Origin of the sequence: Nonomuraea sp. NPDC048882 (genome assembly GCF_040649755.1) — a bacterium.
Lineage (GTDB): Bacteria > Actinomycetota > Actinomycetes > Streptosporangiales > Streptosporangiaceae > Nonomuraea > Nonomuraea maheshkhaliensis.
The window spans coordinates 1-85,773 of sequence record NZ_JBEZGB010000032.1 but is presented as its reverse complement, the minus strand read 5'-3'; the positions used below and the strand labels follow the sequence as shown (position 1 = coordinate 85,773).

Annotated in this window: 90 protein-coding genes and 1 pseudogene; 69 read left to right on the top strand and 22 right to left on the bottom strand. The window is 69.3% G+C overall.

Annotated elements, in window-relative coordinates; translation table 11 throughout:
* The 40 genes and pseudogenes from AB0C27_RS53610 to truA all read left to right on the top strand — a co-directional run.
* Positions 1 to 858, top strand: a pseudogene (locus AB0C27_RS53610) (DNA-directed RNA polymerase subunit beta); the annotation flags it as partial.
* A 17-nt stretch (positions 859 to 875) separates the two neighbouring features.
* Positions 876 to 4,751, top strand: coding sequence for a DNA-directed RNA polymerase subunit beta' (locus AB0C27_RS53605; RefSeq protein ID WP_357862558.1), 3,876 nt, complete (start codon positions 876 to 878; stop codon positions 4,749 to 4,751).
* Between the two features lie 743 nt (positions 4,752 to 5,494).
* A complete protein-coding gene (rpsL, locus tag AB0C27_RS53600; protein ID WP_049572713.1) occupies positions 5,495 to 5,869 on the top strand; it encodes a 30S ribosomal protein S12 in 375 nt (124 codons plus the stop codon).
* A 2-nt stretch (positions 5,870 to 5,871) separates the two neighbouring features.
* Complete coding sequence (rpsG, locus tag AB0C27_RS53595) at positions 5,872 to 6,342, top strand: 30S ribosomal protein S7 (RefSeq protein ID WP_020542314.1); 471 nt, start codon at positions 5,872 to 5,874, stop codon at positions 6,340 to 6,342.
* 33 nt (positions 6,343 to 6,375) lie between these two features.
* Positions 6,376 to 8,475: an elongation factor G gene (gene fusA / locus AB0C27_RS53590; protein WP_357862556.1), complete on the top strand. Its 2,100-nt coding sequence runs from the start codon at positions 6,376 to 6,378 to the stop codon at positions 8,473 to 8,475.
* A 151-nt stretch (positions 8,476 to 8,626) separates the two neighbouring features.
* On the top strand, positions 8,627 to 9,820 hold the full coding sequence (gene tuf, locus AB0C27_RS53585) for an elongation factor Tu (protein ID WP_357862554.1): 1,194 nt from the start codon (positions 8,627 to 8,629) through the stop codon (positions 9,818 to 9,820).
* A gap of 265 nt (positions 9,821 to 10,085) precedes the next feature.
* Entirely contained in the window at positions 10,086 to 10,394 is a 309-nt protein-coding gene (rpsJ, locus tag AB0C27_RS53580) for a 30S ribosomal protein S10 (RefSeq protein WP_012887830.1), read from the top strand.
* Positions 10,395 to 10,408: 14 nt separating this feature from the next.
* Positions 10,409 to 11,062, top strand: coding sequence for a 50S ribosomal protein L3 (gene rplC, locus AB0C27_RS53575; RefSeq protein WP_106253411.1), 654 nt, complete (start codon positions 10,409 to 10,411; stop codon positions 11,060 to 11,062).
* A complete protein-coding gene (gene rplD, locus AB0C27_RS53570; protein ID WP_357862552.1) occupies positions 11,059 to 11,706 on the top strand; it encodes a 50S ribosomal protein L4 in 648 nt (215 codons plus the stop codon). Before rplC ends, rplD begins: the two co-directional genes overlap by 4 nt.
* Positions 11,706 to 12,008, top strand: coding sequence for a 50S ribosomal protein L23 (gene rplW / locus AB0C27_RS53565; RefSeq protein ID WP_106253408.1), 303 nt, complete (start codon positions 11,706 to 11,708; stop codon positions 12,006 to 12,008). The genes rplD and rplW overlap by 1 nt, the downstream gene beginning before the upstream one ends.
* 109 nt (positions 12,009 to 12,117) lie before the next feature.
* Positions 12,118 to 12,954, top strand: coding sequence for a 50S ribosomal protein L2 (gene rplB, locus AB0C27_RS53560; protein ID WP_106253407.1), 837 nt, complete (start codon positions 12,118 to 12,120; stop codon positions 12,952 to 12,954).
* 11 nt (positions 12,955 to 12,965) lie between these two features.
* Complete coding sequence (rpsS, locus tag AB0C27_RS53555; RefSeq protein ID WP_346113058.1) at positions 12,966 to 13,244, top strand: 30S ribosomal protein S19; 279 nt, start codon at positions 12,966 to 12,968, stop codon at positions 13,242 to 13,244.
* Between the two features lie 31 nt (positions 13,245 to 13,275).
* Positions 13,276 to 13,629, top strand: a complete 354-nt coding sequence (rplV, locus tag AB0C27_RS53550) for a 50S ribosomal protein L22 (protein ID WP_103960883.1) — start codon at positions 13,276 to 13,278, stop codon at positions 13,627 to 13,629.
* Positions 13,629 to 14,477, top strand: coding sequence for a 30S ribosomal protein S3 (rpsC, locus tag AB0C27_RS53545; RefSeq protein ID WP_357862549.1), 849 nt, complete (start codon positions 13,629 to 13,631; stop codon positions 14,475 to 14,477). The genes rplV and rpsC overlap by 1 nt, the downstream gene beginning before the upstream one ends.
* Before the next feature lie 2 nt (positions 14,478 to 14,479).
* Positions 14,480 to 14,899 (top strand): 50S ribosomal protein L16, encoded by a 420-nt coding sequence (gene rplP / locus AB0C27_RS53540; protein ID WP_106253402.1) that lies wholly within the window; start codon positions 14,480 to 14,482, stop codon positions 14,897 to 14,899.
* On the top strand, positions 14,899 to 15,135 hold the full coding sequence (gene rpmC / locus AB0C27_RS53535; RefSeq protein ID WP_106253417.1) for a 50S ribosomal protein L29: 237 nt from the start codon (positions 14,899 to 14,901) through the stop codon (positions 15,133 to 15,135). Before rplP ends, rpmC begins: the two co-directional genes overlap by 1 nt.
* On the top strand, positions 15,128 to 15,439 hold the full coding sequence (gene rpsQ / locus AB0C27_RS53530) for a 30S ribosomal protein S17 (RefSeq protein ID WP_346113060.1): 312 nt from the start codon (positions 15,128 to 15,130) through the stop codon (positions 15,437 to 15,439). Before rpmC ends, rpsQ begins: the two co-directional genes overlap by 8 nt.
* A 193-nt stretch (positions 15,440 to 15,632) precedes the next feature.
* Complete coding sequence (gene rplN, locus AB0C27_RS53525; RefSeq protein WP_090769698.1) at positions 15,633 to 16,004, top strand: 50S ribosomal protein L14; 372 nt, start codon at positions 15,633 to 15,635, stop codon at positions 16,002 to 16,004.
* A gap of 8 nt (positions 16,005 to 16,012) precedes the next feature.
* Complete coding sequence (gene rplX, locus AB0C27_RS53520) at positions 16,013 to 16,309, top strand: 50S ribosomal protein L24 (protein WP_245956724.1); 297 nt, start codon at positions 16,013 to 16,015, stop codon at positions 16,307 to 16,309.
* Positions 16,309 to 16,884 carry a 50S ribosomal protein L5 gene (gene rplE, locus AB0C27_RS53515; RefSeq protein ID WP_106253395.1) on the top strand — a complete coding sequence of 192 codons (576 nt, stop codon included), beginning with the start codon at positions 16,309 to 16,311 and terminating at the stop codon, positions 16,882 to 16,884. The genes rplX and rplE overlap by 1 nt, the downstream gene beginning before the upstream one ends.
* 4 nt (positions 16,885 to 16,888) lie before the next feature.
* Positions 16,889 to 17,074: a type Z 30S ribosomal protein S14 gene (locus tag AB0C27_RS53510; RefSeq protein WP_020542298.1), complete on the top strand. Its 186-nt coding sequence runs from the start codon at positions 16,889 to 16,891 to the stop codon at positions 17,072 to 17,074.
* A 147-nt stretch (positions 17,075 to 17,221) separates the two neighbouring features.
* A complete protein-coding gene (gene rpsH / locus AB0C27_RS53505; protein WP_106253393.1) occupies positions 17,222 to 17,620 on the top strand; it encodes a 30S ribosomal protein S8 in 399 nt (132 codons plus the stop codon).
* A gap of 16 nt (positions 17,621 to 17,636) precedes the next feature.
* The gene (rplF, locus tag AB0C27_RS53500; protein WP_357862546.1) at positions 17,637 to 18,179 is read left to right on the top strand and encodes a 50S ribosomal protein L6; all 543 of its coding nucleotides are present in this window, start codon (positions 17,637 to 17,639) and stop codon (positions 18,177 to 18,179) included.
* Positions 18,180 to 18,181: 2 nt separating this feature from the next.
* On the top strand, positions 18,182 to 18,565 hold the full coding sequence (rplR, locus tag AB0C27_RS53495) for a 50S ribosomal protein L18 (RefSeq protein ID WP_357862544.1): 384 nt from the start codon (positions 18,182 to 18,184) through the stop codon (positions 18,563 to 18,565).
* Between the two features lie 49 nt (positions 18,566 to 18,614).
* Positions 18,615 to 19,244 (top strand): 30S ribosomal protein S5, encoded by a 630-nt coding sequence (gene rpsE, locus AB0C27_RS53490; protein WP_106253389.1) that lies wholly within the window; start codon positions 18,615 to 18,617, stop codon positions 19,242 to 19,244.
* 2 nt (positions 19,245 to 19,246) lie between these two features.
* The gene (rpmD, locus tag AB0C27_RS53485; RefSeq protein WP_080043226.1) at positions 19,247 to 19,429 is read left to right on the top strand and encodes a 50S ribosomal protein L30; all 183 of its coding nucleotides are present in this window, start codon (positions 19,247 to 19,249) and stop codon (positions 19,427 to 19,429) included.
* Between the two features lies 1 nt (position 19,430).
* The gene (rplO, locus tag AB0C27_RS53480; protein ID WP_106253388.1) at positions 19,431 to 19,898 is read left to right on the top strand and encodes a 50S ribosomal protein L15; all 468 of its coding nucleotides are present in this window, start codon (positions 19,431 to 19,433) and stop codon (positions 19,896 to 19,898) included.
* Positions 19,899 to 20,068: 170 nt separating this feature from the next.
* Positions 20,069 to 21,373: a preprotein translocase subunit SecY gene (gene secY / locus AB0C27_RS53475; protein WP_357862542.1), complete on the top strand. Its 1,305-nt coding sequence runs from the start codon at positions 20,069 to 20,071 to the stop codon at positions 21,371 to 21,373.
* Entirely contained in the window at positions 21,373 to 22,023 is a 651-nt protein-coding gene (locus AB0C27_RS53470) for an adenylate kinase (protein WP_106236107.1), read from the top strand. Before secY ends, AB0C27_RS53470 begins: the two co-directional genes overlap by 1 nt.
* Positions 22,024 to 22,136: 113 nt before the next feature.
* On the top strand, positions 22,137 to 22,946 hold the full coding sequence (gene map / locus AB0C27_RS53465) for a type I methionyl aminopeptidase (protein ID WP_357862540.1): 810 nt from the start codon (positions 22,137 to 22,139) through the stop codon (positions 22,944 to 22,946).
* Positions 22,947 to 22,961: 15 nt separating this feature from the next.
* On the top strand, positions 22,962 to 23,399 hold the full coding sequence (locus AB0C27_RS53460; RefSeq protein ID WP_357862538.1) for a DUF1707 domain-containing protein: 438 nt from the start codon (positions 22,962 to 22,964) through the stop codon (positions 23,397 to 23,399).
* A 199-nt stretch (positions 23,400 to 23,598) separates the two neighbouring features.
* Positions 23,599 to 24,027 (top strand): hypothetical protein, encoded by a 429-nt coding sequence (locus tag AB0C27_RS53455; RefSeq protein ID WP_357862536.1) that lies wholly within the window; start codon positions 23,599 to 23,601, stop codon positions 24,025 to 24,027.
* A 298-nt stretch (positions 24,028 to 24,325) separates the two neighbouring features.
* Entirely contained in the window at positions 24,326 to 24,547 is a 222-nt protein-coding gene (infA, locus tag AB0C27_RS53450; protein ID WP_012887858.1) for a translation initiation factor IF-1, read from the top strand.
* A 22-nt stretch (positions 24,548 to 24,569) separates the two neighbouring features.
* Positions 24,570 to 24,683, top strand: coding sequence for a 50S ribosomal protein L36 (gene rpmJ / locus AB0C27_RS53445; RefSeq protein WP_003956441.1), 114 nt, complete (start codon positions 24,570 to 24,572; stop codon positions 24,681 to 24,683).
* Positions 24,684 to 24,906: 223 nt separating this feature from the next.
* A complete protein-coding gene (gene rpsM / locus AB0C27_RS53440) occupies positions 24,907 to 25,287 on the top strand; it encodes a 30S ribosomal protein S13 (RefSeq protein WP_106236112.1) in 381 nt (126 codons plus the stop codon).
* A gap of 45 nt (positions 25,288 to 25,332) precedes the next feature.
* Positions 25,333 to 25,737 (top strand): 30S ribosomal protein S11, encoded by a 405-nt coding sequence (gene rpsK, locus AB0C27_RS53435; RefSeq protein WP_020542285.1) that lies wholly within the window; start codon positions 25,333 to 25,335, stop codon positions 25,735 to 25,737.
* A 23-nt stretch (positions 25,738 to 25,760) separates the two neighbouring features.
* Positions 25,761 to 26,387: a 30S ribosomal protein S4 gene (gene rpsD / locus AB0C27_RS53430; protein ID WP_326631022.1), complete on the top strand. Its 627-nt coding sequence runs from the start codon at positions 25,761 to 25,763 to the stop codon at positions 26,385 to 26,387.
* Positions 26,388 to 26,484: 97 nt separating this feature from the next.
* A complete protein-coding gene (locus tag AB0C27_RS53425; protein WP_103960866.1) occupies positions 26,485 to 27,501 on the top strand; it encodes a DNA-directed RNA polymerase subunit alpha in 1,017 nt (338 codons plus the stop codon).
* Between the two features lie 90 nt (positions 27,502 to 27,591).
* Entirely contained in the window at positions 27,592 to 28,146 is a 555-nt protein-coding gene (gene rplQ / locus AB0C27_RS53420) for a 50S ribosomal protein L17 (RefSeq protein WP_357862534.1), read from the top strand.
* Between the two features lie 91 nt (positions 28,147 to 28,237).
* Positions 28,238 to 29,104, top strand: coding sequence for a tRNA pseudouridine(38-40) synthase TruA (gene truA, locus AB0C27_RS53415; RefSeq protein WP_357862532.1), 867 nt, complete (start codon positions 28,238 to 28,240; stop codon positions 29,102 to 29,104).
* A 35-nt stretch (positions 29,105 to 29,139) separates the two neighbouring features.
* On the opposite strand, the gene AB0C27_RS53410 is transcribed toward truA, so the two are convergent.
* The 3 genes from AB0C27_RS53410 to AB0C27_RS53400 form a co-directional block, all read right to left on the bottom strand.
* Complete coding sequence (locus tag AB0C27_RS53410; protein WP_357862530.1) at positions 29,140 to 31,026, bottom strand: hypothetical protein; 1,887 nt, start codon at positions 31,024 to 31,026, stop codon at positions 29,140 to 29,142.
* Between the two features lie 1,188 nt (positions 31,027 to 32,214).
* Complete coding sequence (locus AB0C27_RS53405) at positions 32,215 to 33,687, bottom strand: hypothetical protein (RefSeq protein ID WP_357862528.1); 1,473 nt, start codon at positions 33,685 to 33,687, stop codon at positions 32,215 to 32,217.
* Positions 33,688 to 34,122: 435 nt separating this feature from the next.
* Positions 34,123 to 34,878: a CAP domain-containing protein gene (locus AB0C27_RS53400; RefSeq protein ID WP_357862526.1), complete on the bottom strand. Its 756-nt coding sequence runs from the start codon at positions 34,876 to 34,878 to the stop codon at positions 34,123 to 34,125.
* Positions 34,879 to 35,184: 306 nt separating this feature from the next.
* On the opposite strand from AB0C27_RS53400, the gene rplM reads away from it, so the two are divergent.
* The 3 genes from rplM to glmM are packed head-to-tail and all read left to right on the top strand — an operon-like array spanning position 35,185 to position 37,536.
* The gene (rplM, locus tag AB0C27_RS53395; RefSeq protein ID WP_106236123.1) at positions 35,185 to 35,628 is read left to right on the top strand and encodes a 50S ribosomal protein L13; all 444 of its coding nucleotides are present in this window, start codon (positions 35,185 to 35,187) and stop codon (positions 35,626 to 35,628) included.
* A gap of 26 nt (positions 35,629 to 35,654) precedes the next feature.
* Entirely contained in the window at positions 35,655 to 36,179 is a 525-nt protein-coding gene (gene rpsI, locus AB0C27_RS53390) for a 30S ribosomal protein S9 (protein WP_357862524.1), read from the top strand.
* A gap of 1 nt (position 36,180) precedes the next feature.
* On the top strand, positions 36,181 to 37,536 hold the full coding sequence (gene glmM, locus AB0C27_RS53385) for a phosphoglucosamine mutase (RefSeq protein ID WP_357862522.1): 1,356 nt from the start codon (positions 36,181 to 36,183) through the stop codon (positions 37,534 to 37,536).
* Positions 37,537 to 37,585: 49 nt separating this feature from the next.
* On the opposite strand, the gene AB0C27_RS53380 is transcribed toward glmM, so the two are convergent.
* The 6 genes from AB0C27_RS53380 to coaA all read right to left on the bottom strand — a co-directional run bounded on the left by AB0C27_RS53380 (position 37,586) and on the right by coaA (position 43,010).
* Positions 37,586 to 38,302: an ABC transporter permease subunit gene (locus tag AB0C27_RS53380; RefSeq protein ID WP_346110076.1), complete on the bottom strand. Its 717-nt coding sequence runs from the start codon at positions 38,300 to 38,302 to the stop codon at positions 37,586 to 37,588.
* Complete coding sequence (locus AB0C27_RS53375; RefSeq protein ID WP_357862519.1) at positions 38,302 to 39,216, bottom strand: ABC transporter ATP-binding protein; 915 nt, start codon at positions 39,214 to 39,216, stop codon at positions 38,302 to 38,304. Before AB0C27_RS53375 ends, AB0C27_RS53380 begins: the two co-directional genes overlap by 1 nt.
* Positions 39,213 to 40,070 (bottom strand): ABC transporter permease, encoded by an 858-nt coding sequence (locus tag AB0C27_RS53370; RefSeq protein WP_357862517.1) that lies wholly within the window; start codon positions 40,068 to 40,070, stop codon positions 39,213 to 39,215. Before AB0C27_RS53370 ends, AB0C27_RS53375 begins: the two co-directional genes overlap by 4 nt.
* Positions 40,063 to 40,971: an ABC transporter ATP-binding protein gene (locus AB0C27_RS53365; protein WP_357862515.1), complete on the bottom strand. Its 909-nt coding sequence runs from the start codon at positions 40,969 to 40,971 to the stop codon at positions 40,063 to 40,065. The genes AB0C27_RS53370 and AB0C27_RS53365 overlap by 8 nt, the downstream gene beginning before the upstream one ends.
* A gap of 40 nt (positions 40,972 to 41,011) precedes the next feature.
* A complete protein-coding gene (locus AB0C27_RS53360) occupies positions 41,012 to 41,938 on the bottom strand; it encodes a DUF389 domain-containing protein (RefSeq protein ID WP_357862513.1) in 927 nt (308 codons plus the stop codon).
* Positions 41,939 to 42,107: 169 nt separating this feature from the next.
* Positions 42,108 to 43,010, bottom strand: a complete 903-nt coding sequence (coaA, locus tag AB0C27_RS53355) for a type I pantothenate kinase (protein WP_357862562.1) — start codon at positions 43,008 to 43,010, stop codon at positions 42,108 to 42,110.
* A gap of 193 nt (positions 43,011 to 43,203) precedes the next feature.
* On the opposite strand from coaA, the gene AB0C27_RS53350 reads away from it, so the two are divergent.
* The 11 genes from AB0C27_RS53350 (at position 43,204) to tsaD (ending at position 52,912) form a co-directional block, all read left to right on the top strand.
* Positions 43,204 to 44,610: an alkaline phosphatase PhoX gene (locus tag AB0C27_RS53350; RefSeq protein ID WP_357862511.1), complete on the top strand. Its 1,407-nt coding sequence runs from the start codon at positions 43,204 to 43,206 to the stop codon at positions 44,608 to 44,610.
* 13 nt (positions 44,611 to 44,623) lie between these two features.
* The gene (locus AB0C27_RS53345; protein ID WP_346110082.1) at positions 44,624 to 44,974 is read left to right on the top strand and encodes a holo-ACP synthase; all 351 of its coding nucleotides are present in this window, start codon (positions 44,624 to 44,626) and stop codon (positions 44,972 to 44,974) included.
* A 3-nt stretch (positions 44,975 to 44,977) separates the two neighbouring features.
* Positions 44,978 to 46,429, top strand: coding sequence for an NAD(P)H-hydrate dehydratase (locus AB0C27_RS53340; protein ID WP_357862509.1), 1,452 nt, complete (start codon positions 44,978 to 44,980; stop codon positions 46,427 to 46,429).
* A 125-nt stretch (positions 46,430 to 46,554) separates the two neighbouring features.
* The gene (gene alr / locus AB0C27_RS53335) at positions 46,555 to 47,688 is read left to right on the top strand and encodes an alanine racemase (protein ID WP_357862507.1); all 1,134 of its coding nucleotides are present in this window, start codon (positions 46,555 to 46,557) and stop codon (positions 47,686 to 47,688) included.
* A 45-nt stretch (positions 47,689 to 47,733) separates the two neighbouring features.
* A complete protein-coding gene (locus AB0C27_RS53330; RefSeq protein ID WP_357862505.1) occupies positions 47,734 to 48,786 on the top strand; it encodes an alpha/beta hydrolase in 1,053 nt (350 codons plus the stop codon).
* A gap of 78 nt (positions 48,787 to 48,864) precedes the next feature.
* A complete protein-coding gene (gene tsaE / locus AB0C27_RS53325; RefSeq protein ID WP_357862503.1) occupies positions 48,865 to 49,326 on the top strand; it encodes a tRNA (adenosine(37)-N6)-threonylcarbamoyltransferase complex ATPase subunit type 1 TsaE in 462 nt (153 codons plus the stop codon).
* 168 nt (positions 49,327 to 49,494) lie between these two features.
* Positions 49,495 to 50,187, top strand: coding sequence for a hypothetical protein (locus AB0C27_RS53320; protein ID WP_346110087.1), 693 nt, complete (start codon positions 49,495 to 49,497; stop codon positions 50,185 to 50,187).
* Between the two features lie 3 nt (positions 50,188 to 50,190).
* Positions 50,191 to 50,730 (top strand): class F sortase, encoded by a 540-nt coding sequence (locus AB0C27_RS53315; protein WP_357862501.1) that lies wholly within the window; start codon positions 50,191 to 50,193, stop codon positions 50,728 to 50,730.
* A gap of 67 nt (positions 50,731 to 50,797) precedes the next feature.
* Positions 50,798 to 51,445, top strand: a complete 648-nt coding sequence (tsaB, locus tag AB0C27_RS53310; RefSeq protein ID WP_357862499.1) for a tRNA (adenosine(37)-N6)-threonylcarbamoyltransferase complex dimerization subunit type 1 TsaB — start codon at positions 50,798 to 50,800, stop codon at positions 51,443 to 51,445.
* A gap of 11 nt (positions 51,446 to 51,456) precedes the next feature.
* Positions 51,457 to 51,888: a ribosomal protein S18-alanine N-acetyltransferase gene (rimI, locus tag AB0C27_RS53305; RefSeq protein WP_357862560.1), complete on the top strand. Its 432-nt coding sequence runs from the start codon at positions 51,457 to 51,459 to the stop codon at positions 51,886 to 51,888.
* The gene (gene tsaD / locus AB0C27_RS53300) at positions 51,881 to 52,912 is read left to right on the top strand and encodes a tRNA (adenosine(37)-N6)-threonylcarbamoyltransferase complex transferase subunit TsaD (RefSeq protein WP_357862497.1); all 1,032 of its coding nucleotides are present in this window, start codon (positions 51,881 to 51,883) and stop codon (positions 52,910 to 52,912) included. Before rimI ends, tsaD begins: the two co-directional genes overlap by 8 nt.
* A 171-nt stretch (positions 52,913 to 53,083) precedes the next feature.
* Here the strand turns inward: tsaD and AB0C27_RS53295 are convergent, their stop codons facing one another.
* Together AB0C27_RS53295 and AB0C27_RS53290 are read right to left on the bottom strand one after the other, a co-directional pair.
* Positions 53,084 to 54,925, bottom strand: coding sequence for a hypothetical protein (locus AB0C27_RS53295; protein WP_357862495.1), 1,842 nt, complete (start codon positions 54,923 to 54,925; stop codon positions 53,084 to 53,086).
* 193 nt (positions 54,926 to 55,118) lie between these two features.
* The gene (locus AB0C27_RS53290) at positions 55,119 to 56,360 is read right to left on the bottom strand and encodes a class I SAM-dependent methyltransferase (protein ID WP_357862493.1); all 1,242 of its coding nucleotides are present in this window, start codon (positions 56,358 to 56,360) and stop codon (positions 55,119 to 55,121) included.
* Between the two features lie 279 nt (positions 56,361 to 56,639).
* Here AB0C27_RS53290 and groES point away from each other — a divergent pair, with 279 nt between their 5' ends.
* From groES to AB0C27_RS53270, 4 genes are all read left to right on the top strand, one after another.
* Positions 56,640 to 56,954: a co-chaperone GroES gene (gene groES, locus AB0C27_RS53285; RefSeq protein WP_197093639.1), complete on the top strand. Its 315-nt coding sequence runs from the start codon at positions 56,640 to 56,642 to the stop codon at positions 56,952 to 56,954.
* A gap of 71 nt (positions 56,955 to 57,025) precedes the next feature.
* Complete coding sequence (gene groL, locus AB0C27_RS53280; protein WP_357862491.1) at positions 57,026 to 58,645, top strand: chaperonin GroEL; 1,620 nt, start codon at positions 57,026 to 57,028, stop codon at positions 58,643 to 58,645.
* Positions 58,646 to 58,973: 328 nt separating this feature from the next.
* Positions 58,974 to 59,678 carry a hypothetical protein gene (locus tag AB0C27_RS53275; RefSeq protein WP_357862489.1) on the top strand — a complete coding sequence of 235 codons (705 nt, stop codon included), beginning with the start codon at positions 58,974 to 58,976 and terminating at the stop codon, positions 59,676 to 59,678.
* A gap of 445 nt (positions 59,679 to 60,123) precedes the next feature.
* A complete protein-coding gene (locus AB0C27_RS53270) occupies positions 60,124 to 60,759 on the top strand; it encodes a sigma-70 family RNA polymerase sigma factor (protein ID WP_090930520.1) in 636 nt (211 codons plus the stop codon).
* 109 nt (positions 60,760 to 60,868) lie between these two features.
* Here the strand turns inward: AB0C27_RS53270 and AB0C27_RS53265 are convergent, their stop codons facing one another.
* Together AB0C27_RS53265 and AB0C27_RS53260 are read right to left on the bottom strand one after the other, a co-directional pair.
* Positions 60,869 to 61,246 carry a DUF5319 domain-containing protein gene (locus tag AB0C27_RS53265; RefSeq protein WP_080043188.1) on the bottom strand — a complete coding sequence of 126 codons (378 nt, stop codon included), beginning with the start codon at positions 61,244 to 61,246 and terminating at the stop codon, positions 60,869 to 60,871.
* Between the two features lie 39 nt (positions 61,247 to 61,285).
* Positions 61,286 to 62,281, bottom strand: a complete 996-nt coding sequence (locus tag AB0C27_RS53260; protein ID WP_357862487.1) for a helix-turn-helix transcriptional regulator — start codon at positions 62,279 to 62,281, stop codon at positions 61,286 to 61,288.
* A 582-nt stretch (positions 62,282 to 62,863) separates the two neighbouring features.
* Here AB0C27_RS53260 and guaB point away from each other — a divergent pair.
* The 3 genes from guaB (at position 62,864) to AB0C27_RS53245 (ending at position 65,672) form a co-directional block, all read left to right on the top strand.
* Entirely contained in the window at positions 62,864 to 64,345 is a 1,482-nt protein-coding gene (gene guaB, locus AB0C27_RS53255; RefSeq protein WP_357862485.1) for an IMP dehydrogenase, read from the top strand.
* A 3-nt stretch (positions 64,346 to 64,348) separates the two neighbouring features.
* Positions 64,349 to 65,470: a GuaB3 family IMP dehydrogenase-related protein gene (locus AB0C27_RS53250; protein WP_346110096.1), complete on the top strand. Its 1,122-nt coding sequence runs from the start codon at positions 64,349 to 64,351 to the stop codon at positions 65,468 to 65,470.
* A 73-nt stretch (positions 65,471 to 65,543) separates the two neighbouring features.
* The gene (locus AB0C27_RS53245; protein WP_357862482.1) at positions 65,544 to 65,672 is read left to right on the top strand and encodes a hypothetical protein; all 129 of its coding nucleotides are present in this window, start codon (positions 65,544 to 65,546) and stop codon (positions 65,670 to 65,672) included.
* Between the two features lie 5 nt (positions 65,673 to 65,677).
* Here the strand turns inward: AB0C27_RS53245 and AB0C27_RS53240 are convergent, their stop codons facing one another.
* Positions 65,678 to 66,259, bottom strand: coding sequence for a dihydrofolate reductase family protein (locus tag AB0C27_RS53240; RefSeq protein WP_357862481.1), 582 nt, complete (start codon positions 66,257 to 66,259; stop codon positions 65,678 to 65,680).
* A 73-nt stretch (positions 66,260 to 66,332) separates the two neighbouring features.
* Here AB0C27_RS53240 and AB0C27_RS53235 point away from each other — a divergent pair, with 73 nt between their 5' ends.
* On the top strand, positions 66,333 to 66,905 hold the full coding sequence (locus AB0C27_RS53235) for a TetR family transcriptional regulator (protein ID WP_357862479.1): 573 nt from the start codon (positions 66,333 to 66,335) through the stop codon (positions 66,903 to 66,905).
* 9 nt (positions 66,906 to 66,914) lie between these two features.
* Positions 66,915 to 67,691 (top strand): aminoglycoside phosphotransferase family protein, encoded by a 777-nt coding sequence (locus AB0C27_RS53230; protein ID WP_357862477.1) that lies wholly within the window; start codon positions 66,915 to 66,917, stop codon positions 67,689 to 67,691.
* A gap of 50 nt (positions 67,692 to 67,741) precedes the next feature.
* Here AB0C27_RS53230 and AB0C27_RS53225 read toward each other — a convergent pair whose 3' ends face one another.
* The 4 genes from AB0C27_RS53225 to AB0C27_RS53210 are packed head-to-tail and all read right to left on the bottom strand — an operon-like array spanning position 67,742 to position 71,566.
* Positions 67,742 to 68,566, bottom strand: coding sequence for a class II fructose-bisphosphate aldolase (locus tag AB0C27_RS53225; RefSeq protein ID WP_357862475.1), 825 nt, complete (start codon positions 68,564 to 68,566; stop codon positions 67,742 to 67,744).
* A gap of 10 nt (positions 68,567 to 68,576) precedes the next feature.
* Positions 68,577 to 69,563 carry a 1-phosphofructokinase family hexose kinase gene (locus tag AB0C27_RS53220; RefSeq protein WP_357862473.1) on the bottom strand — a complete coding sequence of 329 codons (987 nt, stop codon included), beginning with the start codon at positions 69,561 to 69,563 and terminating at the stop codon, positions 68,577 to 68,579.
* Entirely contained in the window at positions 69,564 to 70,697 is a 1,134-nt protein-coding gene (gene nagA, locus AB0C27_RS53215) for an N-acetylglucosamine-6-phosphate deacetylase (RefSeq protein WP_357862471.1), read from the bottom strand.
* Entirely contained in the window at positions 70,694 to 71,566 is an 873-nt protein-coding gene (locus AB0C27_RS53210) for a sugar isomerase (protein WP_357862469.1), read from the bottom strand. Before AB0C27_RS53210 ends, nagA begins: the two co-directional genes overlap by 4 nt.
* Before the next feature lie 130 nt (positions 71,567 to 71,696).
* Between AB0C27_RS53210 and AB0C27_RS53205 the strand changes: the two genes are divergently transcribed.
* Complete coding sequence (locus tag AB0C27_RS53205; RefSeq protein ID WP_346110105.1) at positions 71,697 to 72,467, top strand: DeoR/GlpR family DNA-binding transcription regulator; 771 nt, start codon at positions 71,697 to 71,699, stop codon at positions 72,465 to 72,467.
* Positions 72,468 to 72,584: 117 nt separating this feature from the next.
* On the top strand, positions 72,585 to 74,321 hold the full coding sequence (locus tag AB0C27_RS53200) for a glycerol-3-phosphate dehydrogenase/oxidase (RefSeq protein ID WP_357862467.1): 1,737 nt from the start codon (positions 72,585 to 72,587) through the stop codon (positions 74,319 to 74,321).
* A 105-nt stretch (positions 74,322 to 74,426) separates the two neighbouring features.
* Here the strand turns inward: AB0C27_RS53200 and AB0C27_RS53195 are convergent, their stop codons facing one another.
* The 3 genes from AB0C27_RS53195 to AB0C27_RS53185 all read right to left on the bottom strand — a co-directional run bounded on the left by AB0C27_RS53195 (position 74,427) and on the right by AB0C27_RS53185 (position 80,223).
* Entirely contained in the window at positions 74,427 to 75,677 is a 1,251-nt protein-coding gene (locus AB0C27_RS53195) for a S8 family serine peptidase (protein WP_357862465.1), read from the bottom strand.
* Positions 75,678 to 75,833: 156 nt separating this feature from the next.
* Positions 75,834 to 77,960 (bottom strand): beta-propeller domain-containing protein, encoded by a 2,127-nt coding sequence (locus tag AB0C27_RS53190; RefSeq protein ID WP_357862463.1) that lies wholly within the window; start codon positions 77,958 to 77,960, stop codon positions 75,834 to 75,836.
* A gap of 31 nt (positions 77,961 to 77,991) precedes the next feature.
* Positions 77,992 to 80,223 (bottom strand): protein kinase, encoded by a 2,232-nt coding sequence (locus AB0C27_RS53185; RefSeq protein WP_357862461.1) that lies wholly within the window; start codon positions 80,221 to 80,223, stop codon positions 77,992 to 77,994.
* A 73-nt stretch (positions 80,224 to 80,296) separates the two neighbouring features.
* On the opposite strand from AB0C27_RS53185, the gene AB0C27_RS53180 reads away from it, so the two are divergent.
* Genes AB0C27_RS53180 through AB0C27_RS53170 form a run of 3 tightly spaced genes read left to right on the top strand, consistent with a single transcriptional unit; the run spans position 80,297 to position 83,154 of the window.
* Positions 80,297 to 81,802 carry a succinic semialdehyde dehydrogenase gene (locus tag AB0C27_RS53180; RefSeq protein WP_357862459.1) on the top strand — a complete coding sequence of 502 codons (1,506 nt, stop codon included), beginning with the start codon at positions 80,297 to 80,299 and terminating at the stop codon, positions 81,800 to 81,802.
* A 21-nt stretch (positions 81,803 to 81,823) separates the two neighbouring features.
* Positions 81,824 to 82,417 carry a TetR/AcrR family transcriptional regulator gene (locus AB0C27_RS53175; protein WP_357862457.1) on the top strand — a complete coding sequence of 198 codons (594 nt, stop codon included), beginning with the start codon at positions 81,824 to 81,826 and terminating at the stop codon, positions 82,415 to 82,417.
* The gene (locus AB0C27_RS53170; RefSeq protein WP_357862456.1) at positions 82,414 to 83,154 is read left to right on the top strand and encodes an MBL fold metallo-hydrolase; all 741 of its coding nucleotides are present in this window, start codon (positions 82,414 to 82,416) and stop codon (positions 83,152 to 83,154) included. Before AB0C27_RS53175 ends, AB0C27_RS53170 begins: the two co-directional genes overlap by 4 nt.
* An 89-nt stretch (positions 83,155 to 83,243) precedes the next feature.
* Here the strand turns inward: AB0C27_RS53170 and AB0C27_RS53165 are convergent, their stop codons facing one another.
* The gene (locus AB0C27_RS53165) at positions 83,244 to 83,987 is read right to left on the bottom strand and encodes an N-acetyltransferase (protein ID WP_357862454.1); all 744 of its coding nucleotides are present in this window, start codon (positions 83,985 to 83,987) and stop codon (positions 83,244 to 83,246) included.
* A gap of 106 nt (positions 83,988 to 84,093) precedes the next feature.
* On the opposite strand from AB0C27_RS53165, the gene AB0C27_RS53160 reads away from it, so the two are divergent.
* On the top strand, positions 84,094 to 85,587 hold the full coding sequence (locus tag AB0C27_RS53160; RefSeq protein ID WP_357862452.1) for a DUF885 family protein: 1,494 nt from the start codon (positions 84,094 to 84,096) through the stop codon (positions 85,585 to 85,587).
* The last annotated feature ends 186 nt before the right edge of the window (positions 85,588 to 85,773 follow it).

Sequence of the window (85,773 nt, the reverse complement as noted above, 5' to 3'; positions counted from 1 at the left end):
AACAAGGGCGTCATCTCCAAGATCCTGCCGGTCGAGGACATGCCGTTCCTGGAGGACGGCACCCCGGTCGACATCATCCTCAACCCGCTGGGCGTACCCGGCCGGATGAACGTCGGCCAGGTGCTGGAGACCCACCTCGGGTGGATCGCCGCCAGGGGCTGGGACATCTCCGGCGTCCAGGAGGCCTGGGCCGAGCGGCTGCGCGACAAGGGCTTCGACAAGGTGGCCCCGCGTACCAACATGGCCACGCCGGTCTTCGACGGCGCCCACGAGGAAGAGATCGTCGGCCTGCTCGACAGCACCATCCCCAACCGTGACGGTGACCGGATGGTGCAGCAGAGCGGTAAGGCGCAGTTGTTCGACGGCCGCTCCGGCGAGCCGTTCCCCTACCCGATCGCGGTCGGCTACATCTACATCCTCAAGCTGCTCCACCTGGTCGATGACAAGATCCACGCGCGTTCGACCGGCCCGTACTCCATGATCACCCAGCAGCCGCTCGGCGGTAAGGCCCAGTTCGGTGGCCAGCGCTTCGGTGAGATGGAGGTGTGGGCGCTGGAGGCGTACGGCGCCGCCTACGCCCTGCAGGAGCTGCTGACCATCAAGTCCGACGACGTTCTCGGCCGGGTGAAGGTCTACGAGGCCATCGTCAAGGGCGAGAACATCCCCGAGCCCGGCATCCCCGAGTCCTTCAAGGTGCTCATCAAGGAGATGCAGTCGCTGTGCCTGAACGTCGAGGTGCTCTCCAGCGACGGCATGTCCATCGAGATGCGCGACACCGACGAGGACGTCTTCCGCGCGGCGGAAGAGCTCGGTATCGATCTGTCCCGGCGTGAGCCGAGCAGCGTGGAAGAAGTCTGAGGGGGAGATCGCACAAAATGCTAGACGTCAACTTCTTCGACGAGCTCAGGATCGGTCTTGCGACCGCCGACGACATCCGTCAGTGGTCGCACGGCGAGGTCAAGAAGCCCGAGACCATCAACTACCGAACCCTCAAGCCGGAAAAGGACGGGCTCTTCTGCGAGAAGATCTTCGGCCCGACCCGCGACTGGGAGTGCTACTGCGGTAAGTACAAGCGAGTCCGGTTCAAGGGCATCATCTGCGAGCGCTGCGGCGTCGAGGTCACTCGCGCCAAGGTGCGTCGTGAGCGGATGGGCCACATCGAGCTGGCCGCCCCGGTCACGCACATCTGGTACTTCAAGGGCGTCCCTTCGCGCCTCGGTTACCTGCTCGACCTGGCCCCGAAGGACCTGGAGAAGGTCATCTACTTCGCGGCCTACATGATCACGCATGTCGACACCGAGATGCGTGAGCGTGACCTGCCCTCGCTGGAGGCGAAGATCTCCGTCGAGCGGCAGCACATCGAGCAGCGCCGCGACGCCGACGTCGAGGCCAGGCAGAAGAAGCTCGAAGGCGACCTCGGCGAGCTCGAGGCCGCCGGCGCCAAGGGCGACCAGCGCCGCAAGGTCCGTGAGGGCGCCGAGCGCGAGATGCGTCAGCTGCGTGACCGCGCCCAGCGTGAGCTGGACCGGCTCGACGAGGTGTGGAGCCGCTTCAAGAACCTCAAGGTCCAAGACCTCGAGGGCGACGAGCTGCTCTACCGCGAGATGCGCGACCGCTTCGGCCGCTACTTCAAGGGCGGCATGGGCGCGCAGGCGATCCAGGACCGCCTGATCAGCTTCGACCTCGACGCCGAGGCCGAAAACCTGCGCGAGACCATCCGCAGCGGCAAGGGCCAGAAGAAGGCCCGCGCCCTCAAGCGGCTCAAGGTCGTGTCGGCGTTCCTCAACACGACCAACTCGCCGCGCGGCATGGTGCTCGACTGCATCCCGGTCATCCCGCCGGACCTGCGCCCGATGGTGCAGCTCGACGGTGGCCGGTTCGCCACCTCCGACCTCAACGACCTCTACCGCCGGGTCATCAACCGCAACAACCGGCTCAAGCGTCTGCTCGACCTCGGCGCGCCCGAGATCATCGTGAACAACGAGAAGCGGATGCTCCAGGAGGCCGTCGACGCGCTGTTCGACAACGGCCGTCGCGGTCGCCCGGTCACCGGTCCCGGCAACCGGCCGCTGAAGTCCCTCAGCGACATGCTGAAGGGCAAGCAGGGCCGTTTCCGCCAGAACCTGCTGGGCAAGCGAGTCGACTACTCCGGCCGTTCGGTCATCGTCGTCGGCCCGCAGCTCAAGCTGCACCAGTGCGGTCTGCCCAAGCAGATGGCGCTGGAGCTGTTCAAGCCGTTCGTGATGAAGAGGCTGGTCGATCTCAACCACGCCCAGAACATCAAGTCGGCCAAGCGGATGGTCGAGCGCGCCCGCCCCGTGGTGTGGGACGTGCTCGAAGAGGTCATCACCGAGCACCCCGTGCTGCTCAACCGCGCTCCGACGCTCCACCGCCTGGGCATCCAGGCGTTCGAGCCGCAGCTGGTCGAGGGCAAGGCCATCCAGATCCACCCGCTCGTCTGCACCGCGTTCAACGCGGACTTCGACGGCGACCAGATGGCCGTGCACCTGCCGCTGTCGGCTGAGGCCCAGGCCGAGGCACGCATCCTGATGCTCTCGACCAACAACATCCTCAAGCCGGCCGACGGCAAGCCCGTGACGATGCCCACCCAGGACATGGTCATCGGCCTCTACTGGCTGACCACCCAGAAGGAAGGCGCGATCGGCGAGGGCCGCGTGTTCGGCTCGATCGCCGAGGCGCAGATGGCCTTCGACCGCCGCGAGCTGGACATCCAGGCGAAGATCCAGATCCGGCTGAAGGACGTCCTGCCGCCGCGCGAGTGGGTGGCCCCCGAGGGCTGGGAGCAGGGCGACCCGCTCCGGCTGGAGACGACGTTCGGGCGGTGCCTGTTCAACCAGACGCTGCCGGAGAGCTACCCCTTCGTCGACTTCCAGGTCGGCAAGAAGCAGCTGTCCACGATCGTGAACGAGCTGGCGGAGACCTACCCCAAGATCGAGGTCGCCAACTCGCTCGACGCGCTCAAGGACGCCGGCTTCCGCTGGGCGACCCGCTCCGGTGTCACGATCTCGATCGACGACGTCGTCGCGCCGCCCAACAAGGCCGACATCATGGAGAACTACGAGCGCCGGGCCGACAAGGTCCAGCGCGAGTACGAGCGCGGCCTGATCACCGACGAGGAGCGCCGTCAGGAGCTCATCGAGATCTGGACGCACGCGACCGCCGACGTCGAGACCGACATGGTCAACGCCTTCCCGGCGACCAACCCGGTCTGGATGATGGTCAACTCCGGCGCCCGTGGTAACAAGATGCAGGTCCGGCAGATCGCCGGCATCCGCGGCCTGGTGTCCAACACCAAGGGTGAGACGATCCCGCGGCCGATCAAGGCCTCGTTCCGCGAGGGCCTGTCGGTGCTGGAGTACTTCATCTCCACCCACGGTCAGCGGAAGGGTCTGGCCGACACCGCGCTGCGTACCGCCGACTCGGGTTACCTGACCCGTCGTCTGGTGGACGTCGCGCAGGACGTCATCGTGCGGGAGATCGACTGCGGCACCGACCGCGCGGTCCCGCTGCACGTGGCCGACCGCGACGCGAGCGGCAACCTGGTCAAGGCGGAGAACGCCGAGTCCAACGTGCACGGCCGCATCCTGGCCGAGGACGTCGAGGTCGACGGCAAGATCATCGTCCCGGCGGGTGTCGACATCAACGACAACCACGTGACGAAGCTGGTCGAGGCCGGCGTCGAGACCGTCCGCACCCGCAGCGCGCTCGTCTGCGAGGCCAAGATCGGTGTCTGCGCGACCTGCTACGGCCGCTCGCTGGCCACCGGCAAGCTCGTGGACGTCGGCGAGGCGGTCGGCATCATCGCCGCCCAGTCGATCGGCGAGCCCGGCACGCAGCTGACCATGCGTACGTTCCACACCGGTGGTGTGGCCGGCGCCGACATCACCCACGGTCTGCCCCGTGTCACGGAGCTCTTCGAGGCGCGCATCCCCAAGGGTGTCGCCCCGATCTCCGAGGCCGAGGGCCGCGTGCGGATCGATGAGACCGACAAGACCAGGAAGATCGTGATCACCCCCGACGACGGTTCGGAGGAGATCGCCTACCCGGTCTCGATGCGCTCGCGCCTGCTCGTGCAGGAAGGCCAGCGCGTCACCGTTGGCCAGCAGCTGGTCGCCGGTGCGGTCAACCCCAACGAGGTGCTGCGCATCCTCGGCCCGCGGGCCGTGCAGCTACACCTGGTGGCGGAGGTCCAGCAGGTCTACCGCTCGCAGGGTGTGTCGATCCACGACAAGCACATCGAGATCATCGTGCGGCAGATGCTCAAGCGCGTGAACGTGCTGGAGTCCGGTGACACCGACCTGCTGCCCGGCGAGCTCGTGGAGCGTCCGCGCTTCGAGCAGATGAACCGCGAGACCGTGGCCGAGAGCGGGTCGCCCGCCGCCGGCCGTCCGGTGCTCATGGGCATCACGAAGGCGTCGCTGGCCACCGAGTCGTGGCTGTCGGCGGCCTCCTTCCAGGAGACGACCAGGGTCCTGACGGACGCGGCGATCCACGCCAAGTCCGACTCGCTCCTGGGCCTGAAGGAGAACGTCATCATCGGTAAGCTCATCCCGGCCGGCACGGGCATGCCCCAGTACCGCAACATCCGGGTCGAGCCGACCGAGGAGGCCAAGGCCGCCATGTACACCGTGGGCGGCTACGACGGCTCCGCGGCCGACTACACCTTCGGCACCGGCAGCGGCGAGGCCGTTCCCCTGGAGGAGTACGACTTCGGCCAGTACAACCGGTGATTCTCTGATTGCCAGTGGTCTGTGCGCCCGGCCCCCTCTTTTGAGGGGCCGGGCGCTCGGCTTTTCAGGGCCTTCTTTCTGTTACGGCGGCGCCAGCTTGCCCCACACGCCGTGCGTGGCTGAGGACCCTCCAGGGAGACGCTGTCTGAACCCGTCAGTGGCGAGCCGCCGCTACGCCGCCTCCTGGGCCCCCTCCGTGGCGACCCCGGCCCCCGGGGCAGTGGCGACCCCGGCTCCCGAACAGAGGCAGGGAAGTGTCACCGAGGTGGGAGCGCGGGTGTGTTGTGTGGCACAGTCGCGTGGCCGTGATGGGTGGCTGAAGGGGATTTGGTGGGACAAGGGGAGGTAACGGGCGGGTGGCGGTTCGTGGAGTTGGGGGCGGAACACCCCAGGGGGCTATATCATGAGTTCCGGAGCTGTAGATGGGCTGGATGAAATAGGCCTCAGCGATCCGGAGTGGCGGAGCTTGTCCGCTTTGCCGCGCCGTTTTGACGTGTCGCCAAGGCCTGGGTAGTCTTGAGCATCGTGCCCGTCTTCTAACGGGCTCTCGGCCGTGCGCCCAATTGCGGGCGCAGGACGGCTTCCTGGCTCGTAATCCTCGCGGATGTGTCTGTGCGAATAGCGCGACACGCCCGAGCGCGGGGGCGCCGAGACAAGAGAAACCAGCAGGTCATGACACCGGCAGAACCTGCGAAATGCAAGACCATGACGTAACACCGGCCAAGGCACGAAACGGAGTGGCAGTGCCCACTATTCAGCAGTTGGTCCGCAAGGGCCGGCAGGACAAGGTCTCCAAGACCAAGACTCCTGCCCTCAAGGGGAGCCCGCAGCGGCGCGGCGTGTGCCAGCGCGTGTACACCACGACCCCGAAGAAGCCCAACTCGGCACTGCGCAAGGTGGCCCGCGTTCGGCTCACGAACGGCATCGAGGTCACGGCCTACATCCCGGGTGTGGGTCACAACCTGCAGGAGCACTCCATCGTGCTCGTGCGTGGCGGTCGTGTGAAGGACCTGCCTGGTGTTCGCTACAAGATCATCCGCGGCTCGCTGGACACCCAGGGTGTCCGCAACCGCAAGCAGGCCCGCAGCCGCTACGGCGCGAAGAGGGAGAAGAGCTAACAATGCCTCGTAAGGGTTCTCCTGGCCGTCGTCAGCTCATGGCTGACCCGGTTTACAGCTCGCCGCTGGTGACCGCCCTGATCAACAAGGTGCTCCTGGACGGCAAGCGCTCCATCGCGCAGTCGATCGTCTACGGCGCCCTCGAAGGCTGCAGGGAGAAGACGGGCAACGACCCGGTCGTCACCCTGAAGCGCGCGCTTGACAACGTCAAGCCGACGCTCGAGGTCCGCAGCCGTCGCGTCGGTGGCGCGACCTACCAGGTGCCGGTCGAGGTGCGCGCCGCGCGCAGCACCACCCTGGCCCTGCGCTGGCTGGTGCAGTACTCCCGCGCCCGCCGCGAGAAGACCATGACCGAGCGCCTCATGAACGAGCTCCTCGACGCCAGCAACGGCCTCGGGGCGAGCGTCAAGAAGCGCGAGGACACCCACAAGATGGCCGAGTCCAACAAGGCCTTCGCTCACTACCGCTGGTAGTGGGTTCGACGAGACGACGAGGACGCGAGAGAAGTGGCCACGCAGACCGCTCTTGACCTGGCCAAGGTCCGAAACATCGGGATCATGGCCCACATCGACGCGGGCAAGACAACCACGACCGAGCGCATCCTGTTCTACACCGGCATCAACTACAAGATCGGTGAAGTCCACGAGGGCGCTGCCACGATGGACTGGATGGAGCAGGAGCAGGAGCGCGGCATCACGATCACGTCTGCCGCGACCACCTGTGAGTGGATCGGTCACACGATCAACATCATCGACACTCCGGGCCACGTCGACTTCACCATCGAGGTGGAGCGCTCGCTGCGCGTCCTCGACGGTGCCGTCGCCGTGTTCGACGGCGTGGCCGGTGTCGAGCCGCAGTCGGAGACGGTGTGGCGTCAGGCCGACCGCTACGAAGTCCCCCGGATCTGCTTCGTCAACAAGATGGACCGGGTCGGGGCGGAGTTCCACCGCTGCGTCGACATGATGATCAACCGTCTGGGCGCCACGCCGGCTGTCATTCAGCTGCCGTGGGGCGTCGAGGCCGACTTCAAGGGCGTCATCGACCTCATCCAGATGAAGGGTCTCATCTGGAGCGCCGAGGCGGCGAAGGGCGAGATGTACGACATCGTCGACATCCCGGCCGACCACGCCGAGGCCGCCCGTGAGTGGCGTGACCGCCTCATCGAGACGGTCGCCGAGAACGACGACGAGCTGATGGAGCTCTACCTGGAGGGCACCCAGCCCACCGAGGAGCAGCTGGTCGCGGCCATCCGCCGCGCGACGCTGGCCAGCGCCATCAACCCGGTCCTGTGTGGCACCGCGTTCAAGAACAAGGGCGTGCAGCCCCTGCTCGACGCGATCGTCGCCTACCTCCCGGCCCCGACCGACATCCCGGCCTTCAAGGGCCACGCGGTCGGCAACGAGGAGAAGGTCATCGAGCGGCACGCCGACCCGACCGAGCCGTTCTCCGCGCTGGCCTTCAAGATCGCCAGCGACCCGCACCTGGGCAAGCTCACCTACATCCGCATCTACTCGGGCACGCTCGAGACCGGTTCACAGGTCACCAACTCTGTGAAGGGTAAGAAAGAGCGGATCGGCAAGATCTACCAGATGCACGCCAACAAGCGCGAAGAGCGCCCGACGGCGATCGCCGGCCAGATCGTCGCGGTCATGGGTCTGAAGGACACCACGACCGGCGACACCCTGTCCGACACGGCGAACCAGGTCGTGCTCGAGTCGATGACGTTCCCGGCTCCGGTCATCAACGTCGCCATCGAGCCCAAGACCAAGGGCGACCAGGAGAAGCTGTCGACCGCCATCCAGCGGCTGGCCGAGGAGGACCCGTCCTTCCAGGTCCGCCGGGACGAGGAGACCGGTCAGACGGTCATCTGGGGCATGGGCGAGCTTCACCTGGAGATCCTCGTCGACCGCATGCGTCGCGAGTTCAAGGTCGAGGCCAACGTCGGCCGCCCGCAGGTGGCCTACCGCGAGACCATCCGCCGCAAGGTGGAGAAGCTCGACTACACCCACAAGAAGCAGACCGGTGGTTCCGGTCAGTTCGCGCGGGTGATCATCAACCTCGAGCCGCTCGGCGAAGGCAACGACGGCTACGAGTTCGAGAACAAGGTCACCGGTGGCCGCGTCCCGCGGGAGTACATCCCGTCGGTCGACGCGGGCGCGCAGGAGGCCGCCGAGTTCGGCGTGCTGGCCGGTTACCCGATGGTGGGCGTGAAGGTTACGCTGACCGATGGTGCGGCCCACGACGTCGACTCGTCGGAGATGGCCTTCAAGATCGCCGGCTCGATGGCCTTCAAGGAGGCCGCGCGCAAGGCGGACGCCGTGCTCCTCGAGCCGATGATGGCCGTCGAGGTCACGACGCCCGAGGACTACATGGGTGATGTCATCGGTGACCTCAACGGTCGCCGCGGGCAGATCCAGTCGATGGATGACCGGGCCGGCGCCAAGGTCATCCAGGCGCTCGTGCCGCTGTCTGAGATGTTCGGCTACGTGGGCGACCTGCGTAGCAAGACGCAGGGGCGCGCGAGCTACAGCATGCAGTTCGACTCCTACGCGGAGGTGCCTCCGGGCATCGCCAAGGAGATCGTCGCGAAGGCCCGGGGCGAATAGTTTCCGGTCCGGTCCCGTAAGGGGCTGGGCCAGGACTGCTGTCCTGGTCCCTGGTGGGGTGGTGAGAGCCACCCCACCGCCAAGGGGTTCGGGATTTCCCGGGCCCGAGTGTGTAGACGAAAGTCAGTCAGATTCTCTAAGGAGAGAACCAGTGGGCAAGGCCAAGTTCGAGCGGAACAAGCCGCACATGAACATCGGCACCATTGGGCACATCGACCACGGCAAGACCACGCTGACCGCGGCGATCACCAAGGTGCTCCACGACCGTTACCCCGAGCTGAACGCTGCGACGCCGTTCGACAAGATCGACAAGGCGCCGGAGGAGAAGGCCCGCGGCATCACGATCTCGATCGCGCACGTCGAGTACCAGACCGAGAAGCGCCACTACGCTCACGTGGACTGCCCCGGTCACGCCGACTACGTGAAGAACATGATCACCGGTGCCGCTCAGATGGACGGCGCGATCCTCGTGGTCGCCGCCACCGACGGCCCGATGCCGCAGACGAAGGAGCACGTCCTCCTGGCCCGCCAGGTCGGCGTCCCCTACATCGTCGTGGCCCTCAACAAGTCCGACATGGTGGACGACGAGGAGATCCTGGAGCTCGTCGAGCTCGAGGTTCGTGAGCTCCTGTCCGCTCAGGAGTTCCCCGGCGACGACCTGCCTGTCATCCGCGTCTCCGCGCTCAAGGCTCTTGAGGGCGACGCGAAGTGGGCCGACAGCATCATCGAGCTGATGGACGCCGTCGACGAGAACGTCCCCGAGCCCCCGCGTGAGACGGACAAGCCGTTCCTCATGCCGGTCGAGGACGTCTTCTCGATCACCGGTCGCGGCACGGTCGTCACCGGCCGTATCGAGCGCGGCATCGTCAAGGTCAACGAGCAGGTCGACATCATCGGCATCAAGCCGGAGAAGACGACCACCACCGTCACCAGCATCGAGATGTTCAACAAGATGCTCGACGAGGGTCACGCCGGTGACAACGCCGCCCTGCTGCTCCGCGGCATCAAGCGCGACGACGTCGAGCGCGGCCAGTGCATCATCAAGCCGGGCACGACCACCCCGCACACCGAGTTCACCGGCCAGGTCTACATCCTGTCCAAGGACGAGGGCGGCCGGCACACGCCGTTCTTCAACAACTACCGCCCGCAGTTCTACTTCCGTACGACTGACGTGACCGGTGTGGTGAACCTCCCCGAGGGCACCGAGATGGTCATGCCGGGCGACAACACCGAAATGCGCGTTGAGCTGATCCAGCCCATCGCCATGGAGGAAGGCCTCAAGTTCGCGATCCGTGAGGGTGGCCGCACTGTCGGCGCCGGCCGGGTCGTGAAGATCATCAAGTAGCTGGACCGTCGGGGCGGCGGTCGGCCCCGGACTCGGAGCCGACCGCCGCACCACGTAAGGCCCCATGCAGATGGCGCCGTGATCCAGCAGTAGCTTCGGCCGCCGTATGACAGGTGACCGAAGTCACTGCCGGATCACGGAAGAAAAGGCAGATCGACTACGTCTGCCTCGTGGGGTCAGTGCGGGTTCGACCTGCAGCAACACATCAGCGGCAACAGGCCGCACGATACTTTTTCAGACGACAGCGAAGGACACCGAGGCCACTATGGCGGGACAGAAGATCCGCATCCGGCTTAAGGCCTATGACCACGAGGTCATCGACAGCTCGGCCAAGAAGATCGTCGAGACGGTGACGCGGACTGGCGCGAAGGTCGCGGGCCCGGTGCCGCTGCCGACCGAGAAGAACGTGTACTGCGTCATCCGCTCGCCGCACAAGTACAAGGACAGCCGCGAGCACTTCGAGATGCGCACGCACAAGCGGCTGATTGACATCATCGACCCGACCCCCAAGACGGTTGACTCGCTCATGCGGCTCGACCTCCCCGCGGGTGTCGACATTTCGATCAAGCTCTGAGGGAACGCACTGACATGGCTAAGACGATCAAGGGCGTCCTGGGCAAGAAGCTCGGCATGACCCAGGTCTTCGACGCGGACAACCGGATGGTGCCGGTGACCGTGGTCGAGGCCGGTCCGTGCGTGGTGACCCGCGTCCGCACCGCCGACAAGGACGGCTACTCCGCCATCCAGCTCGGCTTCGGACAGGTCGACCCCCGGAAGGTCAACAAGCCGCTCGGCGACTACCTGCGTAAGCACGACATCACCCCGCGCCGTTACTTCGCGGAGATCCGCACCGACGACGCGAGCGACTACAACCTGGGCCAGGAGCTGCTGGCCGACACCTTCGAGGCCGGCCAGTTCGTCGACGTGACGGGCAAGAGCAAGGGCAAGGGCTTCGCCGGTGTCATGAAGCGGCACGGCTTCGGTGGTCTGGGCGCGTCGCACGGTACGCAGCGCAAGCACCGCTCGCCGGGTTCCATCGGTGGCTGCGCCACCCCGGGCCGCGTATTCAAGGGTCTGCGCATGGCTGGTCGGATGGGTAACGTCCGCACCACTGTGCAGAGCCTCAAGGTTCACGCCGTGGACGCCGAGAAGGGTCTCATCCTGATCAAGGGTGCGATTCCCGGCGCCAACGGCAGCCTGGTCCTCGTCCGCTCCGCTGCCAAGAAGGGGGCTGCCAAGTGAGCACCACTATTGACGTCCTCGACGCCGGTGGCGCGAAGACCGGTACCGTCGACCTGCCCGAGGACATCTTCGGCGCCAAGGTCAACGTGCCGCTGATCCACCAGGTGGTCGTGGCCCAGCTCGCCGCTCGCCGGCAGGGCACCCACAAGGCCAAGACCCGTGGTGAGGTCTCCGGCGGCGGCAAGAAGCCGTATCGCCAGAAGGGCACCGGTCGCGCCCGTCAGGGTTCGACCCGTGCGCCGCAGTTCACCGGCGGTGGCACCGTCCACGGCCCCGTGCCGCGCGACTACTCGCAGCGTACGCCCAAGAAGATGAAGGCCGCCGCCCTGCGCGGTGCCCTCTCCGACCGGGCCGGCGGCGGTCGCGTGCACGTGGTGAGCTCGCTGGTCACGGGTGAGACGCCCAAGACCAAGGCGGCGCTCGATGCCCTGCGCAAGATCACCCAGTCCGCGCGCGTTCTCGTCGTGGTCGACTCGGACGACGAGCTGACCTGGCTGAGCCTGCGCAACGCGCCCGAGGTCCACCTGCTGGACGCCGGGCAGCTCAACACCTACGACGTGCTCGTGCACGACGACGTGGTCTTCACCCAGGAGGCGTACGACCAGGTCGTGGCGCGACTGAGTGGCGGGAAGGAAGACGCCTGATGGAGAAGATCGCCGACCCGCGCGACATCATCATCAAGCCGATCGTCTCTGAGAAGAGCTACGGCCTGATCGATGAGAACAACAAGTACACGTTCCTGGTGCGGAAGACCGCGAACAAGACTCAGGTCAAGATCGCTGTTGAGCAGATCTTCGGGGTCAAGGTCACCAGCGTGAACACCATCAACCGGCAGGGCAAGCGCAAGCGGACCCGTACCGGTTTCGGCAAGCGTCCCGACACCAAGCGCGCGATCGTGAGCCTGGGTGAGGGCGATCGGATCGACATCTTCGGTCAGATCGGCTGAGCGGCCATAGAAGTGAGTGCGGGCCACACATGGTCCGCGCGGGGCTGAGACCGTCGCATTTCGGTGCGGCGGGCTCACCCATGTAACCGACGAAGGATGAACGAAAAAGATGGGCATCCGTAAATACAAGCCGACGACTCCGGGTCGCCGCGGGTCGAGTGTCTCGGACTTCTCCGAGATCACCCGCAGCACCCCCGAGAAGTCGTTGCTTGCGCCCCTTCACAGCAAGGGCGGCCGCAACGTACACGGCCGGGTCACCGCCCGCCACCAAGGCGGCGGTCACAAGCGCGCCTACCGGATCATCGACTTCCGTAGGCATGACAAGGACGGCGTTCCGGCGAAGGTCGCTCACATCGAGTACGACCCCAACCGCACCGCCAACATCGCTCTGCTCCACTACGCCGACGGCGAGAAGCGCTACATCATCGCGCCGACGGGGCTCAAGCAGGGTGACCGCATCGAGAACGGCCCCGCGGCCGACATCAAGCCGGGCAACTGCCTGCCGCTGCGCAACATCCCGACCGGTACCTTCATCCACGCGGTGGAGCTCCGTCCGGGTGGCGGCGCCAAGCTCGGCCGCTCCGCCGGCGCCCAGATCCAGCTGCTCGCCAAGGAGGGCACCTACGCCACGCTGCGTATGCCGTCCGGCGAGATGCGCATGGTCGACGTGCGCTGCCGCGCCACGGTGGGTCAGGTCGGCAACGCCGAGCAGGCCAACATCAACTGGGGCAAGGCCGGCCGTATGCGGTGGAAGGGCAAGCGCCCGACCGTCCGCGGTGTCGCGATGAACCCCGTCGACCACCCGCACGGTGGTGGTGAGGGCAAGACCTCCGGTGGTCGTCACCCGGTGAACCCCAAGGGCAAGCCCGAGGGCCGTACCCGTCAGGCGAACAAGGCCAGCGACAGGCTGATCATCCGCCGTCGGTCCAAGAGGAAGAAGCGGTAGGAGCAGCCGAAATGCCACGTAGCCTTAAGAAGGGTCCCTTCGTGGACGAGCACCTTCAGAAGAAGGTGGAAGTCCAGAACGAGAAGGGCACCAAGACCGTCATCAAGACGTGGTCGCGGCGTTCCATGATCGTCCCCGACATGCTCGGGCACACGATCGCCGTGCACGACGGCCGCAAGCACGTCCCGGTGTTCGTCACCGAGTCGATGATCGGCCACAAGCTCGGAGAGTTCGCGCCCACGCGGACGTTCCGCAGCCACGTCAAGGACGACCGGCGCAGCCGGCGATAGACGCCTTCAGAAGCATTTAGAGGAGTAAGCGATGGAAGCCAGGGCTCAGGCGCGGTTCGTCCGTGTCACGCCCCTCAAGGCCCGCCGCGTGGTGGACCTTATTCGCGGGCTGCCCGCTTCGGAGGCGCAGGCCGTGCTGCAGTTCGCTCCCCAGTCGGCGAGCGAGCCGATCTACAAGGTGCTCAGTTCCGCCATGGCGAACGCCGAGCACAACTTCGATCTCGACCCCAGCACGCTCGTAGTGAGCCGCGCGTGGGTCGACGAGGGCCCGACGCTGAAGCGGTTCCGTCCGCGTGCCCAGGGTCGTGCCTATCGGATCAACAAGCGGACGAGCCACATCACCGTGATCGTGGAGTCCCGCGAGCCGAAGGGAAGGACCCGATAGTGGGCCAGAAGGTTAACCCGCACGGGTTCCGCCTCGGCATCACGACCGACTTCAAGAGCCGGTGGTACGCCGACAAGCTGTACAAGTCGTACGTCGCCGAGGACGTGTCGATCCGCCGCATGCTGCAGAAGGGCATGGAGCGGGCCGGCATCTCCAAGGTCGAGATCGAGCGCACGACGGACCGCGTGCAGGTGGACATCCACACCGCGCGTCCCGGCATCGTGATCGGCCGTCGTGGCGCCGAGGCGGACCGGATCCGTGGCGACCTGGAGAAGCTGACCAAGAAGCAGGTCCAGCTCAACATCCTCGAGGTCAAGAACCCGGAGATCGACGCCCAGCTCGTCGCGCAGGGCGTCGCCGAGCAGCTGTCCAGCCGCGTCTCGTTCCGCCGTGCCATGCGCAAGGCGATGCAGTCGGCCATGAAGTCCGGCGCCAAGGGCATCCGTGTCCAGTGCTCCGGTCGTCTGGGCGGCGCCGAGATGTCGCGGTCGGAGTTCTACCGCGAGGGCCGCGTGCCGCTGCACACCCTCCGCGCGGACATCGACTACGGCTTCTACGAGGCCCGCACCACCTTCGGCCGCATCGGCGTGAAGGTCTGGATCTACAAGGGCGAGGCCCCGACGAGCCGCGCCGAGCGCGAGGCGGCCGCCGCCGGTGCTCGCGCCGGCCAGCGCCGTGACCGCGACGACCGTCGTGGTGGCGGCGGCGGCGACCGTCCGCGTCGTGGTGGCGGTGACCGCCCCCGTCGTGGTGGCGGCCGCGGCGACCGCGCCCCCCGTAACGAGGCGGCCTCGCAGGCCGCCCCCGAGACCGGCCCGGCTGCGCAGCCGGGTGCTGAAGGGAGCTGACCATGCTGATCCCGCGCAGGGTCAAGCACCGCAAGCAGCACCGGCCTGACCGCAGCGGAGCCGCCAAGGGCGGCACCAGGGTCGTGTTCGGCGAGTTCGGCATCCAGGCGATTGAGCACTCCTACGTGACCAACCGCCAGATCGAGTCCGCCCGTATCGCGATGACCCGTCACATCCGCCGTGGCGGCAAGGTGTGGATCAACATCTACCCCGACCGTCCGCTCACCAAGAAGCCGGCCGAGACCCGCATGGGTTCCGGTAAGGGTTCGCCGGAGTGGTGGATCGCCAACGTCAAGCCCGGACGCGTGATGTTCGAGCTGTCCGGCGTGGCGGAGTCGGTGGCGCGTGAGGCGCTCACCCGAGCGATTCACAAGCTGCCCATGAAGTGCAAGATCGTAAAGCGTGAAGTGGGTGAGGCGTGATGGCTAAGGGCCTGACCGCCGGGGAGCTGCGGCTCGAGGACGAGGACACCCTCGTCCAGAAGCTGAAGGAGGCGAAGGAGGAGCTGTTCAACCTCCGCTTCCAGGCGGCGACCGGTCAGTTGGAGAGCCACGGGCGGCTGCGTGCCGTCCGCCGCGAGATCGCCCGTATCTACACCGTGATGCGCGAGCGCGAGCTGGGCATCGTCACGGTCGAGAAGGAGACGAGCGATGGCTGAGACCGAGACCACCGAGACCACTACTGGGACCACGCCTGAGGCCGCGGAGGACGCACGTCGTTTCCGCAAGGTCCGCGAGGGCCTCGTCGTCAGCGACAAGATGGACAAGACCGTCGTCGTCGCCGTCGAGGACCGCGTCAAGCACCGTTTGTACGGCAAGGTCATCCGCCGTACGACCAAGTACAAGGCGCACGACGAGGCCAACGCCTGTGGCGTCGGCGACCGCGTGCTGCTGATGGAGACCCGCCCCCTCTCCGCCACCAAGCGGTGGAGGGTCGTGGAGATCCTCGAGAAGGCCAAGTAAGGCCCTCTCGGACATACCGCGCCTCGTGGGGGCTCTCAGAGCCCCCATGACGGCGTCCAAGGACGCGAGGCCCTCGGGCCTCGCGTCGCCTGCGGTGCGGTGCCTCCAGAGGCGCTGTGGCCGTGGGAACAAGACAATGACGGGTTCCGCCAGGCTCAGCGATGAGAACCGGCGCGACTAACAGGAGTAAGACGTGATCCAGCAGGAGTCGCGGCTCAAGGTCGCCGACAACACGGGTGCCAAGGAGATCCTTTGCATCCGTGTTCTCGGTGGCTCTGGCCGACGCTACGCCGGTATCGGCGACATCATCGTCGCCACAGTCAAGGACGCGCTGCCCGGCAGCACGGGCGTCAAGAAGGGCGACGTCGTCAAGGCGGTCGTCGTCCGCACGGTCAAGGAGCGCCGCCGGCCTGACGGCTCCTACATCCGCTTCGACGAGAACGCCGCCGTCATCATCAAGGACAGCGGTGACCCTCGTGGCACTCGTATCTTCGGCCCGGTCGGCCGCGAGCTGCGCGACAAGAAGTTCATGCGCATCATCTCGCTCGCCCCGGAGGTGCTGTAATGCCGAAGCTGCATGTGAAGAAGGGTGACCTGGTCCAGGTCATCGCCGGCAAGGACAAGGGTGCCAAGGGTCGCGTGATCGCCACTCTCCCGCGCGAGGACCGCGTGGTGGTCGAGGGCATCAACATGATCAAGAAGCACACCAAGGAGACCCACCAGGGCCCGCGCGGCGCCAAGACCGGCGGCGTGCAGACCATGGAGGCTTCGATCCACGTCTCCAACGTGAAGAAGCTCAAGGACGACAAGCCCGCCGACAAGAAGGCCGACGAGAAGAAGGCCGACGAGGAGACGGGTGAGGACAGCTGATGACTGCCACGACCACTGAGACCGAGCGCCCGACGCCGCGACTCAAGACGAAGTACCGCGAGGAGATCGCGGCCCAGCTTCGCGAGCAGTTCGGCATCGAGAACGTCATGCAGATCCCCGCCCTGACCAAGATCAAGGTCAACATGGGCGTCGGCGAGGCGGCTCGCGACTCCAAGCTCATCGAAGGTGCCGTCCGCGACCTCACCGTGATCACCGGCCAGAAGCCGGCCGTCGTCCGGGCGCGCAAGTCCATCGCGCAGTTCAAGCTGCGCGAGGGCATGCCGATCGGCGCGCACGTCACGCTGCGCGGTGACCGCATGTGGGAGTTCCTCGACCGCCTGCTGGCGCTGGCCCTGCCCCGTATCCGGGACTTCCGCGGCCTGTCGCCCAAGCAGTTCGACGGCAACGGCAACTACACCTTCGGTCTGACCGAGCAGGTCATGTTCCACGAGGTCGACCAGGACAAGGTCGACCGTCCGCGGGGCATGGACATCACGATCGTGACCACCGCGAAGAACGACGACCAGGGCCGGGCGCTGCTGAAGCTCCTCGGCTTCCCGTTCAAGGAGGCCTGATCCAATGGCGAAGAAGTCGCTGATCGCCAAGGCGGGGCGCAAGCAGAAGTTCGAGGTCCGGGCATACACTCGTTGCTCGCGCTGCGGCCGGCCCCGCGCCGTTTACCGCAAGTTCGGCCTCTGCCGCGTGTGCTTCCGCGAGATGGCGCACCGGGGCGAACTGCCCGGCATCACCAAGTCGAGCTGGTAGATAACCTGAGGGGCGGCCCCGTGTCGCCCCCAGGTGTTCATATTCACGAAAAACAAGGACGCATCCCGCGTCCGTGACCACGCCGAAGGTCCACCGGTAGAGCGCTGCTTCACCGACTGGAAACCGCGGCGAGGAAGGCCACTGGCCATGACGATGACCGACCCGATCGCAGACATGCTCACACGTCTGCGCAACGCGAACTCGGCGTACCACGAGAGCGTGTCGATGCCGTACTCGAAGATCAAGGCGCACATCGCCGAGATCCTCCAGCAAGAGGGTTACATCCAGGCTTGGACCGTCGAAGACGCCAAGGTTGGCAAGAACCTCGTGGTGGAGCTCAAGTTCGGGCCTACCCGTGAGCGTTCGCTCGCGGGCCTGCGCCGGGTTTCCAAGCCCGGTCTGCGGGTTTATGCGAAGAAGGACAACCTGCCTCGAGTCCTGGGCGGGCTGGGCGTCGCGATCATCTCGACGTCCGCCGGTCTCATGACCGACAAGCAGGCCGGCAAGCGTGGCGTGGGCGGGGAAGTCCTCGCCTACGTCTGGTAGAGGGGAGGAACACAGCATGTCGCGAATCGGACGGCTGCCCATCCCTGTGCCCAGTGGCGTAGACATCACGATCACCGGCCAGGATGTCCAAGTCAAGGGCCCGAAGGGCACGCTGCTTCACAAGGTCGCCGAGCCCATCACGGTCGCGCGCGACGACGACGGCGCCATCGCCGTCTCCCGGCCGAACGACGAGAACAAGGTCCGTGCGCTGCACGGCCTGTCCCGGACGCTGATCGCCAACATGGTGCAGGGCGTCACTCAGGGCTACTCCAAGAGCCTTGAGATCGTCGGTGTGGGTTACCGCGTCCAGGCCAAGGGCCCGGCGCAGCTGGAGTTCTCTCTGGGCTTCAGTCACCCGGTCATCGTCGACGCCCCCGAGGGCGTCACCTTCCGCGTCGAGAAGCCGACCCTGTTCCACGTGGACGGCATCGACAAGCAGAAGGTCGGCGAGGTCGCGGCCAACATCCGCAAGTTGCGCAAGCCTGACCCGTACAAGGGCAAGGGCGTGCGTTACCAGGGCGAACAGATCCGCCGCAAGGTCGGAAAGGCTGGTAAGTAGGCATGGCTCCGAAGACTGCGTTCAGCAAGCACACGGCTGCCCGCACCGTCTCGCGGGCCCGCCGTCACCGCCGCGTCCGCAAGTTCGTCGTCGGTACGGCAGAGCGTCCGCGCCTGGTCGTCAACCGTTCGACCCGTCACATATTCGTCCAGATCGTGGACGACTCCGTCGGCCACACGCTGGTGAGCGCGTCCACCATGGACGCCTCGCTGCGCACGCTGGAGGCGGACAAGACCGAGAAGGCGAAGAAGGTCGGCGAGCTCCTCGCTCAGCGGGCCAAGGAAGCCGGGATCTCCAAGGTCGTCTTCGACCGCGGTGGCAACCGGTATGCAGGTCGGATCGCGGCGCTGGCCGACAGCGCTCGCGAGGGCGGGCTCGAGTTCTGATGCGGGCCCGAGGATCGCAAATGATGGCAACTGAGAAGAGGAACCACTGATGGCTGCAGCTCCGCGTCGCGGTGGCGGCACCGGTGGCGATCGGCGTGACCGTCGTGACGATCGCCGCGGTGGCGCCGCCGACAAGGGCGTCTCGTACATCGAGCGCGTAGTGAAGATCAACCGCGTGGCCAAGGTCGTGAAGGGTGGTCGTCGCTTCAGCTTCACCGCCCTCGTCGTCGTCGGTGACGGCAACGGCCTGGTCGGCGTCGGTTACGGCAAGGCCAAGGAAGTCCCCGCGGCGATCGCCAAGGGCGTCGAAGAGGCGAAGAAGCACTTCTTCAAGGTGCCTCGGATCCAGGGCACGATCCCGCACACGGTGCAGGGCGAGGAGGCGGCCGGCGTCGTCTTCCTGCGTCCGGCCTCGGCCGGTACCGGCGTCATCGCCGGTGGCCCGGTGCGCGCCGTCCTGGAGTGCGCGGGCATCCACGATGTGCTGTCCAAGTCGCTCGGCTCGGACAACCCGATCAACATCGTGCACGCCACCGTGGCGGCTCTGAAGGGCCTTTCCCGCCCTGAGGAGATCGCCGCCCGGCGTGGCCTGCCGATCGAGGACGTCGCTCCGGCCAGGATGCTCAAGGCTCAGCGCGAGGGCATCGCCGAGGCCGCGGCCGCCAAGGCGGTGAGCTAGTCATGGCACGCCTGAAGATCACTCAGGTTCGCTCGAAGATCGGTGGCAAGCAGAACCAGCGTGACTCGCTTCGTTCGCTTGGCCTGAAGCGAATCGGCGACGTCGTCGTCAAGGAGGACCGGCCCGAGATTCGCGGCATGGTCTCCGTGGTGACGCACCTCGTCGAGGTGGAAGAGGTCGACTGACATGACTGACAGCTCCAACAACGCTGCTCCGCTCAAGATCCACGACCTGCGTCCTGCTCCCGGCGCCAACAAGGCCAAGATCCGCAAGGGTCGTGGCGAGGCGTCGAAGGGCAAGACCGCCGGCCGTGGCACCAAGGGCAGCCACGCGCGCACGACGGTCCCCCTCGGTTTCGAGGGTGGCCAGGTGCCGCTGCAGAGGCGTCTGCCGAAGCTCAAGGGTTTCTCCAACGCCCTGTTCAAGACGACCTACCAGGTCGTCAACCTCGACAGGCTCGGCGAGCTGTTCCCCGAGGGTGGCGAGGTCACCGTCGAGGCGCTGGTCGCCAAGGGTGCTGTTCGCAAGAACCAGCTCGTGAAGGTGCTCGGCACCGGCGACATCTCGGTCGCGGTGAACGTGCAGGCTCACGCCTTCTCGTCCGCCGCGAAGGAGAAGATCGCCGCCGCCGGTGGTTCCGTTACCGAGCTGTAGTAACGCTATGACGAGGCGTGGGGGCTTTGACAATGGGCCCCCACGCCCGTAGTGCGTTAGAGTTCGCGAGACGGCAGGCTTCTGTCCGGCTCGTTCGACATGAGACTTCAGATGGCAGATCCCCGCACCATCGCTTACTCACAACGCCGTAAAGGCGCGCAGGAGGGACCGTGCTGACCGCGTTTACCCGGGCGTTCCGGACACCGGACCTGCGCAAGAAGTTGCTCTTCACCCTGGGCATCATCGCGCTTTTCCGTCTCGGCTCGGTTCTGCCGACCCCGGGAGTCCACGTCCAAAACCTCGCCGCCTGTTTCGACCAGGCCCGTAGTGGCGAAACCGGCAACATCTACGGGATGGTCCAGCTGTTCAGCGGCGGCGCGTTGCTGAAGCTGTCGGTGTTCGCGCTGGGCATCATGCCGTACATCACCGCGAGCATCATTCTGCAATTGCTCGTCGTGGTGATCCCGCGGCTGGAGGCGCTGAAGAAGGAAGGCCAGTCCGGCCAGACGAAGATCACGCAGTATACGCGTTATCTGACCATCGGTCTCGCGATTCTCCAGTCGACGGCTTTCATCGCGCTGGCCCGTACCGGGCAGCTTTTCCCGAACTGCCAGCAGGACGTCCTGCTCGACCCCGACAACATCTTCCAGATCGTGACGATGGTCGTCATCATGACCGCCGGCACGTCCGTGATCATGTGGCTCGGCGAGCTCATCACCGACCGGGGCGTCGGCAACGGCATGTCCATCCTGATCTTCACCCAGGTCGTGGCGGTCTTCCCGTCCGAGCTGGCCAACATCTTCCAGGCGAACAAGTTCACCTTCGCCGTGGTCATGATCGTCGGCATCTTCATGATCGCCGCGGTCGTCTTCGTCGAGCAGGCGCAGCGCCGCATCCCGGTGCAGTACGCCAAGCGCATGGTCGGCCGCAGGATGTACGGCGGCACCTCCACCTACATCCCGCTGAAGGTCAACCAGGCGGGCATCATCCCCGTCATCTTCGCCTCCTCGCTGCTCTACCTGCCGCAGCTCATCACCTCGCTGTTCTCGACCAGCGACAACGTGGTGATCACCTGGATCTCGCAGAACCTGGCCACGGGCGACACGCCCATCTACATGACCACGTTCTTCCTGCTGATCATCTTCTTCACCTACTTCTACGTGTCGATTACCTTCAACCCCACTGAAGTCGCCGACAACATGAAGAAGTACGGTGGGTTCATTCCGGGCATCCGCCCCGGCCGTCCGACGGCTGAATACCTGAACTTCGTGCTCACCCGTCTGACCGCGCCAGGCGCGCTCTATCTGGGTCTCATCTCCATGGTCCCGATCGTCGCGCTGGCGGTGGCCGGTGCGAGCCAGAACTTCCCGTTCGGAGGGACGAGCATTCTGATCATGGTAGGCGTCGGCCTTGACACGGTGAAGCAGATCGAGAGCCAGCTGCAGCAGCGTAACTACGAAGGTTTCCTGCGGTAGTGCGTCTCGTCTTGGTCGGGCCCCCCGGAGCGGGTAAGGGGACACAGGCCCAGTACATCGCATCGAACCTGTCCATCCCGAAAATCTCGACAGGTGACATCTTCCGTGCCAACGTCTCGGGCGGCACGGATCTCGGCAAGCTGGCCAAGACGTTCATGGACCGTGGTGACCTGGTGCCCGACGAGGTCACCATCGCCATGGTCCGTGACCGTCTGTCCGAGGACGACGCGCAGGACGGCTTCCTGCTCGACGGCTTCCCGAGGAACGTCGCGCAGGCGGAGATCCTGCGCGACATGCTCAAGGACTGGGGCCAGGCGCTCGACCTCGTGCTCGAGCTCGTCGTGGACGACGACGAGGTGGTCAGGCGGCTGGCCGGCAGGCGCACCTGCAGCCAGTGCGGCCGCATCTGGCACGTCGAGTTCGACGACAAGAAGGACGACAGGTGTGACGCGTGCGGGGGCGCGCTGTTCCAGCGTGACGACGACAAGGAGGAGACCGTCAGGCACCGCCTGGAGGTCTACCAGGAGCAGACGGCGCCGCTGGTCTCCTACTATGCCGACGAGGGCATCCTGGTGGGCGTCGACGCGACCGGTCCGGTCGAGGAGGTCACACAGCGGGCCATGGACGCGATCCGGCCGTTCATGGGCTGAGCGCTTCATCCGACTGATTCGCGGAGGTGGCACGGGTTTCCGTGCCACCTCGCGGCTATTGTGGGGGGAATTGGGCCCCCACCGTGGCCCGTTGAGACCCAGGGGGGCAAGAGATGTTCAAACGCAACAGACACGGCATCCAGATCAAGTCGCCGGAGCAGCTGGAGAAGATGCGCGCGGCGGGGCTGGTGGTCGGGCGCACGCTCGACCTGCTGCGGCGCTCGGTCGAGCCCGGGATGACGCCGCTGGACCTCGACGTGATCGCCGAGAAGGCGATCAGGGACGAGGGCGCGATCCCGTCGTTCAAGGGCTACCAGGGCTTTCCCGCCACGATCTGCGCGTCGGTCAACGACGAGGTCGTGCACGGCATCCCGACCGCCGTACGCAAGCTGCGTGAGGGCGACATCATCTCGATCGACTGCGGCGCGATTTTGGAGGGCTGGCACGGCGACTCCGCCGTCACGGTCCCGGTGGGCGAGGTGGACCCCAAGCTGACCGAGCTGATGCGGATCACGGAGGAGGCCATGTGGCGCGGCATCGCCGCGCTCAAGCCCGGCCGCCACCTGTCGGACATCGGCTACGAGATCGAGCGCTACGTCAAGTCCCAGGGCCGCTTCGGCATCCCGCCTGAATACGGCGGCCACGGCATCGGCACCGAGATGCACATGGACCCGTGGATCGCCAACCACGGCAAGCCGGGCCGGGGCCCGGCGCTCGAAGAGGGCATGTGCCTGGCCATCGAGCCCATGGTCAACCTGGGCACCGAGCGCACCCGCGTCCTGGCCGACGACTGGACCGTGGTGACGGTCGACGGGAAGTCCTCCGCACACTTCGAACACAGCGTCGCGGTGACACATAATGGACCTTGGGTGCTTACCGCACTAGATGGGGGCGAAGAGCGCCTCGCTCAACTGCAGAACTAGCCCGGGAGTGGTGGGATGGCGAACAGTCCCGAGATGCGTGCCTCCGACGCCGACCGTGACCGGGTCGCCGCCATCCTCCGCGAGCACACCGCGCAGGGCCGCATCACCATGGACGAGTTCAACGAGCGGCTGGAGTCGCTCTACAAGAGCAAGACCTACGGTGAGCTGGCCAAGCTGACGTCGGACCTGCCGGACGTCGACATGCGCCGCCTGCCGGCCAAGGCCACGCCCCCGGCGCCCGAGCGGCGCGGGATGCACCCCGGCATGAAGGCCGCCTGGAGCGCGTGGGCGGCGGTGGCCGGCATCAACTGGACGGTCTGGCTGATCGTGAGCCTGACGAGCGGCCACCCGATCTATCCGTGGCCGCTGTGGGTGATGGGGCCGTGGGGCGTGATCCTACTGATCAGCACCGTCTTCGGCGGCGCCGGCGACGGGAACAAGAAGCACGCTTAGTCCGCTCGGCGGGCTCCGGCGGCTGCGACAGCTCTGCCGGCTGCGACGACGGCTCTGATAGCTCTAGCAGCTGCGACGGCTCTGCCGGCTCCGGCGGGTTCTGTGCTGTTGTGCACTCTGTGCATTCGTGCGCAGTCCGGATCCGCCGGGATTCCTACCGTGAGGTGTGTCGAACAGCACGACTCACGGAGGACATCCCATGCGAAAGATCCTTGCGGCCGCCGCCATCGCCGGCTCCGTCACCATCGCCGGTCTCGCCGCGGCCCCCGCCGCGCAGGCCGCCACCAGCACGGCCGCCAGCACGGTCAGCAGCACCGCCACCGCCATCGCCGGCTCGCAGGGCAGCTGGGGCAAGTACTACTCCAGCAACCACAAGGCCTACACCTACGGCAAGACCTACAAGTACGGCGGCAAGGTCTACACCCACTGGTACGGCAAGGAGTACTCGCCCAAGTACGGCTACGTCTGGTTCAAGTACTACGCCGGCGGCAAGTGGTACAAGTTCTCCCACCGGTGGAACGGCTCGTACGACGCGACCTGGTCCGGCAAGGGGATCAAGAAGATATACACCTACACCTGCTGGGGCGGGAAGTCCAAGTACTGCGGCCCCTCGCACCGCATCTACTAAATGTCCTCCTCGCATCAGAGAGGGGCAGATCGAGGCCCGCCGGGCATGACGCCGGCGGGCTTCGCGTCGTGTGTCCTGAGGATTCGCCACGTGGGGTAGACTCCTACATGGTTGTGTCAGGACACCTGGCACGCGTTTCGCGTTTTTGGCTCAGGTGTCGTACACTCCTTAGTCGGCTCACTATGACTTTCCACGCGTCGGCGGCCCTCGTCGGCCGTCGCTCTCTTCGAAGCGTGGAGGTCGCGGCTGCGTAGTGAACCGGAGCCTCAGACGACCGATCAGTGAAACGCGAGGAATTTTGGCCAAGAAAGACGGCGCCATCGAGATCGAGGGCACTGTGGTCGAATCGCTCCCGAACGCCATGTTCCGGGTGCAGCTCGACAACGGCCACAAAGTCCTGGCCCACATCAGCGGACGTATGCGGATGCACTACATCCGGATTCTTCCCGACGACCGGGTAGTCGTTGAACTGAGCCCCTACGACCTCAGTCGTGGGCGGATCGTCTACCGATACAAGTAAGACGTCTGAGGAACAAAGGACAATGAAGGTAAAGCCGAGCGTCAAGAAGATCTGCGACAAGTGCAAGGTGATCCGCCGGCACGGTCGCGTCATGGTGATCTGCGACAACCTGCGCCACAAGCAGCGTCAGGGTTAGTCGCCGCAAGGCCTCTCCGAGTCCGCCCCGGCAGGGTGCGGGCTCGACGTATGAGGAGCCTGCATCAGTAGTCGCGTCACACACCTGAACAGGCGGCCGCTCCACGTCGGGCGTCCGAACCGTTCAGGAGACCCCCGGTCGGAGGCCGGGGCCCTCACCCCGGGCATTGGGGAGGGGTAGTGCGGCGCAAGACCTCCGCCACAAAGAAGGAGAATGCCCGACCATGGCTCGCCTGGTTGGCGTCGACCTCCCCCGCGACAAGCGGCTGGAGATCGCTCTCACCTACATCTACGGAATCGGCCGCACCCGCGCCCTGGAGATCCTCCAGGCCACCGGCGTGAGCGGCGACCTTCGTGTGCACCAGCTCTCCGACACCGAGCTCGTCCCGATGCGTGACTACATCGAGGCGAACTACAAGATCGAGGGTGACCTGCGCCGCGAGGTCCAGGCCGACATCCGTCGCAAGATCGAAATCGGTTGCTACCAGGGCATCAGGCACCGCAAGGGTCTGCCCGTCCACGGTCAGCGCACCCAGACGAACGCGCGCACCCGTAAGGGCAAGAAGAAGACCGTCGCCGGCAAGAAGAAGCCCGGTAAGAAGTAGTCCTCGCAGCCGCAGGACCGAAGACCTCAGGAGTGAAGGCCAAGGATGCCTCCTAAGAGCCGCCAGGGTGCGCCGAAGAAGGTGCGCCGCAAGGAAAAGAAGAACGTCGCTCACGGGCACGCCCACATCAAGAGCACGTTCAACAACACGATCGTCTCGATCACCGACCCCAACGGGAACGTGATCTCCTGGGCCAGCGCCGGCCACGTGGGTTTCAAGGGCTCCCGTAAGTCCACCCCGTTCGCCGCGCAGATGGCCGCCGAGAACGCCGCCCGCCGGGCCATGGAGCACGGCATGCGTAAGGTCGACGTCTTCGTGAAGGGTCCCGGCTCCGGCCGTGAGACCGCGATCCGCTCGCTGCAGGCCACCGGCCTGGAGGTGGGTTCGATCCAGGACGTCACCCCGGTTCCGCACAACGGTTGCCGGCCGCCGAAGCGCCGCCGCGTCTGACTCAGCCCAGGAGATAGTGAGAAATGGCTCGTTACACGGGCGCGGACTGCAAGCTCTGCCGTCGCGAGAAGACCAAGCTCTTCCTCAAGGGCAGCAAGTGCGAGTCCGCCAAGTGCCCCATCGAAATCCGTCCTTACCCCCCGGGTGAGCACGGCCGCGGTCGTCCGAAGGACACCGAGTACCAGCTTCAGCTTCGTGAGAAGCAGAAGACCCGCCGCATCTACGGCGTCCTCGAGAAGCAGTTCCACAACTACTACGAGGAGGCCGCGGGCAAGAGCGGCAAGTCGGGTGAGGTGCTGCTCCAGATCCTGGAGAGCCGTCTCGACAACGTCGTCTACCGCGCCGGGTTCGCGCAGTCGCGCGACGCCGCTCGCCAGCAGGTCCGTCACGGGCACATCGTGGTGAACGGCAAGAAGGTCGACATCCCGTCCTACCGCGTTCGCGAGCACGACATCATCGAGGTCCGCGAGAGCAAGCGCAACCTGCTGCCGTACGAGGTGGCCCGCGCCACCGCCGGCGAGCGCACGGTTCCCGCGTGGCTCGGCGTCGTGCCGGACAAGCTCCGCGTCCTGGTGCACCAGCTGCCGGTTCGCCAGCAGATCGACACCCAGGTTCAGGAGCAGCTCATCGTCGAGTACTACTCGAAGTGAGTGGTGGTTGAGGCACGGATTTCCGTGCCTCAACTATGCTTTTCATCGGAGTGGCGTCATATAGCGGTCGCCACACGAAAAAGGGGAGAACCCACACATGCTGATCGCTCAGCGCCCGACTCTCCTCGAAGAGTCGATCGACGACACCCGGTCCCGATTCGTCATCGAGCCGCTGGAGCCGGGCTTCGGCTACACCATCGGCAACTCGCTGCGCCGCACGCTGCTGTCGTCCATTCCGGGCGCGGCCGTGACGAGCATTCGCATCGAGGGCGTGCTGCACGAGTTCTCGACCGTTCCCGGGGTCAAGGAAGACGTCACCGACATCATCCTCAACCTCAAGGAACTGGTCGTCTCCTCCGAGCACGACGAGCCGGTCGTGATGTACCTGCGCAAGCAGGGCCCGGGTGAGGTCACCGCCGCCGACATCGCGCCTCCGGCCGGTGTCGAGGTGCACAACCCCGAGCTGCGCATCGCCACGCTCAACGGCAAGGCGAAGCTGGAGATGGAGCTGACCGTCGAGCGCGGTCGCGGCTACGTCTCCGCCGCTCAGAACAAGCAGCCGGGCCAGGAGATCGGCCGGATTCCGATCGACTCGATCTACTCCCCGGTGCTCAAGGTCACCTACAAGGTCGAGGCGACCCGAGTCGAGCAGCGTACCGACTTCGACCGGCTCATCCTCGACGTCGAGACCAAGCCCGCGATGAAGCCCCGCGACGCGGTGGCCTCCGCCGGCAAGACCCTCGTCGAGCTCTTCGGCCTGGCCCGCGAGCTCAACGTCGAGGCCGAGGGCATCGACATCGGCCCGTCGCCGACCGACGCCGCCCTGGCGGCCGACCTGGCGCTGCCGATCGAGGAGCTGAACCTGACCGTTCGCTCCTACAACTGCCTCAAGCGCGAGGGCATCCACACCGTGGGTGAGCTCGTCGCCCGCAGCGAGCAGGACCTTCTCGACATAAGGAATTTCGGCGCCAAGTCGATCGAAGAGGTCAAGCAGAAGCTGCACGAGATGTCGCTGGCGCTCAAGGACTCCCCGCCCGGGTTCGACCCGAGCGCGGTGGCCGGCGGCGGCTACGACGACGACGACAGCGCGTACGTCGAGACCGAGCAGTACTGATCCAGATAGCGCGGGCCCCCGCCGGGGGCCTGGCGGCCCGACCCCGGTACCTGGCACGGCCGGGGCGGGTGAACCCCAAGGAGAGATGACATGCCCAAGCCCACCAAGGGTGCGCGTCTTGGCGGAAGCCCGGCGCACGAGCGGCTGATCCTGGCGAACCTCGCCACCGATTTGTTCCGCCACGGCCGGATCCGCACGACGGTGGCCAAGGCCAAGCGCCTGCGTCCCGTCGCGGAGCGCCTGATCACCAAGGCGAAGAAGGGCGACATCCACAACCGTCGCCAGGTCCTGACCGTCGTTCGGGACAAGGGCGTGGTCCACCACCTCTTCACCGAGATCGCGACGACGTTCGCCGAGCGTCCCGGCGGCTACACCCGCATCACCAAGATCGGTGCGCGTAAGGGCGACAACGCCCCGATGGCGATCATCGAGCTGGTGAGCGAGCCGCTGGGCGGCGTCACGACCCGCGCCACCGAGGCTCCCGCCGCCGCGGCCGCCCCTGCGGCTCCGGCCGCCGAGGAGACCGAGGCTCCCGCGGAGACCGAGGCCCCTGCCGAGGCTGAGGCCAAGGCCGAGACCGCCGAGGCTCCGGAGGCCGCCGCCGAGGAGGCCCCGGCCGCCGAGGCGAAGAAGGACGAGGCCTGATCTTCAGGCCTGAGGTTCAGAACGGCTGAGACGGGCCCGGATCCCCTGACGGGGGTCCGGGCCCGTTTTTTCATCCCCGGGAGGGAACATCGTGGTACGGCTCCGCCTCGACCTCGCGTACGACGGGACCGGCTTCTCCGGCTGGGCCAGGCAGCCGGGGCTGCGTACGGTGCAGGGGGAGATCGAGCAGGCGCTCGGACGGATCCTGCGCCTCGGCGAGCCTGCCATGCTGACCGTGGCCGGGCGGACCGACGCGGGGGTGCACGCGCGGGGGCAGGTGGCTCACGTGGACGTGCCGGAGGAGCGGCTGGGGGAGCTCGACGGGAACCGGGGGCCGCTGGGCATCGATGAGCGGCTCTCTGCGCTCGTGAGACGGCTCGGTGGTGTCCTGGAGTCAGATGTACGGATATATCGGGTCTCCGTGGCTCCTGAGGGCTTTGACGCACGGTTCTCGGCGATGTTCCGGCGGTACGCGTACCGCGTGAGTGACGCGCCGGGAGGCGTCGACCCGCTGCGCCGCTGGGAGATCGTCTGGCACAACCGGCCTCTGGACCTCGGCGCGCTCAACGACGCCGCCGCGCGGCTGCTCGGCGAGCGCGACTTCGCCGCGTTCTGCAAGAAGCGCGAAGGCGCCACCACGATCAGGGAGCTGCAGCGGCTGGACTGGGTGCGGGGGCCGGACGGGGTGCTGGTCGCCACCGTCGTCGCCGACGCCTTCTGCCACTCCATGGTGCGTGCGCTGGTCGGGTCGCTGCTGGCGGCCGGGGACGGGCGGCGGCCGGTGGAGTGGCCTGGTGAGGTGCTGCGGCGGGGGGTGCGCGATTCGGGGGTGCATGTGGCGCCGGCGCATGGGCTCTGCCTGGAAGAGGTGGGCTATCCGGCGCCGTCCGAACTCGCCGCGCGCGCGGTGGCGACGCGACGGGTCCGGACGGTGCCCGAGCAGCCTCCGGCCGAGTAGGTCCCGATCGGAGCCAGGTGGCTCCTGGCCGGGGTTCAGCCCTTGGTGATGCGGCGTTCCAGGACGAGTGAGATCTGGTCCCTGAACGCGCCGCTGACCTTCGGCAGCGTCTTCTCCTTGGCCGTCGGCGTGTGGCCGTCGGCGTAGGTGGCGTAGCTGAACACGATGTAGCGGCCCCAGACCAGGCCCGCCGCGTAACCGCCGGCGATGTGCACGCGCTCGCCGCCCGATCCGGACGCGCCGGGCAGCGGGCGGAACCAGATGTTGTTCGACAGGTCCTTCGCCTGGTCCGCGGTGGTGGCGGCGTTCTTGTCCGGCAGGACGGCCAAGCCCGTGGTGACGGCGTAGCGGCGCTTGCTGTCGACGTACGTCGCCCTGAGCACGCGGCTGCACTTCTGCTCTTTCAGCGCGTCGGCGAAGGCGCCGGTCGCGGCCTTGTCGCAGGTCGTCTCCATGTGGGCCTTGACCCTGGTGAACGTCGTGCCCGCCGCACTCACCTTCTTCTTCGGGAACGCCTCCGACAGCGACAGCTTCTGCGGATCGCTCTCCTCGGAGTCGAGCACCGACGTGCCGGCCAGGTCGGCCGGCGGGGCCGCCGACTCCTCGGCGACACTCGGGCTCGCCGGCGCGGGCGAGGCGGCCACCGGTGGCGGCGCGGCGGAGTTCATCGCCTGGACGGCGAAGAACCCGCCCGTCGCCACGCCGGCCAGGGCCAGCGCGCCGAGCGTGATGAGCAGCGCCCGTTTGCTCCTGGGCGGGGGAGGTGGTGGGGGCGGGGTCTGGAACGGGGGCTGCTTGAACGCTCCTGGCGGGAACGCGGGGCCGCCCGCTGGGGGCTTGGGGACGTCGAAAGAGGTCGAGGGCTTGTGGCCCCAGGTGTCTCTCGAGAACGGGAGCTCGGGCAGTTTGTCACCGGTCGGGGGATTGGGGGGCCAGACGGGTACGTCGCCTGGCTCCGGGGGGCGGACGGATGGGTTGGTGGAGTTGGGGTCGAAGGGTGGGTTCTGGCCGGCGGCCTCCGTCTTGGCCGCGTTCGGGTCGAAGTAGTGGGCCGGTTTGGCGGAGGGGTCGCGGGTGGAGGCGATGGGGGCGGGGAGGTAGGGGAGTTCGGACGGCTTCGAGCCGGGCCCTTGCTGCTCTTGGCCGGGTCCCTGACTGGGACCTTGGCTCGTTCCTTCGCCCGGGCCTTGACCGGCTCCTTGGCTCGCACCCTGGCCCGGACCCTGGCCGGGTGTCTGGTTGTGGAAGGAATGTGGGTCGGTGGTCTGGGAGTCGCCGGGGTGGGCGTCCTCGGAGGTCGCGCGCCCGGGGGCGGTGACGCCGGGGCGGAGACCGCCGGGCACCGTGTCGCCGGGTGCGGTGCCGGTGGGCTCGGGGCCGCTGGGTCGGAGGCCGCAGGGCACCGTGTCGGCAGGTTCGGGGCTGCCGGGGCGGAGGCCACCTGGCACTGTGGCGGTGGGCTCAGGGCCACCGGGGCCCGCGAAGCCGTCGGGGCGGCCGGAGTCCTGCTCGGCGTGCGCCGACTCTGGGGCGTGCCCGCCGGGAGCGGTGTGTGCCGGCTCTGGGGCGTGCCCGCCAGGGGCGGTGTGGGTTGGTGGGTCCTGGAGCTGCCGATCCTGGGCGGGCATGCCGTCGGGAGGCGTGTCGTCCGCGTGGAGGTGGTGGATCGCGTCCCGTTGCGTGGCGTCTGGATCGAAGTAGTGAGCCGGGTGGGTGAGGCCGTCGGGCTGGGTGGCGCTCGCGTCGAAGGGCGCGGCCAGCGGGCTCGGCTCGTCGGAGTCGGGCTCGGCCACCAGCTCGCCCGTGGCGGCCGGCCAGGGAGGCATGGCGTGCGGGTCGGAGAGCGGCGCGGGCCACACCGGCATGCCCGCCGCGGCGGCGGTGAAGGCGGGAGGCGGCTCCCAGGGCGGCGCACCGGGCACGACGGGCTCCACCGGCCAGGCGCCAGGCTGTCCGCCGGGATCGCCGAGCTGCCTACCGGGATCGCCGGGTCGCCCACTGGGATCGCCGGGATGCCCACCGGGATCCGCCCCGGCGGCGTCCCACGGCCGCACCTCATGGATCCGCCCGGGCCGGATCTGGTCACTCCCGGCCTGGGGGTGGTGCGAGGGCGGCCATGGTTGGTTGGCGTCGGGTTGCGCGTGGGGGGCGGCTGCCCAGGGCTGCCCGGTCTCAGCTCTGGGGTGGTGCGGTGCCTGCCACGGTTGCTCGGCCCCGGATGGGGGGTGGGGCGGCGACCACGGTTGGTCGGTCCCCGTTTGGCCTGGGGGCGGCTGGCCTGGGGATGGCGACCACGGCTGCCCGGCTTCGGCCTGGGGCTCGTGCGGCGCCGGCCATGGTTGGTCAGCCCCGGCCTGAGCGTGCGGCGGCGACCACGGCTGGTCCGTCCCCGCTTGGGCTGGGGGCGGTGACCACGGCTGGGCGGTTTCGGCTCCGGGGTGGTGTGGTGCTGGCCATGGTTGGCCGGAGCCGGGCTGGGTGTGGTGCGGCCAGGAAGGGTCGGTGGCGGGCTGGCCGAAGGCGGGGCCGGGCGCGGACTGTGCGTGCGGCTGGTGGCCGGGGCGCGGGCCGCCGGAGGGCTCCTGGGCGGCGAGGTCGGGGTCGGTGGGGTCGGCGTACCAGTCGTACGGGGAGGCGTCGTCGCCTGGCACTTCCCACGGCTGAGCGACACCGGACGGCCCCTCAGGACCTCCCGGCGAACCCTGGAAGGCGGAGACGACCGGAGACGCCTCGGCGTCGGCCGGGGAGCCATCCGAGGTGCCGGTTGAGGAGGCGCCTGGCGCGCCGGACGCGGTGTCGGTCCCTGGTGCGGACCGGGCGCCGGGTGCGGCGTCGGTCGGAGCGCCGGTCCGGGGGTCGATCGCGGGGTCGGTTGAGGGGTCGGTCGAAGGGGACGCCGGTGGAACGTCTCGCCCGTTGGTCTGGCCGAAGCTCGGCGGTGGCGTCACCGGTGCGGCCGAGCGTTCGGCTTCCCTGTGATCGTGCTCAGACCCGGGTTCCTGGCCACGCATAGCTGGAGCCTAGCGAGAGTAGCGAGATCGTTATGTCGGTATGGATGTTCCCAGCAGCAACACGAGTCCTCTACCGGCGCTTATGCCCCACAATGCCGATCAGCTCGCCCGGCTTCCGGTCAGTGCCCGGTTGTCGAGGGCCTGGAAGACGGTGGCCTTGCTGATGTCGTTGATGGCCTGCGCGATCCGCTTCGTCCCCTTCGCGTCGGGCTTCGTGCCGTCCTTGTTCTGGAACCAGAACAGGATCGCGTAGTGGCCGTACGTCGAGATCTTCGCGCCGCCGCTGCCCGAGCCGAGGAACTTCGTGACGGTGTCCTTGCCCGCGAGCGGCTTGACGTAGTTCTTGGTGTCGCCGGCCTTGGCCACCTTGATCGCCAGCTTGCTCGTCTTGAGGTTGGCCACCCCGACCGTGCCGATCACCGTGGCGGACTTGTCGCGGAAGCTCGCGCGGACGAACTGGGTGCACTTGGCGGACTTGAGCGCCTTCTGGAGTGTGTCGCCCAGAGCGCCGTCGGTGCACTTCTTGTCCTTGCTGGTGATCGTCATCTCGTAGCTGCGGCCCGAGATCGTGATCTTCTTCCTCTTGCCGAAGACCTCCTTGACCGTGATCGCGTCAGGGTCGGTGGTGCGCGCGGCCGCGAAGCCGTACTTGCCGGCCGGGACCGACGGCAGCGGCGCCGAGGTCTGGCGGGTGGCGGCGGTCTCGGCCGTCACGGGGCCGTCTGCGTTCCACATCAGGGTCAGGCCGCCGCCGAGCAGGCCGAGCACCAGCACTCCGCCGATCGCGAACCACAGCGGGGCGCGGGAGCGCTGCCCTTCGTCGTACGGGCTCCAGCCCACCTTGCTCTGCGGCACCCACGTGGTGTCGTCGCCGGCGTCGTCTTTCTTCTTGGACGTGTCCTTGGCCTTGGCGGGGTCCTTGTCGCCCTTGTCCGCCTTGCCCCTGCGGGAACGGCGGCCCTTGCCGGTCGCGGACTTGTCGTCGTCCGGCGCGCCGGAGTCGGGGTTCGCGCCGCCGGGACCGCCTGGCCCGCCAGGACCGCCTGGGCCGGGGTTGACGCCGAACGCGCCGCTGTCGCCGCCGAACGGGTCGCCGCCGCCGAAGGAACCGCCGCCGAACGGGCTGCCTCCGGCCCGGCGTCCACCGGAACGGCCTCCGCCGGAAGGCCCTCCACCGGAACGGCCGCCACCTGGCTGGTCTCCGCCCGGCCGGTCGTCTCCCGGACGGCCGCCCCCTGCGGGACCGCCGCCGAAGAAGCCGCCCGCGGGGTCGCCCCCGCCGGGGCCGCCAGGACCGCCGGGGCCTCCCGCGCCGTGCGAGCCGCCGGAGGGGCCGCCACGTGCGCGCTTGCCACGGCTGGGAAGGCCCTCGGACGGGCCGCCGCCACCAGGGCCGCCGCTGGGGCCGGCGCCAGAGCCACCGCCGGGGCCGCCAGAGGCGCCAACAGGCCCGCCGGGGCCGCCGCCAAGACCGCCACCGGGGCCGCCGCCAAGGCCACCACCGGGGCCGCCGCCAAGGCCACCACCGGGGCCGCCGCCTCCGGGACCGCCGCCCGCCGGGCCGCTGGTCATGAAGGCGCCACTCGTGGGCCCGCCACCGCTGGAACCGCCGTTGAAGTCACCGATGAGGCCGCCGTTCGCGGGTCCGCCACCGTTGGGACCGCCGTTCGCGGGCGCGCCATGGGCGCCGCCGTTGCGAGATCCGCCGTTCGGGGGTCCGCTGTCGAAGGGGTCGCTGTTCAGGGGCCTGCCACCCGAAGCTCCGGCAGCCGCGTGCGCGCCGCCCGCGGGCGCGCCGCCTCGGGGCGCGCCTCCCATTCCGTAGGGGGCGCCACCGGCGGGGCCGGGGCCGAAAGGGGCGAAGGGGGCATCGCCCGTGCCGTTCTCGCGTTCCCTATCGCCGTTGGAAACCATGCGGCGACACTACCGTGATGTTTGTCATCAGATGCCTCTGAGGAGATCCTGGCCTGAAGGCGGGGAGGAATCGGACCCCCGCCGGGGGTGATGTCATTGGGTGCCGAAGTCCTGGGTCCACCAGGGGCCGCCGGGGCCCGACGCGACGCCCACGCCGATGGCCCGCAGGCGGCAGTCGAAAATGTTCCTGCGGTGGTCGGGGCTGTCCAGCCAGCCGCGTACGGCCTCGTCGGCGGTGCGGTAGCCGGCGCCGATGTTCTCGGCGGCGCCCCAGCGGTATCCGGCGCGCTCCATCCGGTCCCACGGCGAGGCGCCGTCGGGGGAGTTGTGCGAGAGCTGCCCCGTGCGGGCCATCTCCAGCGAGTGCGTACGCGCGGAGCGGGTGAGCCCGCCGTCCACCCTGAGCGGCGCGCAACCGCGCCTGGACCTGGCCGAGTTCGTCAGGGAGACCACGCGCGAGGCGACGCCCGCCAGCACCTGGACGCCGCCGTCCTCGCCACCGAGCACCCGCGTACGGTCCTCCGAGGCGAAGCCCGGGATCTGGTCCTTCGACGACCTGGTCGGCCGGGGCGTCGGGGCGCCGCTGGGCAGTTTCCTGGTCGTGACGCCCCTGGGGATGCTTTCGAGCTGCTGCGCCTTCCTCGCCGCCGTCGGCGCGGGGTTGGCGGTGGCGGCCGCGGGCGGGGCGGTCTCGTCGAGGTAGACGTGGCGGGCCGGGTCGGGGTCGGTGGTCAGCCGGCCGATCAGTACGCCGGTGAAGAGCACGGCCATGAGGCAGGCCAGCACACCCAGGTGACTCCGGCGCCGATGGCCGCGCTGGGTTTGCCGGGTGCGAGAGTTCTGCCACATACCGCCGCCAACGATAGGGATGTCTGGTCCTGGGAAAGAAGGGGTCCCAGGGAAACGAAATCGAACCGTTCTGCGGTCAGGTAGACTCGCACAGGGTTACCGGTCTTTTGACCTGCGCGCCTCAGGGCGGGTAGCTTAGGTTCGTTGTGTGCATAGGTCCAGCGCGACCAATGCGCGGCGCGTCCGGCGTCATCTCCCGTGTTGCGGAGACGGAAGGTCCGGGCCGTCGTGTGCCCGCACCGACCGACCAATGTAGCTGTCACATCCGACAGCGCCGAAGACGCGAGCATAAAGAAGGCTACGACCGTGCGCACGTACTCACCGAAGCCCGCCGACGTCCAGCGTCAGTGGTACGTCATCGACGCGACCGATGTCGTGCTGGGCCGGCTGGCCAGCCACGTCGCGACCCTGCTCCGCGGCAAGCACAAGCCGATCTTCGCGAACCATGTCGACACCGGTGACTTCGTCATCGTCATCAATGCCGACAAGATCGCGCTGAGCGGCAACAAGCGTGAGCAGAAGAAGGCGTACCGCCACTCGGGCTACCCGGGCGGTCTGCGTTCCGTCAGCTATGGCGAGCTCATGGACAAGCGGCCCGACAAGGCAGTGGAGAAGGCCGTCAAGGGCATGCTGCCGAAGAACTCCCTCGGCCGGAAGATGGCCAAGAAGCTGAAGGTCTACGCGGGTTCTGAGCACCCGCACCAGGCCCAGCAGCCGGTGCCGTTCGAGATCACCCAGATCGCCCAGTAGTAGTTCGAAAGAGTTAGAGGAGAACCGTGGCTGAGCCCACTGGTGTCGAGACGGTCGTAGAGACGGCCGAGGTGGAGGACTTCTCCGGCGAGGAGTTCCCGTCCGAGTACACCACCGAATCCACCGCCAGCGCTGACGCGCCCGTGCGCAAGCCCGTCACGACGGGCAACTCGTACGGCACCGGTCGCCGCAAGGAGGCGATCGCCCGCGTGCGCATCGTCCCCGGCACCGGCAAGTGGACGATCAACGGTCGTTCGCTGGACGCCTACTTCCCGAACAAGGTCCACCAGCAGATCGTCAACGAGCCCTTCGTGGTGCTCGGCGCCGAGGAGGCGTTCGACGTCATCGCGCGCATCGACGGCGGCGGCGTGACCGGCCAGGCCGGCGCGCTGCGCATGGGCCTGTCCCGCGCCCTGGCGGTCCTGGACGTCGAGGTCAACCGCCCGCCGCTGAAGAAGGCCGGCTTCCTCACCCGTGACGCCCGCGCCACGGAGCGGAAGAAGTACGGCCTCAAGAAGGCCCGCAAGGCTCCGCAGTACAGCAAGCGCTAAGTTGGCGCGCCTTTTCGGCACCGACGGGGTACGTGGGGTCGCGGGCCGCGACCTCACGGCGGAGCTCGCCATGGACTTGTCCGTGGCGGCCGCTCACGTCCTCGGCGATGCAGGCGCGTTCTCCGCCACCGGATCCGGTAAACACCGGCCGGTGGCGGTCGTGGGCCGGGACCCGCGTGCCTCGGGAGAGTTTCTCGAGGCCGCCGTGGTCGCCGGCCTCGCGGCGTCTGGAGTGGATGTGCTGCGCCTCGGCGTGCTGCCCACCCCGGCCGTCGCCCACCTCACCGCCGCGCTCGGCGCCGATCTCGGCGTCATGCTGTCGGCGTCGCACAACCCGGCGCCCGACAACGGCATCAAGTTCCTGGCGCGCGGCGGCTTCAAGCTGTCCGACGCGGTCGAGGACGAGATCGAGCGGCGGCTGGGCGAGGAGTGGAGTTTCCCCGTCGGCTCCGGCGTCGGGCGCGTGCGCGACGCGTACGGTGAGGCCGACCGCTACATCTCCCACGTGCTGACCACGATGACCGCGGCCCTCGACGGCCTGAACGTCGTGGTCGACTGCGCTCACGGGGCCGCCCACATGGTGGCGCCCGAGGCTTTGGTGCGCGCGGGAGCGCGGGTCGAGGCCATCGGCGCCAGGCCCGACGGGCTCAACATCAACGACGGCCACGGCTCGACCCACCTGGACAAGCTCCGTCAGGTGGTCATCTCGCGCGGGGCCGACCTCGGCGTGGCCTACGACGGCGACGCCGACCGCTGCCTCGCGGTCGACCACACCGGCGCCGTCGTCGACGGCGACCACATCATGGCCGTCCTGGCCGCCGCCATGCACGGCGAGGGCCTGCTGGCCAAGGACACCGTGGTCGCGACCGTGATGTCCAACCTGGGCTTCAAGCTGGCGATGCGCGATGCGGGGATCACCGTGGTGGAGACCTCGGTGGGCGACCGCTACGTGCTGGAGCGGATGAAGTCCGACGGCTTCAACCTGGGCGGCGAGCAGTCGGGGCACGTCATCATGCTCGACCACGCCACCACCGGCGACGGCCTGCTCACCTCCCTGCACCTGCTGGGCGTGGTGGCCAAGTCGGGCGTGCCGCTGAAGGAGCTGGCCTCGGTGATGACGCCGCTGCCGCAGATTTTGATCAACGTCAAGGACGTCGACCGGGGCAAGGCCGCGGTGCCCGAGCTCGTCGCGGCCGTCGCGGAGGCGGAGGCGGAGCTGGGCGAGGCCGGCCGGGTGCTGATCAGGCCGAGCGGGACCGAGCCGATGATCCGGGTCATGGTCGAGGCCGCGTCGGAGGAGCACGCCACGCAGGTGGCGGGCCGCCTGGCCGACGTGGTCCGTACGGCCTGCGTCTGACGAACGACCGTCCATCGGGCGCCTCGGCGCGCCCGATGGACGGTCATTCTCACTCGTCGCCGGTCAGGGAGAACGCGCGCAGCCGCTGCCCGGCCCACAGGACCGCGCCGACGGTGACGATGATCAGCGCCGGGATCGCGAAGCTCAGCGAGACGTCCGCCTGGAAGAACGGCGAGTCGGAGAGCTGCGCGGCGATCGACTGCCCCCAGTGCTGGATCGACCAGGTACGGGCGCCGGCCAGTAGGTTGCCCACCAGGCTCTCCCAGACCAGCGCGTAGATGATGCCGATCGTGACCGCGTGCCGGGTGACCACGCCGAGCAGCAGGAAGACGGCGGCGTACGCGATGCCGGCCACAAGTGAGCCCAGGGCGAACCCGGGCGCGATGCCGTCCTCGTTCCCGACCAGGATCCAGGCCGCCACGTACGTCGGCACCGCCGCGAACACGGCCAGCAGCGACGCGGCGACCAGGAACTTCGTCCGCGCGATGACCGGGCGGGAGATCGGCTTGGACATCAGGTGGATGATCGTGCCGTCGTCGATCTCCGGCGCGATGACGCCCGTGCCCGCGATCAGGCCCAGCAGCGGCAGCATGGTGCCGATCGCGAAGTTCTTCATCAGCAGCACGGTCGTGGCCTGGTCGTCGGCGCTGAACAGGCGCAGCAGCACGGCCAGGCCGATCAGGGCCGCCGGCAGCAGCAGGAGCAGGATGATCCGCCGCCGGCCCAGCAGGGCGCGGTAGGTGATGCCCGCTACGACGGTGTTCATCAGCTGCTCCTGTTGATCAGATAGGAGAAGACGCTCTCCAGGTCCTCGTCCGCCGGGGAGACCTGGTGCAGGCGCACGCCCTCGGCCTTGGCGACCTGGGGAAGCAGGCGGGCGAAGCGGCGGAACTCGGTGGCCTGGACCTCCAGCCCGTCGGGGCGCAGCGTGATGCCGCCGGTTGAGTCGTCGCGGACCAGGGCCGCGGCCAGCCGCCTGTCGTCACTCGATCGGATCATGAACAGGTGGGGCCGGTCGGTCATCAGCCGCCGGATCTCGCGGAAGTTGCCCGACGCCGCGTGCCGGCCCGCGACCAGCACCTCGATGTGCTGGGCGACCCGCTCGACCTCCTCCAGGATGTGGGAGCTGAACAGGATCGTCTTGCCGCCCGTGCCCATCGTGCGGATCAGGTCCATGAGGTGCAGGCGCTGGCGCGGGTCCATGCCGTTGAACGGCTCGTCGAGCAGGAGCACGGCCGGGTCGTGGACGAGCGCGGCGGCGACCTTGACGCGCTGGCGCATGCCCTTGGAGTACGTCTCTACGCGCCGGTCCTTCGGCTCCTCCATCTCGACCGTGGCCAGGGCCTTGCGGGCGGCCTCGATCGGGTCGGGCAGGTTGTGCAGGCGGGCGGCCGAGAGGACGAATTGCCAGCCGGTCAGGAAGCCGTACACGCCCTCTCTTTCAGGAACTAGGCCGATATTTCGGTAAATATGGTGGTTCTTCCAGACCCTGGTACCGTCCAGCGTGACCGAGCCGCCCGACGGGGCCAGGAAGCCGGCCATCATGTGCAGGAGCGTCGACTTGCCCGCGCCGTTCGGCCCGAGCAGCCCCGTGACGCCGGGGCCGATGGTCATCGTGACGTCGTTGACCGCCACGACGTTGCCGTACCAGCGGGAAACCTGCGAGAGCTCGATCTTCATCGCGCGGCCGCCTTCCTGTAGCGCAGCGCCAGGGCGAGCAGGCCGACGGCGATCAGCACCACGAGGAGCAACGCCGAGGCGGGCCCGTTGGGGTAGTCGCCCTCGATGGAGTGCGGCGGGGTGCCGAACAGCCAGCTCTGGACGGAGTCGACCAGCCAGAACGGGTTCGCCAGCCAGGCCCACTTGGCCGTCTCCACGTTGCCGGTCTCGGCGAAGGTGGCGTAGATCACCGGCACCGACGCCGACGACAGCAGGTAGACCGTGATCACCGAGGCCACGCCGAGCCCGCGCCGCGGCGTGAACGAGGCCAGCGCCAGCCCGAACGCCGACAGCAGCAGGGCCAGCACGAGCGCCATCAGCATCGCGCCCAGGTATTCGCCGGTGGCCGGCGGGCCGGGCATGTCGACCACCAGCTCACCCACGTAGGCCAGCGTGAGCGGCGCCGCGATCAGCGCGAACACCGCCATGGTCATCGCCGCGACCTTCGCGCCGACGTACTCGGTGATCGAGACCGGCCGCGACAGGTAGAGCGGCAGCACGCGGTAGCGCAGGTCGGGAGCGACGACCGCAGGGGCCTGCGCGGCCAAGAAGATCGCCACCACGGCCTGCATGACGACCGCGAAGCCGCTGTAGGGGATGCCGCGCTGCTGGGCCAGGGCCATGATCGCGATACTCACGATCGCGGGGATGAACATGATGCCGACCAGCGCGAACGGCACGATCTTGCTGCGCGCGGGACGGCCGAGACCGAAGACGCCGCGCAGGCTGTGCACGGTCAGCGCCCGGGTCGAGTAGCCGCGGCCGAGCCGGGGGCCGTCGTAGTGGCGGTACCCGATGTCGTAGATCTCAGACATGTGCGACCTCGTCCCTGAAGACGTCCTCGATGCGGTGGCGTCCCTGTTCGAGGCGGATGAGACATAGGCCCAGCTCGGCGGTGGCGTCGCGGATGGCGTCGTACGACTCGGGCCCGGTCACCTTGACCACCAGCAGGCGTCCCTGCCGCGAGACGGTCTGGCCACCGGCGGACAGGTGGGCGGCCAGGTCGTCGAGACCCTCGTCCACCTCGACCTCGACGGTCTGCGTGACCTGCGTGAACTCCCCGATCGCGGACGAGCGCAGCAGCCGCCCCGCGTCGATGACGATCACGTGGTCGCAGATGCGTTCGAGTTCGCCCAGCAGGTGGGAGGTGACCAGCACGCTGATGCCGAACTCGGTGCCGATACGCCTGATCAGCGTCAGCATCTCGTCGCGCCCGCGCGGGTCGAGCCCGTTGGTGGGCTCGTCGAGGAAGATCAGCTTCGGGTCGTGGACGAGCGCCTGGGCCAGTTTGACCCGCTGCTTCATGCCGGTGGAGTAGGTGCCGACGGGCCGGTAACGCTCTTCGGCCAGCCCGACGTGCCGCAGCACGTCGGCGGCGCGCTCGCGTGCGGCCGTACGGGGCAGCCCGGACATCCGGGCGAAATGAACGACTAATTCGGTGGCGGAGACGTCGGGGGGCAGGCATTCGTGCTCGGGCATGTAACCGACGAGCCTGCGGATGTCGGCGCCGCGCGCGGTGACGTCGAGATCGAGCACGCGCGCGCCGCCGCCGGACGGCGGCAGCAGGCCCAGCAGGATCTTGATCAACGTCGACTTGCCGGCGCCGTTCGCCCCGACCAGACCGGTGACCCCGGGGCCCACGGTGACCGTGAGCTGGTCGACCGCGGTGACGGCGGGGAAGCGTTTGGTCAGCCCCTCGGTGGCGAGGATGTGCATGAGCCGGACACTACCGGGGTGCTCACGCGTCGCGCCTCGGTCAGACGGATGAACGACGTCCTACTTGAGGCCAGAATTTCCGCTGGACCAGGAGGGTGAGAGTGCCCGCGATGATCATCCCCGCGAGGTTGAGCGCGAGCTGGGCGACCGAGCCGGAAACCTCGCTCCAGTCGCCCAGCGCCGAGGCGACCGCCACGTAGCCGGCCGCGGGGACCGTGGTGACCGAGATGAACACGCCGATCAGGGCCGACGACTTGCCCGCCGTGATCGACAGCACCCCCGCCGCGCCGGCCAGCAGCGCGACGATGAACGACCAGCGGTCGGGTTTGACGATGAACTGGAACTCCGCGCTGGTGTCGAGGTCGCCGGGGACGATCCAGCCCAGCCAGTACGAGACGAGCGCGCACGCGTACGTGATCGCCATCGCCACCCCGAACCCGACCACCAGCGTCCTGAGCGCGTTGACGACCAGGTGGCCGTTGCGGTGCAGCAGGCCGAAGCAGATGGCCGCGACCGCGCCGAACTCGGGCCCGAGCACCATCGCGCCGACGATGAGGATGATGGAGTCCTGCAGCACGGCGATGCCGGAGAGCTGGGTGGCGATGGCCAGGAAGGCCAGGTAGGCCCAGGTGATGCGGGAATCGGCGTAGACCTTCTGCGACAACTGCTCCCAGATCACCGCGTCGTCCGGCTCGCCCGGCGCCTCGTGGACGGCGTCGCGCGCGGCCTCCGACAGCGACAGCTCGATCTGCTCGGCCGCGATGGAGCCCTCGGTCTCCAGCCATTTCAGCCGGCCGAGCACCTCGTTGGCCGACTCTCTGGCCGCGTCGCAGAGCACGACGTCGCCCCGCGGGTCGCGGGCCGCGCCCGGCAGGACGACGATGTTGGTGACGCCGGGGCAGTCTTCCAACACCGCCGTCGCCTCGTCGGTGCGCGCGGCGGGGACGATCAGTCGCAGATGCAGCACGTGACCATTGTCGTCGATCGGACGTTGACGATGTGTTGACGCGGATACGCGAGGCTTTTTCGCATGATCGCGTTCATATGTCACGACCATGGTGAGGAGTGCTGGTTCGCCGACATCGACGACCAGGAGTGTGCGGGCAGGTTCGGGCGTTACCTGTTCGAGGAGGTCTTCATGTCTGGCGGAGGCGTACCCGCCGTACCGAGTGGTCGGCGCCCTTCTTGAGGACGAGGTCCGCGCGGCCCCTGGTGGGGGCGATGTTCTCGATCAGGTTGCGCTCGTTGATGTCGCGCCAGACGTTCACCGCGAAGGCCGTGGCCTCCTCGTACGACATCTCCGCGATGTGCCGGAAGTACGACTTCGGGTCCTCGAAGGCCGTACGGCGCAGTTTGTGGAAGCGGTCGACGTACCAGGTGCGGATGTCCTCGACCTTGGCGTCCACGTAGATGGAGAAGTCGAAGTAGTCGTTGACCGCGAGGGACGTGGGCGGGGCCGGCTGGAGGACGTTGAGCCCTTCGATGATCAAGATGTCAGGATTTTTCACGGTCTGTTTGGCGCCGGGGACGATGTCGTACTCAAGGTGGCTGTAGACGGGTGCGTGCACCTCGGGCACGCCCGCCTTCACCTCCGCCACGAACCTGACCAGGGCCCGCCGGTCGTAGCTCTCGGGGAAGCCCTTGCGATGCATGATCTTCCTGGATTCGAGCATCGCGTTGGGGTAGAGGAAGCTGTCGGTGGTGATCAGCTCCACGCGCGGGTGCTCGGGCCAGCGGGCGAGGAGGGTGTGCAGCAGGCGGGCGGTGGTCGACTTGCCGACCGCGACGCTGCCCGCGATGCCCAGGATGTAGGGGACGCGATGCTCGGGATGGCCGAGGAACGCGCTCAGCACGCTGCTGCGCTGCTTGGACCCGGTGAAGTGCAGGTTGAGCAGCCGGGTCAGGGGGAGGTAGATGTCGGTGACCTCGGTGAGGTCGATGGGGTCGTCGAGGCCGCGTAGTTCTTCCAGCTCGTCTGCGGTGAGAGTCAAGGGCGTGTTCTTGCGGAGCTCGCTCCACTGCTCCCTGCTCAGGTCCACGTAGCCGTTGTTCACCTAGGCAGCGTAGCGATGCGGGACGAATCGGATCATGGGCGGGGGTCACCCCTCGATCCACAGCCTGTGGACGAAGACGTGGGATTACCGCGACTCCGATCGGGGAAAGAGAACTGGTCTTGCCGAAGCCGTGCTGAAACGGATCGCGGGCGGCTACTGTCCGGACGGGAGGTTATCCGTGGACCGTCGTCGCTTCATCTCCAACGTCGTCGCCGGCATCGCCGGGCCCTTCGCCGGGGTCGCCTGCGCCGGAGCCAGGGGCGGGGCCGAGCCCGTGTCCGGCTACGGCCCGCTGCGCCCGGTCAAGGACCTGCGTGACGGCAAGGTGCGGCTGCACCTGCCCGACGGCTTCAAATACCGCTCGTTCAGCGTGGTCGGCGACAAGTTCGACGACGGGTCCACGGTGCCGGGCAGGCACGACGGCATGGCGGCCTTCTCCGGCCCCAAGGGCAGCACCGTGCTGATCCGCAACCACGAGGTCAACGGGCCCGTGGGCGCGTTCGGCGACAGGGACAAGGCGTACGACCCGATGGCCGGCGGCGGCACCTCGACGCTGCGCGTCACCCGCTACGGCGAGGTGATCACCAGCGCGCCCTCGCTCACCGGCACCATGATGAACTGCTCCGGCGGCCCCATGGCCTGGCGCGCCTGGGTGACCTGCGAGGAGACCGTCAACGGGCCCGACGTGGGCGACGACTTCTCCGGCGGCGACAACTCCAAGCTGACGCGCAAGCACGGCTACCTCTTCGAGGTGCCGATCGGGCGCGCCGCCAGCGCCAGGCCGATCAGGGCCGCCGGACGCTTCCCGCACGAGTCGGCCGCCTTCGACCCCTCCTCCGGCGCCATCTACCTGACCGAGGACAACTTCGGCTTCCCGTCCGGTTTCTACCGCTACCTGCCGCCCAAGCATCCGATCCTGGCGGGGCGGCTGCTCGACGGCGGCCGGCTGCAGATGCTCGCCGTCAAGGGCGCGGAGCGCAAGGACCTGTCCGAGGGGCAGGAGCCCGGTGCCACGTACGCGGCCACGTGGGTGGACATCGACGACCCCGACCCCGACTTCACCGGCAGGCCGGCCAACGACGTGGCCGTCCAGGCCGTGGGCAAGCAGGGCAGGCGGAAGGGCGCGGCGATCTTCTCCCGGCTGGAGGGGGCGGTCCACCATCAGGGGACGATCTACTTCGTCTCCACCCAGGGCGGGGCCACCGCGCCGGGCGACACCGCGCCCGACGGGTTCGGCAAGGGGCGCGGGCAGGTGTGGGCGTACGAGACGTGGAGCGGCCGGCTCAAGCTCGCCTACGAATCGCCCCGCGCGTCGGTGCTCGACCTGCCCGACAACGTCACCGCCAGCAGGCGCGGCACGCTGGTGCTGTGCGAGGACGGCGACGGCGACAACTACCTGCGCGGCCTCAGCAAGGCGGGGCAGATCTTCGACTTCTGCCGGCTGCAGCCGATCGCCGACGACGCGGGCGCCGAGTTCGCCGGCTCCACGTTCGGTCCCGGCGGTCACACGCTCTACGTCAACGTGCAGGCCAGACAGGGTATGTCGATCGCGATCTGGGGTCCGTGGGAGCGCGGGCCGTTCTGAGTAGGCTGGGACGATGATCCTGGGAATCGGCGTGGACGTCGTCGACATCGCCCGCTTCGAGGCCGCGCTCGATCGTACGCCGCAGCTCAGGGACCGGCTGTTCACCGAGGTCGAGCGGCCGCTGGCGGTGCACTCCCTGGCCGCCAGGTTCGCCGCCAAGGAGGCGGTGGCCAAGGCGCTCGGCGCGCCGAAGGGGCTTGGTCATCTGGAGGCCGAGGTTCACTGTGATGAGCTGGGCAAGCCCGAGTTGCGCGTCTCGGGGAAGGTGGCCGAGGTGGCGTACGAGCTGGGGGTCAAGCGGTGGCACGTCTCACTCAGCCATGACGCGGGCGTGGCCATCGCGTACGTGATCGCCGAAGGGTGAAACATGAAGACCGCCTATACCGCTGATCAGATCCGAGGCGCTGAGCACGCGCTCATGGCGCTGTTGCCCGAGGGGACGCTCATGCAACGGGCGGCCACCGGGCTCGCCGCCGTCTGTGCCGACCTGCTCGGGCGGGTCTACGGGAGACGGGTCGTGCTGCTCGTCGGCAGCGGTGACAACGGCGGTGACGCGCTCTACGCGGGCGAGCGGCTGGCCAGGCGGGGCGCGTGGGTGGGCGCCGTGCTGGCCGGGTCCAAGACGCACGAGGCGGGGCTGCGGGCGCTGCTCGACGCGGGCGGGCGGGTCGTCGAGGCGCATGAGCTCGGGCGGGCCGGCCTGATCATCGACGGACTCGTGGGGATCGGCGCCTCAGGGGCGCTGCGTGAGCCGTACGCGCGCCTGGCCGAGGCGGCGAACGCGGCCCCTGGGCCGGTCGTGGCCGTCGACGTGCCCAGCGGGGTGGACGCGAGCACCGGGCAGGTGGCGGGCGCGGCGGTCAGGGCCAAGGTGACCGTGACCATGGGGGCGTACAAGACGGGGCTGCTGGTCGATCCTGGCGCCTCCTTCGCGGGAGACGTCCGGCTGGTGGACATCGGGCTGGGCGACCACGTGCCCGATCCCGACGTCGCCGCGCTGAGCGGCGGTGACGTGGACGCCCTCATGCCCAGGCCGGGCGCTGAGTCGGACAAATACCGCAGGGGAGTGCTGGGGGTGGCGGCGGGCAGCGACCAGTTCACCGGCGCCGCCGTGCTGGCGGTGGGGGGCGCGCTGCGGGCGGGCGCCGGCATGGTGCGTTACGCCGGCCGCGAAGGGCCTGTCGCCCAGGTGCGCGCCCACTGGCCTGAGGCCGTGGTGACGCCCCTGGACGAGCCCACCATCGATCATGTCGGGCGGGTGCAGGCCTGGGTGCTCGGCCCCGGGCTCGGCACCGACGACTGGGCGCACGAGCTGGCGGCCAGGGTGCTCGGCTCCGGCGTGCCCGTACTCGTCGACGCCGACGCCCTGACGCTGGTGGCGCGCGACCCCGGCCTGCTGCGCCGTGACGCGCCCGTGCTGCTCACGCCGCACGCGGGTGAGCTGGCCAGGCTGATCAGGGCCGAGCGCGACGACATCGAGGCGGCCAGGCTCGCGCACGTCCGCCGGGCGGCGGCCGAGCTGGGCGTGACCGTGCTGCTCAAGGGCTCGACCACGGTGGTGGCCGAGGACGCGCGGCCGGTACGGGTCAACGTCACCGGCACCTCCTGGCTGGCCACCGGCGGCACCGGCGACGTGCTGGCCGGCATCTCAGGCGCGCTGCTCGCCCAGGGGCTGAGCTGCTACGACGCCGCCTCGTGCGGCGCGTTCCTGCACGGCGTGGCCGGCCGGCTGGCCGCCGACGGCGCGCCCCTGGCGGCGGCCGACGTGGCCACGGCGGTTCCCGCGGCGATCCGCGCCGTGACCGGCGCGGTCTCGTGACGGGCCCGAGGGCTGCGACCAGCGCGCCCTCGTGACAGGACTGAGGGCCGTGACCAGCGCCGTCTCGAAGAGGCCGGCGGTGAGAACGGCGCCCGAGCACGTGCGCGAGCTGCCACACTAGAAGGATGTACTCTCCGCCCGCCACGCCCGCCGAGGCACGGGTCGACCTGGCCGCCATCAGGCACAACGTGACCCTGATCAAGGAAGCCGCCGGCGGCGCCGAGCTCATGGCCGCGGTCAAGGCCGACTCCTACGGGCACGGCCTGGTGCCGGTCTCCGAGGCCGTGCTGCGCGCCGGGGTGAGCCGGCTCGGCACCGCGTTCATCACGGAGGCGCTCGCGCTGCGCGAGGCCGGTGTGACCGCGCCGGTGCTGTCCTGGCTGATCACCCCGGACGAGCCGCTCGACGAGGCGCTGACCCACGACGTCGAGCTGTCGGCCTCCGACGTGCGGCTGCTCGACGAGATCGCCGCCGCCGCCCGCCGCACGGGCCGCACCGCGACGCTGCACCTGGAGGCCGACACCGGCATGAGCAGGGGAGGCTCGCCGCTGGCCGCCTGGCCGGCGCTGCTGGCCAGGGCGCTGGAGCTGCGCGCCGAGGGCGTCGTCGAGATCGCCGGCCTCTGGTCCCACTTCGCCTGCGCCGACATCCCCGGGCATCCGTCGATCGCCAGGCAGCTGGAGGCGTTCGAGACGGCGCTGAAGCTGGCCGAGCAGGCCGGCGCCGGCGGCTCCCACGTGATCAGGCACATCGCCAACTCGGCCGCCACGATGACGCTGCCCGAGGCCCGCTACGACATGGTCAGGAGCGGCATCGCGATGTACGGCCTGAGCCCCGTCCCCGAGCTGGGCGACTTCGGCCTCAGGCAGGCGATGACGCTCGTGGCCAGGGTCGGGCTGGCCAAGCGGGTCACTGAAGACTCCGGCGTCTCCTACGGTCACCTCTACACCACCGACCGCGAGACCACGCTCGGCCTCGTCCCGCTCGGGTACGCCGACGGGATACTCCGGCACGCGACGGGGCGGGCCGAGGTGCTGGCGGGCGGGCGCCGCAGGCTGATCGCCGGCCGGGTGTGCATGGACCAGTTCATGATCGATATGGGCGACGACCCGTTGGCGGCAGGTGACGAGGTCGTGCTGTTCGGGCCGGGCGACGACGGCGAGCCGACCGCTCAGGAGTGGGCGGATTCCCTCGGCACGATCACGCATGAGATCGTGACCAGGATCGGTGCGCGGGTGCCCAGGGTCTATCGAGGGTGACGGCGGGCACATCGCGGCTGCCATGAGCGGAGAAGGATCGGGGACATGACGACGACGACAACACGGCGCAGGGTGGGAATCGCCGGCGCGCTCGTCGGTGCGGCATCCGCCGGTGTCGCGGCGGCGGCGCTGGCCAAGCGTTACGCGGTCGGCCGCATCAGGCTGCGCCCCGACACCGAGGCGAGCGAGCCGTTCGGCGAGCTGCGCGGCAGGGAGCGCACCCTCATCACCTCCGACGGCAAGGCGCTGCACATCGTGATCGACGGTCCCGACGATGCGCCGCTGACGGTCGTGTTCTGCCACGGCTACTGCCTCAACCTCGAATCCTGGCACTACCAGCGCAAGGACCTGCGGGAAAACTACCGGATCGTGCTGTGGGACCAGCGCTCCCACGGGCGCTCCCAGCGGGCCGGCGCCGACGACAGCACGATCGACCGCCTGGGCGAGGACCTCGCCGAGGTGATCGAGCAGTTCGTGCCCGGCCCGTGCGTGCTGGTCGGCCACTCCATGGGCGGCATGACGATCATGGCGCTGGCCGACCGCCGCCCCGGCCTGTTCGGCGACAAGATCCGCGCGGTGTCGCTCATCTCGACCTCGGCCGGCAAACTCGCCGAGCTCACGCTGGGCCTGCCCGCGATCCTGTCCAAGGTCGTGCACAAGGTGGCTCCCACCACCGTGTCGATGCTGGGCAAGCGGGGCGCCCTGGCCGACAGGGCCCGTCACGCGGGCAGCGACATCGCGTTCCTGATCACCCGGTTCGTCGGCTTCGGCGACTCCAAGAACGTCAGCCCGACCGTGGTCGACTTCGCCGAGTCGATGATCAGGGCGACCCCGACCGAGGTGGTCGCCGACTTCTACCCGGCGCTGATGAACCACGACAAGCTCTCCGCCCTCGACGTGCTCGATCCGGTGCCCACGGCGATCCTGGTCGGCGACCGCGACTGGCTGACGCCGCCCGACCACAGCAAGGCCATGGCGGCCGCGCTGCCCAAGGCCCAGCTCACCGAGGTGCCCGACACCTCGCACCTGATCCAGCTGGAACGGCCGGGCGTCGTCAACGACGCGCTGCGCGACCTGCTGAAGCGGGTGGAGCTGTGACGTGCCGGAGCGCATCCGACGAGAAGGGGGCAGGGCTGTGACGCGCCTGGTCACGCCTGGTACGAAGGGGGGAGAGCGGTGACACGACTGGCCACACCGGAAGACATGCGTGCCTACGGCGCCCGTCTGGCCGCCAGGCTGCGCCCGGGAGACCTGCTCGTCCTGTCCGGCCCGCTCGGCGCCGGCAAGACCACGCTCGTGCAGGGCATCGCGGAAGGGCTGAAAGTACGCGGCCCGATCACCTCGCCCACGTTCGTGATCGCCAGGGTGCATCCCTCGCTGCGCCAGGGCCCGCCGCTCGTCCACGTGGACGCCTACCGGCTCGGCGGTGACCTGGAGGTCGACGATCTCGACCTGGACGCCTCGCTGGAAGACTCGGTCACCGTGGTCGAGTGGGGCGAGGGCCTGGTCGAAGGGCTGGCCGAGGACCGGCTGGAGATCCACATCGACCGCGAGGCGGGCGACGAGGCCCGCATTGTGACCCTGCGCGGCGTGGGCTCCCGGTGGAGCGACACGCCGTCTGATCCGCCAGAAGAGTAAAACGACGGTCAAAGCCCGGTATGGCTGGCACCCTTGACGTACCGGGCCGATGATTTAAATCATGATCGTTGGTCAGGGATTCGCCCAGAATTTCTGGGTATCAGGAGGGGCGACATCCACAATTTTGGTGGATGCTGGGTTGTAAGACGGCAAAGTGGGGTGCGGCCGGTGCTCAGGGTCAGGCGTGTCGCGTACGCGGGAGCCATTGTCGTGGTCGGTCTGACCGGCTGCACGGCCTCGGCCGATTCCGATCCAACAGCCACACCGAGCGCCACGCCCAGCGGCACGGCCACCACCACCGTCTCACCCACGACCACCGCGACCGCCACCCCGCGGACGACCACCACCAGGCCGACCATCAACGTCCAGCTCAACCCCGACCGCGTCACCGCCGGCGAGACGTCCAGGGTGTGGATCCTGGCCAACTGCCCGGTCCCGACCGGCGGCCCCGCCCACACCGGCACGGCCACCTCCAGGGCGTTCGTCAACGGCGTCACGCTCAACCCCGTCCCGGCGGCCTCGGCCAGCCCCACCCCGACCGGCACGACCGCCGGCTCCCCGTGGGTGCGCGGCGAGGCGCAGGTCTCGGGAACGATCCGGCGCGGCAGCTACCGCGTGGACGTCAAGTGCGACGGCACCAACGACATCGGCAGGGCCACGCTCAGGGTGGCCGCGGCCGAGTCCGAGCCCGAGCCGACCCGTACGGTGCCCACCAGGGCCCCACGGGCCGGCGGCGGCGGCACGTACGCCCAGGACGCCTCGGAAGAGTCCTCCATCCCGCTCGGCCCGGCCGGCGCGCTGATCGCCCTGGCCCTGGCCGGAGGCATCGGCTTCGCGGTCAAGCGGCGCAACCGGGCCTGACCCATGGCCCGAGCAGGACGGGTGGTGCTCGCGGGCGCCGTCACGGGCCTGGTGCTGGTCATGTTCGGCAAGAACATGGAGACCGGCACGACCAAGTCCGCCGCCGTCGTCGTACCCAAGAGCATCGACATTCCCTCGATCGAGGTCGAGGCCCAGCTGATGAAGCTCGGCCTGCAGAAGAACGGCGAGGTCGAGCTGCCGCCGTACGAGAAGCCGAAGGTGGCCGGCTGGTACACCGGCAGCGCGGTGCCCGGCGAGAAGGGCCCCTCGGTGATCATCGGCCACGTCGACACCAAGACCGCGCCCGCCGTCTTCTACAAGCTCAGGCAGTTACGCAAGGGCCAGACCGTCAAGGTCGAACGCAGCGACGGCAAGGTCGTGTCGTACAAGGTGGACTCGATCGAGCAGGTGCACAAGGACAGCTTCCCCAGCGAACGGGTCTACCTGGAGGACGGGCTGAAGCTGGTCACCTGCGGCGGCAAGTTCGACTACGCCACGGGCGAATATCTCGACAACATCATCGTGTACGCCTCCCAGGTCTGAGCGCCGGACAGGCGTGAAACCGCGTACCGGCCAGGCACGACCCCGGCGGCGGGTAGGCTAAACAGTCGTGCTGGTCCTGGCCTTTGATACCGCAACCCCCGCCGTCACCGCCGCGCTCCACGACGGGGAGCGCGTGCTCGCCGAGTCGACCACGATCGACGCCCGGCGCCACGGCGAGTTGCTCGTGCCCACCATCGAGTCCGTGCTGAGCGAGGCGGGCGCGCGGCTGCGCGACGTGAGCGCCGTCGTGGCCGGCAGCGGGCCGGGCCCCTACACCGGGCTCCGGGTGGGGCTGATGACCGCCCAGGGCCTGTCGACCACGCTGGGCGTGCCCGCGTACGGGATCTGCACGCTCGACGCCGTCGCGTACGCCTCCGGGCTCGGTGAGCCCTTCCTGGTGGCCACCGACGCGCGGCGCAAAGAGGTGTTCTGGGCGCGTTACACCGACTGCCGCACCCGCGCCGAGGGCCCCTTCGTCGACCGGCCCGCCGACGTGCCCGTCCAGGGCCTGCCGGTCGTCGGCGCGGGCGCCGGGCTCTACCCCGACCTGCTCGGCGACGGCGGCGACGCGCCGCCCTACCCCTACGCCGGCGCCCTGGCCGCTCTGGCCGCGCTCCGGCTCGGCGAGGGCGTGCCGCTCGACCCCCCGCGACCGATCTACCTGCGCAGACCCGACGCCGTCGTGCCCGGCGCGCCCAAGAAGGTGACGGCGTGAAACTCAGACCGATGACCGTGGCCGACCTCCCGGCCGTGATGGCGATCGAACGCGCCACGTTCCCGCTCGACGCTTGGAGCGAGGGAATGATGCGCGGCGAGCTGGCCGACATGCCCCGCACCCGCCACTACGTGGTTGTCACCGTGAACGACGAGATCGTGGCCTACGCGGGCCTGGCCGCCGCGGCCGACCAGGCCGACGTGCAGACCATCGCCGTGCTGGAGAAGCACCAGGGCACCGGCCTCGGCAGCGCGATGCTGACCGAGCTGCTGGCCGAGGCGACCCGCCGCGGCGCACGCGAGATCTTCCTGGAAGTACGCGCCGACAATCCCCACGCGCAGGCCGTCTACCGGCATTTCGGGTTCGAGGAGATCGGCACCCGCCGCCGCTACTACGACGACGGCACCGACGCGATCATGATGAGAAGGAAGCTTGGTGACTGACGCACCCCTGGTCCTGGGCATCGAGACGTCCTGCGACGAGACCGGCATCGGCATCGTGCGAGGCCACACGCTGCTGGCCAACACGATCGCCTCCAGCATGGACGAGCACGCCAGGTTCGGCGGGGTGGTGCCCGAGGTCGCCTCGCGCGCCCACCTGGAGGCCATGACGCCCACGGTGGAGGCCGCGCTGGCCGAGGCCGGGCTGAAGTTCTCCGACATCGACGCCATCGCCGTGACCGCCGGGCCAGGCCTCGCCGGGGCGCTGCTGGTCGGCGTGGCCGCGGCCAAGTCCTACGCGCTCGGCCTCGGCGTGCCCCTCTACGGCGTCAACCACCTGGCCGCCCACGTCGCGGTCGACCAGTTGGAGCATGGGCCGCTGCCCAAGCCGTGCATCGCCATGCTGGTCTCCGGCGGTCACTCGTCGCTGCTGCTCGTGCCCGACGTCGCCGACGACGTGATCTCGCTCGGCTCCACCGTGGACGACGCGGCCGGCGAGGCGTTCGACAAGGTCGCGCGGGTGCTGGGGCTGCCCTTCCCCGGCGGCCCGCACATCGACAGGGCCGCCCGCGACGGGTCGGGGGCGGCCATCGCCTTCCCGCGCGGCAAGATCGACGACGGCACGCTCGACTTCTCCTTCTCCGGGCTCAAGACGGCCGTCGCCCGGTGGGTCGAGGCCCGCGAGGCGTCCGGGCAGTCCGTGCACGTGCCCGACGTGGCCGCCTCGTTCCAGGAGGCCGTGGTGGACGTGCTGACCCGTAAGGCGTTGCAGGCGTGCCGGAAATACGACGTGCACGATCTGCTGATCGGGGGCGGGGTGGCGGCCAACTCGCGGCTGCGGGCGCTGGCCCAGGAGCGGTGCGAGGCGGCCGGCGTACGGCTGCGGGTGCCTCGTCCCGGGCTGTGCACCGACAACGGCGCCATGGTCGCGGCGCTCGGGTCCGACCTGGTGGCGGCCGGGGTCACGCCGTCGACGCTGGAGATCCCGGCCGACTCGTCGCTGCCGATCACGACCGTTCACGTCTGAGCCACGCTCACGACCGTGCACGTCTGACCAGCGATCACGACCGTGCACGTCCGACCTGACCGCCCTCTGACCCGACTGCCCTCGCCGGTGCGGCGAGGGCGGGGCGCGCGGGCCTTGGGCCGCGCAGTGCTTGGGCCGAGCGGCCCTTGGGCCGAGCGGCCCTTGGGCGGCTCAGTCCTTGGGGCGGGTCGGGCGCAGGAGAGCTTCGGCCAGGGCCAGCATGGTCTCCTCCAGCGCGCCCAGCCGCTTGTTGAGGTCTTCTGTCGCGGGGTTGACGATGCCGGACACCGTGCCGGCCAGCTCGTCGTGGTCGGGGCGGGACCGTACCAGCTCGGTGAGCGTCTCGGTCGCGGCGGCGAGCCGCTCGGCCTGCTCGCCCGAGTGGGTCTGGATCAGCTCGCCGACCTGCTCGGGGATGGCCAGGGTGGCGGGGAGCTGGGTCATGCGCTGGTTGACGGCCTCGATGCGGTCGTCCACCGACTCCAGGTGCGCGCCCGCCTGCTCGGCGCGGGTGGCCAAACCGTTGAGGTGGGTGTCGAGGCCGTTGAAGCGGGTGTCGAGCCCGCCGAAGTGACCGTCGACGGCGTCGAAGCGGCTGCTCATGTGCTCCTCGGCCTCGCCGAGCCGCTCGTCGATGGCGTCGATCTGGTTGTCGAGCTTGTTGAAGCGGCCCTCGTTGCGGGTGGCGGTCTCGCTGACGTGCTGGTCGGTGGTGGCCATGCGCTCGTCGAGCGAGGCGAAGCGGGCGTCCACGCGTACGTCGAGCGCGTCGAAGCGGTCGTCGTGGCGGCCCAGGTGGCCGTCCAGGGTGCCCAGCCGCTTGTCCACCGCGCCGAGCCGGCCGTCCATGGACAGCAGCCGCTGATCGACCCCGCCGATCCGGCCGTCGAGGCCGTCGAGCCTGGTGTCGATGTCGGCCAGGCCCTCGTCCGCGGACTCCAGCCGGCTGTCGAACCCGGTGAGCCGGGAGTCGAGCCCCTGCAGCCTGCCCTCGGCCCGGTCGAGGCGGGCGTCCACGCCGCTGAGGCGGGCCGTCAGGCGCTGCTCGCTCTCGCCGAGCTGCACCGCGAGGTGCTGGTCGGTCTCGTCGAGCCTGGTGGTCAGGCGCTGCTCGACGCCGGTCAGGCGGCCGGTGAGCTGCTCGTCGGCCTCCTTGAGCCGGCTGACGAGGCGTTCGTCGGCCTCCAGGAGCGCCGTGGCCAGGCGCTGGTCGGTCTCGTCGAGCCGGACCGCGAGGCGCTGGTCGGTCTGCTCCAGCCGGGTCGTGAGCCGCTGGTCGGCCTCGTCGAGCCGGGCGCTGACGCGCTGCTCGCTCGCCTCGACCTGGCCGGTGAGCTGGTCGGTGGTGCTCCGCAGTTGCTCGGTGACGTTTTCCGACAGGTCGCTCATCGCGACCTCGACCCGGTCGGTACGGGTGGTCAGATCGGACATCGACTTGTCGAGCCGGGTGAAGCGGCTGGCCGCGGCCTCCATGCTGGAGTTGAGGGTGGCCAGCTTGGCGGAGAAGTCGGACATGCCCTTGGTGATGCCGTCGGTGGTGTCGAGCACCGACTGCAGCTTGCCGAGGGCTTCGTCCACGCTCTCGCCCACGGTGCCGAGGTCGGCCCACAGGCTGGGCAACTCGGAGACGGGGGCCACCCGGGCGTCCACGTCGCCGACCCTCGCGTCCACCTCGCCCACCCTGGCGCCCACGGCGTCCACGTGGTCGCGTACGGCCTCGACGTGCTGCGCCAGGCCCTCCGCCCACATCGGCGGCTTGGCGGAGATCTCGTCCAGCCGCCCGCTCACCGACTCCAGCGTGCCGCTGAGCCCGCCCAGCTCGCGCTCGCGCACCTCGCGCAGCAGCCACTCCATGCCTTCGAGCCGCTGGCGGATCTCGTCGAGCACGGCGCCCTGCGTGCGCTGCTCGTAGACGTGGTCCTGGGCGGCACGCGCGAGCAGGTCGCGCATCCTCTTGGGTACGGCGTCATGCGCGCCCGTCTGAAGCAGGGTGGTGTGGTTGGAATGGTCCACCGAAAGCTCCTTCGCTCGCCGACGGTCTGCCGCGCAGCGGTGGGGTTGGTCCGGTTCATCTGAAAGAGCGAGAACGCGGGTGACCGCATTAAGGGGGAGAACTCCCGCCCGCCAACCTTAGCCTTTCGATCATGGTCCGTCAGGGCCGAAGTGAAAGATCGCCGTTAACGCGCGGATGACCGAGTTTGGAGGTTCAGGCAGGTGAGAGGGGCTTGCAGAGAAGAACCGATGGTTTGTCGAGAATGCGAGTCAAGATGACGACGGCCGAGTTGTCGCCTTTGAGGCGCAGGTCGGCGCGGAGGCGTTCGATGTCGACCGCGGAGCCCCGCTTTTTGATGGTGATATTGCCGATTTGTCGCTCGCGGAGAAGCGCGCGGAGTTTTTTCAGAGAGAACGGGAGAATGTCCTCTATTTCGTATCTGGTGGCCCATGGGGTGTCCACCGGGTCGTCCGCGGTGATGTAGGCGATCAGCGGGTCGAGCAGCCTGCCGCCGACCAGCTCGGCCACTTCGGCGACGAGATGGGCGCGGACGGCGGCGCCGTCCGGCTCGTACACGTACCGGCCGGCGGGGCCGACCGGCGCGGGGGTGGCGGTGACGCCGGCGGCCGTGAGGGAGTGGCCGCCGGGCAGCAGCGTGGCGCGCCGGCCGCCGCCCTGGCCGGTCCAGATCGTGGCTTCCTTGACCTCGCCCTTGTACGAGACCCACTCCGTCTGCGCGCCTTCGGGGATGAACTCGTACGGGATGCCGGGCGCGACCTTGACGCAGGCCAGGCCAGCGCGGGAGATCAGGTCGAGCACCACGGGCCACGGCGGGGAGTAGGCCATGGGGTCGAACGTCCTGCCCCTGCCGGTCCGCCTGGCCGGATCGGCGAACAGCACGTCGTACTCCTCCGGCCTGATCTGCGCCGCGTCGCCCACGCGTACCGTCACCCGGTCGTCCACGCCGAGCGCGCGGGCGTTGGCCGCGGCCACGGCGACGGTCAGCGGGTCGGTGTCCACGGCGGTCACGGCGCAGCCGGCGCGGGCCAGCGCGAGCAGGTCACCGCCGATGCCGCAACAGGCGTCCACGACTTGGAGCGCCTTCCCGGCCGCCGGTGCGGTCGCCGATCCAGGCTCCGGCCCGGTCGGCGCTTCGAATGTGTGTCCGGCCATCGCCGGCAGGCGGCGGGCGCGGTGCTCGGCGACCTCAGCCCTGGTGGACTGCTCCAGGCCGTGCGGCGTGAAATACATCACCGCCGCGTCCTCGCCGAACTTGGCCTTCGCCCGTTCCCTGAGCCCCGCCTGGGTGAGCGCGGCGGAGGTGAGGGCGGCGTCGTACGTCCTGCGCAGCGCGGTGGCGGCGGCGACCGGGTCGGCGCCGGCGAGCTCACCGGCCCGCGCCAGGGCCTCCTGGCCGCGCGGGGTCAGCAGCTCGGTGAAGGCGTCGAGGTCCACGTCGTCCGACGTTAGCGCCACGGCGTACCCGGATCGTCCCGCAGACGGGGGGAGATGGGAGTATTTGTCCACGTAGCGGCCTTGACGAGGCCCGGGCTTTGACGCCTGATCGCTCAGAGCAGACGCGTTCGTGTTGACTGTCAAGCCCCTCTTGCATATGTTTCGTGTTGGCACTCTCCCCTTGAGAGTGCCAACGTGCGACGAGGCAGGTCTGACACCCGCGACGGCAGGCCCCGCTGGTCGCCTCTTCTGATCATTCAAATCTGAAGGGGAGGTCCGATCGTGACGACCGCCACCAAGGTTCCCGTTAAGCCGCTCGGCGACCGCATTGTGGTTCAGCCGCTTGAGGCCGAGCAGACCACCGCTTCCGGCCTGGTCATCCCTGACACCGCCAAGGAGAAGCCGCAGGAGGGCAAGGTCCTCGCGGTGGGCCCGGGCAACTGGGACGAGGACGGCGACAAGCGGATTCCGCTCGACGTCTCCGAGGGCGACATCGTCCTCTACAGCAAGTACGGCGGCACCGAGGTCAAGTACGGCGGCGAGGAGTACCTCGTGCTCTCCGCCCGCGATGTTCTCGCGATCATCGAGAAGTAGCCGGATGTGTCGAGCCCCGGGCGCTCTTGAGGGCGGCCGGGGCTTTCGACGCTAGGAGAGGACTTTCAGTTATGGCGAAGATCCTGGAGTTCAACGAGGACGCCCGCCGTGCGCTCGAGCGCGGTGTGAACGCCCTCGCGGACGCCGTGAAGGTAACCCTCGGCCCGCGTGGCCGCAACGTCGTCATCGACAAGAAGTTCGGTGCGCCGACGATCACGAACGACGGTGTGACCATCGCTCGTGAGATCGAGCTGGAGGAGCGCTACGAAAACCTCGGCGCCCAGCTCGCCAAGGAAGTGGCCACCAAGACCAACGACATCGCGGGCGACGGCACCACCACCGCGACCGTCCTGGCCCAGGCCATGGTCCGCGAGGGCCTGCGCAACGTGGCCGCCGGCGCCTCGCCGCTGTCGCTCAAGCGCGGCATCGACAAGGCCGCCAAGGAGATCAGCGACAAGCTGCTCGCCAGCGCCCGTGAGGTCGGCGACAAGAAGGAGATCGCCAATGTCGCGACGATCTCCGCGCAGGACGCCAAGATCGGCGAGCTGATCGCCGAGGCGTTCGACAAGGTGGGCAAGGACGGTGTCCTCACCGTCGAAGAGTCCAACGCCATGGGCATGGAGCTCGAGTTCACCGAGGGCATGCAGTTCGACAAGGGCTACCTGTCGGCCTACATGGTGACCGACCCCGAGCGGATGGAAGCCGTCCTCGAAGACGCCTACATCCTGCTCACCCAGGGCAAGATCGCCTCCATCGCGGACTTCCTGCCGCTGCTGGAGAAGATCGCCCAGACCAAGAAGCCGCTGCTCGTGGTCGCCGAGGACGTCGAGGGCGAGGCCCTGGCCGTCCTGGTCACCAACAAGATCCGCGGCACCTTCACCTCCGTGGCCGTCAAGGCCCCGGGCTTCGGTGACCGCCGCAAGGCGATGCTGCAGGACATGGCCATCCTCACCGGCGGCCAGGTCGTCAGCGAAGAGGTCGGCCTCAAGCTGGAGCACGTCGGTCTCGAGGTGCTCGGCACGGCCCGCCGCGTCGTCGTCACCAAGGACGCCACGACCATCGTCGACGGCGCCGGTGACGCGCAGGCCATCGAGGACCGCGTCAAGGAGATCAAGATTGCCATCGAGCAGTCCGACTCCGACTGGGACCGCGAGAAGCTGCAGGAGCGCCTGGCCAAGCTCGCCGGCGGTGTGTGCGTGCTGCGTGTCGGCGCCGCCACCGAGGTGGAGCTGAAGGAGAAGAAGCACCGCCTCGAGGACGCGATCTCCGCGACCCGCGCCGCGATCGAGGAGGGCATCGTCTCCGGCGGTGGCTCCGCGCTCATCCACGTCTCCAAGGAACTCGACGACCTCGGCCTGACGGGCGACGAGGCCACCGGTGTCGGCGTCGTGCGCCGCGCCCTGGTGGAGCCCGCCCGCTGGATCGCCGAGAACGCCGGTCTCGAGGGTTACGTGGTGACGCACAAGGTGGCCGAGCTGAAGGCCGGCGAGGGCTTCAACGCCGCCACCGGCGAATACGGCAACCTGCTCGACCAGGGTGTCATCGACCCGGTCAAGGTCACGCGCTCGGCCGTGCAGAACGCGGCGTCGATCGCGGGCATGCTGCTCACCACCGAGGCGCTCGTGGTGGACAAGCCCGAGGAGGAGGCCCCGGCCGCCGGCCAGGGCCACGGTCACGGCCACGGCCACTGACCTCACGTCCGACCGTTTCACGGCCCGCACCCGTCCGGGGGTGCGGGCCGTGACGCGTTTGCGGGGGTGTACGCGTCCGGGGGTATGGGCTGTGACGCGTTCGCGGGGGCGTACGCGTCCGGGGGCCGTTGTGCGCTTCCGTGGCGTACCCGTCCGGGGGTATGGGCGCGGGGGGTGCCCCGTGCGGGGGTGCGGGCTGTGACGCGGTTCTGGGGCGTATCCGTCCGGCGGCTACGGGCCGCCGTGACACGGTTTCCGAGCCGCCCGGCGGCGTGGGCGCAGGACGTACGCTGAGCCCTGACTCGACGCGGGGAGGGTGGGGGCGCGGATGCGGTACCAGCGGGCCGTGGAGCGGTTGCGGATGCTCGCGCAGGCCTGCGAGCAGACCCGGCGCGTGCCGGCGGACGAGCCGTTCCTGAAGGAGGCGTACGTCTTCGGTGACCTGCTGGAGGGCGCCGACCCCATCGAGGCGATCGAGGTCGCCTTCGTCCTGAACCTGCCGCCCGAGGAGGTGTCGTGGGGCTCCCACCCGCCCGGCACGGCGTGGCTGGTGGACTTCCTGCGCCTGGACAAGGGTGGGATCGCGTACTGGTGGCGTTCCCACCTTGATCCGGTGGCCAACCATCTCATTCGCGAGCCCGTACGATTCTGGTCGCTGGCCGGGATCGAGCCCGGGGTGCTGGAGGCGCTGGCTGAGCGCCGCTTCGAGTCGGCCCGCGAGCAGACGACCGCCGTCCGCCGCCCACCGGCCCAGGTGGAGGCCGAGCTGAAGACGACCCTGGACCACCTGAGATCGGTCCATGCGGCGTTCTGGGACCGTCAGTGGCGCCGCGAACACCGGGGGCTGGGCCGCTATCCGGAGCATCACCTGTGGGAGGCGGTGCAGGGCTACCTGGAACTCCTCTACGAGCATGCTGGACGCGTCGACCTTGGCGAACGTGACGAGCATGCCGACCACGGCGAACGTGACGAGCGCGATGGGCCCGACGGACGCGACGAGCGCGACGAGTCCGACAAACGCGACGAAGGCTAGGAACGACACGAGGCCGGCGACCCGCGACGTGACCGGCGTGGATCGCAGTGGGGGTGGTGGTGCAGGCCGTGGCCGGGGTGATGGGCGTGGGTGGTGATCAGGGAGCGGGTCGCAACAGGGGTTGATGGTGGGGTGGTTTTGCGGAAGGGTCCGATGTTTGCGGGGGTTGGGTGGGTTCGGGGGTCGCGTTCGGGGAGGGACTTTCGCGGGCTGGAGCGGCAGGATGGGGGGAATTGGGGGAAAAGGTGGAAAGTTGGAGTAAACCGAGCACGGGCGATAAGCGTCGGCGGCATGACAAATGTCGTGCATTCCAGGTTATGGGATGAAATATTATGTCAGTATTAAGGCTTAGTGTGGTCAATTGATTACTGACAGTTATCGTCGCTTCAATGTGACCAATCCGTAGCCGTTCGCTATGACGACAGGCAGGATCAGTGCGGGCATCATGCCTATCGTGAGCGAGGGAAGCGTCGCCGACGCCAAAATTGGGGTAAGGCTCGCGTCGAGACTTCCGGCACGGACGGATGACTCCGACCTTAGGGAACTGACGAGCCTCGCCGTGCAGGGGGATCGCAGTGCGATCGAATCTCTGCTCGGTGAGTTGCGTCCGATGGTGGTGCGGTATTGCCGCGCCAGGCTGGGCCGGGTTTCAGGGCAATATCACATTGCCGATGACGTGGCCCAGGAGGTGTGCATCGCGGTGTTGTCCGCACTGCCGCGATACCGCGACATGGGGAGGCCTTTCGCGTCGTTCGTGTTCGGGATCGCCTCGCACAAGGTGGCCGACGCGCTGCGGAGCTCGGTGCGCTCTGCGGTGCCGACCCAGGATCTGCCCGACGGGCCCGACGACGGGCCGGGGCCTGAGGAGACGGTGGTCCGCTACATCGAGGTGGAGCACGCCAGGCGGTTACTGGCCAGGCTTCCCGACAATCAGCGCGAGTTGCTGCTGCTGCGGGTGGTGTCGGGGTTGTCGGCCGAGGAGACCGGTAATGTACTCGGTATGTCACCGGGTGCGGTCCGCGTCGCCCAGCATCGGGCGCTGGCCAGGTTGAGGCAGATGGCCGAGCTGGAGTCGGCTTGACGCCTGAGGACGAGACCGACGCGCTGCTCGACGCGCTCGGTCGTGGACAGACGCCTGACTCAGGCGATCCAGCGGCGCGGTTGCTGGCCGCGCTGCTCGAAGACGTCGGTCAGCGGCGCTCCTCCGTGTCGATGACGCCGTCGACATAGCCTCTGGCGTAGTCCCAGCTGACGTAGTCGGCGGGGTCAGGGTGAAAGGCCGGCTCGTGCACCTGCGGCTGGCCTTTCTCGATCATCTGCTTCAGGTTGCCGCGCAGCAGCTCCCAGTCGAAGAAGTGCTGCTCGCCGCATTCCGGGCAGTCGAGTACGAGCCCCAAAACCCCCTGCGGTTCGAGCAGGGAGCGGAAGACCTCGACGTCGGCGAGGTCGGTGATGGCCTCGTCACGTTCGGCCGCCGTCAGTGGCTCGGCGTCGTCGAGTGCGCCCATCGCTGAGGAAGGGTCGTTCGGATCGTCCGCGAACGGATCGCGGGGGACGTCTTCCAGCACCTTCCCACCATATGACCGAAGCGGCCCCAGCGGTGGGCTTTACCTCAGCCATCCGCGGCTGGCGGCCTCCACGCCCGCGTGGAAGCGGGATTGAGCGCCCAACTCGGTCATGGCCTCGGCGAATCTGGCGCGTACGGTACGTACCGACACCCCGAGCTGGCGGGCGATCGAGTCGTCGCACATGCCCTGCGCGGCCAGCCGCAGCACCTGGACCATGCCCTCGCTCCGCCCGCTCCAGGGCAGGGGCAGCGCGCGGGCCCACAGCTCGTCGAACAGCGAACTGAGCATGCCCACCACGACGGACGTGCGGATCAGGTAGAAGTTGTAGGCGTGGTCGGGCAGGTTGCCGCCCCAGTGGGCGGGCAGGCCCGCGACCTCGGTGCCGGCCGTCATGAACCAGCTCGGCAGCCGGTCGAGCGTGCGTACCTTGCCGCCCGTCTCGGTCAGCTCGGTCAGCTGGTCGCGTACGCCGGGGAGCACGAGGCTGGAGACCGGAATGATCGCATGAACCGTGAGAAGGTTTCGTTTTTGCGCATCAATCCATGGATCCGCAAATTTCCGCGCAAAGTCGGTCATGGTGCGGTCGTCCGGAACGGCGGTCAGTAATTTCATCGGCGGCGAATGAGACTGCACGGCGATGCCCACCACGCTCTCGTACAGGACGTCCGCGCCGCTGGCCATCTCCACCGTGAAATGGCCGCTGCGATAGTCGCGTCCGGCGTCGTAGTCGCGGATCAGGCTGCGAATGGAGCCGAGCGCCGAGTCGATCATGCGACTCTCCTCGGCCAGCCGGTCGAGGCGTTCGGCGATCACCCTGCCGAGCGCGGCCGCGGGGTGCCGGGCCAGGTATTGGCCGGACTGCTCGTCGATCACCCCCAGTTTCACGAGGTCGTCGAGCTGACGGCCGACCTTCTCGACCGGGCCGTCCATGGCCTGGGCGAGGTCGGTGCGGCTGGCCTTGTGCAGCCGCAGCACCGCCGAGTACAGCGCGGTCTGAGCCTGGTCGAGGCCCAGCGTCTCGAAGGGATCGGACACGGTTCGGGGCTCGTTGCGCATTTTATGCGGCTCCGGTGGGGGGTCACGGGCGTGCCGCGAGGATAACCCCGTATAACGCCTGTGTCCGCGTGTTGCGCCGACTCGTTAGACGCCTGGTGCAACTTCGTGCAATTGCACGTTTGCACATTGCAATGTGCCGGTGAGTAACGCATTCTTTACCTAGCGTCGGCATCCAGGCAGGGCGCGGCAGCTCCGGCCATCAGGACGCGGAGGGGGGTTCGGTGGTGTGTGGCGCTGCCGCTCCCGGATGCCGGTGGCCGGGGGATGGGACGGATCACCGACCGTCCCATCCCCCGGCACTTCGATGATGCCGGGAGTACGACGGACCGTGGGGGCCCGTTGTGCTCCCGGCATCATCCTCGTTCGGGGTCACCGCGCCGAGGTTGCGTGCGGCACGCCGGTGGATATGGAGGCCCGTGCCGGGGTTCTGTGGGGGTGCTCCGCTGGTGGACACGGACACCCGCGCCGAGGTTCCGGGGTGAGCGGTGAGGCCGTGCGGGCTGTTTTGGAGGCAGGCCCTAGACTTGGCTCATTCAGCGCAACGGCAGGAGGGGCCGCAGCATGTCCAAGTTCACCGAGACAGGTCTGACCTTCGACGATGTGCTGCTGGTGCCGGGTTATTCCGACCTGCAGCCAGGGGAGGCCGACACCCGGTCCCGGCTGTCCAGGGACATCACGCTGTCCATCCCGCTGATCTCCGCCGCGATGGACACCGTGACCGAGGCCCGCATGGCCGTCGCCATGGCCAGGCAGGGCGGCATCGGCATCCTGCACCGCAACCTCTCGGTCGAGGAGCAGGCCCAGCAGGCCGACCTGGTCAAGCGGTCCGAGGCCGGCATGGTCACCAACCCGGTGACGTGCAGCCCCGACGACACGCTGGCCGACGTCGAGCGGCTCTGCGCGACGTACCGGATCTCCGGGGTGCCCGTGACCGACATGTCGGGCACGCTGGTCGGCATCGTGACCAACCGCGACATGCGCTTCGAGACCGACCAGTCGCGGCCCGTGCGCGAGGTCATGACCAAGATGCCGCTGGTCACCGCCCCGGTCGGGGTGTCGCGTGACGACGCGTTCGCCCTGCTCAGGCAGAACAAGATCGAGAAGCTGCCGCTCGTCGACGGCGAGGGCAGGCTGCGCGGCCTGATCACCGTGAAGGACTTCACCAAGAGCGAGCAGTACCCGCTGTCCACCAAGGACGCCGACGGCCGGCTCATCGTCGGCGCGGCCGTGGGCGTGGGCGGCGACGCCGAGCTGCGCGCCAAGGCGCTCATCGAGGCCGGGGTCGACGTGGTGGTCGTCGACGTGGCCCACGGTCACTCCAAGGGGCTGGCCGACATGATCGCCAAGGTCAAGGCCAACAGCAAGGTGCAGGTCATCGGCGGCAACATCGCGACCAGGGCGGGCGCCCAGATGCTGGTCGACGCGGGCGCCGACGCGGTCAAGGTGGGCGTGGGCCCGGGCTCGATCTGCACCACCCGCGTGGTGGCCGGGGTCGGCGCGCCGCAGGTCACGGCCATCTACGAGGCGTCCAAGGCGTGCGCGCCCGCCGGGGTGCCGGTGATCGGCGACGGCGGCCTGCAATACTCCGGCGACATCGTCAAGGCCATCGCCGCCGGGGCCGACACGGTCATGCTGGGCTCGCTGCTGGCCGGCTGTGAGGAGTCGCCAGGCGAGCTGATCTTCATCAACGGCAAGCAGTTCAAGTCGTACCGGGGCATGGGCTCGCTCGGCGCCGTACGCAACCGCGAGCGCGGCGGCACCTCCTTCAGCAAGGACCGCTACGCCCAGGCGGACGTCGGCGGCGAGGACAAATACATCCCCGAGGGCATCGAGGGCCAGGTCCCCTACCGCGGCCCGGTCGCGGCCGTGGCCCACCAGCTCGTCGGCGGGCTGCGCCAGGGCATGTGGTACGCGGGCTGCCGGACGATCCCGCAGATGCACACCGACTGCGAGCTCATGCCGATCACGGCGGCGGGACTCAAGGAGAGCCACCCCCACGACATCCAGATGACCGTGGAAGCTCCGAACTATCACAGAAGGTAAGTCATGACTCAGCAGGTGGAGATCGGCCGGGGGAAGACCGGGCGCCGGGCGTACTCGCTTGACGAGATCGGCCTGGTGCCCTCGCGGCGCACCCGCGACCCGGAGGAGGTCTCGATCGCCTGGCAGATCGACGCCTACCGGTTCGAGCTGCCCGTGCTCGTCGCTCCTATGGACAGCGTGGTCTCCCCGGCGACCGCCATCGAGATCGGCCGGCTCGGCGGCCTGGCCCCGCTCGACCTCGAAGGGCTCTGGACGCGCTACGAGGACCCGCTGCCGCTGCTGGAGGAGTGCTCCGCCCTCGACCAGGCGGCGGCCACCAAGCGGCTGCAGGAGATCTACGCGGCGCCGATTCAGGAAGAGCTGATCGGCCGCAGGATCGAGGAGATCCGCGCCTCCGGTGTGACCACCGCCGTGCGCCTGTCGCCGCAACGCACGGTCCAATACCACAAGGCCGTGATCGACGCCGGCGTCGACATCTTCGTCATCCGCGGCACGACGGTCTCCGCCGAGCACGTGTCGGGGCGAGCCGAGCCGCTCAACCTCAAGCAGTTCATCTACGAGCTCGACGTGCCGGTCATCGTCGGCGGCTGCGCCACCTACACCGCCGCCCTCCACCTCATGCGCACCGGCGCGGCCGGCGTGCTGGTGGGCTTCGGCGGAGGCGCCTCGCACACGACACGCACGGTGCTGGGCGTGGCCGTGCCGATGGCCACCGCGATCTCCGACGTCGCCGCGGCCCGGCGCGACTACATGGACGAGTCAGGCGGGCGCTACGTGCACGTCATCGCCGACGGCGGCATGGGCACCTCCGGCGACATCGCCAAGGCCATCGCCTGCGGCGCGGACGCCGTCATGGTCGGCTCGCCGCTGGCCCGCGCCGCCGAGGCGCCCGGACACGGGTTCCACTGGGGGTCCGAGGCACACCACCCCGACCTGCCGCGCGGGCGCCGGGTCGGCTTCGGGACGGTGGGGACGCTGGAGCAGATCCTGCACGGGCCCTCCAGCGTCGCCGACGGGTCGATGAACCTCATGGGCGCGCTCAAGCGGACCATGGCGTCCACCGGCTACTCCGACATCAAGGAGTTCCAGCGGGTCGAGGTCGTGGTCGCGCCCATCCAGCGCTGAGATCCGCTACTCCGGGCCGCTCCTCCTGGTGAGGGGCGGCCCGTTTTCGTACGGTGGCGTAGGGTTTCCTGCCATGGAATCCTTGCGTGACGGCAAGATGATCAGGGCCATCAAGACCTACCGCGAGGCGACCGGAGCCTTGCTGGTCGTCGCCAAGCGCGCCGTGGAGTCCATGGCCCGCCGGCTCGAAGCCGGCGAGTAGGGGCCTCACCCGGCGGAGGCGGCGCGGGTGTAGGTCGTCAGGACGGCGCCGTTGCTGAACGTGCGGGTGCCGGTCAGGGTGAACGTGGTCGGGGCGAACCCGCCGTGGAAGGCCGGGATGCCCGCCCCCGCCACCACCGGATAGCACTTGACGATCAGCTCGTCGATCTCGGGCAGGAGCTGGGCGGCCAGGTTGCCGCCGCCGCACAGGTAGATGTTCAGGCCGTCCTCCCGCTTGAGCCGGCGTACGAGACCGAGCGGGTCGTCGGGGACGAGCTCCACGGCCGGATCGTCGATGCTCTTGATGGTGCTGGAGACGACGTACTGCCGCAGGTGCGCGTACGGGCTGGTGACGCCGGCGGCCAGCCCCGGCTCGTAGGAGCCGCGGCCCATGATGACGGTGTCGAAGGTCTTGTTCGGCGCGTCGAGGCCGACGTGGGCGCGGATGTGGGTGGGGACGGTCTCCGGGTATTCGCCGTTGAGGTAGGCCGCCATGTCGTCGGCCAGGGGATAGAAGTCGTACTCGCCCTCAGGGCCGGCGATGTAGCCGTCGATCGAGGTGGCGATGTAGTAGACGAGCTTTCGCATCCAAACCAACTCCGTTTGAAGTACTATGACTGAAGTGGTTTGACCGTAGTACTACAGATGGAGTGGTGTCAAGGTGGTCAGACAGAATGTGGCCCGGCGGGCGGCGCTGGTCGATGCCGCGATCGAGGTGCTGGCCAGGGAGGGCGCGCGCGGGCTGACGTTCAGGGCGGTGGACGCGCAGGCGCGGGTCCCCACCGGGACCGCCTCCAACTACTTCGCCAGCCGCGACGACCTGCTCACGCAGGCCGGCGGCCGGATCTACGAGCGGCTGCAGCCCGACGCGGCGACGGTGGCCGACAGCCTCAGCGGGCCGCGCGACCGCGACCGGGTCGCCGTGCTGATCCAGGAGGTGGTGGACCGGGTCTCGTCGTTCAGATCCGGCTACCTGGCCCTGCTGGAGCTGCGGCTGGAGGCCACCAGGCGGCCCGAGCTGCGCGCCGTGCTGACCGAGCACATCAGGGCCGACGTCGAGGCCAACATCCGCCACCACCTCGACTCGGGGCTGCCGGGCGACGCCGACACCGTGGTGCTGCTCTACCTGGCGATGAACTGGCTGGTCGTCGAGCGGCTCACGCTGCCCGACGTGTTCGGGGAAGAGGAGATCGCCAGGCTCGTGACCAGCGCCGTCGAGCGACTGGTGCCCTAGCATGCGGAAATGGCCGATCTTCAGCACACGCACGAGCTCGTCTACGACGGCGACCGCGTCAGCAAGCGCTACGTGGACGGCAAGCCCGGCGCCGCCGAGCGCGAGTGGCGGGCGCTGACGCTGCTGGCCGAGCACGCTCCCGGCCTGGCGCCCGAGCCGATCGCGTACGAGGACGGCGTCGTGACCATGTCGAAGATCGACGGCGCGCCGCTGCGCGGGCTGCTGGCCAGGGACGTGCACGTCGCGGCCATGGCCGCGGCCCTCACCGAGCTGCACGCCGCCGTGCCCGACCATGTCCTGCGCGCTCTGCCCGTACGGCCCTGGCAGCGCGAGGCGCTCGTCGACTGGGTGCTGCGGCGGTGCGCGGCCTGGCAACCGCGCGAGCCACTGGCCGACCGGGCCGTCAAGGAGGGGCAGCGGTGGCTGGAGAGCTGGTCGCCGGGCGAGTCGGGGGTCAGGCCCGCGTTCGGGGCGGGTGACGGCAACCTGGCGAACTTCCTGTGGGACGGCACCCGCGTGCGCGTCGTCGACTTCGAGGACTCAGGGCGCAGCGACGTGGCGTTCGAGCTGGCGGAGCTGGCCGAGCACGTGTCGATGTGGGTGGACGGGGAGGTGGAGATCGCGCGCAGGTTCGAGCTGAGCCCGCAGGAGGAGCGGCGGCTGCGGGAGTGCCGCAGGGCGCACGCGCTCACCTGGTTCTTCCTGCTCTCCCACGAGAGCCCGCGCAACCCGCCGGGGACGTTCGAGCGGCAGGTCGAACGGGTTCTCGCCATCCTGGAGTCGTGACGCCGATCTTGGGCGCGGGGCTCCCGCCTGCCGCCCAGCGCGTCGGCCGGTCAGCCTGTCAGGACGCCCAGCAGGTGCGTGACTTCGCGGGCCACCGCGTCTCGCCCCGCTTTGAGGTATTTGCGGGAGTCGACCACCCGCTCGTCGTGCGCCAGGTAGTCGCGTACGGCCCCGGTGAACGCCTTGTTCAGGTGGGTCGCGATGTTGATCTTCTTCATGCCCTGCCGTACGGCCTCGCGCAGCACGTCGTCCGGCACCCCCGACGATCCGTGCAGCACCAGCGGCACCGGCACGGCCGCCCGCAGCTCGGCGATGAGCTCCAGGTCCAGCACCGCGTCCTTGGTGGTCATGGCGTGGGAGGTGCCGACCGCCACCGCCAGCGCGTCCACGCCGGTCCTGGCCACGTAGTCGACCGCCTCGTGCGGCTTGGTCCTGGCGCCGGGCGCGTGCACGCCGTCCTTGCCCCCGACCTCGCCCAGTTCGGCCTCCACCCAGACGCCGCGCTCGTGGCACCAGGCTGCGACCTCGGCCGTGGCGGTCACGTTCGCCTCGTCGGGCAGGGCCGATGCGTCGTACATGACCGAGCCCAGGCCCAGCCCGACCGCCTCCTCGACGAGCGCGCGGTCGGTGGCGTGGTCGAGGTGCACGGCCACCGGGACGTCGGCGCTCCTGGCCACGGCGAGGCAGGCGAGCGCGATCGGCTCCAGGGCGCCGTGGTAACGCACGCAGTTCTCGCTGATCTGCAGCACGACCGGCAGCGCGAGTGCCTCGGCGCCGGTGACGATCGCGGTGGCGTGCTCCAGCTGGATCACGTTGAACGCGCCCACCCCAGCGGGTGACTGGCTGACGATGTCGCCGATGCTGGCGAGGGGCATGGATGGCTCCTTACGTGATGATGATCTGGGGGTGTATGTCGGCGTACACGTCGGGGTCGAAGTCGCCGGCCACGGGTGTGGCCACGGCCGCCGCGCCGAGCGCGGCGGCGCGCCTGAGCCGGTCCGGCCAGGGATCCGCCTCGACCAGGCCCAGCGCCAGCCCGGCCACCAGCGAGTCGCCCGCTCCCGTGGGGTTGCCGCGCACGGTGTACGGCATCCGTGCCCTGAACGTACCCTCACCGGTCACGGCCAGCAGCCCATCCGCGCCCATGGACACGACCACGGCCTGCGCGCCCTGCCCGCGCAGCGCCCTCGCGCCCTCGGCGGGGCCGCCGCCGGGCACCGCCCTGGCCAGTTCCTCCGCGTTGGGCTTGACGATGGCGGGCCGGCCCTTCGGGGCGTGGCGCAGGGGGTCGCCGTCGGCGTCCACGATGGCGGGCACGCCCTTGCCGTCCGCGACCGCGGCCAGGGTCGCGTAGGTGTCGGCAGGGACGCCGCGCGGCAGGCTGCCCGAGAGCACCACGGCGTCGGCGGCGTCGAGCAGCGACGCGAAGTGCCGCAGGAACCCGGCCAGCTCCACGGCCGTCACCTCGGGCCCGGGCTCGTTGAACAGCGCAGTCCGCGAGCTGTCATCGGCGGCTCCTGGCCCGCCGAGGGCGGGCGCGGCTCCTGGCCCGCCGGGGGCGGGCGGTGTCGTTCCCGGGGCGGGGAGGTCGGAGACCGTCAGGGTGGTGCGGGAGTCGCCGGCGATGGGGTGGAGCGCGGCGGGCAAGCCCGCCGCACGCAGGTCGGCCTCGACCGCCTCCCCGGTGGGCCCGCCCGCCAGGCCCGTGACCAGCACGTCGCGGCCGAGCGCCGCCAGCACCCTGGCCACGTTGACCCCCTTGCCGCCCGCCCGCCGGTGCACGGCGCTGACCCGGTTGACCCCGTCCCAGTCGACACCGGGCACCTGATAGGTCACGTCGAGCGCGAGGTTGAGCGTCACCGTGAGGATCATTCAGGGCTCCGTGATCCAGAGGCCGTCCTTCATCACGCCGTCCACCTCCAGGGAATCCGACAACACCACCAGGTCGGCCGCCTTGCCGACGGCGATCGAGCCGATCCGGTCGGCCAGGCCCAGCACGCGCGCGGGCGTGAGCGAGGCCACCTGAACCGCGTCGGGCAGCGACATGCCCACCTCCTGGACGCCGCGCCGGAAGGCCACGTCCATGGTGAGCGTGGAGCCGGCGATCGAGCCGCCCTCGGCCAGGCGCGCCACGCCGTCGCGCACGTGCACCCGCATCGAGCCCAGGGCGTAGTCGCCGTCGCCGAGGCCGGTGGCCGACATCGCGTCCGTGATCAGCACGGTCCTGCCGGGCCCGGCCACCTCGTACGCCAGCCGCAGCATGGCCGCATGGACGTGCACCCCGTCGTTGACCAGCTCGACCGTCACCCGTTCGTCGTCGAGCAGCGCCGCCACGGGCCCCGGGGCGCGGTGGCCGAGCGGCGGCATCGCGTTGTACAGGTGGGTGGCCACGGTGGCGCCGGCCTCGATGCCCTCGATCGTCTTGTCGTAGTCGGCGTCGCTGTGGCCGATGGCGGCGATGACGCCCTCGGCCACGGCCGTTCTGATCGTGTCGAGCGCGCCGGGCAGCTCGGGCGCGATGGTCAGCATGCGGATGTGGCCGCGCCCGGCCTTGACCAGCCCGGTCAGCTCCTGCGGCGACGGCTCGCGCAGCAGCGCGGGATCGTGCGCCCCGCAGCGCGCCATGGAGATGTAGGGGCCCTCCAGATGGATGCCGGCCAGCAACCCCTCTTCGCACAGCTCGGCCAGCGACGCCGCCGCCCTGGTCAGGCCCTCGATCGAGTCGGTGACCAGGCTGCCCACGGTGGTGGTGGTGCCGTGGCGGCGGTGCAGCGCCACGGCGTCACGCGCCTTGTCCTGCTCGCCGGTGGGGAAAGAGCCGCCCGCGCCTCCGTGGTTGTGCAGGTCGACGAAGCCGGGCACGACGTGCCGCCCGCCCACACTGAGGCCCGAACCCGGGGCGGATCCGTGGCCGACATGCGTGATGCGGCCATCTTCTATGGTCAGCCACCCCTCGTGCACTCCCTCGGGGGTCACGATCCTGGCGTCGGCAAGAGTAAGGCTCATGGAGAAAGGATCACAGATCGCGTGAGGTGCATGGGCTCGTCGGGGTCGAGCCCGCGCGCGAAGGCCCGCGCCACGGCCACCCGCTGGGTGCGGATCAGCTCGGCCATCGGGTCGAGCGTGCTCTCGAAGAACGTCGCGCCGGTGGCCTCGACCTGCTCCCGCAGCCCCTCAGGGGCGGCGCCGAGCATCCACGTCACGCGCCCGGGCGCGGCGATGCTGATCGGGCCGTGCCGGTATTCCATCGCCGGGTACGCCTCCGTCCACGAGCGGGACGCCTCGCGCATCTTCAGCGCGGCCTCCTGGGCCAGGCCCACCGACCAGCCGGTGCCGAGGAAGCTGAACTGCTCGGCGTCGACCAGCTCGGCGGGCAACGGCGCGGCCACCGCCTCCTCGGCGTCGGCGACCGCCCGGGTCAGGTCCTCGCCCAGGCCGGCGCGGAGCATGGCGAGCTGCGTAGTGGCGAACCTGGTCTGCACGACCGAGCGCTCGTCGGCGTAGTCGAGCACGACGACCTCGTCGGCGGCCGACATGATCGGCGTGCCGGGGTCGGCCGTGATGGCCGTGGACCTGGTGGAGGTCTTGGCCAGCAGGTCGAGGACCTCGGTCGTGGTGCCCGAGCGCGACAGGGCCAGGATGCGGTCGTAGCGGCGGCCGGTGGGGAACTCCGAGGCGGCGAACGCGTCGGTCTCGCCGTGCCCGGCCTGCTCGCGCAGCACCGCGTACGCCATCGCGACGAACCACGACGTGCCGCAGCCGACGACGGCGACCCGCTCACCCGGCCGCGGGAGCGCGTCGGCGGGAACACCGGCGACGGCGCGGCGCCAGCACGACGGCTGGGACGCGATCTCGGCCTCGGTGTGGCTGGTCACCGCTTACCTCCGCGAGATTGATTGTTTCTGCTTTTTTTATATCAGGAGAGAGCAGAAATGAACACCGATAGCCCTGGCGTCCCAGCTTGTGTCACGCTTGCTCCTGACCTCGTCCCTCAGGGAGGCCTACGTGTCCCGCTACGACCGCTGGAACGCCATCCTCGAACTGCTGGCGCAGGAGGGAAGGCTGTCGGTGGAGGAGGCCGCCCAGGCGCTCGACGTCTCCACGGCGACGATCAGGCGGGACTTCGACCAGCTCGCCCAGCAGCAGATGCTCATGCGCACGCGCGGCGGCGCCGTCGCCCAGAGCGTGAGCTACGACCTGCCGCTGCGCTACAAGACGGCCAGGCACGCCGACGAGAAACACCGCATCGCCGCCGCCGCGGCCGAACTGGTGACGCCGGGGGCGGTGATCGGGCTCAACGGCGGCACGACCACCTCCGAGCTGGCGCGCGTCCTCGCCACCCGGTCCACCCTGGAGAGCGGCTTCACGATCGTCACGAACGCGCTCAACATCGCCGCCGAGCTCACCGTCCGGCAGCACGTCAAGATCGTGGTCACCGGCGGGGTGGCCAGGCAGCAGTCCTACGAGCTCATCGGGCCACTGGCCGGCGGCGTGCTGGAGCAGGTGACGCTCGACGTGGCCTTCCTGGGCGTGGACGCGCTCGACGTCTCGCTGGGCGCCTCGGCCCACCACGAGGGCGAGGCCAGCGTCAACAACCTGCTGATCAGCCGGGCCGCCCAGGTCGTGGTGGTGGCCGACTCCTCCAAGGTGGGCAAGCGGGCCTTCTCCCGGATCTGCCCGATCGCCAGGATCGACACGCTCGTCACCGACGCCCAGCTGTCCGACACGCTGGCGAACGAGCTGGCGGACGCCGGGGTGAAGGTGATCAGAGCCTGAGTGGCCCCTCGGACGTGTTCCGTTACGCCAGGGGCTGATCGGCCCTCGCGTTACTGGTCCGGCTTCGGGCGGGTAGGTACTGGGACGCAAGGCGACAATGCCGTGTCAGGGGGAGTTATGACGTCGGGAAGAAGCGCGGCCCGGCTCGGGCCCGCCGAGCGGGCCGAGGCGCTGGAGCGCATGACGGCCGAGGAGCTCGACGTGGTCGTGGTCGGCGGCGGCGTCGTGGGCGCGGGCATCGCGCTCGACGCGGCCACCCGCGGCCTCGACGTGGGCCTGGTCGAGGCCCGTGACTTCGCCTCCGGCACGTCTTCGCGCTCGTCCAAGCTCATCCACGGCGGCCTGCGCTACCTGGAGCAGCTCAACTTCGAGCTCGTCCGCGAGGCGCTCCAGGAGCGGGCACTGCTGCTCCAGCGCATCGCGCCCCACCTGGTCAGGCCGGTGCCGTTCCTGTTCCCGCTGACCCACTACGCCTGGGAGCGCCCCTACGTGGGCGCGGGCGTGGCGCTCTACGACACGCTGGGCTTCGCGACCGGCGTGACCAGGGGCGTGCCAGGCCACCGCCACCTGTCCAGGTCGCGGGCGCTGCGGCTGTCTCCCGCGCTGAAGAAGTCCGCCTTCACCGGTGCCATCCAATACTGGGACGCCCAGGTCGACGACGCCCGCTACGTGATGACCATCCTGCGCACGGCGGTCACCTACGGCGCGCACGTCATGCCGAGGGCGCAGGTCGTGGGATTCCTGCGCGAGGGCGAGCGGGTCACCGGCGTGCGCGTGCGCGACCTGGAGTCCGCCGAGGAGTTCGAGGTGCGGGCCCGGCAGGTCGTCAACGCCACCGGGGTGTGGACCGACGACATCCAGGAGCTGGTCGGCGGGCGCGGCCAGATCCACGTCCGCGCCTCCAAGGGCATCCACCTCGTCGTGCCGCGCGACCGCATCCACTCGCTGACCGGCATCATCCTGCGCACGGAGAAGTCCGTGCTCTTCGTGATCCCGTGGGGCCGACACTGGATCGTCGGCACCACCGACACGGAGTGGACGCTCGACAAGAGCCATCCCGCCGCCTCTCGCACCGACATCGACTACCTGCTCGACCACGTCAACGCCGTGCTGTCGGTGCCGCTCAGCCGTGACGACGTCGAGGGCGTCTACGCGGGGCTGCGACCGCTGCTGTCGGGCGAGTCCGACGAGACCTCGAAGCTGTCGAGGGAGCACGTGGTGGCCCATCCCGTGCCGGGGCTGGTGATGATCGCCGGCGGCAAATACACGACCTACCGGGTGATGGCCAAGGACGCGGTCGACGCCGTGGCCCACGGCCTCGACCAGCGGGTGCCGCGATCGTGCACCGACCGCATCCCGCTCGTGGGCGCCGAGGGCTACCAGGCGCTGTGGAACTCCAGGCATCGCATCGCCCACGAATCCGGGCTGCACGTGGCCAGGATCGAGCACCTGCTCCAGCGCTACGGCTCGCTGATCGACGAGCTGCTGAGCCTGATCGACGACGATCCGTCGCTGGGCCGGCCGCTGTCCGGGGCCGACGACTACCTGCGGGCCGAGATCGTCTACGCCGCCACCCACGAGGGCGCCCGTCACCTCAACGACGTGCTGACCCGCCGCACGCGCATCTCCATCGAGACCTTCCACCGCGGGGTGGCGGTGGCCCAGGAGGCCGCAGAGCTGCTGGCCGGGCCGCTCGGCTGGGACGGCGAGCAGGTCAAGAGAGAGGTCGAGTACTACACGAAGCGGGTCGAGGCCGAGCGGCGCTCGCAGGAGCAGGACTCCGACCACGAGGCCGACGCGATCCGGCTGGGCGCCCCTGAGATCGTCCCCGTCGTCGCACCGGAGCCGATGTGACCTGATCCGGCCTGATCCGACCCGGCAAGTGCTTCCCGGGGAGGGGCGGCCCGCGGCGCTGCGGGGTCCGCGGACCGCCCATTCCAGGATGGTTCTCCGGTCAGTTCACGACGGGGGGTAGCGCGTCGCGTCGTGCACGTCGAGCAGCGGCTCCTTGACGCCGTCGCCCGAGTCGTCGGTCCAGTTGCCGTTGCCGGTCGAGATCAGCGCGCTGCGCACCGCCAGCGATCCCGTCCGGTTGGTCGGCTTGTTGGCGCCCGAGGTGAGCAGGCCGGCCGCGCCCGCCACGTGCGGGCTGGCCATCGAGGTGCCGCTGATCGTGGCGTAGCCGCCACGCATGTAGGTCGAGTAGATGCAGGTGCCGGGCGCGGTGATCTCCACGGTCGAGCCGAAGTTCGAGTAGAACGCGGACGTGTCGTCCAGGTCGGTCTCGCTGCGGCAGGACAGCGTGCTGCCTCCGGTTCCGCCGGCCAGGCCGTCGTTGTCGGTCAGCGCCGAGACGGTGACCACGTCGGGGTGGTTGGCCGGGAAGAAGCCCGAGGTGTTGGCGTGGCTGTTGCCCGCGGCCACCACGACGACGATGCCGGCGTTGACCGCGTTCGTGATCGCCGTGCTGATCGCGCTGCTCGAACAGCCGCTGCAGCCCAGGCTCAGGTTGATCACCTCGATGGTGGACGCGCGCGCCACCACCCAGTTGAGGCCCGCGGCGATGCCGGACAGGGTGCCGGAGCCGGCCGCGTTGAGCACCTTGACGCCGTGGATGCGGGCGCCGGGCGCGACGCCCACCGGGCCGATGGTGTTGTCGAGGGCGCCGACCGTGCCCGCGACGTGCGAGCCGTGGCCGTTGTCGTCCACGCCCGAGTTGTTGACGCAGACGCCGGTCTGGCAGTTGGCCCGCGCGACCACGTTCAGGTCGGGGTGGGTGTTGTCGACGCCGGTGTCCACGACGGCCACGTCAACGTCGATGCGGACGTCGTCGACCCCGTCGATGTCCAGGTTGGGGTTGTTCGGGCCGAAGATGCGGCGGACGCCGGTGGGCACGGTCTGGACGAACGCCTTGACCTCGGCGTCGGGCTCCACGCTGAGCACGTTCGGGTTCTGCTTGAGCTTCTCGGCGGCCGCCGCGCTCAGGCGGGCGGTGTAGCCCTTGAACGCGTGCTCGTACACGCCGACGAGCTCGCCGCCGGCCTGTGACACCTGGTCGGTCGCGACGCCGTGGGGGGCGCGCATCGCGGGGTTGAGCTGGACGATGTACGTGCCGTCCGGAGCCGCTGTGGCGGCAGAGACCGGGAGCGGCGCGGCGAGTAACGCCAGCGCGCTGACGAGCGATGCGAGCAGGGGGGTGCGTGTTCGCATGGCAGCGTGGGCCCCTTTCTGGGGTCGTGGACCGCGAGTCCGCCCTGACGCGGACCCCTGGTCCGACATGACTGTGTTAGTAAAGCTTTCATCAGATGTCGGGATATGTCCATAAAAAAGGTGCCGATTCGCTACGAATCGGCACCCATTGATTGCTTAACGGAGTGGGATCCAGGATTGTGCGGCGAGCGTGGTCATGTCGTTGACCTGCACGCCCTCGTACGAAAGCGTCCACAGCGAGTCGCCGATGATCAGTGAGCGCTGGATCCCCGGCTGGTAGGCGTAACCGCCCTCCTGACGCTGCGTCGGATGCTTGATCATGCCGACTTTCCGCACGCCCGAGTCCTCGATCTTGAGCACGAGCGCGCCCGACTCCTCCATTTGCGTCAGCGGGATCACCGACAGGCCGGTCTTCGGCCAGTACAGGAACGCGTGCGGGTCCCACTCGGCCCCCGAGCCCGAGTCCTTCTGGAACAGCTGCGACAGCCGGCGCGGGCCGGCCGGGTCGCTGACGTCGAACAGCGAGACCTGTGTGCCGAGTGTCCTGCCCTTCTCGCTGGCCTCCTGGCCGATGCCGATCAGCCGGCCCTCGGCGCCGGGATGCAGGTACGCCGAGTAGCCCGTGATCTTCAGCTCACCGGTCACCTTGGGCGCCGCCGGGTCGCGCAGGTCCAGCGTGTAGAGCGGGTCAACCTGGCGGAACGTGACGCAGTAGCCGACCGGGCCGATGAACCTGACCGAGTAGATGCGCTCGCCCTTGCCCAGGCCGCCGACCTCGCCGACCTTGGCCATGGTGTCCGACTTGAGCACGTAGACGGCGCTGGAACTGGACTTGCCGTCGCCGGGGTCGCGGGTGGTGGCGATGCGGAGGTGGCCGTCGTACTCGGAGAGCGCGTACTGGTTCAGCAGGCGGCCCGGCACCTTGCCCGAGGCCACGTAGGCGGGCGCGCCCGGGGCGGTGATGTCGAACCGGTGCACCTCGGTCTCCTCGGGCGGCGCCGTGGGCGTCGGCACCGGCTCGGTGGACGCGGCGGTACTGGGCTCGTCCGGGGCGGGCGTCGAGGTACTGGGCGCGGTGGTGCTGGGTGCGGGGGTGCTGGGCGTGGAGGTGCTGGGCTTCGGGGAGACGGGGACGCTGGGGTCGGTCGGGGTGGGCTCCTCGGCCGGAGCGATCGGGGAGTCAGCCGGGGTCGAGTCTGCCGGGGTCGAAGCCGTCGCGGGCGGGGTGGTGGCGGGGGAAGGGGGCTCCTCGATCGGCAGCGGGCGTACGGGGAACCACCAGCGCGGGTTGCTGGCCACGTACAGGCTCTGCCCGGTCCCGTAGACGATGTCGCCGTCGGCGGCCAGCACGATCGGGTCGGTGCCCGCCGCCGTGACGCCCTGAGCCAGGTCGATGGTGTGCACGGTCAGCATCGAGGTGCCGGTGTAGTCGGCCGGATGGCTGACCCGCTCGCACGGGACGGTGCTCTTGGTGACGGCGCCGGACGCGTCCGTGATCTCGATCTTCGGCAGCCACGCCTCCGCCGGCGCCTGCCGGATCGCGGCCTGGTTCGCCTTGAGGCGCTCGGCCTCGGTGGCCTCGCCCTTGGGCTCGGGGAAGGTGACGTCCGGCTGGCTGCGGGTGACGAGCCGCACGGTGGAGCCGACCATCCTGGCGTCCACGTACGAGCCCTGCGGCTTGATCGTGCTCAGCACCTTGGGCTCGCCCGACAGGTCGACCACCACGTAGCGGGTGTCGCTGGGCGGCCCCATGGGCCTGGCCGTCTTGTACATGATGTCGCCGCCGCGCATGAGCACCAGCGCGCGGTCCCCGGAGATCAGCAGGTCGGACGGGATGCCGGGGCCGTCGTGCTCGGTCAGCTTGAGCGACGAGGTGATCTTCCTGGTGGCCGTGTTGATGATCCGCAGGGTGCCGTCGGTGACCGTGATGACCCGGTTGCCGTCGGTCTTGACCAGGTCGGGCTCGTCCACGCCGGATTCGTGCACGTTCGTGGTGGAGTGGTCGGGCGCCGACTTCCCCTGGGGCACGCTCCTCCTGGCGTCCTCGGCGATGGCCATCATGGGCATGGCGCCGCCGAACCCGTACGGGCTGACGTTCTTGCCGGCCTGCTCGCGCAGGCCGGCCAGCAGGTCGTCACAGCTGCTGTAGGCCACCAGACGGACGGCGCCGAGGTCCGCCCGCACGGGCGGCGGGTTCCTGGTCCCTCCCGTCGAGGAGGTGCAGGCGGCCGTGACCGCCGCGAGTGCCGCGGCGGTCACTGCCGTGCGGATCATCGTCTTCATGCCCTCATCACGGCTGCGCGGCCGGGATGGTTCAGGAGCCCCTGCTCAGGTTGAAGGTGAAGGCGGGGCTGAAGTTGAGCTTGTCGGGCACTTCGAGCATCTTGCGGATCAGCTTGCCGTTGAAGTCGACGACCTGGATCTCGTCGTCGGTCGCGTTGTCCTGCTCCCAGCAGAACAGGTGCTCCTCGTCGTAGAAGCCGAGGACCTTGTCGCAGTCGGAGACGAACTTCTGCAGGCGCTCGCCGGTGGCGGTGTCCCAGACGCAGTGGTCGCCGTCGCCGCCGCCGGGGCAGTTGGTGACGAACGCCTTGCCGGAGGGGGAGAAGATGTCCTGCGTGCCGGCGGACAGCGTGCCGATGCCCTTCAGGGTGCGGGTAGCCTTGCCCTCGGTGTCGAAGAAGCGCAGGTCGAGGTTCTTCTCGTCGCCGGTGACGTTGACCGTGCCCTTGTCGTCGCCGTCGAAACCGAAGGCGGTCTGCCGGATGGAGGTGTCGGAGACGTTGACCACGTCGGCGGACTCGCTGGACACCTCGATGACGACGAAGCCCAGGTAGAGCCAGTCGTCGCCGCTCTTCTTCTCGATGTTCAGCAAGATCCTGGAGCCGTCTTTCGACCAGCCCCTGATGCTGCTGATCAGCGGCTCTTTGACGGTCTTGACCGTGGTGCGCCGGTTGTTGCGCCGGTCGGTGATGACGATGAAGTCGTAGTCGTCGGAGCTGTAGCTCCTGCCCCTGGAGGCCAGCAGGTGGCCGTCGGGGGAGACCATCGACTCCCAGTTCTCCTCATATTTCTTGAACGTTCCGCGCAACGACCCTCTGGCGTAGTCGATCCAGTCGTCGCCCTTCTGGATCTCGTACGAGGTCAGCACGATGGCGTCGCCGGGGTTCTCGTAGAGGGAGATCGACCCGCCGGGGAGGGTTCGTCTGGTGCCGGTACGCGGCACCCCCACCTGCGTGGCCGAGGGGCTCGGCGCCCGGGTCGTGCTCCTCGTCCTGGACGGGGAGGCCGACGTGGTGGGGCCGGCCAGTGAGGACTTGTCGATCTGGATGACCACGACCACGCCGGCGAGCAGCAGCAGCGCGACGGCCACCGTGATGCCGGCGACCAGCGGGCCCTTGCTCTTGCGCGGCGGCTGGGGGTAGCCGCCCTGCTGGGCGCCGTACGTCGGCACGTGCTGGGGGTGGCGGCCGGAGACCGTCGGCGAGGGAGGACCGTAAGGAACGCCGGAGGGGGGACCGTACGAAAGTCCGGACGGGGGCCCGTACGGGGGTCCTGAGGGTGGCCCCTGATGGCCGTACGAGGCGCTGGACGGCACCCCCTGGTGGCTGTGGGGGCCGCCGGACGGCGGGCCCTGGTAGCTGTGCGGCCCGTTCGAGGGCGGCCCCTGGGGGCCGCTGGAGGGCGGGAAGTGGGCCTCGGCCGCGCCCTGCGCCAGCATGCCGTTGTTGGCCGCCGGCTGGTGCAGCAGCCGCATGATGACCTGCTCGGCCGTGGGCCGCTGCGCCGGGTCCTTGGCCAGGCAGGCGACCACGACGTCACGCAGCGGGCCCTCCTCCAGCGCGCCCAGGTCGGGCTGCTGGTTGAGCACCCGGTTGATCACCGCGGGCATGGTGTCGCTGCCGAACGGCGCCCGCCCCGAGGCGGCGAAGACCATCGCGCTGCCCCACGAGAACATGTCCGCGGCCGGCCCGACGGTGCTTCCCATGATCTGCTCGGGCGGCATGTACGACGGCGTGCCCACGACCGTGCCGCTGATCGTGGCGGTGGCGTTGAGCGCCCGCGCGATGCCGAAGTCGATCACCCGCGGCCCGTCGGTGCCGATGATCACGTTGGCGGGCTTGAAGTCGCGGTGCACGATGCCGGCCTGGTGGATGGCCGCCAGGGCGGTGGCCGTGCCGATGGCCAGCCGGTGCAGGACGGAGCCGGTGCGCGGCCCCTCCTCCTGCACGACCCGGTGTAAGGAGGGGCCCTCAATGAACTCGCTGACGATGTACGGCCGGTCCTGCTCCACCCCTGTGCCCAGCACGGCGGCGGTGCAGAACGGCGCCACCTGCTGGGCCACCTGGACCTCGCGCAGGAACCTCTCCACGCTCACCTGGTCACCGGACAGGTCGGGCCGCAGCCACTTGACCGCCACGTTGGCGCCAGAATGATCTTTGGCGAGGTAGACGACGCCTTGACCGCCCTCGCCGAGCCGGCCGAGAAGCTCCATGCCCCCGAGCCGCTGTGGATCTCCGGATCGGAGCGGAGCGAAGGATGCCATGTAGGGATTCTGGCCCCCGCGCGGGCTTCCGCAAAAACTACCCGTGGGTAGGGTAACCGAATATCCTTCTGCCATGAAGGTGACGTCCACTGGTAGGACAAGGCCCATCATCGCCCCATTTACCGGCGAAACCCTCGCTGAGCTGCCCATTTCGGATGCCGAGGACGTACGGGTGGCGTACGAGCGAGCCAGGACCGCCCAGCTCGACTGGGCCGGCAGATCGGCCGCGGAAAGGGCGAGACCGTTCCTGCTCCTGCACGACGCGATCCTCGACCGCAGGGACGAGATCCTCGACATCGTCCAGAACGAGACAGGCAAGGCCCGCAAGCACGCCTTCGAGGAGGTGCTCGACGTCGCGGGCTGCAGCCTCTACTACGCCCGCCGCGCGCCCCGCCTGCTCGCCCCGCGCGCCCGCAAGGGCATCTTCCCTATGGCCACCCGCGTGACGGAGCTGCGCCGGCCCAAGGGCGTGGTCGCGCTGATCACCCCGTGGAACTACCCGCTCGCGCTGGGCGTCACCGACGCGCTGCCCGCGCTGCTGGCCGGCAACGCGATCGTGCACAAGCCGGACACCCAGACCACCCTGTCCACGCTCTGGACCATCGACCTGCTGGCCGAGCTGGGCCTGCCGCGCGAGATCTGGCAGGTCGTGCTCGGCGAGCCGGCCGAGATCGGCGACGCGCTGCTCGACCACGCCGACTACGTGGGCTTCACCGGCTCCACCCGGGGCGGCAGGAAGATCGCCGAGGAGGCGGCCAAGCGGCTCATCGGCTGCTCGCTGGAGCTCGGCGGCAAGAACCCCATGCTGGTGCTGGAGGACGCCGACCTCGACGTGGCCGTCCAGGGCGCGCTGCGCGCCTGCTTCACCAACGCCGGCCAGCTCTGCCTGTCGATCGAGCGCCTCTACGCGCACGAGTCCGTCTTCGACGCCTTCGCCGAGCGCTTCGCCGCCCAGGCCGCGGCGCTCAAGCTGGGCGCCGGCCATGACTGGTCGGTGCAGATGGGCTCGCTCACCTCACGCCGCCAGCTCGACGCGGTCGCCGCGCACGTGGACGACGCCGTGGCCAAGGGCGCGAAGGTGCTGACCGGCGGCCGGGCCAGGCCCGACCTCGGCCCGCTGTTCTACGAGCCGACCGTGCTCACCGGCGTGCACGACGGCATGGATCTGTGCCGGGGCGAGACGTTCGGCCCCGTGGTGGCGCTCTACCCGTTCGCCACCGACGACGAGGCAGTCGAGCTGGCCAACGACACCGCCTACGGCCTGAACGCGTCCATCTGGAGCTCCGACCTGCCGCGCGCCCGCCGCCTGGCCGCCCGGATCAAGGCCGGCACGGTCAACATCAACGAGGGGTACGCCTCCGCGTACGCCTCCTACGACGTCCCCATGGGCGGGATGAAGGCGTCGGGGCTCGGGCGCAGGCACGGCGCCGAGGGGCTGCTGCGCTACACCGAGGTCCAGGCCGTGGCCTCGCAGGCGGGCTGGCTGGGGTTCGAGCCGCCGTCGGGGATGACGTACGAGAAGTGGGCCAGCCTGCTGGCGGGCACGCTCAAGGCGATGCGCCGGGCCAGGCTCAAATAGCGGATTGTCTACGCTGTAAACGTGAACGAACAGGGGACGGCCGCGCGCATCGTCGCCGTGGCCGAGCGCATCCTGCGCGACGAAGGGGCCGACGCGGTCAGCATGCGGCGCGTCGGGCAGGCCGTGGGAGTCACCGCCATGGCCATCTACCGGCACTACCCCAGCAGGGAGGCGCTGCTGCGCGCCGTCGCCGACCGCGGCGCCCGCGCCCTGGCCGAGCGGTGGATCAGGCACGCGCCCTCAGGCGGGCTGGAGGAGCGCGTCTCGGCGGCGCTCGACGGCTTCCTCGACTTCGCGCTCGGCGACCCGCACCTGTACCGGTTCCTGATCCTGGACGCGTGGGCGGGGGCGCGGCGCTTCCCCGAGGACTTCCGCGACGGGCAGGGGCCGCCGTTCAGCGTCCTCACGGGGCTGGTGGAAGAGGGCATGCGGACGGGTCTCCTGCGCGAGGACGACCCGCTGGAGGTCGCGATGACGGTCACCTCGTCGGTCCAGGGGCTGGTGCAGCAGTACCTGAGCGGCCGCATCGGCATGGACGAGGCCGACTTCCGCGCACTCTGCCACCGGGCCACGTGGCGGGTGGTCAACGGGCTGCGAGCGAAAACGGAGGCATGATGGAGATTCGATACGCGGGAGGCCCCACGGCCGTGCTGGAGCTCGGCGGGGTGCGGCTGCTGACCGACCCCACGTTCGACGGGCCCGGCGAGTACCCGATCGGCGCTCGCGCGCTCACGAAGACGCGGGGGCCCGCGTTCGGGGCGGACGAGGTGGGGCCGGTGGACGCGGTGCTGCTCTCGCACGACCAGCATCCGGACAACCTCGACCGGGCCGGCCGGGCCTACCTGTCCACCGTGCCGCTGGTCCTGTCGACCGGCTCGGCCGCCGCTCGGGTCGGCGAGCCCGTACGGGCCCTGCCCAACTGGACATCCGTGGACGTCGGCCCCGTACGGGTGACCGGCGTGCCGGCGCAGCACGGGCCCGACGGGACCGAGCACCTGGTGGGGGAGGTGACCGGGTTCGTGCTCTCCGGCGACGGGCTGCCGACCGTGTACGTGAGCGGCGACAACGCCTCGCTCGACGTCGTACGGTCCGTGGCGGAGCGCGTCGGGGAGGTGGACGTGGCGCTGCTGTTCATGGGCGGGGCCAGGACGCCACTGGTGGACGGTTACCTGACGCTGACGAGCGAGGACGGGGTGAGCGCCGCGCGCGTTCTCGGCGCCCGTCACGTCGTGCCGCTGCACTTTGAGCACTGGGCGCACTTCACGCAGGGCAGAGAGAACGTCATGAAGGCGTTCGCGTCGTTCGGGGACGGGCTGCGGTTGCTCGCGCCCGGCGAGCGTACGGAGGTGTGAGATCGGCCCGTGCAAGGGCTTCCTGTGTGAGGGCGGCTCGGGTGAGGGCGGCCCAGCGTCCGGCCGGCCGGATGGACGGCTCGGGAGGGTCAGCTCAGGGGGTGGGTGACCCAGACGTTCGGCTCCACGTAGACGGCGTGGTCGTGCTCCGGGTCGCAGTGGACGGGGTTGAGCGCGCCCGGCACCTCGACCGGTCCCGGCCGGTCGAACGGCAGGCCCGTCCAGCCGCGCCACTCCGCCAGCGTGCCCGGCACGACCATCGAGCGCGGCGCCACCTTGACGATCCGGCCGCCGGCCCGTACGTGCACGCGCAGCCAGGGGTCGAAGGGCAGGCCGTCGGGGCGGGTCCTGAAGGCGTACTCGGCCATGGGGGTGTGGGGTTCGAGGTGCTTGTGGTTGGGGCGTACCGGCGCGACCAGCTCGCTGTGGCCCAGGCGGGCGGCGTGCTCGCGCATCGCGGCCACCATGAGGGCGGACAGGCCGTGGCCGAGCAGGTCGCGGCGGACGGTGATCTCCAGGGCCGAGATCGCGTCGGGGCGCAGGCCGTGCTCACGGGCCCGCCGGCCGGAGCGGATCACGCCGTCCCAGCCGTCGTCGGGCAGCGCGTCCGCGCCGGCCACGTACGGGATCATGCAGGCCCGCGCCACCAGCCGGCCCGGCTCGGCGGAGTCGTCGGCCACCAGCACGTAGTCCTGGTAGACCGTCGTGACGAGGCCGTAGAACAGGTCCGCGAACGGGTCGTTCAGCACGAACTCGTGCCACGTGTGGTCCATGTCCCACAACGCCGACGCGAACTGCGGGCGTTCTCCGAGCGTCGTGATCCGCAGGGCCATGGCATGATCTTGGCATTCCAGGGGAGGCCGCGCACGCCCTTATTCGCGCTAAAGCGCGAAATATCCGTACTTAGTGGTGAAGGCGGCGTGCGCTAGCGTCGGCGGCATGACAGAACTTGACGCCAGGCTGCGTGCCGTCGCCGACCTGATCGTCGCCGAGGCGCGCGAGGGCGGCGGCAGGCACGAGTACGACGGCCAGATCCAGGACCTGTCGCCCGAGGGCGTACGCACCGGGCTGGCGCGGCTCGGCGAGGGGCCCGCGCCGGACGACGAGCACGACGCCAGGCACCTGCGCGTGTTCGAGGAGAGCCTGCGCACCCAGTTCGCCGAGCTGGAGCTGCACCGCAAGAACCCGCTGATCCACCTGTCCAACCTCGACCTGGCCGGCTACGACCGCGACTACGGCTCGGCCGAGGATCGCGCGGCGGCCAAGGCGGCCCACCTCGCGCTCTGGCCCGAGGCCGTCGACCAGGCGGTCGCGTCCCTCGATCAGATCCCCGCCCCCGTCGCGAAGTCCCTGATCGGGGCGGCGAAGGGGCTGGCTGCGGGCATCGACGACGAGGCCGCGCTCAAGGCGCACGCCCGGCTGGTCGCCCACATCGAGCGGGCCACCACCGAGGGCGACCCCGACGCGGCGCTCGGCGGCCAGGCGCTGGCCCGGCTGATGGGCACCGGTGAGGGGCTGCCGGTCGATCTCGGCAGGCTGGCCGAGCGCGCCGACGCGGAGCGGGACCGGCTGACGGCGCTGCTCACCGAGTCCTGCGCCAAGCTGGGGCAGAGCGGCAGGCCGCCCCTCGACGTCGTACGCGAGCTGGTCAAGGACCACCCCGACGCCGACGGCGTGATCGAGGCCGCGCGGATCGGCACGGAGCAGGCCATCGCGTTCACCCGCGAGAAGGACCTCGTGCCCTACCACGACGGCGAATGCCTGGTCGGGCTGGCGCCGGAGTCACGCCGCTGGGCGATGGCCATGATGGCGTGGAACTCGCCCGGCGAGCCCGAGGGCCCGTCCTGGTACTACATCACGCCGCCCGAGCCGTCCTGGCCCGAGCAGGACCAGGCCGAGTGGCTGGAGGTCTTCAGCAGCACCACGCTGCCGGCGATCAACGTGCACGAGGTCGCCCCCGGGCATTTCTCGCACGCCAGGGCGCTGCGGCGGGCGCCGTCCGAGGTGCGCAGGCTGCTGCAGTCGATGGCGTTCATCGAGGGCTGGGCGCACTACGCCGAGGAACTGTGCGTCGAGGAGGGGTTCGCGCCGGACGACCCCCGTTTCGAGATCGGCGTGTGGGTGGAGGCGCTCATCCGGGTCACCCGGCTGGCCTGCGCGATCGGCGTGCACACCGGTCAGATGACGGTCGAGGACGGCGCGCGGCGCTTCGAGTCCGACACGCATCTCGCCGGTCCCGCGGCGCTGTCGGAGGCCAGGCGGGCCTCGTTCGACCCGACGTACGGGCGCTACACCTGGGGCAAGTTGATGATCATGGACCTGCGGGAGCGGGCGAAGGCCGAGTGGGGCGCCGGGTTCAGCCTCCAGCGCTTCCACAAGGCGCTGTTCGATCTCGGCTCGCCGCCCCTGGGCCTGATCGACGCGATCCTTTGACCTCCTCCCCGGCCGGAAGGCCGAGGGTTCTCCCGTCGCGTCGCGGTTGAGCGGCGCGCGGGGGTTGACGCTTCGCAGACCGGGTGAGGCTGAGGTCTCCACGTCCTGACACCGCAGGCCCTGCGGCGTTGTTGATGTTGATCGCGGCGTTGGTGTCGGCATGGCCGACCCACCCGCACACGGGAT

Excerpts from the sequence above, each read along its gene's own strand:
- AB0C27_RS53605 (WP_357862558.1), top strand. The coding sequence starts at position 876 with ATGCTAGACGTCAACTTCTTCGACGAGCTCAGGATCGGTCTTGCGACC.
- rpsG (WP_020542314.1), top strand. The coding sequence starts at position 5,872 with ATGCCTCGTAAGGGTTCTCCTGGCCGTCGTCAGCTCATGGCTGACCCG.
- rpsJ (WP_012887830.1), top strand. The coding sequence starts at position 10,086 with ATGGCGGGACAGAAGATCCGCATCCGGCTTAAGGCCTATGACCACGAG.
- rplC (WP_106253411.1), top strand. The coding sequence starts at position 10,409 with ATGGCTAAGACGATCAAGGGCGTCCTGGGCAAGAAGCTCGGCATGACC.
- rplW (WP_106253408.1), top strand. The coding sequence starts at position 11,706 with ATGGAGAAGATCGCCGACCCGCGCGACATCATCATCAAGCCGATCGTC.
- rplB (WP_106253407.1), top strand. The coding sequence starts at position 12,118 with ATGGGCATCCGTAAATACAAGCCGACGACTCCGGGTCGCCGCGGGTCG.
- rpsS (WP_346113058.1), top strand. The coding sequence starts at position 12,966 with ATGCCACGTAGCCTTAAGAAGGGTCCCTTCGTGGACGAGCACCTTCAG.
- rplV (WP_103960883.1), top strand. The coding sequence starts at position 13,276 with ATGGAAGCCAGGGCTCAGGCGCGGTTCGTCCGTGTCACGCCCCTCAAG.
- rplP (WP_106253402.1), top strand. The coding sequence starts at position 14,480 with ATGCTGATCCCGCGCAGGGTCAAGCACCGCAAGCAGCACCGGCCTGAC.
- rpmC (WP_106253417.1), top strand. The coding sequence starts at position 14,899 with ATGGCTAAGGGCCTGACCGCCGGGGAGCTGCGGCTCGAGGACGAGGAC.
- rpsQ (WP_346113060.1), top strand. The coding sequence starts at position 15,128 with ATGGCTGAGACCGAGACCACCGAGACCACTACTGGGACCACGCCTGAG.
- rplE (WP_106253395.1), top strand. The coding sequence starts at position 16,309 with ATGACTGCCACGACCACTGAGACCGAGCGCCCGACGCCGCGACTCAAG.
- AB0C27_RS53510 (WP_020542298.1), top strand. The coding sequence starts at position 16,889 with ATGGCGAAGAAGTCGCTGATCGCCAAGGCGGGGCGCAAGCAGAAGTTC.
- rpsH (WP_106253393.1), top strand. The coding sequence starts at position 17,222 with ATGACGATGACCGACCCGATCGCAGACATGCTCACACGTCTGCGCAAC.
- rplF (WP_357862546.1), top strand. The coding sequence starts at position 17,637 with ATGTCGCGAATCGGACGGCTGCCCATCCCTGTGCCCAGTGGCGTAGAC.
- rplR (WP_357862544.1), top strand. The coding sequence starts at position 18,182 with ATGGCTCCGAAGACTGCGTTCAGCAAGCACACGGCTGCCCGCACCGTC.
- rpsE (WP_106253389.1), top strand. The coding sequence starts at position 18,615 with ATGGCTGCAGCTCCGCGTCGCGGTGGCGGCACCGGTGGCGATCGGCGT.
- rpmD (WP_080043226.1), top strand. The coding sequence starts at position 19,247 with ATGGCACGCCTGAAGATCACTCAGGTTCGCTCGAAGATCGGTGGCAAG.
- rplO (WP_106253388.1), top strand. The coding sequence starts at position 19,431 with ATGACTGACAGCTCCAACAACGCTGCTCCGCTCAAGATCCACGACCTG.
- map (WP_357862540.1), top strand. The coding sequence starts at position 22,137 with ATGTTCAAACGCAACAGACACGGCATCCAGATCAAGTCGCCGGAGCAG.
- AB0C27_RS53460 (WP_357862538.1), top strand. The coding sequence starts at position 22,962 with ATGGCGAACAGTCCCGAGATGCGTGCCTCCGACGCCGACCGTGACCGG.
- AB0C27_RS53455 (WP_357862536.1), top strand. The coding sequence starts at position 23,599 with ATGCGAAAGATCCTTGCGGCCGCCGCCATCGCCGGCTCCGTCACCATC.
- rpmJ (WP_003956441.1), top strand. The coding sequence starts at position 24,570 with ATGAAGGTAAAGCCGAGCGTCAAGAAGATCTGCGACAAGTGCAAGGTG.
- rpsM (WP_106236112.1), top strand. The coding sequence starts at position 24,907 with ATGGCTCGCCTGGTTGGCGTCGACCTCCCCCGCGACAAGCGGCTGGAG.
- rpsK (WP_020542285.1), top strand. The coding sequence starts at position 25,333 with ATGCCTCCTAAGAGCCGCCAGGGTGCGCCGAAGAAGGTGCGCCGCAAG.
- rpsD (WP_326631022.1), top strand. The coding sequence starts at position 25,761 with ATGGCTCGTTACACGGGCGCGGACTGCAAGCTCTGCCGTCGCGAGAAG.
- AB0C27_RS53425 (WP_103960866.1), top strand. The coding sequence starts at position 26,485 with ATGCTGATCGCTCAGCGCCCGACTCTCCTCGAAGAGTCGATCGACGAC.
- rplQ (WP_357862534.1), top strand. The coding sequence starts at position 27,592 with ATGCCCAAGCCCACCAAGGGTGCGCGTCTTGGCGGAAGCCCGGCGCAC.
- AB0C27_RS53405 (WP_357862528.1), bottom strand. The coding sequence starts at position 33,687 with ATGACCAGCGGCCCGGCGGGCGGCGGTCCCGGAGGCGGCGGCCCCGGT.
- AB0C27_RS53400 (WP_357862526.1), bottom strand. The coding sequence starts at position 34,878 with ATGTGGCAGAACTCTCGCACCCGGCAAACCCAGCGCGGCCATCGGCGC.
- AB0C27_RS53380 (WP_346110076.1), bottom strand. The coding sequence starts at position 38,302 with ATGAACACCGTCGTAGCGGGCATCACCTACCGCGCCCTGCTGGGCCGG.
- AB0C27_RS53375 (WP_357862519.1), bottom strand. The coding sequence starts at position 39,216 with ATGAAGATCGAGCTCTCGCAGGTTTCCCGCTGGTACGGCAACGTCGTG.
- AB0C27_RS53370 (WP_357862517.1), bottom strand. The coding sequence starts at position 40,070 with ATGTCTGAGATCTACGACATCGGGTACCGCCACTACGACGGCCCCCGG.
- AB0C27_RS53365 (WP_357862515.1), bottom strand. The coding sequence starts at position 40,971 with ATGCACATCCTCGCCACCGAGGGGCTGACCAAACGCTTCCCCGCCGTC.
- AB0C27_RS53345 (WP_346110082.1), top strand. The coding sequence starts at position 44,624 with ATGATCCTGGGAATCGGCGTGGACGTCGTCGACATCGCCCGCTTCGAG.
- AB0C27_RS53340 (WP_357862509.1), top strand. The coding sequence starts at position 44,978 with ATGAAGACCGCCTATACCGCTGATCAGATCCGAGGCGCTGAGCACGCG.
- alr (WP_357862507.1), top strand. The coding sequence starts at position 46,555 with ATGTACTCTCCGCCCGCCACGCCCGCCGAGGCACGGGTCGACCTGGCC.
- AB0C27_RS53330 (WP_357862505.1), top strand. The coding sequence starts at position 47,734 with ATGACGACGACGACAACACGGCGCAGGGTGGGAATCGCCGGCGCGCTC.
- AB0C27_RS53315 (WP_357862501.1), top strand. The coding sequence starts at position 50,191 with ATGGCCCGAGCAGGACGGGTGGTGCTCGCGGGCGCCGTCACGGGCCTG.
- rimI (WP_357862560.1), top strand. The coding sequence starts at position 51,457 with ATGACCGTGGCCGACCTCCCGGCCGTGATGGCGATCGAACGCGCCACG.
- groL (WP_357862491.1), top strand. The coding sequence starts at position 57,026 with ATGGCGAAGATCCTGGAGTTCAACGAGGACGCCCGCCGTGCGCTCGAG.
- AB0C27_RS53275 (WP_357862489.1), top strand. The coding sequence starts at position 58,974 with ATGCGGTACCAGCGGGCCGTGGAGCGGTTGCGGATGCTCGCGCAGGCC.
- AB0C27_RS53270 (WP_090930520.1), top strand. The coding sequence starts at position 60,124 with ATGCCTATCGTGAGCGAGGGAAGCGTCGCCGACGCCAAAATTGGGGTA.
- guaB (WP_357862485.1), top strand. The coding sequence starts at position 62,864 with ATGTCCAAGTTCACCGAGACAGGTCTGACCTTCGACGATGTGCTGCTG.
- AB0C27_RS53250 (WP_346110096.1), top strand. The coding sequence starts at position 64,349 with ATGACTCAGCAGGTGGAGATCGGCCGGGGGAAGACCGGGCGCCGGGCG.
- AB0C27_RS53245 (WP_357862482.1), top strand. The coding sequence starts at position 65,544 with ATGGAATCCTTGCGTGACGGCAAGATGATCAGGGCCATCAAGACCTAC.
- AB0C27_RS53240 (WP_357862481.1), bottom strand. The coding sequence starts at position 66,259 with ATGCGAAAGCTCGTCTACTACATCGCCACCTCGATCGACGGCTACATC.
- AB0C27_RS53230 (WP_357862477.1), top strand. The coding sequence starts at position 66,915 with ATGGCCGATCTTCAGCACACGCACGAGCTCGTCTACGACGGCGACCGC.
- AB0C27_RS53225 (WP_357862475.1), bottom strand. The coding sequence starts at position 68,566 with ATGCCCCTCGCCAGCATCGGCGACATCGTCAGCCAGTCACCCGCTGGG.
- AB0C27_RS53220 (WP_357862473.1), bottom strand. The coding sequence starts at position 69,563 with ATGATCCTCACGGTGACGCTCAACCTCGCGCTCGACGTGACCTATCAG.
- nagA (WP_357862471.1), bottom strand. The coding sequence starts at position 70,697 with ATGAGCCTTACTCTTGCCGACGCCAGGATCGTGACCCCCGAGGGAGTG.
- AB0C27_RS53200 (WP_357862467.1), top strand. The coding sequence starts at position 72,585 with ATGACGTCGGGAAGAAGCGCGGCCCGGCTCGGGCCCGCCGAGCGGGCC.
- AB0C27_RS53195 (WP_357862465.1), bottom strand. The coding sequence starts at position 75,677 with ATGCGAACACGCACCCCCCTGCTCGCATCGCTCGTCAGCGCGCTGGCG.
- AB0C27_RS53190 (WP_357862463.1), bottom strand. The coding sequence starts at position 77,960 with ATGAAGACGATGATCCGCACGGCAGTGACCGCCGCGGCACTCGCGGCG.
- AB0C27_RS53185 (WP_357862461.1), bottom strand. The coding sequence starts at position 80,223 with ATGGCATCCTTCGCTCCGCTCCGATCCGGAGATCCACAGCGGCTCGGG.
- AB0C27_RS53180 (WP_357862459.1), top strand. The coding sequence starts at position 80,297 with ATGAAGGTGACGTCCACTGGTAGGACAAGGCCCATCATCGCCCCATTT.
- AB0C27_RS53170 (WP_357862456.1), top strand. The coding sequence starts at position 82,414 with ATGATGGAGATTCGATACGCGGGAGGCCCCACGGCCGTGCTGGAGCTC.
- AB0C27_RS53165 (WP_357862454.1), bottom strand. The coding sequence starts at position 83,987 with ATGGCCCTGCGGATCACGACGCTCGGAGAACGCCCGCAGTTCGCGTCG.
- AB0C27_RS53160 (WP_357862452.1), top strand. The coding sequence starts at position 84,094 with ATGACAGAACTTGACGCCAGGCTGCGTGCCGTCGCCGACCTGATCGTC.